General features: G+C 65.5%; 92 protein-coding genes and 4 pseudogenes (1 of these 96 running past the window's edge). 49 read left to right on the top strand and 47 right to left on the bottom strand.

Annotation, left to right across the window (positions count from 1 at the left end; all coding sequences use genetic code 11):
• Together ACT89H_RS26075 and ACT89H_RS26070 are read left to right on the top strand one after the other, a co-directional pair.
• Window positions 1-966: the 3' end of a malate synthase G gene (locus tag ACT89H_RS26075; protein ID WP_445111300.1), read on the top strand. The gene continues 1,212 nt to the left of window position 1, outside the view; the window shows 966 of its 2,178 coding nt (coding positions 1,213-2,178); its start codon lies off the left edge, out of view; its stop codon occupies window positions 964-966.
• Between the two features lie 606 nt (window positions 967-1,572).
• On the top strand, window positions 1,573-1,872 hold the full coding sequence (locus ACT89H_RS26070; RefSeq protein ID WP_445111349.1) for an IS3 family transposase: 300 nt from the start codon (window positions 1,573-1,575) through the stop codon (window positions 1,870-1,872).
• Between the two features lie 222 nt (window positions 1,873-2,094).
• Here the strand turns inward: ACT89H_RS26070 and ACT89H_RS26065 are convergent, their stop codons facing one another.
• Window positions 2,095-5,922 (bottom strand): alpha/beta fold hydrolase, encoded by a 3,828-nt coding sequence (locus ACT89H_RS26065; protein ID WP_445111299.1) that lies wholly within the window; start codon window positions 5,920-5,922, stop codon window positions 2,095-2,097.
• 186 nt (window positions 5,923-6,108) lie between these two features.
• On the opposite strand from ACT89H_RS26065, the pseudogene ACT89H_RS26060 reads away from it, so the two are divergent.
• Window positions 6,109-6,783: pseudogene (locus ACT89H_RS26060) on the top strand (IS256 family transposase); the annotation flags it as partial.
• A gap of 9 nt (window positions 6,784-6,792) precedes the next feature.
• A pseudogene (locus tag ACT89H_RS26055) lies at window positions 6,793-7,764 on the top strand (IS3 family transposase); the annotation flags it as partial.
• 11 nt (window positions 7,765-7,775) lie between these two features.
• Here the strand turns inward: ACT89H_RS26055 and ACT89H_RS26050 are convergent.
• Window positions 7,776-8,366, bottom strand: a complete 591-nt coding sequence (locus ACT89H_RS26050) for a hypothetical protein (RefSeq protein WP_445111298.1) — start codon at window positions 8,364-8,366, stop codon at window positions 7,776-7,778.
• Entirely contained in the window at window positions 8,363-8,650 is a 288-nt protein-coding gene (locus tag ACT89H_RS26045; protein ID WP_445111297.1) for a hypothetical protein, read from the bottom strand. The genes ACT89H_RS26050 and ACT89H_RS26045 overlap by 4 nt, the downstream gene beginning before the upstream one ends.
• 289 nt (window positions 8,651-8,939) lie before the next feature.
• On the opposite strand from ACT89H_RS26045, the pseudogene ACT89H_RS26040 reads away from it, so the two are divergent.
• Window positions 8,940-9,843: pseudogene (locus ACT89H_RS26040) on the top strand (IS3 family transposase); the annotation flags it as partial.
• A gap of 265 nt (window positions 9,844-10,108) precedes the next feature.
• On the opposite strand, the gene ACT89H_RS26035 reads toward ACT89H_RS26040, so the two are convergent.
• Both ACT89H_RS26035 and ACT89H_RS26030 read right to left on the bottom strand, forming a co-directional pair.
• On the bottom strand, window positions 10,109-10,783 hold the full coding sequence (locus ACT89H_RS26035) for an MspA family porin (RefSeq protein WP_445111296.1): 675 nt from the start codon (window positions 10,781-10,783) through the stop codon (window positions 10,109-10,111).
• A 55-nt stretch (window positions 10,784-10,838) separates the two neighbouring features.
• Complete coding sequence (locus ACT89H_RS26030) at window positions 10,839-11,510, bottom strand: MspA family porin (RefSeq protein ID WP_445111295.1); 672 nt, start codon at window positions 11,508-11,510, stop codon at window positions 10,839-10,841.
• Window positions 11,511-13,620: 2,110 nt separating this feature from the next.
• Between ACT89H_RS26030 and ACT89H_RS26025 the strand changes: the two genes are divergently transcribed.
• The 10 genes from ACT89H_RS26025 (at window position 13,621) to ACT89H_RS25980 (ending at window position 22,431) form a co-directional block, all read left to right on the top strand.
• Window positions 13,621-14,220, top strand: coding sequence for a GntR family transcriptional regulator (locus tag ACT89H_RS26025; RefSeq protein WP_445111294.1), 600 nt, complete (start codon window positions 13,621-13,623; stop codon window positions 14,218-14,220).
• 431 nt (window positions 14,221-14,651) lie between these two features.
• Window positions 14,652-15,257 carry a TetR/AcrR family transcriptional regulator gene (locus ACT89H_RS26020; protein WP_445111348.1) on the top strand — a complete coding sequence of 202 codons (606 nt, stop codon included), beginning with the start codon at window positions 14,652-14,654 and terminating at the stop codon, window positions 15,255-15,257.
• A gap of 391 nt (window positions 15,258-15,648) precedes the next feature.
• Window positions 15,649-16,851: an acyl-CoA dehydrogenase family protein gene (locus ACT89H_RS26015; protein ID WP_445111347.1), complete on the top strand. Its 1,203-nt coding sequence runs from the start codon at window positions 15,649-15,651 to the stop codon at window positions 16,849-16,851.
• Entirely contained in the window at window positions 16,851-17,846 is a 996-nt protein-coding gene (locus tag ACT89H_RS26010) for an NADPH:quinone oxidoreductase family protein (protein WP_445111293.1), read from the top strand. Before ACT89H_RS26015 ends, ACT89H_RS26010 begins: the two co-directional genes overlap by 1 nt.
• A gap of 34 nt (window positions 17,847-17,880) precedes the next feature.
• Window positions 17,881-18,357 carry a MaoC family dehydratase gene (locus ACT89H_RS26005; RefSeq protein ID WP_445111292.1) on the top strand — a complete coding sequence of 159 codons (477 nt, stop codon included), beginning with the start codon at window positions 17,881-17,883 and terminating at the stop codon, window positions 18,355-18,357.
• A gap of 88 nt (window positions 18,358-18,445) precedes the next feature.
• Window positions 18,446-19,813: a hypothetical protein gene (locus ACT89H_RS26000; protein ID WP_445111291.1), complete on the top strand. Its 1,368-nt coding sequence runs from the start codon at window positions 18,446-18,448 to the stop codon at window positions 19,811-19,813.
• A gap of 2 nt (window positions 19,814-19,815) precedes the next feature.
• The gene (gene purU, locus ACT89H_RS25995) at window positions 19,816-20,727 is read left to right on the top strand and encodes a formyltetrahydrofolate deformylase (RefSeq protein WP_445111290.1); all 912 of its coding nucleotides are present in this window, start codon (window positions 19,816-19,818) and stop codon (window positions 20,725-20,727) included.
• 17 nt (window positions 20,728-20,744) lie between these two features.
• Window positions 20,745-21,605: a methylenetetrahydrofolate reductase gene (locus tag ACT89H_RS25990; protein ID WP_445111289.1), complete on the top strand. Its 861-nt coding sequence runs from the start codon at window positions 20,745-20,747 to the stop codon at window positions 21,603-21,605.
• A complete protein-coding gene (locus ACT89H_RS25985; protein ID WP_445111288.1) occupies window positions 21,602-21,904 on the top strand; it encodes a hypothetical protein in 303 nt (100 codons plus the stop codon). Before ACT89H_RS25990 ends, ACT89H_RS25985 begins: the two co-directional genes overlap by 4 nt.
• Window positions 21,904-22,431, top strand: a complete 528-nt coding sequence (locus tag ACT89H_RS25980) for a TetR family transcriptional regulator (protein ID WP_445111287.1) — start codon at window positions 21,904-21,906, stop codon at window positions 22,429-22,431. Before ACT89H_RS25985 ends, ACT89H_RS25980 begins: the two co-directional genes overlap by 1 nt.
• Before the next feature lie 158 nt (window positions 22,432-22,589).
• Here ACT89H_RS25980 and ACT89H_RS25975 read toward each other — a convergent pair whose 3' ends face one another.
• From ACT89H_RS25975 to ACT89H_RS25930, 10 genes are all read right to left on the bottom strand, one after another.
• A complete protein-coding gene (locus tag ACT89H_RS25975) occupies window positions 22,590-23,465 on the bottom strand; it encodes a PaaX family transcriptional regulator (protein WP_445111286.1) in 876 nt (291 codons plus the stop codon).
• A 61-nt stretch (window positions 23,466-23,526) separates the two neighbouring features.
• Window positions 23,527-23,802, bottom strand: a complete 276-nt coding sequence (locus ACT89H_RS25970; RefSeq protein ID WP_445111285.1) for a hypothetical protein — start codon at window positions 23,800-23,802, stop codon at window positions 23,527-23,529.
• Between the two features lie 8 nt (window positions 23,803-23,810).
• Window positions 23,811-24,599: an alpha/beta hydrolase family protein gene (locus ACT89H_RS25965; protein WP_445111284.1), complete on the bottom strand. Its 789-nt coding sequence runs from the start codon at window positions 24,597-24,599 to the stop codon at window positions 23,811-23,813.
• Window positions 24,596-25,510 carry a zinc-dependent alcohol dehydrogenase gene (locus tag ACT89H_RS25960; RefSeq protein WP_445111283.1) on the bottom strand — a complete coding sequence of 305 codons (915 nt, stop codon included), beginning with the start codon at window positions 25,508-25,510 and terminating at the stop codon, window positions 24,596-24,598. Before ACT89H_RS25960 ends, ACT89H_RS25965 begins: the two co-directional genes overlap by 4 nt.
• Before the next feature lie 144 nt (window positions 25,511-25,654).
• Window positions 25,655-26,092, bottom strand: a complete 438-nt coding sequence (locus tag ACT89H_RS25955; protein ID WP_445111282.1) for an ester cyclase — start codon at window positions 26,090-26,092, stop codon at window positions 25,655-25,657.
• Window positions 26,092-26,604 carry a flavin reductase family protein gene (locus tag ACT89H_RS25950; RefSeq protein ID WP_445111281.1) on the bottom strand — a complete coding sequence of 171 codons (513 nt, stop codon included), beginning with the start codon at window positions 26,602-26,604 and terminating at the stop codon, window positions 26,092-26,094. Before ACT89H_RS25950 ends, ACT89H_RS25955 begins: the two co-directional genes overlap by 1 nt.
• A 136-nt stretch (window positions 26,605-26,740) precedes the next feature.
• Window positions 26,741-27,961, bottom strand: coding sequence for an LLM class flavin-dependent oxidoreductase (locus tag ACT89H_RS25945; protein ID WP_445111280.1), 1,221 nt, complete (start codon window positions 27,959-27,961; stop codon window positions 26,741-26,743).
• Window positions 27,962-28,052: 91 nt separating this feature from the next.
• Window positions 28,053-28,937, bottom strand: coding sequence for an alpha/beta hydrolase (locus ACT89H_RS25940; protein WP_445111279.1), 885 nt, complete (start codon window positions 28,935-28,937; stop codon window positions 28,053-28,055).
• Window positions 28,937-30,439, bottom strand: a complete 1,503-nt coding sequence (locus tag ACT89H_RS25935; RefSeq protein WP_445111278.1) for an FAD-binding oxidoreductase — start codon at window positions 30,437-30,439, stop codon at window positions 28,937-28,939. Before ACT89H_RS25935 ends, ACT89H_RS25940 begins: the two co-directional genes overlap by 1 nt.
• Window positions 30,440-30,502: 63 nt before the next feature.
• The gene (locus tag ACT89H_RS25930) at window positions 30,503-31,672 is read right to left on the bottom strand and encodes an FAD-dependent monooxygenase (RefSeq protein ID WP_445111277.1); all 1,170 of its coding nucleotides are present in this window, start codon (window positions 31,670-31,672) and stop codon (window positions 30,503-30,505) included.
• Between the two features lie 461 nt (window positions 31,673-32,133).
• On the opposite strand from ACT89H_RS25930, the gene ACT89H_RS25925 reads away from it, so the two are divergent.
• The 11 genes and pseudogenes from ACT89H_RS25925 to ACT89H_RS25875 all read left to right on the top strand — a co-directional run.
• Window positions 32,134-32,856, top strand: a complete 723-nt coding sequence (locus ACT89H_RS25925) for a FadR/GntR family transcriptional regulator (RefSeq protein WP_445111276.1) — start codon at window positions 32,134-32,136, stop codon at window positions 32,854-32,856.
• Window positions 32,857-32,957: 101 nt separating this feature from the next.
• Window positions 32,958-34,112: a sugar ABC transporter substrate-binding protein gene (locus ACT89H_RS25920; RefSeq protein WP_445111275.1), complete on the top strand. Its 1,155-nt coding sequence runs from the start codon at window positions 32,958-32,960 to the stop codon at window positions 34,110-34,112.
• Between the two features lie 25 nt (window positions 34,113-34,137).
• Window positions 34,138-35,658 (top strand): sugar ABC transporter ATP-binding protein, encoded by a 1,521-nt coding sequence (locus ACT89H_RS25915; protein WP_445111274.1) that lies wholly within the window; start codon window positions 34,138-34,140, stop codon window positions 35,656-35,658.
• Window positions 35,655-36,683, top strand: a complete 1,029-nt coding sequence (locus ACT89H_RS25910) for an ABC transporter permease (RefSeq protein WP_445111273.1) — start codon at window positions 35,655-35,657, stop codon at window positions 36,681-36,683. Before ACT89H_RS25915 ends, ACT89H_RS25910 begins: the two co-directional genes overlap by 4 nt.
• Before the next feature lie 64 nt (window positions 36,684-36,747).
• On the top strand, window positions 36,748-40,233 hold the full coding sequence (locus ACT89H_RS25905) for an indolepyruvate ferredoxin oxidoreductase family protein (protein ID WP_445111272.1): 3,486 nt from the start codon (window positions 36,748-36,750) through the stop codon (window positions 40,231-40,233).
• 241 nt (window positions 40,234-40,474) lie between these two features.
• Window positions 40,475-40,732, top strand: coding sequence for a hypothetical protein (locus tag ACT89H_RS25900; protein ID WP_445111271.1), 258 nt, complete (start codon window positions 40,475-40,477; stop codon window positions 40,730-40,732).
• Between the two features lie 542 nt (window positions 40,733-41,274).
• Window positions 41,275-42,489 carry a flavin reductase family protein gene (locus ACT89H_RS25895; protein WP_445111270.1) on the top strand — a complete coding sequence of 405 codons (1,215 nt, stop codon included), beginning with the start codon at window positions 41,275-41,277 and terminating at the stop codon, window positions 42,487-42,489.
• Window positions 42,489-42,992 (top strand): Lrp/AsnC family transcriptional regulator, encoded by a 504-nt coding sequence (locus tag ACT89H_RS25890; protein WP_445111269.1) that lies wholly within the window; start codon window positions 42,489-42,491, stop codon window positions 42,990-42,992. The genes ACT89H_RS25895 and ACT89H_RS25890 overlap by 1 nt, the downstream gene beginning before the upstream one ends.
• On the top strand, window positions 42,989-43,252 hold the full coding sequence (locus ACT89H_RS25885; RefSeq protein WP_445111268.1) for a hypothetical protein: 264 nt from the start codon (window positions 42,989-42,991) through the stop codon (window positions 43,250-43,252). The genes ACT89H_RS25890 and ACT89H_RS25885 overlap by 4 nt, the downstream gene beginning before the upstream one ends.
• 464 nt (window positions 43,253-43,716) lie before the next feature.
• Entirely contained in the window at window positions 43,717-44,472 is a 756-nt protein-coding gene (locus ACT89H_RS25880) for an IclR family transcriptional regulator (RefSeq protein WP_445111267.1), read from the top strand.
• Window positions 44,473-44,574: 102 nt separating this feature from the next.
• Window positions 44,575-45,031: pseudogene (locus ACT89H_RS25875) on the top strand (transposase); the annotation flags it as partial.
• A gap of 225 nt (window positions 45,032-45,256) precedes the next feature.
• On the opposite strand, the gene ACT89H_RS25870 reads toward ACT89H_RS25875, so the two are convergent.
• Both ACT89H_RS25870 and ACT89H_RS25865 read right to left on the bottom strand, forming a co-directional pair.
• Entirely contained in the window at window positions 45,257-46,501 is a 1,245-nt protein-coding gene (locus ACT89H_RS25870) for a bifunctional 3,4-dihydroxy-2-butanone-4-phosphate synthase/GTP cyclohydrolase II (RefSeq protein WP_445111346.1), read from the bottom strand.
• A gap of 1,582 nt (window positions 46,502-48,083) precedes the next feature.
• On the bottom strand, window positions 48,084-48,833 hold the full coding sequence (locus ACT89H_RS25865; RefSeq protein ID WP_445111266.1) for a dihydropteroate synthase: 750 nt from the start codon (window positions 48,831-48,833) through the stop codon (window positions 48,084-48,086).
• Between the two features lie 877 nt (window positions 48,834-49,710).
• On the opposite strand from ACT89H_RS25865, the gene ACT89H_RS25860 reads away from it, so the two are divergent.
• Window positions 49,711-50,385, top strand: a complete 675-nt coding sequence (locus ACT89H_RS25860; RefSeq protein WP_445111265.1) for a GntR family transcriptional regulator — start codon at window positions 49,711-49,713, stop codon at window positions 50,383-50,385.
• A 315-nt stretch (window positions 50,386-50,700) separates the two neighbouring features.
• Here the strand turns inward: ACT89H_RS25860 and ACT89H_RS25855 are convergent, their stop codons facing one another.
• The gene (locus ACT89H_RS25855) at window positions 50,701-51,384 is read right to left on the bottom strand and encodes a PadR family transcriptional regulator (protein ID WP_445111264.1); all 684 of its coding nucleotides are present in this window, start codon (window positions 51,382-51,384) and stop codon (window positions 50,701-50,703) included.
• A gap of 195 nt (window positions 51,385-51,579) precedes the next feature.
• Here ACT89H_RS25855 and ACT89H_RS25850 point away from each other — a divergent pair, with 195 nt between their 5' ends.
• The 12 genes from ACT89H_RS25850 to ACT89H_RS25795 all read left to right on the top strand — a co-directional run bounded on the left by ACT89H_RS25850 (window position 51,580) and on the right by ACT89H_RS25795 (window position 62,616).
• Window positions 51,580-52,962 (top strand): amidohydrolase family protein, encoded by a 1,383-nt coding sequence (locus ACT89H_RS25850; RefSeq protein ID WP_445111263.1) that lies wholly within the window; start codon window positions 51,580-51,582, stop codon window positions 52,960-52,962.
• A gap of 180 nt (window positions 52,963-53,142) precedes the next feature.
• Entirely contained in the window at window positions 53,143-54,399 is a 1,257-nt protein-coding gene (locus ACT89H_RS25845; protein WP_445111262.1) for an aromatic ring-hydroxylating oxygenase subunit alpha, read from the top strand.
• Window positions 54,399-54,944: an aromatic-ring-hydroxylating dioxygenase subunit beta gene (locus ACT89H_RS25840; RefSeq protein WP_445111261.1), complete on the top strand. Its 546-nt coding sequence runs from the start codon at window positions 54,399-54,401 to the stop codon at window positions 54,942-54,944. Before ACT89H_RS25845 ends, ACT89H_RS25840 begins: the two co-directional genes overlap by 1 nt.
• A 107-nt stretch (window positions 54,945-55,051) precedes the next feature.
• Complete coding sequence (locus ACT89H_RS25835; protein ID WP_445111260.1) at window positions 55,052-56,284, top strand: NAD(P)/FAD-dependent oxidoreductase; 1,233 nt, start codon at window positions 55,052-55,054, stop codon at window positions 56,282-56,284.
• Between the two features lie 80 nt (window positions 56,285-56,364).
• Window positions 56,365-57,306, top strand: coding sequence for an alpha/beta fold hydrolase (locus ACT89H_RS25830; RefSeq protein ID WP_445111259.1), 942 nt, complete (start codon window positions 56,365-56,367; stop codon window positions 57,304-57,306).
• Between the two features lie 40 nt (window positions 57,307-57,346).
• Window positions 57,347-57,715: a non-heme iron oxygenase ferredoxin subunit gene (locus ACT89H_RS25825; protein ID WP_445111258.1), complete on the top strand. Its 369-nt coding sequence runs from the start codon at window positions 57,347-57,349 to the stop codon at window positions 57,713-57,715.
• Window positions 57,712-58,581 carry an alpha/beta fold hydrolase gene (locus ACT89H_RS25820; protein ID WP_445111257.1) on the top strand — a complete coding sequence of 290 codons (870 nt, stop codon included), beginning with the start codon at window positions 57,712-57,714 and terminating at the stop codon, window positions 58,579-58,581. Before ACT89H_RS25825 ends, ACT89H_RS25820 begins: the two co-directional genes overlap by 4 nt.
• 44 nt (window positions 58,582-58,625) lie before the next feature.
• Entirely contained in the window at window positions 58,626-59,273 is a 648-nt protein-coding gene (locus tag ACT89H_RS25815; protein WP_445111256.1) for an NAD(P)-dependent oxidoreductase, read from the top strand.
• 132 nt (window positions 59,274-59,405) lie between these two features.
• A complete protein-coding gene (locus ACT89H_RS25810; RefSeq protein ID WP_445111255.1) occupies window positions 59,406-60,146 on the top strand; it encodes an SDR family NAD(P)-dependent oxidoreductase in 741 nt (246 codons plus the stop codon).
• 88 nt (window positions 60,147-60,234) lie between these two features.
• Window positions 60,235-60,699, top strand: a complete 465-nt coding sequence (locus ACT89H_RS25805; protein WP_445111254.1) for a cupin domain-containing protein — start codon at window positions 60,235-60,237, stop codon at window positions 60,697-60,699.
• A gap of 70 nt (window positions 60,700-60,769) precedes the next feature.
• Window positions 60,770-61,699, top strand: coding sequence for a DODA-type extradiol aromatic ring-opening family dioxygenase (locus ACT89H_RS25800; protein ID WP_445111253.1), 930 nt, complete (start codon window positions 60,770-60,772; stop codon window positions 61,697-61,699).
• 56 nt (window positions 61,700-61,755) lie between these two features.
• Window positions 61,756-62,616, top strand: coding sequence for an alpha/beta fold hydrolase (locus ACT89H_RS25795; protein ID WP_445111252.1), 861 nt, complete (start codon window positions 61,756-61,758; stop codon window positions 62,614-62,616).
• A 17-nt stretch (window positions 62,617-62,633) separates the two neighbouring features.
• On the opposite strand, the gene ACT89H_RS25790 is transcribed toward ACT89H_RS25795, so the two are convergent.
• From ACT89H_RS25790 to ACT89H_RS25760, 7 genes are all read right to left on the bottom strand, one after another.
• Complete coding sequence (locus ACT89H_RS25790) at window positions 62,634-63,299, bottom strand: helix-turn-helix domain-containing protein (RefSeq protein ID WP_445111251.1); 666 nt, start codon at window positions 63,297-63,299, stop codon at window positions 62,634-62,636.
• Between the two features lie 81 nt (window positions 63,300-63,380).
• Window positions 63,381-64,610: an allantoate amidohydrolase gene (locus ACT89H_RS25785; protein ID WP_445111250.1), complete on the bottom strand. Its 1,230-nt coding sequence runs from the start codon at window positions 64,608-64,610 to the stop codon at window positions 63,381-63,383.
• Between the two features lie 89 nt (window positions 64,611-64,699).
• A complete protein-coding gene (locus tag ACT89H_RS25780) occupies window positions 64,700-66,016 on the bottom strand; it encodes an FMN-binding glutamate synthase family protein (protein ID WP_445111249.1) in 1,317 nt (438 codons plus the stop codon).
• Window positions 66,017-66,026: 10 nt separating this feature from the next.
• The gene (locus tag ACT89H_RS25775; RefSeq protein ID WP_445111248.1) at window positions 66,027-66,740 is read right to left on the bottom strand and encodes a GltB/FmdC/FwdC-like GXGXG domain-containing protein; all 714 of its coding nucleotides are present in this window, start codon (window positions 66,738-66,740) and stop codon (window positions 66,027-66,029) included.
• On the bottom strand, window positions 66,725-67,624 hold the full coding sequence (locus tag ACT89H_RS25770) for a class II glutamine amidotransferase (protein WP_445111247.1): 900 nt from the start codon (window positions 67,622-67,624) through the stop codon (window positions 66,725-66,727). The genes ACT89H_RS25775 and ACT89H_RS25770 overlap by 16 nt, the downstream gene beginning before the upstream one ends.
• A gap of 25 nt (window positions 67,625-67,649) precedes the next feature.
• A complete protein-coding gene (gene glnT / locus ACT89H_RS25765) occupies window positions 67,650-69,014 on the bottom strand; it encodes a type III glutamate--ammonia ligase (protein ID WP_445111246.1) in 1,365 nt (454 codons plus the stop codon).
• Between the two features lie 46 nt (window positions 69,015-69,060).
• Window positions 69,061-70,251 carry an NAD(P)/FAD-dependent oxidoreductase gene (locus ACT89H_RS25760; RefSeq protein ID WP_445111245.1) on the bottom strand — a complete coding sequence of 397 codons (1,191 nt, stop codon included), beginning with the start codon at window positions 70,249-70,251 and terminating at the stop codon, window positions 69,061-69,063.
• 87 nt (window positions 70,252-70,338) lie between these two features.
• On the opposite strand from ACT89H_RS25760, the gene ACT89H_RS25755 reads away from it, so the two are divergent.
• Window positions 70,339-70,488 (top strand): hypothetical protein, encoded by a 150-nt coding sequence (locus ACT89H_RS25755; protein ID WP_445111244.1) that lies wholly within the window; start codon window positions 70,339-70,341, stop codon window positions 70,486-70,488.
• A 693-nt stretch (window positions 70,489-71,181) separates the two neighbouring features.
• Here ACT89H_RS25755 and ACT89H_RS25750 read toward each other — a convergent pair.
• The 12 genes from ACT89H_RS25750 to ACT89H_RS25695 form a co-directional block, all read right to left on the bottom strand.
• Entirely contained in the window at window positions 71,182-74,493 is a 3,312-nt protein-coding gene (locus ACT89H_RS25750; RefSeq protein WP_445111243.1) for a protein kinase domain-containing protein, read from the bottom strand.
• Between the two features lie 943 nt (window positions 74,494-75,436).
• Window positions 75,437-76,330: a 3-methyladenine DNA glycosylase gene (locus ACT89H_RS25745; protein WP_445111345.1), complete on the bottom strand. Its 894-nt coding sequence runs from the start codon at window positions 76,328-76,330 to the stop codon at window positions 75,437-75,439.
• A 44-nt stretch (window positions 76,331-76,374) separates the two neighbouring features.
• A complete protein-coding gene (locus ACT89H_RS25740; RefSeq protein WP_445111242.1) occupies window positions 76,375-77,439 on the bottom strand; it encodes a hemolysin family protein in 1,065 nt (354 codons plus the stop codon).
• A complete protein-coding gene (locus ACT89H_RS25735) occupies window positions 77,432-78,814 on the bottom strand; it encodes a hemolysin family protein (protein WP_445111344.1) in 1,383 nt (460 codons plus the stop codon). The genes ACT89H_RS25740 and ACT89H_RS25735 overlap by 8 nt, the downstream gene beginning before the upstream one ends.
• A 245-nt stretch (window positions 78,815-79,059) precedes the next feature.
• Window positions 79,060-80,496, bottom strand: a complete 1,437-nt coding sequence (locus ACT89H_RS25730) for a GuaB1 family IMP dehydrogenase-related protein (RefSeq protein ID WP_445111241.1) — start codon at window positions 80,494-80,496, stop codon at window positions 79,060-79,062.
• Window positions 80,497-80,680: 184 nt separating this feature from the next.
• Complete coding sequence (locus ACT89H_RS25725) at window positions 80,681-81,526, bottom strand: DMT family transporter (protein ID WP_445111240.1); 846 nt, start codon at window positions 81,524-81,526, stop codon at window positions 80,681-80,683.
• A gap of 3 nt (window positions 81,527-81,529) precedes the next feature.
• A complete protein-coding gene (locus ACT89H_RS25720) occupies window positions 81,530-83,137 on the bottom strand; it encodes a DEAD/DEAH box helicase (protein ID WP_445111239.1) in 1,608 nt (535 codons plus the stop codon).
• 182 nt (window positions 83,138-83,319) lie between these two features.
• Window positions 83,320-84,258: a M56 family metallopeptidase gene (locus ACT89H_RS25715; protein WP_445111238.1), complete on the bottom strand. Its 939-nt coding sequence runs from the start codon at window positions 84,256-84,258 to the stop codon at window positions 83,320-83,322.
• Window positions 84,259-84,301: 43 nt separating this feature from the next.
• Window positions 84,302-84,694 carry a BlaI/MecI/CopY family transcriptional regulator gene (locus tag ACT89H_RS25710; RefSeq protein ID WP_039797864.1) on the bottom strand — a complete coding sequence of 131 codons (393 nt, stop codon included), beginning with the start codon at window positions 84,692-84,694 and terminating at the stop codon, window positions 84,302-84,304.
• A 71-nt stretch (window positions 84,695-84,765) separates the two neighbouring features.
• Window positions 84,766-85,665 carry an ABC transporter ATP-binding protein gene (locus ACT89H_RS25705; RefSeq protein WP_445111237.1) on the bottom strand — a complete coding sequence of 300 codons (900 nt, stop codon included), beginning with the start codon at window positions 85,663-85,665 and terminating at the stop codon, window positions 84,766-84,768.
• Window positions 85,662-86,750, bottom strand: a complete 1,089-nt coding sequence (locus ACT89H_RS25700; RefSeq protein ID WP_445111236.1) for a FecCD family ABC transporter permease — start codon at window positions 86,748-86,750, stop codon at window positions 85,662-85,664. Before ACT89H_RS25700 ends, ACT89H_RS25705 begins: the two co-directional genes overlap by 4 nt.
• Complete coding sequence (locus ACT89H_RS25695; protein WP_445111235.1) at window positions 86,750-87,796, bottom strand: FecCD family ABC transporter permease; 1,047 nt, start codon at window positions 87,794-87,796, stop codon at window positions 86,750-86,752. The genes ACT89H_RS25700 and ACT89H_RS25695 overlap by 1 nt, the downstream gene beginning before the upstream one ends.
• 128 nt (window positions 87,797-87,924) lie before the next feature.
• Here ACT89H_RS25695 and ACT89H_RS25690 point away from each other — a divergent pair, with 128 nt between their 5' ends.
• The 6 genes from ACT89H_RS25690 to ACT89H_RS25665 all read left to right on the top strand — a co-directional run bounded on the left by ACT89H_RS25690 (window position 87,925) and on the right by ACT89H_RS25665 (window position 92,439).
• Complete coding sequence (locus ACT89H_RS25690; protein WP_445111234.1) at window positions 87,925-88,629, top strand: hypothetical protein; 705 nt, start codon at window positions 87,925-87,927, stop codon at window positions 88,627-88,629.
• Between the two features lie 263 nt (window positions 88,630-88,892).
• Window positions 88,893-89,339, top strand: a complete 447-nt coding sequence (locus ACT89H_RS25685) for a PaaI family thioesterase (RefSeq protein WP_445111233.1) — start codon at window positions 88,893-88,895, stop codon at window positions 89,337-89,339.
• Window positions 89,340-89,415: 76 nt separating this feature from the next.
• Window positions 89,416-89,718, top strand: a complete 303-nt coding sequence (locus ACT89H_RS25680; protein WP_445111232.1) for an urease subunit gamma — start codon at window positions 89,416-89,418, stop codon at window positions 89,716-89,718.
• Window positions 89,719-89,771: 53 nt separating this feature from the next.
• Entirely contained in the window at window positions 89,772-90,131 is a 360-nt protein-coding gene (locus ACT89H_RS25675) for an urease subunit beta (protein ID WP_445111231.1), read from the top strand.
• A gap of 4 nt (window positions 90,132-90,135) precedes the next feature.
• Window positions 90,136-91,857: an urease subunit alpha gene (locus ACT89H_RS25670; protein ID WP_445111230.1), complete on the top strand. Its 1,722-nt coding sequence runs from the start codon at window positions 90,136-90,138 to the stop codon at window positions 91,855-91,857.
• A 120-nt stretch (window positions 91,858-91,977) separates the two neighbouring features.
• Complete coding sequence (locus ACT89H_RS25665) at window positions 91,978-92,439, top strand: hypothetical protein (RefSeq protein WP_445111229.1); 462 nt, start codon at window positions 91,978-91,980, stop codon at window positions 92,437-92,439.
• 289 nt (window positions 92,440-92,728) lie between these two features.
• Here ACT89H_RS25665 and ACT89H_RS25660 read toward each other — a convergent pair whose 3' ends face one another.
• Together ACT89H_RS25660 and ACT89H_RS25655 are read right to left on the bottom strand one after the other, a co-directional pair.
• Window positions 92,729-93,271, bottom strand: coding sequence for a YaeQ family protein (locus ACT89H_RS25660; protein WP_445111228.1), 543 nt, complete (start codon window positions 93,269-93,271; stop codon window positions 92,729-92,731).
• 29 nt (window positions 93,272-93,300) lie between these two features.
• Entirely contained in the window at window positions 93,301-93,483 is a 183-nt protein-coding gene (locus ACT89H_RS25655) for a hypothetical protein (protein WP_445111227.1), read from the bottom strand.
• On the opposite strand from ACT89H_RS25655, the gene ACT89H_RS25650 reads away from it, so the two are divergent.
• Window positions 93,477-94,043: a hypothetical protein gene (locus tag ACT89H_RS25650; protein ID WP_445111226.1), complete on the top strand. Its 567-nt coding sequence runs from the start codon at window positions 93,477-93,479 to the stop codon at window positions 94,041-94,043. The genes ACT89H_RS25655 and ACT89H_RS25650 overlap by 7 nt on opposite strands.
• Before the next feature lie 7 nt (window positions 94,044-94,050).
• On the opposite strand, the gene ACT89H_RS25645 is transcribed toward ACT89H_RS25650, so the two are convergent.
• The 6 genes from ACT89H_RS25645 to ACT89H_RS25620 all read right to left on the bottom strand — a co-directional run bounded on the left by ACT89H_RS25645 (window position 94,051) and on the right by ACT89H_RS25620 (window position 101,602).
• Window positions 94,051-95,643 (bottom strand): bifunctional phosphatase PAP2/diacylglycerol kinase family protein, encoded by a 1,593-nt coding sequence (locus tag ACT89H_RS25645; RefSeq protein ID WP_445111225.1) that lies wholly within the window; start codon window positions 95,641-95,643, stop codon window positions 94,051-94,053.
• Window positions 95,644-95,835: 192 nt separating this feature from the next.
• Window positions 95,836-98,229 carry an ATP-binding cassette domain-containing protein gene (locus ACT89H_RS25640; RefSeq protein ID WP_445111224.1) on the bottom strand — a complete coding sequence of 798 codons (2,394 nt, stop codon included), beginning with the start codon at window positions 98,227-98,229 and terminating at the stop codon, window positions 95,836-95,838.
• Between the two features lie 79 nt (window positions 98,230-98,308).
• The gene (locus ACT89H_RS25635) at window positions 98,309-98,719 is read right to left on the bottom strand and encodes a VOC family protein (protein ID WP_445111223.1); all 411 of its coding nucleotides are present in this window, start codon (window positions 98,717-98,719) and stop codon (window positions 98,309-98,311) included.
• A gap of 5 nt (window positions 98,720-98,724) precedes the next feature.
• Window positions 98,725-99,174, bottom strand: coding sequence for a helix-turn-helix transcriptional regulator (locus tag ACT89H_RS25630; protein ID WP_445111222.1), 450 nt, complete (start codon window positions 99,172-99,174; stop codon window positions 98,725-98,727).
• 178 nt (window positions 99,175-99,352) lie between these two features.
• Window positions 99,353-100,654, bottom strand: coding sequence for a condensation domain-containing protein (locus ACT89H_RS25625; protein WP_445111221.1), 1,302 nt, complete (start codon window positions 100,652-100,654; stop codon window positions 99,353-99,355).
• Between the two features lie 627 nt (window positions 100,655-101,281).
• Window positions 101,282-101,602, bottom strand: coding sequence for an ArsR/SmtB family transcription factor (locus tag ACT89H_RS25620; RefSeq protein ID WP_445111220.1), 321 nt, complete (start codon window positions 101,600-101,602; stop codon window positions 101,282-101,284).
• 671 nt (window positions 101,603-102,273) lie between these two features.
• On the opposite strand from ACT89H_RS25620, the gene ACT89H_RS25615 reads away from it, so the two are divergent.
• On the top strand, window positions 102,274-103,203 hold the full coding sequence (locus ACT89H_RS25615) for a CorA family divalent cation transporter (protein ID WP_445111219.1): 930 nt from the start codon (window positions 102,274-102,276) through the stop codon (window positions 103,201-103,203).
• A gap of 216 nt (window positions 103,204-103,419) precedes the next feature.
• Window positions 103,420-104,337 carry a S1C family serine protease gene (locus ACT89H_RS25610; RefSeq protein ID WP_445111218.1) on the top strand — a complete coding sequence of 306 codons (918 nt, stop codon included), beginning with the start codon at window positions 103,420-103,422 and terminating at the stop codon, window positions 104,335-104,337.
• Window positions 104,338-104,460: 123 nt separating this feature from the next.
• Here ACT89H_RS25610 and ACT89H_RS25605 read toward each other — a convergent pair whose 3' ends face one another.
• Window positions 104,461-105,135, bottom strand: a complete 675-nt coding sequence (locus ACT89H_RS25605) for a DUF6875 domain-containing protein (protein WP_445111217.1) — start codon at window positions 105,133-105,135, stop codon at window positions 104,461-104,463.
• Window positions 105,132-115,301, bottom strand: coding sequence for a non-ribosomal peptide synthetase (locus tag ACT89H_RS25600; RefSeq protein ID WP_445111216.1), 10,170 nt, complete (start codon window positions 115,299-115,301; stop codon window positions 105,132-105,134). The genes ACT89H_RS25605 and ACT89H_RS25600 overlap by 4 nt, the downstream gene beginning before the upstream one ends.
• Window positions 115,302-115,343: the final 42 nt, after the last annotated feature.

Here is a 115,343-nt window from a genome sequence, read left to right as displayed (position 1 = left end):
GCGTTCACCAACGAGCTGTTCGGCCGGATCGAGGACGTGCTCGGGCTGGAGCGCAATACGCTCAAGGTCGGCATCATGGACGAGGAGCGCCGCACCACGGTGAACCTGAAGGCCTGCATCCAGGCCGCCGCCGAGCGGGTGGTGTTCATCAACACCGGCTTCCTGGACCGTACCGGCGACGAGATCCACACCTCCATGGAGGCCGGGCCGATGGTCCGCAAGGCCGATATGAAAACCCAGCAGTGGATCCTGTCCTACGAGGACTGGAACGTCGACACCGGTCTCGCGGCGGGCCTGCCCGGCAAGGCGCAGATCGGCAAGGGCATGTGGGCCATGCCGGATCTGATGGCCGACATGCTCACCCAGAAGATCGGTCATCCGCGCGCGGGCGCCAACACCGCGTGGGTGCCCTCGCCCACCGCCGCCACCTTGCACGCGACGCACTACCACCGGGTCGACGTGTTCCAGCGGCAGCAGGAGATCGCAAAGGGCGGTCGCCGTGCCACGGTCGACGAGATCCTGGAGATCCCGCTGGCCGCCACGCCGAACTGGACCGACGAGGAGAAGCGTCAGGAGCTGGACAACAACTCCCAGTCCATCCTCGGCTATGTCGTGCGCTGGATCGACCAGGGCGTCGGCTGCTCCAAGGTGCCCGACATCAAGGACGTCGCGCTCATGGAAGACCGTGCGACCCTGCGCATCTCCAGCCAGCTCATGGCCAACTGGCTGCGGCACGGCATCGTCACCGCCGAGGAAGTGGTCGAGAGCCTGGAACGGATGGCCCCGGTCGTCGACCGGCAGAACGCGGGTGACCCGAACTACCAGGCGATGGCGCCCGACTTCGCGGGCAGCGTCGCGTTTCAGGCGGCCAAGGAACTCATCCTGGAAGGCACCAAGCAGCCCAACGGATACACCGAGCCGATCCTGCACCGCCGTCGGCGTGAGGCCAAGGCCGCGTGCAAGTGAGTGATGTTCAGTGATTGAAAAGTAGCTTCTGACAGCTCTTTTCGCATTGAGGCCCCTCACCTGGAACACCAGGTGAGGGGCCTCTGTAATCACGGCAGATCAGCTCGGATACCGGCCCGTCACGCTCAAAACGGTCACAAAAACGGTCACGCGCGGGACGTGCGGTCGGTGTCAGAAAGCGATGCCCTACCAGCGCCGATGGCTGCCGCCATCCATGATGAGTACGGTCGTGGCGTGCGGACACAAAGTGTCGTAATAGTTCAGGAGGCCGCCGACCGAAACTTCGCGTTGGCTATGGGGCCGGTGCCATATCGACCTACGCCCAGCGGTCTGCGTAGGTCGAGACGGCGCGATCCTGGTCGCAAGCGATTCCGAGATTCCGACCTTCGGTCCACGCGACCGTATGCGGTCCCTTGGCCGCCGGTCATAGCAGCACCAGCTCGGCGCCGCACGCAGGCGGCTGTTACGCGCAGGGTATGTTCTAGTCTGGTGCGCTCTGTTATCCCCAGCCCGGCGGGTTCGGCCGAGGTTGGCGCGGCTGAAGAAGGCAACCACTGGCTGACGACAAATCCGCGCGCTTGGCCGAGGTGAAGAACCCGGCCGGGAATCGCAGCACATGCCCACCGAGCGAGACAGGTTCGCCTCGATTCTTTTCTGGGCAGAATGCAAACCGAACTACTCAACAGGCAACGATGGCGAACCAGGATCGAACTCGCCAAAGCGATCTTCGAATATCTCGACCTCTTCGACAACCGCCAACGCCACCACTCTGCCCCGGGCATGCGGACACCGATCGAGTACGAGATGATTCAACCACCCATCCAACCGTGGCCTGAAGTCCAGCACCCCGACTCCACGAAACCGGGGAATATCCCGTCCCCGCACGCACGGGGCCATAGTATTTAAACCTGCGATTACGTGACACAGGTTCCAGTTTTCTGAAGATGCCTCGAAAGTACCTAAAACGACCGAGCAAATGATTGTTTCGCCTATGCTCCTCTTTGGTCGAGTCTCTCGGTGAGCGGTCTCTGCAGAAACAGCAGCCGTTTGGTGTGCGCCCCGTGCCCGCATCCTGATCGAATTGCTGGAGTCCGGCCACGCTGAGATGGTTGGGCCAGCGGTCGGCAGTCACTGTTGTCTGAACTGGGTCAGCCAGCTGTCCAGCTGGCTGGCGAGGAGTTGGGGTGATCCAATCAGTGCTTGAAGAGCATTGGGAGTGTCGACCAGTTTTGCGAGGACCTTGGCTTCCCCTTGGCGATTGCCGAGCGCGCGGTAGAGGTTCAACGCCTGCTGATACAACTTGACCGCCGCCGTATGGTCGCCACTCGCACGACGCACTTGCCCAAGTTCGTAAAGGATTCCGGCTTCTGCAGTCCGTCTGCCGATGTCGCGGTAGATGCCCAGAGCCTGTAGATACAGTCCCTTCGCGATGGCGTACTCGCCAAGCGCAAAGTGGATTGCGGCGCGGTCACGTATCGTGAGGGCTTCACCGTTCCGGTTGTCGAGTTCGCGGTAGATGGCCAAGGCCCGCTGCAACAACTCTATCGCCGCGCGATAGCTGCCGCTTATGTGCCGCACACTACTGAGTGCGCGTAGGGCTTCGGCTTCACCGTGCCGTCTGCCGATTTTGCGGTAGATGTCCAGCGCGTTCTCGAGCAGCTTCTTCGCAGCCGGATACTCACCGTTCACCTGCCGCCCGACGCCGAGCAGCTGTAGGGCCTCGGCTTCACCGCTACGGTTGCCGATGTCGCGGTAGATGTCCAGCGCCTGCTGGAACAGCTCCTGTGCGAGCAGATACTCCTTGAGCACGTAGCGGATCACGCCGAGCGAGTTCAAGGAAGCGGCTTCACCGCTACGGTTGCCAATGTCGCGGTAGATGTCCAGCGCCTGCTGATATAGCTCTTCCGCGAGCGGATACTCATCTAGCGCGTAGCGGATCACGCCTAGCATGTGCAGGGAGTCGGCTTCACCGCGGCGGTTGCCGATGTCGCGGTGGATGTCCAGCGCCTGCTGGACCAACTCCAACGCGAGCGGATACTCACCGAGAGCGGAGCGGATCAGACCAAGTGCGCGTAGGGAGTCGGCCTGACCGCGGCGGTCACCGATGTCGCGGTAGATGTCCAGCGCCTGCTGGATCAACTCCAACGCGAGCGGATACTCATCGAGAGCGGAGCGGATCCCGCCGAGCTGGTGGAGGGAGTCGGCTTCACCGCGGCGGTCACCGATGTCGCGGTAGATGTCCAGCGCCTGCTGGACCAACTCCAACGCGAGCGGATACTCATCGAGAGCGGAGCGGATCATGCCGAGCGAGTGCAGGGAGTCGGCTTCACCGCGGCGGTTGCCGATGTCGCGGTAGATGTTCAGCGCCTGCCGATACTGCTGATCGGCGACGGGATGCTCATTGAGCCTGGAGTGGATCACGCCGAGCGAGTGCAGGGAGTCGGCTTCACCGCGGCGGTTGCCGATGTCGCGGTAGATGTCCAGCGCTTGCTGGAACAGGTCCTGGGCGAGGGGATTTTTATCGAGCCTGGAGTGGATCATGCCGAGCGAGTGCAGGGCTGCGGCTTCTCCGCGGCGGTTGCGGATGTCGCGGTGGATGTCCAGCGCTTGTTGGAACAGTTCCTGGGCGAGGGGATACTCATCGAGCGAGTATCGGATCCCGCCGAGCTGGTGGAGGGAGTCGGCTTCTCCGCGGCGGTTGCGGATGTCGCGGTGGATGTCCAGCGCTTGTTGGAACAGTTCCTGGGCGAGGGGATACTCATCGAGCGAGTATCGGATCCGGCCGAGCTGGTGGAGGGAGTCGGCTTCTCCGCGGCGGTTGCCGATGTCGCGGTGGATGTCCAGCGCTTGTTGGAACAGTTCCTGGGCGAGGGGATACTCATCGAGCGAGTATCGGATCCGGCCGAGCTGGTGGAGGGAGTCGGCTTCTCCGCGGCGGTCACCGATTTGGTGCGCGGCGGTGGCAGCGCTGTGGTGAAGAGCGATGGCCAGTGTCCAGGGGCCGTCATCGTGAAGCAGTTCCGCGAGAATACGGGTAAGCGCGACGACTCGTGTTGGCTGGCTGTGGGATACGGTGTAGTTGAGGCAGGCCAGCAGATTCTCGCGTTCTATCCGCACCCACCTCAACGTCGCCTGGTCGGGATCATTCCCGATGGTTTGGTAGTGGTCGAGGAGCCGGTCGGTAGCGCCGATCTGGTCTTCGATCGGGTCGTCCTCGGCCAGCGTGTTGGCGTATTCGCGCAATAGGTCATGGAGTCGGTAACGGCCGGGGCCGATCTCATCGAGCATGTGGTCGGTGTAAAGCGCGTCGAGTTCGTAGCGTGCGGTCTCAGCAGCGATGCCAGCAAGAGCTGCGACTGCGTTAGTTTCGAGGCCCGGACCCAGATGCAGCCCCAATCGCCGGAACAATTGCTGCCGCCTGACAGGCAGATCCTCATACGACAGAGTGAACGAGGCCCGCAGCGCCCGGTGACGCGCATCGAGGTCGATGTGGGTGAGACGGTTCTTGGCAGCGGCGAAATCGGTGGCCAGAGCGGGAATCGTCCAGGTTGGGTGTTGCGCAAGTCGTCCGGCAAGCAGTGCGATCGCCAACGGCAGGTATCCGCACAAGCGCACGATTTGGCCGACCGCGTTCAGATCGTCATCGGTGGGAGCGCGGCCCGCCGCCGTACAGAACAGATTTACCGCAGCGTCGGGGGCAAGGGTGTCCACAGAGACCATCACCGCCGCCTCAAGCGCACTCAAGCGCCGCCTGCTGGTGATCACCGTCAAACATCCCGGCCCCGATGGCAGCAACGGTTCGACCTGAGCCGGGTCGAGCGCGTCATCGAGCACCAGCAACACGCGCCGGTCTCGGACTCGGTCCAGCCACAGATCTTGGCGGGCACCGATAGATTCGGGAATCGCGCTCGGCTCGACACCCAGATTGGTCAACAGGCGTGCCAGCATGTCGGTCGGTTCGGCAGATGCCTGTCCAGGAGTGTGGGCGTTGAGGTCGACGAAGTAGCGGCCATCGGGAAACTGGTCAGCCAGCAGATGTGCGACTCGAGTCACCAGCGCGGTCTTACCCGCACCAGCCATACCATCCACCGCGATCACCCGGGTGATATCGGCGGCGGCAAGGATTTGCTGTATTTCGTCATCACGCCCGACAAGCCTATCCAGATCAGGGCGCAACGTGTCGGTCACTCCCGCATGTGGCGGAGGACGTTGCTGATTCCCGTCCTGCCGCCGCCGCTGGTGATCGGTGACCGCATGGTTGATACGGTTTTTCAACGTGAGATAGCTGCGGTGACGTGCCGAGTCGGGACGAATGATCGAGAAATGGTCCCCAGGCAAGGCGCCTACGAACCGGTCAGGAAACACCGACCTGGCCGACTGCGGCAACACGACTCCGTCGCTCTCGCCTGCATACAGCCACATCGGAATTCGCATCGCTGGATCCTCGGCGTGCACGATTCGGTTCAGGACCTCCTTGCGGTTGGCGGTGATGTCCCGGTTGATCGGACGCAGCGCGCGTTCCTGTCGGTTACGTAGCCTCGGCACCAGCGACACCCACCGGCGCGTGGAGAACAGCAGCAGTGATCCCTCGTTCGGGCAGGAGAACATCACGATCCCCGCGATCGACTCCAACTCCTCGGTAGTCCCTCCCCGAACTCGATCCGCCAGATACTGCTGCACCACCAACCCACCCATGCTGTGAGTCACTAGCACCACCGGGCGTCCTGCGGGAATCTCGTTCACGAGCTTCACTCGCAAACTTTCGGCTACATCGGACAACCCCGGAATCCGCCGCAACGGGTGCAACTGGAACGCCCGAGTGTCGTAGGCGAACTTCTCCACCTCGACATCACCAGCGAATTCCACATCGCCAGCGATCACCTCGTCGAACGCCTTCCAAGTATCCTCCCCAGACAAAAACCCGTGGATGAACACCACACTCGCCTGCGAACCCACAACGCCTCCTGGCCCGCCGATTTCGGCCTCCCCGACCGTATTCGAGGGCACTACCGGCTCACCAATCATCGTGACCGAAAGACCAGCGTTACGCACCCCATTCACCTGGGTTTCCGGTCAACGGTGTTTCCGGCCTGATTCGCTGACCGGATGGTCAGCGGGAAGGTGCTGTGATGACGGCACTTGATGCCGCGGCGAAGAAGAAGGCCGAGGCCTCGGTCGAGCAGCTGGCAGCGGCGGATAGGTGCGGATGGCCAAACGGAGGGTTTGTCCCCGACAGGGCCGGAGGGGCTGCTCCAGCAGTTCACCAAGACCGTCCTCGAGACCGCGCTGAACGAGGAGATGGCCGAGCACCTGGGATACGAACGCAACCAGGCGCCCGAGGGCCGGGAATCGGCGAATGTGCGTAATGGGACCCGGTCCAAGACGGTGTTGACCGAGACGACCGGGCCGGCGCCGACCGAGGTGCCCCGCGACCAGGACGGCAGCTTTCAACCGCAGATCGTGAAGAAGCGGCAGCGCCGATTGGCCGGGGGGGTCGATGAGGTCGTGCTGTCGCTGTATGCGAAAGGCCTCACAACCTGGGAGATTTCGGCGCGTTTCGCCGAGATCTACGGCGCGTCGGTGTCCAAGGAGACGGTCGCCCGGATCACCGACAAAGTCGTCGCGGAGATGCAGGAATGGTCAAGCCGACCCCTGGACGAGGTCTATGTCGCGATCTTCATCGACGCACTGGTCGTGAAGGTGCGGGACGGTCAAGTCGCCAACCGGCCGATATACGCCGCGATCGGGGTCACCGTGACCGGGGAGAAGGACATCCTCGGCCTGTGGGCCGGCAACGGTGGTGAAGGCGCGAAGTTCTAGCTCAGCGTGGAGTTCCACCGCGCCGTGGTCGCGGTCACCCGCACGGCGAGCTCCCGTTGATGCAGATCACGAAGGACTTCGGGATCTCGCAGAGTTGCGTGAAGAACTGGGTGAAACAAGCCGATATCGCCGACGGGCATCGGCCGGGCGCGTCTGGGGACGAGTCGGTCGAGCTGCGGGAAGCGCGCAAGCGGATCCGGCGGCTGGAGCAGGAAGCCGAGGTCCTGCGGCGAGCGGTCGGCTATCTGTCACGGATATCAACCCAAAATGATGTACCCGCTGGTCCTCGACCTGGCCGCCGACAAGATCCCCTGTCGCGGGACCTGCCGGGTACTCGGCTTCACCCCGCAAGCATTCTGCAAATGGCGCAAGAACCCTGTCTCACAGCGTGACTGGGATGACGCGCATCTGATCGACGCCGCGATCGACATCCACGCCGACGATCCGGCATTAGGGTAATCGGTTCATCGCCGACGAGCTGCCCGGCCGCGGTATCACCGCTGGGGTGAACCGGGTGGGCCGCTTGTGTTCGCAGCAGCGGATCTGGAGGGTGTTCAACAAGAAACGCGGGCTGAACCGCAGGGCCGGCCCACCGGTGCACGACGATCTCCTCGGGCGGCGATTCGCCGCAGCAGCACCCGACGAGGTGTGGCTGACCGACATCACCGAGCACCACACCAGCGAGGGCAAGCTGTACCTGTGTGCGGTCAAAGACGTGTTCTCCAACCGCATCGTCGGTTACTCGATCTATTCGCGGATGAAGGCGTCGCCGGCGGTGTCGGCGCTACGGAACGCTGTTGCGGTGCGGTCACCGCAGGAAACGATCGTACACTCGCACGGGTTGAACCCGAGCAATACACGTCGAAGGAATTCGCCGATTTCTGCGCCGCCAAGGCTGTGCATCGGTCCCTCGGCCGGACAGGATCGTGCTTCGATAATGCCGTATCGGATTCTTCTTCGCCACTTACGAGAAAGAACTCGTGCACTGGCTAATGCGCTACGAACCACCAAATAAGCACAGGTGATCGCAGGGCCCCGGGCTTCTCATGCCTCTGACGGTCCAGATCGACTGCCATCCGGTTGGTGTACTGGATGAACAGCTGCGATGGCAGCAGATGGTGCTCCTTTTGCCAGCTCGCGAGCTCAACGGGGGTGGACCAGCTCTTGGATACCATTTCGTAGGTGTCGTAGAAGGTTTGGATCCATTGCGCGGGGAAGAATGACTCGTCAGACATGGGGCAATCAACGGACACGGTGTTCTTCCGGTCAGCAAATAGGGCCCACGCGGGAGGTCGGACGTTGCTGGGAGAGGATCTGCCAGTTGCGATCTGTAACTCAAGCGATAACGTCTCCGATGCCGAGCCGAGGACATCAGACAGCGCGTGGAGGCATCTGTCGGCCGTCGTTCGATAGTTGAGTCTCGCTGCTTGCCAGACCACCATGTAGACAACGACAAGCCCAACCGCGACGACAATGGCAATACCCCGTTTGGTAAGCACGGTGCCGTAAATGAAATCTCGGCCGACTTGGAAGATAGTTGAGTGATGGCCAGCTTCGGCACGCTGGTTATGGAAACTCATGGTGAACGATCGCCAATATTGCCGTTGAGCTTCAAGTCATTGCCTGCCATAAGCACATTCGCGTTATCGCCAGCCTTGACCGACTGATTCGTCTCTCTGTACTCGGACGACGAGGAGTTCCTGAGGTTCTGCCAAGGGAAGGTCAGCAGCACGCCAAGTAGCAGCAGGGCGCCGAGGCACATCAGCACCCAACGCGGCCAGGATGTCAGGACGGGCGGCAGGCTAATCGCAATCGCGATCAGCGCCAAAATGGTTGTGCCAAGCCATGGCCAATACCTTTGCATGTCACGGGCTCCTTGCCGCGCTGCGGTCTCCCCAGTTGCCGCCATCGTCTCACAGGTTGGCAATGGACTCCACCGGAATGTGCAGTTGAAGGGCGCGTTGCCCATGAGCTGACCACTGGTTCGCCCTGATGCGTTCCTGGTTGGCACTTCCGTGTGGGCCTTGGCTGTGCTCACTGCAGCCTCTTCGGCGGCGGCTCGCTGTCGAATCGCAGCGGCGCTCAAGTGACAGTGGTCTGAACCGTCCTGGACTGGTTGGAGGCTCCCGTTTTGGCGAGAGAGACTGTCAGTTATGGGTGCACCACGGAAGTTCGACGAGGAGACTTGTGCTCGAGCAGCACGGATGCACCAGGACCGGATCCGCGAGTACGACGAGTCAAATGGCCGCGGCGCGCGGGCATGTGGGCGCGTTGCTGGATATCAAGCCGGCGACGCTGCGGAACTGGGTCGAGAAGACCGAACAATCGGCCGACGATCCTGAGCCGGCGTCGGTGTCGGAGTCCGAGGAGCTGACGGCCCCGCGCCGCGAGGTGGCCGAATTGCGGAACTACGCCGCGAAGAAGCGCGGCATCAGCGCTGCGGTCTGGGCTGACGCACACGCGGTTGACGCGTTGTTCGACCTGTGGACGGCCGGCCGGCGCGTCTACGGGATACGCAAACTCTGGCACGCCGCCTGCCGCGCCGGCCACAACCTCGGCCGCGACCAGGTCGCGCGGCTGATGCGGCCGGCCGGGATCGGCGGGGCCGTGCGCGGGCGGCGCACCACGATCACCACCTAACGCGACCGCGACCAGCCCGCGCGGCACCTGGACCTGATCGGGCGGGCCTGGTCGCAACCCGTTCGGCTGGATCAGTGGTGGGTCGCCGATTTCACCTACTGCTGGACACTGGCCGGGTTCTGCTACACCGCGTTCTGCGTCGACGTGTACTCACGCCGCGTCCTCGGCTGGCGGGTGCTGACCAGGAAGACGACCCCGGTGGTGACCTCGGTGCTCGAGCAAGCCTTCTTCACCCGCCGCAGAACCGATTTCCGTCTCACCGCAAGAGGTTTGGATCATCACTCCGACGCCGGAAGTCACTATACGTCGCTGGCCTTCACCGAAACGCTGCGAGGCTCGGGTATCGCCGGGGCCATCCGCAGCGTCGGCGGTGCCCTCGATAATGCCCTCATGGAATCGGTGATCGGGCCTTACAAACCGAGCTCAGACCAACTCAGCCGAGGTGGCCTGAACCCGAGTCTCTACCGGATCCAGGACGGTTCAGAAAGATCACCATGTCGAGATTCGTCACCCTCGACTCCATCGACCGCCACCTCCGCCGGGATTCGCTAGGAAACCACGTTCAGATTCACCAGGTAAACCACACGGGCGGGCCACCCAGAGTAGGGCAACCCGCCCGTACAGCGGTTGGCAGACGGAGAGGGGGCTCGCCCGCCGACCGGGGTCAACGATGCCGGAACGCTCAGCCGATGCTGAAGGGCTGGCCCCAGAGCGTCACCCAACTGGTCACCGTGTCAGTGAATATCTCCACACTCACAAACGCGCGGGCTTGTGCGTAGCCTGCGCAGCCGCTCAACCCGATGCTCTCATCGGCCCAGGTCACCGACGCACTGGTGCCCTGGAACGAATTGTAGGCGTAGTGGTATTCGTTACCGTAACCGTCCGGTTTCTCGAGGTCGAGCACGTAGAACGATTTCGCCTGGCCCGGGCCGAGCGACAGATTCGCTCCGCCATTGCCACCGACATCTCCGGTTGCACCGCCATTGCCGTCGCTGGTCACAGTTCCGGCCGCGCCGCCATTGACGCCGCCGCCGGCAATATTGACCTGGCATCCGACGGTGTAACCGGGCCAAATACTGCCCGCGGCACCCGTACCTGAGACTTCCACCTGAGCTGAGGCCGAGACCCATGCGTTCCGGTGTATCGGCGTTGCGCCCATCGACGGACTGATCGTGGCCGACTCATCCGCCAGGCGAACTGTTATCACGGTGCCGTCGGACAACGTCTTGACGATTTCGGCGCCGGGCAGCGGCACGAAAGTGTCGGCGTTCGCGGCACCGGTGGAGAACAAACCCATCGCTACCGTGGCGGCGGCACCCATGCCCGCCAGCCGTGCCAGTCCCTTGTGGTTGATCATGTACTTGCTACCTTCGAGGGTCGTGATTTCTCGCTTCAATGGCTGGTGATGGACGTCAGCCGATGCTGAACGGCATGCCATAGAGCGTCGTCTTCGAGTAGTGGTCACCGATGATCTCGACCACTGTGTAGGCACGGGCTTGCGCGTAGCCGGCGCATCCTTGAATCTGGATCTCGGCGTCTTGGTACTCCACCGAATACGTGCCAGGCTTGACGATGTCCTTGTAATCGATCTGTACGAATTTGACCTCGCCAGGTCCCAAGTTCACACCGACCGAGCCCCCAACCGTCCCGCTGGTGAGGCTCACGCCCATGGACAGGCCCGCCGAAATTGCATCTTCGCCGATCGCGACCTGACAGCCGACGATATAGCCGGTGTTCAGCTGTGACGCACCGTGGGTCGAGGAGTTGTTACTTCCCGGCGAATTGGTGGCACCGTTGGCTGGACCAACAACGCCGTCGGGAGTTTCCGCAACGTCCGCGGTCACGTTGCCAGACACCCATACAACACGACCCGCGCCGTTCGCAGCCATCGACGGGGAGATAACCGCCCGCTCGTCGGACCGCGTCAAATTCACATTCGGGCCGGACTTCTGGCCGTCCGGCAGTGGCACGAAGGTATCAGCATTAGCCGCACCCGAGGAGAGCAATCCGATAGCAACTGTTGCCGCGATACAAATCGCTGAGCCGGGTGCTGAGACGGCGGGAGACGTAGTGAAGACTTTCATGATTCCTTGTCGATTCCTCGCAGCCACACAGATCAGTGACTGCCACAAAAGGGTGAGTGCGCAGAAATAGAGTCACCGACCAGTAGAATTTCTGGCTGCCGCTTTCTGGCTGCTGCTGCGCCGCAAAGGTTGTAGCTTCTTTGCAGGTAGTTCCAAGTCACGGATGAAATGTTCAACGCCTCAGCGGGACCCGGATTCGTCAGGTAGTACTGAGGTTTGATCCTGTACGGCCGTGATGTCAGATTTCCTGACCCGTTGCCCATTTGCTTGTTGTAGCCGGTGGCCTGGGGCGCTGAAGAAGACCTTAAATTTCCTCGATCAAGGCGGCGACCTATATCGCCTGGGGATTATGTGATTGATCATGCGGAATGTGTACCCGGTAATTCGGCGGCGTGCCAGGCCAGGTCTCACGCCGCGAGACCACTAGAATGCAGGCTGGTACACGATTCGCGGATATACCCAATGTGTACACTTTCTAAATCTGTTCGGCGACCCAAATGGGCCAGGGTGGTGGCCCCGTGAGAACCGACACCCGGCTTGGAATCTAACCGGAGCCGTTGAGGGCCTTCGTCACGGCCATGCCCGATCATCACAATGCCGATCCGGCGAAGAGGTATCGTGAACAGGTTCTCCCGCGTCCTCCATACACCATTCCCAAGCGGTCACTCCCTCCCACCGCCCGTAGTTCTCGCCAGAGAATCCGATAATTTGCAGCCAGCGCAAAGTCCAGTACCCGGCACGCTGTCGCCATGAAACGAACGAGTGACTTCTGCGCTGCCACAGGAAAGACATGCTGACAACAGCCACACCGAGGGTGATTGTCAACGACAAGAGCGAAATCGGCTTAGAAACCGTATTTCTTGGAACGTGAGCATGGGTCACTGCGGCAACAATAGGGCGGTGTACGGGGAGGTCGAAGTCCGGCCGCGGCCGACAACGACGCGGTCGAGATCTGCCCGCGAGTAGTGCGCCGGCGGAGCGTCGGTCGGCGGATGGAACGGCGGTGGGCGCGCACTCGGCGCGCCGGACCTGGTGTCCTGTATCCAGGTGTCGGAGTGTGCGGACTCGAGCAAGGATGCCTCCTCGGTATATGGCCGTCGACCGTCGCGAGAAACTCACGCTTCGAATGTTCGCGGCAATTGATGGGGCTTGAATAACCCCAACCAGCAGCGGCATTCGTCTCGGCTGACCCGCGCGTGCTGTAGACAATCAAAGGGCATTGGCGTGCTAGCATGTTAGCAACCCGGGGACATCTTCGGTAGACCCAAATATGGCGACGGTCGCCATCGACGGCTTGTGTCCATCTATCGTGGTCCATCCGATTCGTGGGGGGCATCGGCGGGCAGGCCGCCAAGCCTGCGCGGAGCTGTCTGGCATGTCAGTGATCGACGGGAAGCGCCAGTGAGCACGCGATCCAGAGAACTGAGCTTGATTTTTAGTGCGCCACGAGCGCGGAAGGGAAGGTCTGATAGGTAGGTGACTGCTGTGCAGGAGATGAAGTTTTTGTGGCCCTTCGGCGTCGCCCTTCGGGGGGTGGCGTCAAACCGCCTCGAGCTGCGTTGGCTGAAGACCGTCGTGGTGACCGTCGAGGGAGAAGGCGTCCAGTCAGGGCGTCAGGTGGGGACCGGGAAGGCGAGCGTGAGCGAACCGCTGATGACGTGTCGAAACAAGTAGCTGACATCAAAACCGGGGCGGTTGAATGGCGCCGGGATGAGCCTGGAGAGAGGCCGGTTATCGGCCGGGTGGTGTCCGGCATGGAGGCGGCGCGAGTCCGGTCTGCGGCTTCCGCCTGGTGAGGTGAAAACCCCAGTAGGCGTTGAAGTCCCTGTTGGCTGTCAACGTCGGTTGAATTCAACCGGACGCGACATTGGCATCGGCGGCTTGGCCGGCGATGTCCGGCGAGGATCTGCGTCGGCATGGTCGGTGCCCCAGTACACTCCAGCGGCCGGATCATCGGCGGCGTGGAAGTACCCGAATAGGGAACGTTCGCAGCGCGCACTTGCTGCCTTCGCGTAAGCCGCGAGCCATTAGCATGAGGTTCATGCCAGCTTCCACGAACCGATCGAGGTCTCACAGTCGGGTCACCCCGGTCAAACGACGGTCGATCGCCGTGTACGACGAGGTGAAGGAAGGCATTCTCACCGGTACATATGCGCCAGGTAGTTGGCTGTCGATCGACGAACTCGGCAGACGGTTCGAGGTCAGCCGTCAACCGGTCATGGAGGCCATGCGCCGACTATCAACCGAATGGTTGGTCGAGATAGTTCCACAGGTAGGGTGCCGGGTAGCCAGCTACGACCGTCAGCCACTGGAGGACTACTTCGCGACCTTCAGCGAGCTCGAGGCTCATGTGGCCGAGCTGGCAGCGAAACGACGAACCCAGTCGCAGATGGACAAGCTCGAAGAGGTCCTCGGACGGTTTGAGCAGGAAACTCGGAGCAACGAGCGTCGCGCGTTGATCCGCGAAGCTCACGACACCATCCTGGAAATGGCCCACTCCCTGATCCTTGCTCAACTCTGCGAGCAGATGTGGGACTTCGGAGAGTACGTATGGACGACTCTGTCTCACTCGGATCAGGAGTACGAGGAAGCCCTCAGCGAATGGTTGGCGACACTGCGTCGTCTGACACAGGCGATTTCGAATCAGAATGCAAGTCTGGCCAGGTTGCACATGGTTGTCTGGATCACGGGCACGTCGCCTTCGGCATAATAGTAGAAAGGTTGTCCGACGCGTATCGACACTCCCCGCTAGTGTGTGGGTCCCGAAATTCGACTTCTAACTATCTATGGTGGTTGGGATGGCGGGTTCCGGGCGTGACGATGTCGAGTTCGTGCTGACCGATGACGAGCGGGCGCAGCTTGGGTCGCGTGGTCGCGGGCGGGGTCGTCGCGGGTGGCGGTGCGGGCGCGGATTGTGCTCGGTTGCGCTGAACCCGGCGTGGTGGATGAGCGGTTGGCCGCCGATCTCGGTGACCGCGATGACGGTGGGCAAGTGGCGCAAGCGGTTTCGCGAGTCACGGCTGGATGGATCGAGCGACGGCGAGCGGGCGGGGCGGCCGAAAGCGGAGTTGGTGTTGACCGATGACGAGTGCGAGCAGTTGACGCGCTGGTCTCGGTCCGTTGGGCGGAACGAACAGTGAGGTGCGGGTGAGCCGTAGTAGACCGGCTAAGACCCAGGTGCGTGCGGGGCGAGCGCCGATCGTGCGGTCAGCTTTGGACAACTTCCAGAAGCTCGGGTACCACGGGACGTCGATGCGTGATATCGCCCGTGATGCCAAGGTGACGGTAGCCGCGATCTATCACCACTTCCCGTCCAAGCAGCAGATTCTCCGAGAGATTATGACAACCGTCCTCGTTGACGCGCTGTCGGAGACTCGGGCGGCGGTGGAGGGCGCCGGCGAGCGGCCGGTCGACCAGCTCGCCGCGCTCATGCACGCCTGGGTGGTGTTCCACTGCCTGAGGCAGCCCGAGGCGCTCATCGCCGCCTCGGAGATTCGCAGCCTCGAACCTGAGTCCCGCGAATCGATCGTGGCGCTTCGTGATGAACAGGAGGAGCTATTCCGCCGCGTCGTTGATGACGGGCTGCGCGATGGCAGCTTCACAACCCCTGTTCCGCTGGAGGCCGTGCGCGCGCTGATCGCGATGGGGTCCTCGGTCGCCAGCTGGTATCGGCTCGGGGACGGACTCACGCCGGACGAGCTGGCCTCGCGGTACGTCGTGGTGGCTCTCGCAACCGTTGGTGCGTGAGCCGGCGTCATAGGTGGCGTGGTTGACGGCGATCAGTCGCCTTTGCCAGTATCTAAACGAACGTTTAGTTAGATAGCGAAGGGAGAACTATGCCTTACGCCACTGCCGACGCGGCGATGGACCCCGTGGCACTCAGTTGTTGGTTGGACGATCGTGTGTCCGGTGGCATCAATCACGTCATGTCGGTCGAGCTTCTCTCCGGAGGTCGATCCAACCCGACGTTGACTGTCTCGGACGGTCCGCGGAGACCGCTCCTGGACCGGGCGCTCCTCATCGCACGCATGTCTTCGGACTCGTGTCTGAGTGGCGGTCGCTTGTGACCGCCGCCGAGGCTGCGGCATCGCCCGTTTTCGGTGCTCTCTCTGCCGCTCTCGACCACGAGTCGCTCGATCTGCGTCCCTCTGCGGAGGCGCTGCGATTGAGAAGAGTCCTTGTCGAGTTCATGCACACCGATGTATTCCCCGCGGAGCACGAGTACGAGGTGCACCGTCTATCGGCAGGCCCCAGCGACCACTCCGTACCCCCGGTTGTGGAGCGGCTCAAGGCGCGAGCCAAGGAAAGGGGCCTCTGGAACCTATTCCTGCCGGCCGAGTCCGGGATCACCCAGGTCGACTATGCAGGACTCGCCGAGATCACCGGGTGGAGTCTGCACCTCGCACCTGAAGCCATCAACGGGCAGGCCCCGGATACGGGCAACATGGAACTGCTCCACCTCTTCGGCACGAGCGAGCAGAAGGCTCGCTGGCTCGGGCCGCTGCTCGGCGGCGAGATCCGCTCCGCGTTCTCCATGACCGAGCCGGAAGTGGCCAGCTCGGACGCAACCAACATCGAGACAACGATCCGGCGCGAAGGCGACCACTATGTCGTCAACGGTCGCAAGTGGTGGACCAGCGGTGCGGCCGACCCACGCTGTGAGCTACTCATCGTCATGGGCAAGACGGACCTTGGTGCCCAGCGCCACCGGCAGCAGTCGATGGTCCTCGTACCCCGCGACACGCCCGGAGTCCGGGTTGTTCGCGATGTGCCGGTCTTCGGTCGATATGACCAGCACGGGCACGTAGAAGTGGTCTACGACGATGTCCGAATCCCCGTTACCAACCGCCTTGGCGAGGAGGGCGCTGGATTCGCGATGGCCCAAGCACGCCTCGGGCCGGGACGCATCCACCATTGCATGAGAGCGATCGGTGCGGCCGAGCGAGCTCTGGCGATGATGGTCAGCAGGGCGCAGAAACGAGTCGCGTTCGGTCGGCCGCTCGCGGACCAGGGCATCATCCAGGGCCAGATTGCGCAGTCGCGCATCGAAATCGAGCAGGCGCGGCTCATGTGTCAGGCTGCCGCCAGGACCATCGACGTACATGGCAATGCGGCTGCCGCTGCACAGGTCTCCATGGCGAAGGTCGCGGTGCCCCGAATCGTCCTCGGAGTGATCGACCGCGCCATCCAGGTCCACGGAGGGCTCGGAATAAGTGACGACGTGCCACTGGCGGCAATGTACGGGTGGCACCGCGCGATGAGGATCTTCGACGGCCCTGACGAGGTTCACCTTCGCACTATCGCCCGACTCGAACTCGAGAAGAACGGACAGCACGGCTGATGGCCAACGGGAAGATGCGTGCGCTGGTTCTGGCCGAGTATGCCGGACCAGCCGCACTATGCGTAGCTGACGTCGAGGTACCGCGTCGGGAGCGCGATGAGCTCCTCCTCCAGGTGTGGGCGATCGGCATCAACTACCCGGATTTGCTCCTGGTGAAAGGGAAGTATCAGCATCGGCCCGACCCGCCGATTGTCCCTGGGTGTGAGGTCGCCGGAGTCGTTGTCGAAGCGTCGGCGGAGAGCCGGTTCCGGGTGGGCGACCGAGTAGCCGCGTTCATCTGGGACGGCGGATTCGCCGAGTACGCACGTGTGCCTGCTCGGCAGGCCGTGCACATCCCCGAGTCCGTCTCCTTCTCCGACGCGGCGGCGGGCCTGGTCAACAACCACACTGCCTACTTCGCTCTGGCACGCCGGGCGCGGACCGAACCTGGGGAGAGCGTGCTGGTGCTGGGCGCAGCCGGGGGCGTCGGAACTGCAGCCGTGCAGGTCGCTGCCGGGATCGGAGCCAGAGTGATCGCCGGCGTCTCCCGCCCCGAGCGTGCGCCGGTGGCCCGCGCTGCGGGTGCACAGGAAGTGGTCGTCCTCGAGCATGGCTTCGCCGCCGAGATACGTCAGTTGACCGACGGGCGCGGAGTCGATGTGGTCGTCGATCCGGTCGGCGGGTGGGTGGCAGGCGAAGCCCTGCGATCTCTGGCGCCGGAGGGAAGGCTCATGGTCGTGGGTTTTGCGGCAGGGGAGATCCCAGAGGTCGCGTTCAACCGGCTGCTCCTCCGCAACATCAGCGTCATGGGGGTGGCGTTCGGCGCATTCATCGACCTCGAGCCCACGTTGATGCAGACCCAGGCTGTCGACCTCGATGAAATGACCCGCCGGGGAGTCGTCAGACCGCACATCGGTGGGCAGTTCACCTTCGAGGAGATCCCGACGGCGCTCGCTCGGCTCGACGCAGGTGCGGTCTCCGGAAAAGCCATTGCGTTCGTGCGCGGCGATGAGTGATTACGCGAATCCATACAACCGAAAAGAAGTAACCATGACGAAGAACCAGCACATAGCCCCCATCCGGTTCGACGGCCTCGAATCGTTGCAGTCCGCGGTCGGCACCCACCTTGGCGAGTCTGCATGGCGCGAGGTCGACCAGGCTCAGGTCAACACCTTCGCTGACCTGACTGCGGACCACCAGTGGATCCACGTTGACGTCGAGCGCGCGGCGCAGAGCCCGCTCGGGGCCACGCTCGCGCATGGATTTCTCACGCTTGGGATGGTGCCCGCCATGGCAGAGGAGGTGTACCTGTACGAGGGCTTCACGATGAGCCTGAACTATGGCGCGAACAAGCTCCGCTTCCCAAGCCCCTTGCATGTCGGATCGCGGGTGCGCGGCTCGTTCGAGCTTGCAGCCGTTACCAAGACCGATGCCGGCTATCTGGTGCAGGTCGATGTGACCGTGGAGGTCGAGGGATTCGCCAAGCCCGCTTGCTACGTGGAGTGGCTGGTACTCCTGGTCCCCTGACTCTTCCGGACGATTCTGCGACCCTTCCTTACTTACCATACGTATGGTAAGTTTGAGATCACGCACAGATGGTCCAGGGAGGGTCCACATGACGCCGGTACGGGAGAGTCTGAACCTCCAGCAGCGAATCGACGCCGCTGGAGGCCCGGTCGCGATGCTTCGCGGCAATGAATACGGATTGTCCGACTTCGGTTACGCGCACACGCCGTTCGAGTTCACGAATTGGAGGGACGAGCAGCGTTCATGGATGCAGACCGTCGGCCTCATGGAGCTGTCGTACTTCATGACCGAACTGCACCTGCGCGGACCCGAAGTAATCTCGTTCCTCGAGCAGTTCGTGGTGAACAAGCTCGATCCATTCCGCACGCTGCGGGCGAAGCAGCTCGTGCTCGCCGCACCCGACGGTTACCACCTCTCCGACGGGATCTGCTTCCACGAGGAAGACGACTTCTTTCGCATCGTCGGAATGTCCCCGGTGGTCGACGACTGGCTCCTCTACAACGCCGCTAGCAGCGAGTTCGATTTCACCATCGAGCAAAAGACGCTGGATCTTCCGCGCGACGTCTTCCGTCTGCAGGTCCAAGGCCCCAATGCCTTGGCTCTCATGACCGAGGCTGTGGGCGGTTCGATCCCCGATATCTCCTTCTTCGGCATTGGCGAGCTCGAGATCGCGGGCACACGCGTCCGCGCTCTCCGTCACGGGATGGCGGGAGCCGCGGGATTCGAGATCTACGGCCCGTGGGCAGACCACGAGCGGGTGCGCGACGAGCTGCGAACGGTCGGCGAGAAGCATGGCCTCCGCATGATCGGCGATGCGGCCTATCGTTCCACATCGCAGGAGTCCGGGTGGCTGCCCGAGCCGCTCCCCGCCATTTACGAGGCAGCGGAACTGCGGTCGTTCCGTGAGTCGCTCGACGGCACCAACTATGCGGGCATCGCCTCGCTGGGCGGATCGTTCCTGTCCGACGATGTGAGGGACTACTACGTCGATCCGATCGAGGCCGGCTACGGGTCGTTTATCGACTGGGACCGGGACTTCGTCGGTCGGGATGCACTGGCCGGCAAGTCCGAACGACGAGTGAAGGTCACCTTGGAGTGGAACGACGACGACGTCGTCAGCGCTATCGCGTCCACTCTCTTCGGGAAGGGGCCCGGCGCGCGATTCATCGGCCTGCCGACGCCCATCAACTCCTTCTACACAGCGGACTCACTCAGCCGAGACGGACAGCACGCCGGCCTGTCGTACTGGGGTTCCTACACGGCCAACGCACGCAAGGTAATTTCCACCGCGCTGGTCGACCCGGAGCTCGCCGCCGTCGGCACCGAGCTCACCTTGCTGTGGGGTGAGCCGGGCTCCACCCGAGTCGCGGTCGACGCGCACGAGTTGCGGGAGATCAGGGTCACTGTCGCCCCGTCGCCGTACTTCGAGAAGCTCATCAAGACGGGAGGGCAGTAGGCATGCCTGCGACGACCGTGACAGTGCCGGCGCAGACCGCCGATGAGACATTGTCGGTTCGGGACGAGGGCAGGCTTCTCGTGCACGGGACCGACCGCCCGGGCATCGTCGCCGCCGTCTCGGCGGCGCTGACGGCCGCAGGTGCAAACATTGTCTCCCTGGACCAGCACTCGACGGATCCCAGCGGTGGGCGCTTCTTCCAGCGGACGGTGTTCAGGATGCCGAACCTGATGGCTGCGCGTCCCGCACTCGAGGGCGTACTCGCAGACGAGATCGGTGGAAAGCTCGGTCTCGAATGGCGTCTCGCCGCCGCAGCCCGCCCCAAGCGTGTCGCGATCCTGGCCTCCAAGGCCGACCACTGTCTTCTCGACCTGCTGTGGCGTCAGCGCCGCAACGAGATTCAAATGAAGGTGGAGATGGTGATCTCCAACCATCCAGATCTGGCAGGAGATGTCCGCCAGTTCGACGTTCCGTACTTCCACATCCCCGTTGACAAAGGCGACAAGAGGAGCGCTGAGGAGGAGCAGATACGCCTGCTCGAGGGCAACGTCGACCTGATTGTCCTAGCCCGTTACATGCAGATCCTTTCCAGCAACTTCATCAATGGGGTCGAAGCACCGATCATCAACATCCATCACTCCTTCCTGCCCGCGTTCATCGGAGCTGGTCCCTACCGCAAGGCGAAGGAACGCGGCGTCAAGCTGGTCGGTGCGACCGCCCACTATGTCACCGAGGATCTGGACGAGGGCCCGATCATCGAGCAGGACGTGGCGCGCGTGACCCATGTCGAGTCGGCAGAGCGTCTTGCCCAACGAGGTGCCGACGTGGAGCGGATGGTGCTTGCCAGAGCCGTCACGTGGCACTGCGAGGACCGAGTTCTGCGCGACGGCAACAGCACGGTGGTGTTCGCATGACAGTCGATCCGGCACAGGTGGCGGCGCGAGTGCAGGCGGCGCTGAGTGACTTCTCGCTCGAGATGACGGGAAGGGATGTCGGCCACGTGGCGAACGCGGTAGCCGTGATCCCCGCAGGCGCCCGCGTCAACGTGGCCTTCCTGGAGAACGAGAGTCTCGAGGACCGGCTGGCGGCGGCCCGCGCGGTCCTCGATGGGGGAATGGTCCCGGTTCCGCACATCGCCGCGCGCCGCGTTCCATCCGAGGCGGCGCTCTATGAGTTCCTTGCGGCGCTCCAATCCGAAAGCGCATCGGACGAGGTTTTCGCGGTGGCGGGTGACCCTTCCACCCCGCACGGTCCATACGGCGATTCGTTCGAGCTCATCCAGTCCGGGCGCCTGCAGTCCTTCGGCGTGCGTCGGGTCAGCATCGCCGGCTATCCCGAGGGGCACCCACTCATCAGCCGGGAGAACCTCTGGCGCTCCTTGGAGCGGAAGGCGGAACTGCTCGCTGAGACAGGTATGGCCGGCTCGATCATTACGCAGTTCGGCTTCGACGTCGATCCCATCGTCGAGTGGGTCGAGGAGGTTCGTTCGCGCGGCATCGACATGCCGATCCGAATCGGCATACCGGGTCCTGCTGGGATCAGACGTCTGGTTCGATACGCGGCGCGCTTCGGTGTCGGTACGAGCGCAGGGATCGCGAAGAAGTACGGATTCTCGATCACCCACCTTGTCGGCACCGCTGGTCCCGACAAGTTCCTCCATGATCTCGCGGCGCGCTACCGCCTCGACACCCATGGGGACCTGCGGCTGCACTTCTACACCTTCGGCGGACTGGAGGCGACTTCCCGTTGGATCTCGGAGTTTCGCGATGCGACAAGCCAGAGGTCGGCATGACGGTCCTCATCGACGGAAAGGCGGTCGCAGGTCATTCGGCCGGCGTGCAGCTCCCCGGAGCACACGCCGTGGTCGTCGGCCGGTCAGAACTCGTGGGCAAGCCCATGAGCCAGCTCGACGTGGGTATCCACCGAACGCCTTCCGGTCTGACAGGCGATGTGGTGACACGGGATCTCCTGGGCCATGCCGGCTGGGTCACCCCCGTGCCGGGCGGAGTGGGACCGATGACGATCGCGATGCTGAAGAACACATTCCAAGCAGCTCGGCTGGCCGCACGTGGTCCTATAAGGTCGCTCTGATGGCTCAAACCAGAACTGTTCTTCTCGACGCGGCAATCGAGGTTCTCCGCAACGGAGGCAGGCTCACTCTCGACGCGGTTGCGGCCCAGACCGGGCTCACCAAGCCGGGAGTGGTCTACCACTTCAAGACCAAGGAGATCTTGATGACCGCGGTTGTCGATCACGTCGTGGACTCCTGGGAGGCGGATCTACAGGATCGCGTAGCGGTGGAATCCACAGCGGTGGAAAGGCTCGCCGCATACCTGCAATACGCGCTTCTTTCCGAATTCGATGCCAGCGACTTGGCGTTCTTGGAAGAGACCGGCCTTAGACGGGAACTGGTCGATCAGTGGAAGTCCAGGCTCGATCCTTGGTTCGGGAGCGATATCGGTTCGACGCCGAACCAACGGGCGGCCGCACAGACAGCTCGACTCGTCGCAGATGGGGCGTGGTTCGATCGTTCTATAGGGATCGTCGACCTCAGTTTGGCTGAGCGGAAGGCGATCCTCGAGCTCGCGTTGAGCCTCATCTCTTTCGATGAGGCCTGATACGGTCACTCGCAAATTGCAGGGTAGGACCGGGCTCGGGGCTATGGAGCGGGTGCCTTCGGCGCTTCCGCGTTTGCCGAAGCCGAGACGTTTCGGAGTTCGGCCACGCATGGCCGAACTCCGGATGTGCTAGACCTGGACAGCTCAGAGTTCTTGATCTACACGGCAGAACGGTCCTCTTGTTCGAGGTCGGGAACTGGCCAATGGCCCGCCGCGTAGGCCAGGGCTCTCCCCTCGAGCCTTTGGACGATGTTCTCGAATAGGCGTGCCGCCGCCGGAGCTCCCCAGTCGTCTCCCAGCAGTTGGAGCGGTAGACCTGGATCGCGGAACGGCAGATTCCGCCATCGATCGACCACGGTCAAGTACGTTGTGTACGCCTCTTGGCCACCGAGCACCTCCGCGCGGTCCACCCGATCCAGGCTCGGGCCGTGCGTCGCGATGAAGTCCCGGTAGTTGCGGTCCAGCCTGTCCAAGTCCCAGAGCTGGTGGATCAGCTCACCAAGGTCCTGTCCTCCCGCGTACTCACCGACGAAGACCGCACTTTGTTGAGTCAGACCAAGATCCGCGATCGCGTCCTTCGCCGCGTTCAGCATGCGCGCGGGGGCGATCCAGACGCCGTAACCGACGTTGCCGAACCCCAAGTTAGCAAGGCGTGTTCGAAGCTGGTGGCGTGTGGACCGCGCCGACTCTGGCACTGAGAAGTTCACGATGCACCATCCGTCACGCAGGTCGGCAGGTTGCCGGGCGTGCCAGATGAGCTCATCCCCGGCGGCCAACTCCCTGAGCGCCAGGTCGGTGAGTCGGTATCCCCGCGCACCGGCCCTGGCCTCCGAGATCAGCCATCCACGTTTCTTGAGCCGGAACACGGCGGACCTCACGCTCGGACCGTCGACGTCAAGGTGATCCATCATCTCGACGGTGCCGGCGATCGGCATCCAATTGCCCATGCGGCGGACGATGGAACCGAGGAAGCTCACTACAAGGTGGCGTGATTGACGCGATCCGGTTGGGTTGACGGTGTCGTTGTCGGTCACTCGGCCTCTCATCCCTCGATCGCTGAACATGCCGGGAATCGGATCTCGTGTCTGTTTCGACTCACTGAGTGCCGGTTGCTGGGGAGGGTTCGCCCTCGATGTGCTTCGTGACAACCATGATCTCCGGGTTTCCGAAGCCCTCGGTGCGGAAGAAGTGGGCGAACTCGACAGCTGCGTCGATGGAGGGGACGTCCATCAGGGTGACGAAGTCGTAGCGTCCCGCGACCCCGGTTCGACTCAGTACGGTGATCCCCAGTTCGCGCGTCTTCGCGAACGATCGCTCTTCTCGCCGAGAAGGATCGTTGAGACCGCCGTCGAACAGCGTTCCCATCGCCATCACTAGCATTATGTGGTCCCTTCGTGTGTGGTTGTGTGGCTGTGTCCCGTCGGGACCGATCTGGGGAGGCGGTCCACTATCCAGTCGACGGTGTGCCGCCAGTAGTCGTGTGTCGGGTCGAGCACGAACATGTGGTCACCGCCTGGTACCTCGAGTAGCTCGACCTCGTCACCGACCGATCGGGCGCGGTCGGCGTAGCGCCGACTATGGGCGATCGGCACACGTACGTCGTCGGTACCGTGCGCGACCAGTTGGGGGCACCCGATCGGCAGACGGGCAATGGGCGAAGCCGCGTCGTACGCCGAAGACTGTGCCTGCGGCAGACCGCCCATGAAGAGTGGGGTGGCCGACTCGCCGAGACCTGCCGCGGCACACGCCGGGAGGTCGGTGATCGGCGCCTGCGCGACGACTCCGCCGAGCCCGAGATCTGCCGCAGCCAGGAGAGCGAGGTGGCCTCCCGCAGAGTGGCCAACGGCCACGACCGATCCTGCGTCGACGGCCTCGAGGTCGAGGATCGCAGCGATTGCCGCGTGGACGTCCTCCAAGGTCGTCGGCCAGCCACCTTCTGCTCCGGGTGCGTCGATACGGCGATACTCGACGTTCCAGACGATGTGCCCTCGGTCTGCCAGGTCGCGGGCGAGCGGGGTCATCAGTGTGAGCGAGTGCTGTTGTCTCCACCAGCCGCCGTGGAGGAGCAGGACAACGCCGGGACGGGGATCGCCGGCGGGAGTCCAACGCTCGGCGAATTGGCTGGGATGGTCGCCGTAACTTGTAGTAAGGGGGTCCGATGTGGTCACCAGGAACCCACCAGCGCGCTGCGGAGCACCGTTTCAGGCTCGTCTACCGACGTGGCGAACGCCTGTGGTGCGTCCTCCCATGCGAACGAATGGGTGACAACCGCTGCCGTGTCCACAATATTCGACGCGACGAGGTCGACGGCCTCCGGATAGGCGCCCGGACCGCCCTTGATTCCCAGGACGGTCAGCTCCTTGAGCAACAACGACGGAGGAGAGATGCTGTGCGGGCCTCGGCCGACTACCGCGATGACGGATCCAGGGGGCGCCAAGCGTTCGGCAAGGTCTACGCCCGCACCGGCGGCCGAGGTCTCGACGATCAACCGCGGTCCGTTCCCACTGGCTAGTGCTTCCGCGTCGCTCGGGTCGACCGTTGCGACTCCGAGCTCCTCGCCGATCTCACGCCGGTGCGCTCGAGGCTCCACGACGACGCAGCTCCATCCGCGACTGCCCATTACCTGAGCCTGCAGGAGGCCCAATGGGCCACCGCCGACGATGATCGCCGACTCGAGTGCCCCCGCGAAGGGCGCGATCCGCTTCATGGTGTGAAGTGCCACTGCGACGGGCTCTAGTGCGGTAGCGGCCAGATCGCTGACACCGTCAGTGATCGGGATGACCAGACGCGCTGGTACGGCGACATACTCTGCGGCCATTCCGGGCCCGAGCATCCCGAGGTATCCGCCCGTAGGACACAGCTGGGTTGCGCCAGACTGGCACGCAGCGCAATCGCCACAGTGCAGGACTGGGTCCACGACGACGCGCTGTCCGAGTTCGAGGTTGTCAACGCCGGACCCGAGCGCATGAACGACCCCTGTAGCATCGTGGCCCACGATCCAGGGATACGTATCGCCGCGGCCGCCGAAGATGTGCAAATCGGTGCCGCACAGCCCGAGCGCTCGTACGCCGACGATCACCTCGCCGGGACCTGGCTCGGGCACTTCGTACGTCGCGATTCGGATCTCTCGTGGGCCGACGAGCTCGACGACCTTGCCGCCTGGTCGGACTTGTGGAGACATGTGGTGATACTCCCGTTGCTCAGAGTGTCAGGCCGACCATCTTCAGCCCAGTTCGGAAATGGGGATGATGCCCAAGGTGTGCAGCACGTCGGCCTTGTTCCAGGACGAGTGCTCTTCGACGATCAGACCGTCGGTGAACCGCGTCATCGTGATCCCGATGGCGTTGACGAGCTTTCCCGTCGGTGGCACACCGAAATAGGCTCCCGTGTGGTGTCCGGTGGCGGTCCACTTGCTGACCAGCCAATCCCGCTCGGTCACGGTCACCTCGGTATTCATGACCATGTCGGGGAAGGCTGCGAGCAGCGTGCCGTAGGTTCGGATCCACTCATCGCGGTCGAGCTGTCCGCTGGAGCTGTGTCGGACGAAGTCCGGATGCAGATGACGCCTCAAGACGGCAGCCACATCATCGGTGCTCGCAAGCTCCTCTCCCAGCCGAGCCATGAACTTCTTGTTCGCGTCTTCGGTTTCGGCGCCGCTCATCACTGGCCTCCGATTTCATCGCCGAGCAGCGGTGTGCTGTCGAAGAATTGCCGATTGAAGTACACGAGCGGCAATCGTCCTGAACGTTCGGCGTTGAGCACCCGACCGATGAAGATCGTGTGGGTGTAGGCCGGGATTCGAGTCTCGACCTGCAGTTCGAAGGACGCCGCGACGCCCGCCAGCAGCGGCGCGCCGTGCTTACCGAGGTGCCAGTCGACGGTGTCGAACTTCCGCGGATCGGACTTGCCCAACTTCGAAGCGATCTCCAGTTGATCGTGCGCGAGGATGTTGATCGCCATGTGGTCCTGAAGGAAGAACTTCGGGTACGACGTCGCGGTTGCGCCGAGGCAGACCAGGACCAGCGGCGGCTCGAGGGACAGACTCGAGAACGCGTTGACCGCCAGTCCGAACGGCTTTCCGTCGATCTCCGAGGTCACGATCGTCACGCCGGTCGGGTAGTAGCGATGGACGTCCTTGACCTTGTCCACCAGGACATCGTCGGGCGACGTCACCGGTGCGACGGAGGCAGTGGTACCCGTCGCAGGACTGGTCGATGTTGTTGACATTGCTGTAGTCCTTTCTGACTTGCGCAATCTCGCTCAGTTCATCCTCACGGGCCCTGCCCGCTGTTCGGAACCGACGACTCGCTCACGCGCTGGCGGAGGCCTTGGACTCCTCGTGCTGTGCTCGCGCCTTGGCGAGCCCGGCCTGGTAGGACGCCGAGTACGTGTTCATGTTGTTGCGCATGGTGTTCCACCGCTCCACCCGCCGGTCGACCGAGCCCTGGAAGTGCGGCATAACGTGCTGTGCGAAGAGCTCGTAGGAGCGGTTGGTCGCTGCATAGTTCGCCATATCGCTGGCCAGGACGAGGAATGATCCGAATCCACCGGACTTCTCCTGGAGCATCTCGATCTGGGCGATCGCATCGTCGGGCGTACCGATGATGGCGGCGCCGGACTCGCGCACGACATCGACCAGCGGCGTGCTGCCGCTCGCGTTGACGCTCTTGCGCAGCCCCTCCATCTGGCCGACCTCCCGGAAGAAGTATTCGCCCCATGCGTCGATGCCGTACTCGACGTCGCGGATAGCCTGCTGCCGGGTTTCCGCCAGATGCATCGGTGCAGTCATGCGCCAGGCGGAGCGAGGCGCACGTTGTACGCCGAACTCCTCAGCGCGCTGGCCGAGAATTTCCCAGTGTTCGTCCAGCACGGCAATGCCTGCCGGGTTGCTCGCACCGATGGAGAGAAGGCCGAGTCCATGCTTGCCGGCGAGGCGGGGACCTGAAGGGGAAATCATCGCTGCGCAGAGGATCTCCGGTCGAGGCTTTTGGAACGGCCGGAGGTTGAGCTTGGCGTTGACCATCTTGAACCACTCCGTCTCCATTGTGAGCGGCTCGTCGGAGGTCAGCAGATGGACGATCGCCTCCGTGGCTTCCTCGAGGCGGTTGCGAATGGAGCTGTAGTCGATTCCGAAGAGCTCGGTGTCCGAAGCCAGCGAGCCGGGACCGAGACCGAGGATGACGCGGCCCTCGGTCAGATGATCCAGCATGACGATTCGCTCAGCTGTGTTGAACGGGTGGTGGTAGACGGCGGAGACGACGCCAGTGCCCAGCTTGATCCGCTTCGTGCGCGGTGCGGCGCTGGCGATCATCAACTCCGGCGAACCGATCGTCTCGTATCCTCCGGAGTGGTGCTCGCCGAAGAACACCTCGTCGAACCCGAGCTGGTCGAGATGTACCACCAGGTCGAGGTCGCGCTTGAATGCCAGCGTCGGATTATGTCGGACGGGGTGGAACGGCGCGAGGAACATGCCGAACTTCATGTTCGACGAGAGATACTCGAGGGTCTCGACGGGGTCGGTGCTGTTCATGATTTCTCCCGGCTTTGTGCTCGTGGGGTTCGGAGAGTTGTGGTGTCAACGTGGCGGAAGGCTGGGGCACTGGATTTCAGTGTCGCGACCGTCAAGCGTCACCCGATTCGCCCAGCACCATTCGTTCGACGGCTGCGGCGACCGGAGATTCGCGGTCGGCCAGGCTGATCCCGGTCTGGAGGTGATCGGCACCGGGCAGTTCGATGACGTGGGGTGCTATATCACGGTCGCCGAGTGCCTCGAGGAGTGACTCGACATGGTTCTTGAAGAAGTCAGCACTTTGACCGATACGTTGTGCCTCGGGGTAGCCGTAGGCCACGATCATGCTGCCCGGCACCATGTCGATGCGGCTGACCACGTTGGATTCCACTGGGCGGACATCGTGATCGGGGTAGGCGGGGTCGGTGACCTTCGCGTCGTAACCCCCGCTGAACAATGCGACGCCTTTGATGACGTCGTGCGGTAGTGAGTACTTATCGATCCAGTCGTGGCGCATCGAGAGCGCGGCGATGATGTTGGCGCCGGCTGAGTGGCCCGAGGCGAATATCTTGGCCGGGTCGCCGCCGAACCCGGAGATGTTGTCCACCACCCACTTCAGCGCCTGCGCGACGTCGTCGACATTGTGCGGATAGGGGAACTCCGGCTCGAATCGATAGCCGACGCTGACGAACACCGCGCCACGTTGTACCAGAGGCTCACCGAGGTATCCGTAGTGCGACGGGTGTCCCTCTTTGAACCCTCCCCCGTGCACATAAATGAGCACGGGGGCATGGTCGGCGTCGATGGGCGCGAACACGTCGAGGATCTGGAAAGCGTCGTCGCCATAGAGGACGCCCATCTCGGACTTGACGGTTCGTGCGAACTCGAGTGTTCGCTGGTAGCCCTCGAGGTAGAAGGACCGCCAGTCGGGTTCGAACAGTTCAGGCGACAGGTACGTCTTGTACCCCGAAGGGTCACATGGGCGTGGGGTGACCATCAGGCGCCCGTGATCCCGTACTTGCCAGGAGCGATGACTCCCTGGGGATCGATCGCCGACTTGATCGCACCCGTCAGTCGGGCGAGCCCGGCCAGTCGTTCGCCGCCGCGTTCGTGCCAGTCGGTGGGTGCCCGGCCGATCGGGTAGCCCATCTGGTCATATGCCTCTACCAGGGCGGCATAACAGTCGTCCATGCGTTTACGTTCGGCCTCGTCCTCGCGGTCGAACATGATGATGTGAAGCCCGCGGGCGGCTCTCGGTCCGCAGACCAACTCCACCATGTAGTCGAAGCCGTGCTCGTTCAGGATCCGCCGCGAGACATCCTGGTGCTCTGCGGCCACCTCGCCGACCATCGGCGTGGCAGGAAGGAACCAGGTTGCGCCACCGTTTCGCCAGTCCAAGAGGCCCAGCTCCGATTCAGTCGGTTCGCCGCTGAACGTGTCGAGATGGATCTTCAGGACCGGCGATGCCTCGATCTCCTCGTGCGAGATGTACCGGGCCTTGCCCGAGGCCTCGAAGTGAGAGCGGACGCGTTCGATCATCGGATCAAGGGCCTCGAAGCTCGGGCCGTAGAACGCACCCGTCACGGTCCATGCGCCGACGCCGTGTTTGGCCCGGAGCTCGCTGCGCAGCGAGTCCGGAAGCGGCACGCGACCTTCGGTTCTGTCGTAGGGGTACCTTTCCTCGGTGCCGATGCCGTAGAGGTCGCTCGTGACCTTGATCAGAGTGGGGACCACGTTCGACAGCTTGAGGGGACGCACGAGGTCGATGATCTCCGCGAGGTCACCGTCGTCAGGAAAGGTGAAGCCGAACGAACGGATGACCGCAGGCCGTGGCAGGAGCCAGATTGCGGCCCGAGTGACGATGCCGAAGTTCGACTGTGAGAAGAGTCCGTCGAGCAGCGGGCCGAAGCCGGACTTGTTGAGGTACTTGCTCTTCGAGGCGAGCAAGGACCCGTCGCCGGGGGAGAATACCTCTCCGTTGGGCAGGACGACGTCCATGCCGGCAAGCATTCCGAAATGGTCGGCGTACGGGGTGTATCCGGCACCGCGGTCGAGCGCGTTGCCGAGCACCCCACCGTCCGGGGGGCCTGATGTCGCGCTGATCATCAGCTTGTCGCCTAGTTTCGCCATCTCGGCCCGCAGTTGCCGGAAGGTCACCCCGGGCTCGATGACCGCATAGCCGAGAGTCTCGTTGACCTCGAGAACCCGGTTCATCCGCTTGCCGAGGTGCACCACGACCTGACCGGACCGCACGGGCGAGTACTCGCCGAGTCCGAGATTGTGACCGGTGCTCGTCGGCCATAGAGTCACCCCGTGCTCGTTGGCCAGGCGTACCAGTGTCTGAACGTCTTCGGTTGAGCTCGGGAACGCCACGGCGGCCGGCGAGACATCACCGCTCGGCAGGCGGTTGTAGCCATACGCGCTCAGGTCTTGCGGGGAGGTCGATACGGCGTCGTCTCCCAGCGCCGAACGAGCGGCTGTGACAAATGCTTCTGACATTTCTATTGTGGGCCTTTCGTTTTGGTGCACCGGTCGACCCCAACGTCGCCGGGTCGACTGCGATTACGCTTTGATAACCGCGGGAGGGAACCACTGCGCGACATCGGCCGATGTGCGGTAGATGTCCTCGGGTGCGAGACGCGGCCAGGTACGGTTCCGTTCCTCCGTGTCGGCCTCGCTCGACTCATGGCTCATGCGACGGATGTCTTCCGCAATGCGCGCCAGCTCGCTCACGCGGGGCTGCCTCTGCTCGTCGTATCGGGCGAGTGCGGCCGCGATGTCGCCGGGGCTGTCGATCAGGGCGACGGCGAGCACGACCGCGTCCTCGAGTGCCGTACAACCGCCCTGGCCCAGGTGGGGCGTCATGCCGTGGCCGGCATCTCCGACCAGCACCAGTTGATCGTGCACCAGGGTCGACGGCACGACGGGAAGCGCGTTGATGTCATGGTGGAGGACTGCCTCGGCAGTGTCGATGAGTGCGGGAATCGGCTCGTGCCAGTCGGCGTACAGCTCGCGTACGGCAGCTCGCTCGTCTTCGTTGCGTTGGCCCGGAGGGGTGAGGCAGGACGCGTACCAGTAGGTTCGCCCGTCGGTAAGGGGGAGGTATCCGAACTCCATTCCGGTCCCGAAGGTTTGGACGATGCTGTTGCTGAACTCCTCGGGAGTCGGCGAGACGCCGCGCCAGGCCGTGGAGCCGGTGTAAGACTCGTTCGGAAGGTCGGGCCAGTACTGCTTGCGGAGCCGACTTGCGATGCCGTCCGCGACAACCACGACGTCTGCGTCGTCGAGCACGACGTCGTCGCCGCTGCGGAGAAGCCACTTGCCGTTCGCGCCCGGCTCGGCTGCGGTCACGGCAACGCCCAGGCGGATGGCATCGTCGGGCAACCCCGATCGAAGCAGCTCGTGCAAGTCGGCGCGGTAGAAGCCGTAGATCTGGCCTCCCCAGATCTTCCGTACGGCGGCGCCGCTGATCTTGGTGAGACAGGCGCCGGAAGTCGCGTGGAGAGAATGACCGACGTCGAAAGGCGGCAGGTCCCGCAATTGGTCGGCAAAGCCGAGCGCCTCCAGCGCGCGCATTGCGTTCGGGTACATGCTGATGCCCGAGCCGACCGGTCCGAACTTGGGCGCGCACTCTAGAACGGTCACTTGCCAGCCACCTCGGAGCAGACCCACGGCGGTGCCGAGGCCCGCGAGGCCGGCGCCGACAATCGCCGCGTGCTTCTTAACGCTCACAACTCTGTCCTCCTCCTGGTTGCCGACACATGAAGTCGACTTCGTGTTCCGCGCTTGCGCACCGGGTAACAGCTCACGTCGTTGTCCGACTGCTGGGTGCTGATCGTGCGGGGCATGTCCCCCCATGGCGGCCGACCGAACTGCCCGAGTGGCTTCCTGCCGATGGGCTGTGGACATCATGCTTTCGTTCAAACCGCCGCGCAAGTCTTTCTATAATTTTTCGATCGTAAATTTTTTGTAATCCAATGAATGGCTGGTCCAGGACATGGACGCGCTGAGAGTGACGAATGTGTTTCGATCGTAAAAAGTTCGAAGCAAACGGTTGACGTGATGTACGTCTCTACTTATGGTCCTACCATAACGCGGCAGGGACGTTCGGCCAAGCAACTTGAGAGGTGCAGATGACCAGGGGACCGTCAAGTGACGTTTCTGGGCCGCTCGAGCCCGTGAATCGTCCGCGGGTGTTCGAGAGCGTAGTAGCCGAGATCGAGCGCTGGATCCTCGTCGGCAGGCTTCGGCCGGGGGACCGCTTGCCGAACGAGCGCGACTTCGCCGAGATGATGCAGGTCAGTCGAAATTCGATCCGCGAGGCGCTGCGGGTGCTCGAGATGTTCGGTGCCATCGAAACGGACAACAGCCGCGGCCGTGCGTCAGGTTCGAACGTCGGGAGCGGCGCTAGCGTGGGGGTTCGCAGCACACTGCGCTTACACACTCTTCTGGGAGGCGTTCCGCTGCGCGACATCGTCGAGATCCGGGTCCTTATCGAGGCACAGGGCGCCTACAAGGCGGCGTCCTCGGCGACGCCCGAAGACTGCCGTCGCCTCATGGAAATATCGGCCAAGGTCGAGCATGCCAAGACGGCCGCGGAGGCGAACGCCATCGACACGGCTTTTCACGCCGAGCTGGCGCGAATTGCCGGCAACAGGCTCGCGCCGGCCATGGTCGAAGGGCTACGCGAGGCCATGGTGCGCGATCTGCTGAAAGGGTTCGCGCGATTGTCCGACTGGCGCGCCGAATTCTCCAAGGGCGCTGACGAGCACTCGGAGATCGTGCGCCTCATCGGCGAAGGAGAGGCGGCGAAGGCATCCGAAGCCATGCGCGCGCACTGCACCCAGTTGTTCGATCGGCTCGAGCTCGGCCAACCCCCCCTTATCTTGGACCAGCGGGCCATCACTGTCACGTGACGAAAGTCGCCTGCTGGTATCACCAAACCTCGGCGCAACCGAGGAGTTCAACCCATTTGGAGGCATTCGTGTCTGGAGCACCCTCTGTCAAATGCGGTCCGATGCGCAAACTCGCCGTCGCAGCCGTCCTCTCCATGCTGGTTCTTTCTGGCTGCAGCCAGGCCGGCAGCTCGAACCTGAAGGCATCTGAAAGCGAGGTCAATGCCGGGCTTGACCAGGCGAAGGCAAACCTCGAGAACCTGATATCCGGCGCGAACTCGACCCCCCCAGGCGCTGGCGGACCAGCGCCGGTAGTCGGGAAGAACGTCTGGATGATCAACATCGGCGTGCAGTCCGCAGGAAGTTCACGTTGGGCTCGTGGATTCTCGGAGGCAGCGGAGCTGATGGGCTGGCACACGACCGTCTACGACGGCGAGTACACCGCGTCGAAATGGGTAGAGGGGCTCCAGCAGGCCGCCGCCGCAGGTGCTGACGGCATCGTGCTCGCTGCGATCGACTGTGCTTCGGTCAAAGCACCCCTCGAGCAGGCCAAGAAGGCCGGCATCAAGGTCGTCGGGTTGTCATCCGCCGATTGCAACGAGGTCGACCAAGGCGCGGCGAGTCTGTTCGACGGAACCGTTCAGTACGCAGTCGGCGGGTTGAAGGACTTCTCCGAGAGTCTTGGCGCGGCGCAGGCCGACTGGATCACTGTCGCGACCGGGGGCGAAGGAAAGATCATCAACATGACCTACAGCGAGTCGGTCCAGAACAACTGGCAGGACCAGGGCTTTACTGCCGAGCTCACAAAGGTCTGTCCCAACTGCGAGATCGTCAAGGGAATTGACATCGTCACGACGGACCTCTACGGAACGGCGGTTAGAGAGAAGCTGGAGCAGGCGTTCCTGACTCGCCCGAATGCCAACGGGTTGGTGGTTCCTTTCGACGACGTCATGACGACCAGCGGCGGCAGCGGCGCCATCCCTGCCTCCGCTAAGAACACAGTCAAGGTCGTTGCCACGGGAGGCGCCTCTGCCGCAGCATTCGAACAGGTGCGGTCCGGTAAGGGGCTTGACGCCATCGCCGGTAGCTCCTTCGAGTGGGAGAGCTGGGCCGCGGTGGACAGCATGAACCGGCTCTTTGCCGGCCAGCCGGTGGTCAGCTCGGGGCAGGGAACGCTCCTGATCGAGAAGGGCCACAACGACGAGTCCACGACCGGGTCCTACAACTCGCCGATCGACTTCCGGGCGGTCTACCGCAAGGCGTGGGGTCGTGGCTGACGCCGCCAGCACCGCGTCCGGTACGGTGCCGCTGCTGAGTATTACCGGGGTCCATAAGGCGTACGGCGCGACGAAGGCACTGAACGATGCCAAGCTGCATGCGCACCGAGGAAGCATTCACGCGCTCGTCGGCGGGAACGGCTCGGGAAAATCAACGCTTATCAAGATCCTCGCCGGCGTCGTATCGGCCGATACTGGTCGCCTCGCGCTCGGTGGCGAAGTTCGAGACCTCCGGTCGCACTCCGCGCACGATGCCAAGATGCTGGGCCTACATTTCGTGCACCAGGAGAATTCGACGTTCCCCGACCTCTCCGTGGCGGAAAACCTGTCGGTCGGGCGGGGCTACGAGGTCGGGATCGCGGGACGGATCAGATGGTCGGCTGTCCGACGACGTGCCGTCGACGTGCTGGAGCGTTTCGAGATCTCGGCCAGTCCAGATACGCGACTCGGCTCGCTCAGTGGCGCGACCCAGATGATGGTCGCCATCGCCCGTGCGCTGCAGGACACCGACGAGACCCACAATGGCGTCCTTGTCTTGGACGAGCCGACAGCCAGCCTGCCGACGCACGAAGTCGATGTACTGCTGACGGCACTGAGGAGGTATGCCCTCCAAGGGCACACGATTCTCTACGTCACGCACCGGCTGCAGGAAATCTTGGACTACGCCAACGAGGGCACCGTACTGAAAGACGGGAATTTTGCCGGGACCTTCGATCCCCGTGAGGTGGAGCACGACGAACTCGTCACGATGATCATGGGGGAGCCCATCGCGCCGATTGTCGCACGGCCGTCCAGGGAGTCGACCATCATCGACAGTCCCCGCAACGATGTCGTCCTCCGAGTGGCCGGCGTGGGCAGTCCTACTACGGATTTGATAGTCCACGCCGGCGAGGTCGTCGGCGTCGCGGGGATCCTCGGGTCTGGTCGAACTCGACTGCTCCGCCAGATCTTCGGTGTGCTGCCGCTCGAGGGCAGCTCGCTCGAGGTGGGAGGTCGACGGGTGAAGCCGCGCGGTCCGACGTCCGCGATGCAGCACGGCATCGCCTACGTGCCGGAGAACCGACCGGAGGAAGCAGCGTTCAAGGATCTTTCGATCAGCAAGAACATCTCCATCGCGATGCTGCCCCGGCACACGAAGCTGTGGCGGGTGAGCGCGCGCAGTGAGCGACAGACTGCGTCGTCACTGGTTCGCGACCTCGGGGTGAAGGCCGCCTCGGAGGAGGCTCCGCTGTCGTCACTGTCGGGCGGCAACCAACAGAAGGTGATTCTCGCACGGTGGCTGCAGCGCAAGCCCCGCGTGCTCCTGCTCGACGAGCCGACTCAAGGGGTCGACGTGGGCGCTCGCGCCGAGATCCACGCACTGATCCGATCCGCGGCTCGGGAAGGAATGGGCGTGGTGCTGGTGTCATCGGACTTCGAGGAGTTGGCGGCGGCCTCAGACCGCGTCGTTGTGCTCCAGGACGGTCGCATCACCGCCGAAGTGCGTGATGCCCCTATATCCGAGGCGGAACTCAACGAACTCGTCTACTCGGTGGAGGAAAAATGACAATGCAGCGTGAATCGACCCGTGCATCGACGACGCGTTCCGAGGCACCGTCAAGGAGCAATGGTGTCTTGAAACATCGAATCCTGGCCTTCGTCGAAGCCTACGCACTCCTCATAATGGTGTTCGTCATCGGCCTCATCTTCGCGCTGCTGCCGTCCACCAGCGAGGTCTTCCTCAGCTCGGCGAACCTGCGAATCCTCGTGGCGAACCAGGTGGTGCCAGCGATCGTCGCCCTTGCGGCGCTGCTGCCCCTTATCTGCAACGAGTTCGACCTGTCGGTCGGTGCGACGATGGGAGTTGTCGCCATCTTCGCCGCCGCCCTCCTCTCGGGAGGTGCGTCGATTCCCGTGGCCCTGGTCGTCAGCGTCGCGATCGGCGCTCTGGTCGGCCTCGTCAACGCTTTGCTTGTGACGCGTGCGGGTGTCACCGGTGTGGTCGTCACCTTGGGCACCTCGACATTGATCGCAGGTGTGGTCGCTCAGAAGACGGGTGGCCAAGCAGTTGTCGGGAACATCCCCGAATCGCTGCTCACCTTCGGTGCCGACAGCTTGTCCGGTGTCCCGCTCGTTGCCTGGGCCTTCATCGGGCTGGCGCTCGCCGTTTACTTCGTCCTCGAGCACACGCCCTACGGTCGGCAGTTGGACGCCCTCGGCTCCAACGCAACTGCTGCCAAACTGGTCGGCCTGCGGATCAAGTTACTGATTGGTTCGACGTACCTGTTGGCCGGGGTGCTGGCGGCGATTGCGGGCCTGATCTACGTCGCACGGGCGGGCGGCGCGGATCCGTCCGTCGGTCCGCCCTTCACGCTCACGGGACTTGCCGCTGCATTTCTGAGTGCGGCCGCGGTGCGGCCGGGCAAGTTCAACGTCTGGGGTGCGGTCGTGGCGGTCCTATTCCTCGCCGTCCTCAACAATGGCTTGTCCCTGGCGGGAGCTCCACCCCACGTCACTGACTACGTCAACGGTGGTGCCCTCATTGTGGGCGTCGCCCTGGCCACATACCTCTGGCGCCGACGGTCGACTTAACCCTTCGCCCAGCATTCTCATTGTCACCCACACTCTGCGTTCACTCGCGCAAAGGAAACCTTCGATGACCATCGACACGGCGGTCACGCCGCGTAACGACTTCACGCTCGACGACCGCTACCTCCAAAACGAAGGTCCGATCTTCCTCACGGGCATCCAAGCCCTGGTGCGGACGGTGCGTGACCGTGCACTGCTCGATCGCGAGCGCGGCCACATTTCGTCGTCGTTCGTGTCTGGCTACGAGGGCTCCCCGCTCGGCAGGTACGACCTCGAGTTCACGCGGCGACTCCGCTTCATGACGGACCTCGACGTTGTCTTCAAACCCGCCGTCAACGAGGAGCTGGCGGCCACCTCGGTACTCGGCACCCAGCTTGCAGGTCAGGTCGGCACACTGCGGACCCACGGGGTGACGGGATACTGGTACGGAAAGGCCCCTGGTCTCGACCGAGCCGCAGACGCTGTGCGGCACGGCAACTTGATCGGGACCGATCCCTCTGGCGGTGTCGTCGCCATTGTCGGCGACGACCCAGGCGCCAAGTCGTCGAGTGTTCCGTGTGCTTCGGAGTCACAGCTGGCGAGTCTTCTGGTTCCGACGCTCTACCCGGCCGACGTTCAGGACCTGCTGGACATGGCGCTCCATGCGCCGTTCATGTCGCGATACTCGGGTCTGTGGTCCGCTCTCAAGGTCGTCACCAACGTCGCCGACTCGGCAGGAAGTGCCGTCGTCGGAGGTGGTCGCGTAGCTCCACTGCTTCCCGAGGTCCCGACTTCCGGTCCAGGTCTATGGAAGCCGACGGCCAACCTGTTCGCGCCGAATCTCATCGACATGGAGCAAAACCTCTTCGAGATCCGTCTTCCGAGAGCGATCGAGTACGCGCGGCTCAACGGGTTCGACAAGGTGGTCATCTCGGGAAGTCAGGACCGAGTCGGCCTGGTCGCCGCCGGCAAGACGTATCTCGATCTCCGCGAGGCGCTCAGCCGGTTGGGCTTGGCGGAGCGGGACCTGAACAAGGCTGGCATTCGGGTCCTCAAGCTCGACATGGTCTATCCCGTCGACGAACAGGTCGTTCGTGAATTCTCGCGAGGTCTTCGCGAGGTGATCGTGATCGAGGAGAAGCGTCCGTTCCTCGAAGACGCGATCCGCGCGATCCTCCAGCGCCAGACCGATGGACCCGTCGTGCTCGGCAAACAAGACCCTGACGGTGCTCCGTTCATTCCCGTGTTCGGCGAGCTCGACCCGATGATCATCGCGGACAAGCTGGGCCGGCGGTTCGTCAACCGCTACGAGATCGAGGTCGCGGACCGACCGACTAGCACACGGCCGGTCATTTCACTTCCCCTGCTGAGCCGAACTCCCTACTTCTGCTCTGGGTGTCCGCACAACAGCTCGACCAAGGTGGCTCCAGGAACCATCGTCGGCGGCGGGATCGGGTGTCACGCGATGGTCCTGCTGATGGATGAGAGCACTCCGACCGGCAATGTGCTGGGGCTGACGCAGATGGGCGGCGAAGGCGCCCAATGGATTGGAATGGAACCGTTCCTCGACAAGAACCACTACGTCCAGAACCTGGGCGACGGCACCTTCACACACTCGGGGAGCCTGGCCCTCCGGGCCGCAGTGGCGTCGGGGGTCGACATGACCTACAAGCTGCTGTTCAACGGTACTGTCGCCATGACGGGCGGACAGGACGCTGTCGGCGCCTTCTCGCTGAAACGGCTCGTGGAGCTGCTTCACGCCGAGGGCGTCGAGAAGATCGTCGTGACGACCGAGGACCTCGAGCGCGTCCGCCGTCAGCGGCTTCCCCGGAACGTCGCAGTGCGTCATCGCGACGACCTGATCGCCGTGCAGGAGGAGCTGGCGGCGGTGAAGGGTGTCACGGTCCTGATTCACGATCAGGAGTGTGCGGCCGAGAAGCGGCGGAAGCGAAAGCGAGGCACCCTGCCCACGCCCAGCCGGAAGGTCGTCATCAATGAACGGGTGTGCGAGGGTTGCGGCGACTGCGGCGCCAAGTCGAACTGCCTTTCTGTCAGGCCCGTCGAGACGGAGTTCGGTCGGAAGACCCAAATCCACCAGTCCTCGTGCAACGTCGACTATGCGTGTTTGAAGGGCGACTGCCCCTCGTTCGTCACCGTTGAGCCGGGCGCGGCCGCGTCGGTGGCGCCGCCCGAGCCGCTGAACGCTGACAGTTGCGTCGAGCCGGACCAGATCTTCGATGCGTCGGACTTCTCGATGCGCATCATGGGTATCGGCGGCACGGGCATCGTCACTCTGTCCCAGGTGCTGGCGACTGCGGGCTTCCTCGACGGCGCCGCTGTCCGCAGTCTCGACCAGACCGGTCTCGCGCAGAAGGGCGGTGCCGTCGTTTCGGATGTCCGTTTGAGTGCGGCTTCGGGGGAGCGTGCGGCCAAGGTGACCGAGGGGCAGTGCTCGCTCTACCTGGCCTGCGATTCCCTGGTCGCGACGGACGCGGTCAATCTCGGGGTGACTTCTCCGAATCGGACCGTTTCGGTCGTGTCGACCGCGGAGGTCCCTACGGGTGCAATGGTCGTTGATACAGGTGTGTCCTACCCGGAGATCGAGCGATTGAGGTCGGTCTTCGACCGCAGTTCGTCTCGTACGATCTTCGTGAACCCCGCAGAGATCGCGGCCAGGCTCTTCGGAGATGAGCAGTATGCGAACTTCGTCCTCGTCGGAGCCGCCTACCAGGCCGGGGCGTTGCCCATCAGCGCCGGCTCGATCGAGCGCGCGATCGAGCTCAACGGTGTAGAGGTCGATTCCAATATTCAAGCCTTCCGCCGCGGACGGCAGGCTATCGCTGATCCAGAGGCGCTCGAGACGGAATTGTACGGAGATACGGCTGGTACCCCCTCCAAGCCGTCACCGTCCTCGGTCGATGAGTTGATCCGCTCGAGGCACGCGGAGCTGGTCCGCTTCCAGAACACGAAGTACGCGGCGAGCTACGAGGAGTTTGTGCGGCGTGTTCAGGAAGCCGAACACCGTGTGGATCCCACCTCGGACGACTTCACCTCTGCCGTGGCCCGGAACCTCTTCAAGCTGATGGCCTACAAGGACGAGTACGAGGTCGCGCGGCTCTCCTTCGATCCCGAGTTCGAGGCCAAGCTGGAAGCCGAGTTCGGCAAAGGCGCCAAGCGCTACCTCCAGCTCCATCCGCCCGTCCTCAGGGCACTCGGTATGAAGCGGAAGATTTCCCTGGGCCGGTGGTCGGACCCGTTCATGAAGGCTCTCGCTCGAATGAAGTGGCTGCGCTTCACCCCGTTCGACCCGTTCGGCTACGCCAAGTTGCGACGGATCGAGCGCGAACTCGTAGGGGAATACCGAACGTCCATCGAGCGGACGCTGCAGCACCTGTCACCGGCGACGTTGTCTACGGCGGTTCAGATCGCGGAGCTTCCCGACGTCATTCGTGGATACGAGGAGATCAAGCTCGGCAACGTGAGTACCTATCGCTCCCAAGTCGAGCTGTTGATCCACCAGCTCGAAGGCGAGCACGCTGCGCAAGCGGCACAGGCAGCGGGTGGGCATCGCTGACTCGGCGATGTCCACCCGAGGCACCGGCTGCCGGTGACGATAAGGACTTCTACTGACTCCGAACGCACATGTTTTTCCTTGCCGCGGACAGTCGGAAACAGGCGCGCAGGGGGCCGGTTGAACGCACATATCTTGCCAACAGCGCCGCTCCAGTAGCGAGGCCCGAGTTATATCTGTCGAATGGGTTCCGCATCGTGCGCCACAGTCCTCGACTTCGGGGCCCAGAATCTAGGAGAACCTGTTGCTGATCGACGTAGATCTCAGCGTAGTGCCACCTCGCGTCACGATGCGGGAGGCGCACGACGTCGCCAATCTCAAGATGGTGGTCAATCGGCCAGAGCACGCACAGATCCAGCGCGACGAGCTGATCCGCCTCGCCGGCTCCGCGGCTTCCGATCCGGGATGGGTCGAAGGCCTTGATGAATCCCTCGCGAAGGCTGCCAAGTATGGATGGGTCACAGAGGAGGGAATCCGCACACACGTCGAGTGGACGTCATGACGACGGTCGTATCCTCGAGTCCGCTCTCGACTTCACGGCTCACTGCTTCGCGACCTTCAGCGCTTCCCAGGAGATGACTAGTGGGAAGCCGAGATGCCGACCAATACTTACGTCACATTGCGGGACGCCTTTCCCGACATGAAACTCACGAAAGTGCTGACGGTCGCGCAAGGCGACTGGGTGACCTACGGGTGGGGAGCTATCGGCCACCACTCCGCGACATACTTCAACGTTCCCCAACCGGCAAGTACGAACTACGGGAATCACCATGACGCGAGGTCTCGGCGGCGTCATCGTTGAGGAGCACTCGTCGTGGAACGATGTCGACGTGATGTACACAATTGGCATCCTCCCTATTTCCGACCTACGGTGACGGAAGTGCTCGCAGGCGGCACCCGTCTTCCCGTCCATCCCACGTCAACCGCGCAGAGATCAGCGTGGCGTCTACGGCGTCGTTCGGCTGACAAGCACCCGATCCCATCAGGCAATCGAAGCAGGACGTCGGGCGCCATGCTCGACGTCGACGGAAGGAACTGACGGCGATGGCGGTGCCCCCGACCCCTCAGGCTGGTCCGGACGGGGAAAGATCGCCGGGCAGCCTGGCGTCAGCCGCCGCTCGGTTTCCGGTTGGCGCGTGCGTCCTCTCATACATGAAGTCAGGCGAACCGGTCGCAGTCTCTGTCTCCTCGCTGACCGCTATCAGCGAGAACCCCGCTCGAGTCATCATCGTCCTGACCGGAGCAGAAGCGATCGGCACCTCTGCACAGGCTGAGTTCAGTATCAATGTGCTCTCGTCCCATCACGCACAGCTGTACCGATCCCTCCCGGCGGACCAGGAGCAACGACTCGATGAGTCGGTCGGGTGGCGACTGACGACCCGCGGCGTGCCCGTCCTGAACCACGTGACCGCCTGGATGGAAGCAGTGCGTGAGCGCGTGGTCGAACTGACGCCTGAATGCGTTGTCTTGGTCGCAACCGTCCGTGCCCATGGAGATAGCAGCCTCGCTCCGCTCGTTGTGGTCGATGGCGGGCATGGAGTGTTGGAGACCTCCAGCCTGCAAGCGCAAGGTCACGACGTCACAGAAGCCCTAGCCCTGGTCGACCTGGTACGCGACGAGATGGAGGCCGTCGCGAGCGACCTCGAGTGTCGGGTCGTAGCACAGGCTCTCGTCGACGACCAGCACGTCTTCCTCGCGAGTGCGGGACACCTGTACAACTACTCGGGACCCGCCATGCGGGTGGGCGACCGCACCGCCGCTATCCCGCCGTCGGGTGCCATCTTCGTTGCCTGGAGCGGCGAAGAAGACGTTGAGCACTGGCTCTCAATTCTCGACCGGTCGCCGGATCCGGAAGGCGCGCGGGCTGACGGACGGGCACGGTTGCGCGGTGTTCGCACGCGCGGCTTCACCGTCGCCCTCCATCAGGACACCCACGACCGCTTGTGGGAGCTCACCACTCAGGGAGCTATTCCGGCTCGACGCGAGGACGTCGATGATGAGCAGTTCCAGCTGTTGACGACGCTGGCGGCAGACCCGGTCGACTTCGGACCTTCTGACGTTCAACGCGTGGAATGGCTCGCGCTTCCCGTGTTCGGACCGGATGGGAACGTGGTGCTCGCGCTCGGTATCGAAGGGCTCGAGGCCCCTACAGACTGGGCGGAGTTCGAAGGTCGGCTGGCACGGCTGGAGGAGGCCTCGAGCCGTGCGACACAAGCGCTGGGTGGTCGGCTTCCGCTGATTGCCACGAGTGAGGCCTGATGACGCAGGAACAAGCGGTGCCGGATTCGGCTCGCAGGGCCCTCGATAAGGTCGACCTACAGATCCTGGAACTCCTGCGGCTGGACGCCCGTCGCACGGTGACCGACATCGCGACCAGAGTCAACCTGTCCCTCGCACCGGTGAAGCGACGAATCGACCGACTGGAACAGATCGGCATTATTCGTGGGTACACCGTTGTCATCGACCGTGGTGTGCTACAGCCGTTCGTCGAGGCGTATTGCCATATCCGAGTCACTTCTGATGGCACCGACGAGTTGGCCGTGTGGATGCGTGACACATTCCCGGGTGTCCAGGAGATAGCCGCGGTCGCCGGCGATGATGACCTCATTGCTCGTCTTCGAGTGGATGGGGTACCGCAGTTGCAGCGTGTGATTTCCACGATTCGCGCGCAGCCGTGTGTTGTCTCAACGCGAACCATGGTTGTGCTGAGCACGTGGGATCAGAACGGAACGGGCGGCGCTCCGGATAACAACCAGGTTTGAGTCCGGCCACTACCTGGTTTGGCGAGCCTTCGGCAGAGAGCTATACCGGATGCGATCTCGAGCTTGGCGAGTCCCTGGCCTGCGCACGCGTGGGTCTTGAAACCGAACGTGAGATGGTCGGTGGCGGCGCGCGTGATGTCGAACTGGTCGGCGGTCAGGAAGACTTCATCGTCGACATCGCTCTGGACCTCGCGGCCGGTTCGGCGCTACCGCCGCTGCGCGAACTACAGCGGTTGCGGTCGATATCAATTCGGTTCTAGCCTGAGCAATTCGACGGCAACCGATGAGACTTGCCACTTGGAGCCTTCACCGTGTCGATGACAGTGCCCCGATCCTCCGGCAACTCCCGGAAGTCCACCGGTATTCATGAAAGGCGGAGCCGGCCCCCTTCGGCGGAGGATGCGGCACCCGCCCGGACCACGCCAAACATGTTAGTGAACTGATTCTGTACGTGCGATGTGTCGGCGATCGGCACCCACACGGGTCAGTTTTCTCGCCTGCCGCTGACAACGAAATCGTCCGATTGCTGGCTACACCTACGTCTGTATGCGTTGTGGTTGGCCTGCATGAGGTCATTTTTCTGGTTTGCCGAGGGGCGCCCGAGAGTAACAATCTCGGGGCGAAGCTGTAAAAACGCCTGGCCCCAGGCAGCTCCGCTCAGTGTCTTGCAGGTTTCATGCCAGTTCCATAGACGAGAGCCTCTTTGGCAGACACAATGTGTCCCATGACAACGCAAGACCCCTGCCGCTCCACGATGCTCGAGCGGGGTGTTCAGATACTTCAGGCTTTTCGCCCGCACGGAGGTACCCTGACCCTTCCGACTCTGGTGGAGCGGACCGGGCTGCCGAAGCCAACGGTTCACCGTCTGGTGGAGGCATTGGTTCACCTTGGAATGCTGGAGAGGCAACCGATCGGTTATCGGCCGGGGATGGCATTGTTCGAACTGGGAGAGCTCGTTCCAGCGAAGGCTTACCTGCGCGAAGCCGCTCTCCCCTTCATGCAGGACCTTTACGAGTCAACCCATCAGACCGTGCACCTTGGTGTTCGTAACGGCCTCGACGTCGTCTATGCGGAAAAGATCCGCGGTCACCATGGGGTGGACGTGCCGACCAGGGTAGGGGGTCGGTTGCCGTTGACCAGCACCAGTACCGGAAAAGCGCAGCTGGCTTTCGCTCCTCCAGAGATTCTGCGGGCTGTGCTGTGCAGGCCGTTACGTCGGCTGACCGACAAGTCGCCGACCGATTCGGCCAAGTTGGCGGCCGAGCTGGCTGAGGTACGCGTGACTGGGGTCGCCTACGACTTCGAAGAAGCTGCTGTCGGAGTCAGCTGTGTTGCCGCTCCGATCCTGGTTGAGGGGCAGGTCGTGGGTGCGCTGTCACTGGCGTTTCCCTCCGAGGGATTCAAGGTATCCAGATTTGCACCTGTCGTCCGCACGGTCAGCGCCGCACTCTCTCGAGCGCTCGTGGCTCGCAACTGCTAGATCTTTGATGCGGTGACGGGGCTACGGGACTGCTGCATGGATGGCTTCGGCTGTCGTGGCCGTGTCCGGCGTTGAACCGACAGCCGATGTGCCGTGTAAGCCGACGAGAGCAAGCTCTACGTCTGCGCGGTCAAGGACGTTTACTCCAACCGGATCGTCGGCTACTCCATCGACTCGCGAACGGAGTCGGCGCTGGCCGTGCATGCCCTCAACAATGCGGTGGCCCGCCGCGGCGACGTGGCCGGCTGCATTCTGCACACCGACCGCGGATCGCAATTTCGAAGCCGAAAGTTCGTGCGCGCCTCGGCTCGTCACGACGCTCGTCACGACATGGCCGGGTCGATGGGCCGCGTCGGCGCGTGCCGGTGACAATGCCGCCATGGAAAGGTTCTTCGCGCCGCTACAGAAGAACGTGCTCGATCATCGGCCCTGGTGCAGCCGTGAGGAATTGCGCAGAGCCATCGTCGCCTGGATCGAGCGGACCTACCACCGCCGCCGACGGCAAACCGCTCTCAGCCGTTTGACGCCGGTCGAATACGAGACCAGTCAGGCCGCGTGATCGAATCTGTCACCTCGTGCAGCAGGCGAGGATCCGCCTCACGATCGGCGTCCGGAAGACCCTGGGAATCTCATGGCTTCTGCGACGTCAGCTCTGGCGTCAACGGACTGTCGGCTTCGGCGACCGCTCGAACCTGTCGTCTGCATTCACCCTGGCGCGAAGACCCAATCCTGCGAGCCTTCGCCCGGGCCAACCTGGTTGGCGCGGCACTGCGCGGTAGACGTCCTACCGGCCGGCGCCATCGAGCGAGAGCAGGTGGCCGAGACGCTGCTGCTTGGTGCGGAGGTAGCGCAGGTTGTGCGTAGACGTGGATGCGGGAAGCTCAACGCGACCCACGATTTCGATACCGTAACCAGCCAGACTCGCGTACTTGGCCGGATTGTTTGTGACAAGGCGCAGCCGTGTGATGCCGAGATCGGTGAGGATCTGGGCGCCGACGCTATAGGACCGGGCATCGACTGGCAGCCCTTGCACGGTGTTGGCGTCGACTGTATCGAATCCGGCTTCCTGCAGCGCATATGCTTGGATCTTGTGTGCGAGACCGATTCCGCGGCCTTCGTGACCACGTAGATAGATCACTGCGCCCGCCCCCTCGGCAGCGATCTCGGTCATGGCCTGTTCCAGCTGCGCTCCGCAGTCACAACGCAGCGAGCCGATGAGATCGCCGGTGAGGCATTCGCTGTGGACTCGGATCAGGGCGCCCTGTTGAGTACTGCTGGCCTTTCCAGGGTCGCCGTACACGAGGGCGAGGTGTTCGGTCCCATCGACGGTGGATCGGTAGGCGATTGCACGAAATTCGCCAAAGATCGTAGGCATCTCGGCGGAGGCGACACGTTCGACCAGTTGCTCCGTAGCTTGCCGATAATTGACGAGGTCGGCGATGGCTAGCATCGGGAGGTCGTGCTCGGCTGCGAATTCGGCCAGTTGTCGGCCGCGCGCCATAGAGCCGTCGGGGGCAACGATCTCTGCTATCACACCGATCGGAGGTTGATTCGCCAGGCGCAGCAGATCGACTGCAGCTTCGCTATGTCCAGCTCGCTTCAGGACACCGCCGTCGCGCGCACGCAATGGGAAGACGTGACCGGGGCGGCGTAATTCCTCGGGGCGTGTACCGGGGTGCGCGAGGCTTCTCAACGTCATCGCCCGGTGCGCGGCCGAGACTCCGGTACCGCTGTCCTGATGGTCGACGGTGATGGTGAAGGCGGTGCCGTGGGCATCCGTATTCTCTGCGAGCATCGGCGGCAGGCCCAACGCGTCGGCTCGATCGGCTGGCATTGGCGCGCAGACGATTCCAGTGGTGTGGCGTACGACGAACGCCAATTGTTCCGCAGTGACGGTCGCGGCGGGCAATATGAGGTCGCCCTCGTTTTCCCGATCGGCATCGTCGGTGACGACGATCATCTGCCCAGCGGACAGCGCTGCGACTGCTCGTTGAACAGCGGCCGCCCCCCACACAGCTTGGGGGATCATATTGCCCACTTGATCTGTGCTGTCCAGGTTATCTGCTGTGCCGTGCATATCTTCTACTTCCTCGGGAAGCCGCAAGCCCTCGCATCGCGGCTCGAGCGCGACAGCGTCGTATCATGCGGAGAATGAGATCCTCTGGCGCTGTTGTGGTACCAGCGGGATCATGGCGAATATTTCAGGTAATCGTAGGCTGCGGTTGCAGGGCAATCGTGTACCTGAGGCCGAGGCGCTGCATTGCACCTTGCTAGGTATGCGAGGTCGAGAACTACCACCACTCGGCGGAGGAGTACTGAGAGTTTCGAGATGGGCTTCCAGTCCGGCGCACGAGTCTTTTCGGTCGAGGCCGCTCTGTTTGAAACCCCCTAAAGGTGCTGATGGGTCGGATGGGCAATTCGCGACGCCCGTCCCCGCCTCCTCCAGCATCAGCAGAGGTGCTGTGTCGAATACCGTTACTCCGAGGCCGTGGAACTACAGATCGAAGCCACCTGGGATCCAATGAAACCGACCGCGAATACCCCGACGCGGGGGCACTTTTCGCCAGTTGGCGCAGCACCAGGCAATCATCTGCGTCGCGAAAGATGAATGCACCTGGCACGTCGGTGCCTGCGCCCGGCTTGTTGTCCTGGCGATCCCCCGGTTGCGAGGACTGGGCCGTCGAATTCAACCTCATTGCCGTCCTCCAGCGAGATCGCCCGGCGTGCAAGGTCCAGGCTGGCGGCGCGCCATCTCAGATGCAGGCGGAAAGTGGGCCATAGCACCGATCAAGGTCAACTGCCTGTCGTGCCCAGCGTGCTGTAGCTCCTCGGCAGCGTGCATACCTGCAAGTGAAGCGCCGACGACAGTGATCGCATCCAGCCGATTCTCCATATGTTACATGCTAGCTGGAAAGCTCAGCTTGCGGTAGCGGGAGCGCTAAGTCGCCTTCGCTGGCGCCGAGGCTCTCCATGCGCGTGGAATGTGCAGGTAGATGGTGACCCGAATCGTGTTCGTAGATGCCGTCGGCTTGACTGGAGGAGACTTCCATTCCGGGATGTTCCATGTTACCGACTTGAGTATCTGCGCAGTGCAGGCCACGTCTCTCATGATCGAGGAGTGCAATGCCCGGACGTCTGCCCGTTGCGAGGAGCGCATGCGTCGACCGGAGCGGACTCGCGCAACCTACTTTGCGGTCATAACTCAACCCCACTTGTTGGGGCTTTCGTAACGCGGCCAATGTCCGGATCGCGGAGGACGATCGGACGGGCCAGGGGATCAGGTTCATCGTCCGAATTCCGATTTCGGAATGGCAGGTCCGGTCTTGCGACCCCAGACCACCAGAGTTGGCCGCGTGAATCGGGTCAACTCCCCAGGTGTCGGGCGGGTGGCCGTAGCATTGCGCGACGCCGGCGGCCCGCGCCCGGCGGCCGCCAAGACCGTCAACGCACGAACCAAGGGTGCTACCGGATTGCCGACTCCTGTTGTCGCCCGCCCGATTTCGCGCACGTGGAGCTTCGACACCGATGACTCCCGCGGGCTTCCGACCTCGACGCTGCCGGTGAACCACCTGCGTTGGGCAAACTGCGACGTCGGCGCCGAAGCCCCCTCGTCAGGGCGTCCTCCAGGTGCGACCGGACCCGCCGATCACGTGCGGACGAGTGCGGGCGATTGGATGGCTTCGGCCATCCGGACTGCCTGACGTGTGGGTGCCACAGCGTGGGTTCGGATGACGGCCCGCGCCTTTGGCAACCGCGGTCACCGCGACCGCGAGCGAGCCGGCGAGCCGTTCGCCCGGATCGCTGATGCGGAGGACATCGCCGATGAAAGACTTGCGGCTGGCGCCAACCACGGGGAAGCCGGTATCGATCAGGGTCTCCAACAGATCGAGGAGTGCGAGGTTGTGGGTGGTGGTCTTGCCGAAGCCCAGCCCCGGATCGACAAATACCTCGCGGACTCCCCGGCGCACGGCATCCTCGGCGTGAGTGCGTAGCTGCTCGGTGACCTCCGTGACGACGTCCTCGTAGGCCTCTATTCGCTCGTTGAAGATCTTGTCGCCGAATCGATTCCCGTGGCGGTGACGTGCTGGGTGCGGCAACTCACTCGCCGGCCCTGCTACCGGTGGCTGGCCGATCCAGTGACCACCGCTGAGGTCGCCGAGGCGTATCGAGTCAACGCGTTGTTCGATGCGCGCCGCGATGACCCCCCGAGTTCGGATATGGGTTTCTCGCCGACGAGGTCCGCGAGGCCGGTCAGTCGGTGAGCGAGCGGACCGCCTGGCGGATCTACTCGAGGAATCGGTGCTGGAGTGCGTTCGGTAAGCGTAAGCCCCGGAATGGCAAGAACAGCAGGCCGGGCCCACGCGTGCATGAGGACCTGGTGCAGCGGAGTTTCAATCGCGCATGAAGTCCCGACTAGCGGAGACCGCGCTGAACAACGCTGATGCCGGCGCGTGACGTTGCCGCTCTAGCTGGTTCACCACTGTCACCCGATCCTGCAGTAGCCTCGCTTTGGGGGGTGAGCTGCAGCTAATGGACTTCTTGACCCCCCGTTTCGCAGTCTTCTACACTCCTATCCAAGCAGTTTCCATGTGAGGCATGTATCGGTGTTGGCGGGGTGACGGACGATGGTCAGTGGGGGATGGCGTCGCACGGCTGCTGCGCGGGGACGGTTGCAGCTGTCTGAATGCCCGCGGGAGCGCTTCCATCTGCCAGGTATCGTGGGTTGGTGTCCCTGGCGATAACGCAGGCATGCAGGGATTGGTGTTACGTCGAACAGAAAATTTCAAAATCACTACGGACGGTGATCGAGAACGATAGGCGTCAGGAAACCGAAAGCGCAGAGGAACGGGAGGTGCTGCGATAGTCTTGAACGAGTCCGACGCGGCGAGCGACGTAGGTGCCCGGCTCAACGAGTGGCGTCGACGGCGTCGGCTGACTCTGCGCGAGGTCGCCGAAGCGGCCGGCATCAGTGAAGGTTTCTCAGTCAAGTGGAGCGTACGGCACGGATCACCGAAGGTCCTCAGTGCGACAGAACGTCAGCGCCTCGAGTTTTCCTACGGTACGAAGTACTCGCTGACGCCGAGGCCGTACCCACGACTCTGAATAATTCCACCTAGCCGAAGTGCGCCGATTCCTGAATTTCTGATCGACATATATTCTATGACGGGGCGGGACGAACGGTCGCGGGCAATGAAAGGTGGACTTCACTAACATGTTTCCGATTCAAGTTGGATTGGCATGGTGAGCATGTCGCTACCAATGGCTGTCTCGAATTCTACCCGCACTACGCCTGCCAGACGGCTGGCCGCGACTGTATACGAAGAGATCAAGTCAGGAATTCTGAGTGGACAGTATAGGCCTGGTGAGTGGCTGTCTGTCGAGACGATCTGCCAAACATTCCGGGTAAGTCGTCATCCGGTTATGGAGGCGATGCGGCAACTGTCGGGTGAGTGGCTAGTAGAAATCGTACCGCAGGTTGGATGTCGAGTCGCGCAGTACGATCAGAACGCTGTAAAAGACTACCTCGCGGTCATCGGCGATCTCGAAGGGCATGTAGCCGGTCTTGCTGCAGAGCGAAGGACATCCGAGCAGCTGGACCAACTCGCAAAGCTGATCGAGCAAGTTCGCCCGCAGGTGGGAGCCGAAAGCGCGGACCGGGCATTGTGGCGGGAGATCCACAGAGTCCTGCTGGATATGGCCCATACTCCAGTAGTCGCCCGGCTGTGCGACCAGCTATGGGACTTTGGCGACTTCATCTGGCGGATGCTCAGCGACTTGGAGCCGGATCAGCCGAATTCGGTCCAGCGTCAGTACGAAACTCTGCTTCAGTTGAGCGAGGCGATCCAGCGCAAAAACGCCAATCTGGCCCGACTGCACATGACTATCTGGCTGACAGGCACTTTGCCCGTTTAGCCACCCACAACTCCGGCGACGTCGCACCCGTCTCCCCACGACAAGGACTCTGCCCGACCGAATTGTCGCGGTCATGGGCATCCATATGATCGGGCACCTCCCGCCGGATTCGCGGCGTGCGTTGTTCACCGATCTGGTGCCGAGGCTGGTGCCGGGTGCCCCGATGGTGTTCAACACTCCGGCAGCAACGGCTCCACCAACTCCCACAACTCATCCGGCACCAACCGCCGCGACTACACATCCACGACCGAACACCATGCAACACATGGCATCTCAACGCATCAACAAATGAACTACAAGCATGTAAGGCACGGTCTAGGGATGGGGGGCGGCCTGCTTGCGCGCCTTGTCGCTTCGGGCTGACGGGTCAGGCTCCGGAATTGAATCCGGCAATCGGCCATCAACCACATCCCACTTGGCCTCGAATGCGTCGAGCCAGTCGAGTGCTTCCTGGGCCCAGGAAACCTCGTTTTCTGCCCGCTTGATGTCGCCGCGGTAGGCAAGGTTGCGCACAGCGAGCGTGAGCTCGCCGTGCGCGGGGGTGGGTCTGCTCTCGATACGTCGCTCGATCCGGGTGTGGCTACGGCTGCTCATTTCGTGGAGGAACGCCCTCAACGTTTCCAGCCGTTGCTGGTAATGCTCCAGGTGCGCCCGAAAATGCGCGCGTAGCGCTTTGAGGTCGCCAGTGTCGCCGAAGATGAGCTTGATTCTCTCGACGTCACGGTTCGGGGGGTAGGTCGGCGGCTCGGCGGTCCAACTGTCCACCTCCGCGCGGCCGGCTTCAGTGATGGAGTACACACGCTTCTCTAGCCGATCCCCGACGACGGTCGACTCGGACTCGACCCACCCGCGGTCTTCCAAGGCTTTGAGCTTCGGATAGATCTGGCTGTGAGGCGCGGACCAGAACCAGTTCACGCCGAAGTCCATAGCGCGCACAAGGTCGTAGCCAGAGCCGGGACCAGTGCTGAGCCAGCCCAGGATGACGTATTCAAGAGACATGTATGGATTCTAAGCGAGCCAGACAGGTCCGACGGCCTTCCGTCCCGAAAAGCCTGCTCTTGCGCCAAGATCTCGCTAGGTCAGCGTCCGCTGCGAGTCGATCATGTACATAGAGACATGAATTGCTTGACATAGTCTGAGACCGTAGTCACACTAGGGCTGTCGGTGCTTAGAGCGGAACGAAGGACTACATTCATGAGCGAGCGCGGCCGTCTTCTCATCAAGGGCGGGACTGTCATCTCCGTCGTCGACGGCGAGAGTCCTCGCCGGGCGGACGTCCTGGTCGAAGATGGGGTGATCACGTCCATCGCGCCGGACCTCGAGGTTGACGCCGAACGGATCGACGCATCCAGCAGCCTGGTCCTGCCGGGACTGGTCGACACGCACCGCCACACCTGGCAGACTGCTCTGCGCGGCGTAACACATGAGTGGACTCTGAAGGACTACATCCGCGGCATCCGGCTGCAGAGCGCCAAGTACTACCGCCCCGAGGACATCTACATCGGCAACCGGCTCGGCATGCTCGAGGCGATCAACGCCGGCGTGACGTCGGTGCTCGATTTTTCCCATTGCATCAATAGCCCTGATCACGCCGCCGAGGCACTGCGCGGTACTCGCGATGCGGGTATCCGCTCAGTCTTCGCGCTCGGCTTCAATTCCGTGCCAGTAGATGAGCCGTACTTCACGAGCCTCGACCAGCGACTGGATCATGCGAGCCGGTTCTTCGCGGAGGAGTTCGCTGACGGTAACGACGGGCGGGTGCGCTTCGGGATCGCGTTGTCGGACATGGAAGTCGGTGGGCTGGAAACGATCATCCGACAGGCGCAGTTCGCGAAGGATCTCGGTGTGCCAGTCACGCTTCACGCCGACGCGGTGCTCTCGGAGAGTTTCGTGTCCATCGTCGAGCAACTCAGCAAGCATGATCTGATCTGGCCCGGCGTTGTTTGGGTGCACATGAACTTCGCCAGCCTGGAGCAGACGCGTGAAGTTATCCAGAAGGGCGGCGCGGTCTCGGTCACCCCTGAAACCGAGATGCAAATGGGCATGGGGCACCCGTCGTTCGGAAAGGTGCTGGCCGCGGGCGGCCGGCCGAGCCTCGGCGTCGACGTGGTCTGCAACAACTCCGGCGATATCCTCACCCAGCTGCGACTCGCGTTGCAGACGCAGAGAATGCTCGACCACCAGGACGATATCTCGCGCAGCCATGGGCCGGACACCGTCGAGTTGAAGACCCCGACCGCGCTGCGCGCTGGAACGCTCTCGGGCGCGGAGGCACTCGGCCTCGGCGACAAGACTGGATCCCTCCAGGTGGGCAAGGCCGCCGACATCATCACAGTGCGGACGGACGCGATCAACACTATGCCGTCGTATGACCCGGTCGGTACCTTCGTATTGCAGTCGCACCCCGGCAACATCGACACCGTCCTGGTCGACGGCGAAATCCTCAAGCGAGACGGAAAGCTCGTGCAAGACATCGCCCCGCTTCGGGCGCAACTCGAGAAGTCCGCCGCGTATCTGTTCGAGCACATCGAACGAAATGGCGGTCTCATTCCGCAGCCCCCGATCCCGCTGTGGTGAGTATCGAGCGGCGGCTGACATCACAGCTGCCCCGGTCGCTGCGGGAGAGAGCGGTCGGCCCGCATGTCGTTCGGCCTCGCATCAGCGCGGAGACGCGAGGAGTGCTGGGCCGCAATTCCACCACGACGACCCCATCACAGCCATGTGCACTTATCAGTAGCCCAGCCCGAGGAGGAAATCATGTCCACTGCCACCCCTGACGCGGAGTCCTATGCCGCGTTGGTCGACCATGAACAGGGGTTGATCGACCGGCGCATCATGTCCGACCCCGACATCTACAAGCAGGAGCTCGTCCGCATCTTCGCTCGGGCATGGGTCTTCATGTGTCACGACACTCAGATCCCGGACGTGGGCGACTACTTCAAGACCTACATCGGCGAGGACCAGGTCATTGTCGTGCGGGCCAAGGACCGGTCCGTCCAGGTCATGCTGAACACGTGTCCACATCGTGGAAATTCGGTGTGTCGTCCTGACTCTGGCAACACCAAGGCATTCATGTGCGCCTACCACGGATGGTCCTTCGGGCTCGACGGCAAACTGGTCGGCATTCCGGCCAGTAAAGACCTCTACGACGCGAACTTCGAGCGTGAGAAGTGGGGGTTACGGAAGGCGGCCCAGGTCGCGAACCACGGCGGGTTCATCTTCGCGACACTGGACCCTGAGGCGCCGGCATTTTCCGACTATCTCGGCGCCGCCGGCAGGCACATGCTCGACAGTCTCGTCGGAGACGGAAACCTGGAGATTATTCCTGGTGTCATCAAGCATCGTGTTCCCTGCAACTGGAAGATGGCGACCGAGAACACCAACGACTTCTACCACGTTGGCATTGCTCATGTGGCGGCAATCAAGGTGATGGAACTGCCCTGGGAGTCGATTCACCAGATCAGCGCCAGCGTGATCTTCGGAGACTACGGGCACATCGCCAACTCGGCTGCCGACTACGGCCACGGCAAAGCATCTGGTGCAGCCGGCCCGGTCGGACACTTCAACCTCTTCCCGAACACAGTATCTTTCGCGAGTCTTTATCCCACCGTGGTCGTCCGGCACCCGAAGGGCCCGCTGGAGACGGAGATGTGGTACTTCCATTTCGTCGACAAAACACTTCCCGACGAAGAGCGGGAATCGGTGAGACTTATGTCCATCCGCAACCTCGGGCCTGCAGGGCTGATCGAGACCGAGGACGCCGAGAACTGGGAACTGAGCACCAAGGCGTCCGTAACTCCCGCGATGCAGAGCCGACCATTGAATTACCAGATGTCGCTGGGCTGGGGGGAGATTGCTCGCGATGAGCTGCCCTATGCCCACCTCGACGGCGGATCGCAGGTCAACGAGCACTACATGCGCTGGTACCACCGGTCATGGGCGGAGTGGATGGACGCCGACGACTGGGAAGCGCTCAAACGCGATCACACTCGACCGGGACCGGAGACCATCTGATGGACATCGCCTCCAACGACATCTTCTGGCAGCAGCCGGTTTCGATGGAGCACTTGCACGAGATCGAACTATTTTACCGGCGCGAGGCGGCGCTACTGGACGAACGAAAATTCGACCAGTGGCTCGAGCTACTTGCCGAGGACCTTCACTACTGGATTCCGATCCGGCAGAACAGGCAAGGCGACCAGATGGGGGACGAGTTCACCAAACCCGGTGAGAACGCCCTTATCGATGACGACAAGACCACCATGCGGATTCGAGTCGGCAAGCTCGACACCGGTTACGCCTGGGCGGAAGAACCTCCTTCCCGCACTCGGCATGTCATCACCAACGTCATGGCAACCGAGATCGAGGGCGGAGATCTACACGTCGTGTCGGACTTCATCATCTACCGCAACAAGAACGAGTCCGAAGTCGACTGGTGGGTTGGGCTGCGCGAAGACGTCCTCCGCCGTGACGAAAACACAAAGTTCCAGGTCGCCAAGCGATCGGTGTACCTGGACCAGACCGTCATCATCTCGAAGAATCTCAGCACGTTCTTCTGAGCGCGGATGATCAGGCCCAGCGCGGATTCATCGATACGTCATGTGGGAGGGCGGTGGACCCGCGCTGAACTTGGGCGACCCCGGTCCCTGAAAGCGAAGGAATCAGCATGTCAAAGGCCATCGCCATCGTGGGCGCAAACGTCGCAGGCGGCCGTGCCGCTCAAGCGTTGCGACGGGCCGGATATGACGGCGAAGTGCACCTGTTCGGTGCCGAAGCGTATCCGCCGTACGACCGGCCGCCGCTGTCGAAGGAGGTGTTGCTAGAACACCACGAGCCCGAAAAGACCTACCTGCAGACCATTGAGGAATGGTCCGCGCAGGACATTCAGCTGCATCTGGGGACGCCGATCACTCGCATCGACACAGCAGGGGGTGCGCTCGAGACCTCCTCCGGCAAACGGCTGAAGGCCGACAAGGTACTCCTCGCCACCGGCGGCGCCGTGCGACGGCTTGCCATCCCTGGAGTCGATCTACCCGGCGTCGAGTACCTACGCACCATCGACGACGCTGTGGCGGTCCGTGACCGTCTCCGCTCCGGCGGCCCAATCGTCGTCGTGGGCGGCGGGTTCATCGGAGCCGAGGTAGCTGCGTGCGCACGCAAGGCCGGATGCGACGTCACGCTGATCGAGGTTGAAGACGTGCCGCTGTGGCGCGTCCTCGGTCGACAGCTCGGCGGAATAGTCACGCAGTACCACCGCGACGCCGGCGTGCGCGTGCTGCCGAACACTGCACTGACGAGCATCGAAGGCACTGCCGAGGTATCCCATGTGGTCACCACCTCGGGTGAACGTATCGAGGCAACGCTGGTGCTGATCGGCATCGGCCTGATTCCTGCCACGGAGCTGGCCGCTGATGCCGGCATCCAGGTCACGAACGGAGTCGCCGTCGACGAGTTCGGTCAGACCTCCAATCCCGCTGTCTTTGCTGCTGGCGACGTCGCCTACCACCCGAACGCGATTCTCGGCCATCGGCTGAGACTGGAGCACTGGCAGAACGCGCAGAACCAAGGAATTGCTGTCGCCAGGACGATGGCGGGGGCGCCCGAGGCGTTCCGGGAGGTCCCCTGGTTCTGGTCGGACCAATACGACCTGAGCATCCAGATGTCAGGTCACCCGCACCCGGACGACCACCTCGTTGTCCGTGGTGACCCAGCCAGCCGATCCTTCAGCGCGTTCTTCTTGCGCGAAGGCCGTCTGCGCTCCACGTTCGGTATCAACCGACCCCGTGACGTCAAGCGAACGCTGAAGTACATCGAGTCCGGGCAATTGCTCGATCCAGCTCAACTGCGCGACGAATCCACCGACCTGCGCAACCTGAGCGAGCTGAGCGCAGCCGGCTGACACCCGGACCCGCTCGCCTGATGCCGCATCGACAGTGCCACTCCTCGCGCGAGCCACTCATGAAAGGAAAACGAGCCATCATGTCACTGAGCACCTCACCGACCCACAGCACAGGGCTCACCGCTGGGCCCTACGCCGAGGAGTCGACTGCTCGCACCATCGAGGTCGACGGCGTCCGAATCCACTACCACGAGGCCGGCTCCGGTGACCCACTCATCTGCTTGAACGCGTGGGGCGAGGGAATGACCTCTTGGTTCACCTATCACCGCAACCTCGAAGCCTTTGCGGAGCATTACCGAGTCTTGCTGGTCGACCCCATCCACTCCGGGCGGTCCCTCACCCCCGCGACTTTGGACGGCAGCGCTGAAGTAGACCGCGCCACGATCAACAGGTACCTGGCCGGGTTCATGGATGCGCTCAACATCACACGCGCGCCACTGATCGGCACCTCGACCGGGGGGACAACCGCGCTCCTTTTCGCGTTGACCTACCCCGACCGGGTCACCCGCCTCGTGCTTTCCGGATGCGGAATCTCCAACGGCGACAATGCGCTGCTGTTCAATCCGGTCTTCTACGACGACGACGGACAGATCGTCGTCCGCCAGGAGGGAATCAAGCTCGGGTTGGCGGCCATCACCGACCCGACTCGGGAGAACATCGCGCGGATGCTGCGCGAAGGGTTCGTTTTTCGACCCGAGTCGATCCAGAGCGAGCACATCGACCACCTCGTCGCAGTGTCCAGTGATCCTGAACTTCGCGCTGACCGTGAGGACACCCGAGAGGCGTTCTTCTCCGCCTCATATCAACACCGCAGCACGCTCCCCGACCTACCGAGGTTCACGACGCCGACTCTGTTCTTCCACGGCAGATACGACATCGTCGTGTCCCCCGAAGTCGCACTTGCCGCAGTGAGCCTGATCCCCAACTGCCGCACCGTGTTCCTTCGGTGCGGAAATCTCGTGCCTTTCGAGCAGCCGGAGGACTTCAACCAGATCACCCTCGGGTTCCTGCAGCAGGCCTGAACGAACTCGAACCAAACAACACCAGAACAGGAAGAACGGCATGGCGATCACACAATGGACCAAGGCACTCCCCGAAGAAGAGGTGCCTGACGGCGACGTGGTCGGAGTCGACGTCGCAGGCGAGAAAGTGTGCGTCGCCAAGGTAGACGGCAAGTATTACGCCATCAACGACATCTGCTCCCACTTCTACACCAGGCTCAGCGACGGCGAGCTCGACGCACAGACTCTCAGCGTCGAGTGCCCGCTGCACGACAGCCGGTTCAGCCTCATCGACGGAGCTCCGAACCAGGAACCCGCCGATGAGCCCGTCGATGTCTACGACGTCAAGGTCGAGAACGGCGAGGTTTATGTCGGCCCGAAGACAGACGGCACAGCGACCGACAACAACCGGGCAGGAGGCAACGCATGAGGTACGCACCCGCCCCCGCGGAGGCCGCACGACTCGTCAGCGTTGGCGACGCGAAACTCCATGTCATCGACCTCGGCGATCAGAACGCGACGCCGGTCGTCTTCCTGCACGGAGGGGGACCAGGATGCAACGCCTGGACCGACTGGCAGCAGATCGGCGAGCGCCTCGGTGACGGGTACCGACGCCTCTATATCGACTTCCCGTATTACGGCGACTCCTCGCCGACGCCCATTCAGGGACCGATCTGGACCGGACTCGCGAATCTCTTGACCGGCGTGCTGGAAAGCGTGGATGTCTCCCGCGCGCATTTCGTCTGCCAATCCTTCGGAGGCGCCGCCGCCATCGTCCTCGCCGTTGAGCGCCCTGAGCTGTTCCTCAGTCTCGCGCTGACAGGTACGGTCCTGAGCCGCGGCGTCCTCACACCGCCGATCGCCGATCGCGTCGTCCGCGACGCTGTCGGTCCCTATCTCGATGGCGGTCCCACGCGGGACAAGATGCGCACACTGCTCGCCGCCGTCGAGTGGTTCGACGCTAGCGCGATACCGGACGAGCTCGTCGAAGCCCGATACCAGGCGAGCTCACGCGCCGAGCATATCGAGCGCTTCACCCGGCAGCCCGATGTCATGGGGGAGGCCCAAGACCTCGACCCCGTGCTGCACCTCAACCACGTTCCCACGCTGCTCGCCTATGGCGATCGCGACCCGTTCGCGCCCGCGGAGGTGCCGCTCTATCTCTTCACACGGTTTCCGCGCGCACGACTGGTCCTGGTCAAAGACGGCGCTCATCACTTCCCCGAAGAGATTCCTGACACCTACCTCGCCGTGCTCACGCCCTGGTTACGCGAGCACCACGCAGTCGACGGATGACCCTCTCGCCAGGCAGACCTCACACCTTCGATCGAGGGAACAAAATGGCACGCATCACCATCCTCGGCGGGACCGGGTTCACCGGGAGCCGCCTTGTCCGTGAAGCCGCGAGTCGAGGCCACGAAGTGACCTCCTACAGCCGCCATGATCCCACCGACCCGGTCCTCCGAGTCAACTACAAGATCGCGTCCCTCATAGAGACGGCTGTGCGGGACGAGGCAGTCTCGCGGGTCGACGTGGTGATCTCTGCTCTCGCACCGCGAGCCGAGATGGAAAGCCATTACGAGGCCGTGCACTCCAGTCTGATCGACCTTGCAGCCGAGCGGCACATCCGCTTCGGCGTGATCGGCGGCTTCGGGTCCCTCCGCCTAGCTCCCGGACATCCCCGCTTCGTTCATGCGGGGACGCCGCCGCACGACCTCGGCAACGAACCGCGGATCGTCCATCGCGTACTCGAAGCCCTGACCGAGTCTGCGCCCGAGCAGCTCGACTGGTTCTTCGTCAGCCCCGCCGCCGAGTACGGCCGCGAATGGGACCGCGAGGCACTTGGCGGATTCCGTACCAGCGGCGAGGTCGCCCTCTTCGACGGCAACGGCCGGTCGGCACTCTCTGCCGCAGACTTCGCGGTCGCCGTGATCGACGAGGTCGAAGATCCGAGTCAACACCGCGCACAGTGGTCCGTGGCCTATTAGACAAACCCCGCTTCCGCAGGGGCTAGCGACACTCCGCACGAAGCTAAAGACATTCATGTCCTTTCATGTATTGACATACATGATCGAAGTTACATAAATTGCAGACACGTATATCGCAAAGGGAGTTCAACAATGTCCCAGACGACGCCGAAGCGAGCACTGATCATCGGTGGCACGGGAGGAATCGGCGGAAGCGCGGCGGAGCAGCTCGGGGCGCGCGGCTGGCAGTCGGTGATCACGGGCTCCCGCGAGCAGGCTGCGGGCGATGCGGTCGCGGAGAGTATTCCTGGAACGACGTACTTCCGCGCCGACATGGCCGATCCGGGCTCGGCGTCACGGGTCGTCGAGGCAGCGGTGGATCGCCTCGGCGGGCTCGATGCGCTCGTCTACACGGCCGGCGCAACGGCGAAGATTCCGCATGCTCAGCTTGCGGACGTGGATGACGCGGTGTGGGAGCGCATCCTGACCCAGAACATCGTCGCGATATGGCGCACGATCCTGGTGGCCGAGCCGCATCTTCGTGAGGCTGGAGACGCGGCGATCGTAGTGACCGGAGCGTTGGCAGGAGCCGACGTCGGGGGAAGCAGTATCCCCTACGCGGTGAGCAAGGCAGGACTGCACCACATGGTCAAGCTCCTCGGCCCGGTGCTTGCCCCCGAGGTCCGCATCAATGCCGTAGCGCCAGGGCTCGTGGAGACCGCCTGGACCTCCGACCCTAGCTGGGAGGACATCTACACCTTTTGGCGGGAGAAGGCCCCGCTACAACGCGTCGGCGTTCCCGCCGACGTGGCCGAGGTCATCGTGTCACTCCTGGAGTGGAAGTACGTCACCGGTCGCACCCTCATCATCGACGGCGGGTTCTCCCTCGTCTAGCAGCAAGGAAACAGTCACCATGGCTCAACACAATGTCACCCTCTCGACCACAGCACCCGCTCCAACGACCCGTACATTCCGGCGCCTGGTGACGGGCGTCGACTCCGAAGGCAGATCCGTCTTCATCTCCGACAGCGACAGTCCATCGGTCCAGGTTGTCGCAGATACGCCCACCTTCGTTGTCACCAACCTGTGGCGACACGACCTGGTCCCGGTCGACAACCACACCGTGGTTGACGACGGCCTCGACGGCGCCGTCGCGCTGGATCCACCCGCTGGTGGTTCGGTCTTCCGGATCGTCGAGTTTCCTCCGGATTCGGACTGGCGCGACCGACCCGGTGGCCCTTCGGACCAGGTCCACGCCACACCGTCGCTCGACTACGCACTGGTCCTCGAAGGCGACATCTGGGCAGTGCTCGACGGCGACGAGCGGCTCCTTCACTCAGGAGACGTCCTCATCCAGCGCGGCACCCGCCACGCCTGGTCCAACCGTACCGACCGACCCGCGATCGTCGCCTTCACCCTCATCGGTGGCACCGCACTCCAGGACTGAGCGCATCGCCGACGCTGCAACAGCCGACGGCTAGCGCACTGAACCAGACCTCTGTCGAAAGAGCACCAACATGGCCACCATCATCGGTAACATCAGCAGCTCACACTCCCCGCTGTGGAACCTGGGGCCGGATCCCGAATCCGGTCACGAGGGCGCAGAGTTCGTCGCCCACATCACCCGTGCCAGGAAAGCGGTCGAGCGTCTCGAGCCCGACGTCATCGTCGTGTTCGGCCCCGACCACGCCCGAGGCGTGTTCTATGACATGCTCCCCGCGTTCACGATCGGGATCGAAAAGGTCGTCGGCGCCGGCGATTACTTCACCCCCAAGGGCGACCTGCCAGTCGCACGGGCGGTGGGAACGGATATCTTCGCCGGCGTCACCCGACGCGGATTCGACCCCGCGCTGTCTCTCGACCTACGGATCGACCACGGACTCACCCAGGTCTATCAGCGGCTCAACCCAGGCGTGGACATCCCCATCGTGCCCATCATCGTGAACTCGGGCACCTCCCCGCTGCCAACCTTCGCCCGTAGCTACGCCTTCGGACAGGCGGTCGGAGAAGCAATCGCTGAGAGCAAGGTCGAGGCACGTGTGCTGGTCGTCGGCTCAGGCGGGCTGTCGCACTGGCCGAACTCGATCGACGCATTCGACCCTTCTATCACCCCGGAATGGCGCGACTTCCTCATCCACGGGCGCAGTCAAGTTGAAGAACGCGAGGCCGGACGTCAGGCCGCCGCACTCGAGCTCGCCCAGAGCGAGGCCACCGGCGAGGTCAACGCCGACTGGGACCGCGACACCCTGGCTCGCATCAAGACAGATCCCTCCGTCCTGAGACGGATGGACGATGAGGACATCGAACTTGTCGCCGGCCCCGGAGCAGGAGAACTCCGCACCTGGGCCGCAGCTGCCGGCGCCTGGGGCGGGCCGATCGCCTGGACCGGATACGAACCGGTGCCGCGGTGGATCACCGGCATGGGTGTCATCTCCAGCATCGAGTAAAGACCCCATGCCCACAGTTCCTGTGTTCGCACCACCCTAGAAGAAAGCAAGCTCACATGTCCGCTCTTGGCACCCCCGACTACCACACACCAGCGTTCTTCGGGCTCGAGGACCAGTGGCTCGAGACCGCACCCGGCGAGGTGACGCACTACCACGATGCCGGCCACGGCACCCCGGTCCTGCTGCTCCACGGCTCCGGCACCGGCGTATCCGCCGCCGCCAACTGGTGGCAGACCGTGCCCGCCCTATCGGGAGCGCTGCGCGTCATCGCACCCGACCTGATCGGCTGGGGAGCCACCATCGAGCCTGCGGACGCATCCTTCGGCATCCGTGAATGGGGCCGGCACGTCCTACGGCTGCTCGATGGACTCGACCTCGACCAGGCCTGGCTGGTCGGCAACTCCCTCGGCGGCTGGGTCGCCCTCCAACTCGCGATCGACCATCCGGATCGGGTCCTCGGGGTCGTCTCGATGGGAACCGGCGGTGCGCCCGTCACGACCGCGGCGATCGCGCACCACCTCGACCCCGACATCACCACAGAAGGGTTGCGCGCGGCGTTCCGGAACTTCGTCGTCGACGCACGCCTCATCAGTGACGACATGGTCGCTGCCCGGCAGGTCGTCGCCGAATACGAGGTCGGCATCGGTCGACTCGGCAAGGTCATGGCCGCTCGCGAACGAGATCGGCACAATCTGCCGCTGCAAGCCGACAACCTGGGTGACCTCGCCGTCCCGGTATTGCTACTGCACGGGCTGCAGGACAAGGTGATTCCTCCAGCCCGCACCTGGGAGCTAGTGGCGCAGATCCCCACCGCCGACGCCGTTCTGCTCAACAAGTGCGGCCACTGGTCCATGATCGAGCGCCCCGCCGCGTTCAGCGACACGATCAAAAGTTTCGTGGCGGGGTCCTGGCACTGAGGATTTGCTTTCGCTGCTCAATTCTCCTCGTGGTTGTCTGGATACGCTGTCACCGCGAGGAATCTGATCGGCATGCGAACGAGATCGTTGGGGCCGTGGATGCCTTCACCGTCGAGGAGGAGCGAATCTCCGGGTCGGAGCGTGTATTCGGCGTGTTCGTGGCCGTACACCATTACTCCCTCGAGCATGTAGATGAGCTCGGTGCCTGCGTGTTGGAACCTGGGAAATACCTCGCTGGATTCGGTGAGGGTGACCAGTACTGGTTCCAGTCGCTTGTGTTGGCCGCGGAGCGCGCCGAGTAGCTCGTAGTGGTGGCCGATCCGGGTGCCGCGCCCCACTATCACCGCGCCGTTGCCCGCGGCGACGTAGACAGATTCACGTTCCACGTCGGCCCCACGGAACAGCGATGTCACCGGGACGTCCAATCCGGCTGCCAGGCGAGCGAGGGTGTGCAAACTGCAGGAGGTTTGCACATTCTCGATCTTGGACAGCATTGCCTTGGATATGCCGACCCGATCCGCCAACTCGGCCACGGAAAGATTCGCGGCGCGTCGCAGCGCGCGAACCTGCCTGGCGATCGCAACCTCGAGGTTGCCGCCGGTCGGCTTGTCCGTCGGCACCTCGCGCTGTACGGGGGCCGGATCTCCCGTGTCGCGGACTACCCGGACGTTATCGGTGGTCATCTGATCAGCTTATCCCAGTGTTTCCTGCCAGTGGACTGCTGTTCCTCCGGGATTCCCCTAGCAGCATCTGCGCGAGCTGGGTCACGTGGTTGCCCAGTCGGCCATGACGTCCGCCAGCGCTTCGGTGCCGAGGCGGCAGTCCTCTGCTCGGGCGAACTCGTGTGGGGAGTGTGAGACACCACTGGGGTTGCGGACAAAGATCATCGCCGTTGGGACTTTCGCAGACAGGATCCCGGCGTCGTGCCCGGCCGCTGTGGGCAGAATGGGGACCTCGCCGAATGCGGACAAGGAATTGCGTAGCGTGTCTCGCACGGTGGCTGGGAAGGTGACGATCGGGGTGATCGACTCAACCGCGATATCGAGATCTATGCCGTCGTTGTCGGCATGGCGGCGAGCTTCTGCGGAGATCTGTTCGACGAGGGCGGTGAGGGTCGCTTCGTCGGCTGCGCGGGCGTCGAGCCATGCCTTGACTTCGGAGGGGATGGCGTTGGCGCCGTTGGGAAGAACGCACAATTTGCCGAACGTGGCGACGGCATCATGTGCGGTGGCGGCGATGCGGGCGCTGTGCACGGAAGACGCGTAGGCGAGCATCGGGTCGGCTCGATCGACGATGCGTGTGGTGCCGGCATGGTTTGCCTCGCCGCTGTAAGTGAACAGCCATCGTCCGTGTGGCCAGATCGTCGCGGCGACGGCGATTGGACGATCCAGGAGGTCGAGGGCGCGTCCTTGTTCGACGTGGAGTTCGACGAAGACGCCGACGCGGTCGGTCAGGCCGGGGTCGACGCCCACATGATGGGGCTTGCGGCCGTTGCGTTCCAGCGCTTCGGCGAGAGTGACACCGTCCGCGTCGCGGAGTGCGAGGGCACGCTCGGGTTTCAATGCACCCGTGGACAGTTGTGAGCCGACGCAGGCGACTCCGAACCGGGCACCTTCCTCGTCCGAGAACGCGGTCACCGCGATCGGCCGGGTCGGCACGATGCCGCGGGCGCGGATGAGATCGATTGCGGCGAAGGCTGATACGACCCCGAGTGGCCCGTCGAATGCGCCGCCGTCGGGCACCGAATCCAGATGTGATCCGGTAACGAAGGCATCTTTGGGGTCGCCGGTCCACGCCGGTGGCATCCACCATGCCCATAGATTGCCGTTACGGTCCTCCTCGACGCTCATTCCCCGCTTGTCCGCGCTGTCGATGAACCATTCTCTGAGAGTCATGTCGGCGTCGTTCCACGCGAAGCGTCGATAGCCGCCGGTGGTGGAGTCCCTGCCGACGGGGAGGAGAGATCCCCACATGGAGTCGAATGTGGTCGTCATCGCAGAATCGTCCTTCGATATCGTGAAGAGAGCGCAGATGCTCGAGTGGGAGTGGGCCGATGTGCCCGCTGTGCGGGCACATCGATTCCTCAGTGTTGTCCGGGAATCCAGTTCGTTCCCGCGAGTGGCACACGGGCCATGGCGGATGCCTCGACCGTCAGCGAAACCAGGTCTTCGGGCTCGAGGTTGCGCAGATGCGACTTGCCGCATGCTCGTGCCAGTGTCTGGGCCTCCATCGTCAGCACACGCAGATAGTTGGCCAACCGCCGGCCCGCGGCGACGGGGTCGAGGTTTTTGGAGAGTTCCGGATCCTGGGTGGTGATTCCGGCCGGGTCCCGACCGGCTTGAAAGTCGTCGTAGAAGCCTGCGGCCGAACCCAGCGCCGCGTACTGTGCGGCGAGGCGAGGACTGTTGTCGCCCAACGCGATCAGGGCAGCGGTTCCGATAGCGACGGCGTCGGCTCCCAGCGCCATCGCCTTCGCGACGTCTGCACCGTTGCGTATTCCACCGGAAACGATCAATTGAACCTTGCGGTGCATGTCCAACTCCTGCAGTGCCTGCACGGCCTGTGGAATGGCAGCGAGGATGGGTATTCCGACGTGTTCGATGAATACGTCCTGGGTGGCAGCGGTGCCGCCCTGCATCCCGTCGACGACAACCACATCGGCGCCGGCTTTGACCGCCAGTTTGACGTCGTAGTAGGTGCGCGTTGCTCCCACCTTGATATAGATGGGCTTTTCCCAGTTGGTGATCTCGCGGAGCTCGAGTATTTTGATCGCCAGGTCGTCGGGACCGGTCCAGTCGGGATGGCGGCAAGCCGAACGTTGGTCGACTCCTTCTGGCAGGGTTCGCATTCCGGCGACACGTTCGGTGATCTTCTGTCCCAGAAGCATCCCTCCGCCACCGGGCTTGGCCCCCTGTCCGAGAACGACTTCGATGGCGTCCGCTTTCCGAAGGTCCTCGGGATTCATGCCGTAGCGTGACGGAAGATACTGGTATACAAGATGTTTCGACTGCGTACGCTCTTCCGGAGTCATACCGCCGTCGCCGGTGGTGGTCGACGTTCCGACTTCGCTGGCACCCCGGCCGAGGGCCTCCTTGGCCTGCCCCGACAGAGCGCCGAAGCTCATTCCTGCGATGGTTACCGGAATGGACAGGTGCAGAGGGCGTTTCGCATACCGGTCGCCGAGCACGACATCGGTGTCGCAGCGTTCCCGATATCCTTCCAGCGGATATCGCGACATCGACGCGCCGAGGAAGAGTAGATCGTCGAAGTGGGGGAGCGCGCGTTTTGCCCCCCATCCGCGGATCCGGTAGATACCGGTTTCGGAGGCTCGCTGGATCTCCGCGATGACCCTGCGGTCGAATGTTGCTGATTCCCGCAGTTCAGGGTGAGGGCTGGTCATAAGCGGTCTCCTAGTATGCGTCGGCATTGTCGACGTGGAAGTTGTAGAGCTGACGGGCCGATCCGTACCGGGTGAAATCGCCCGGGTCTACGTCGATGTCCGCAGCTTCGAGCAGTTCACGCAGCTCGGTGAGGTGCTCGGGGCGCATCACCTTCTTGACGCAGTCGGCGCCGAGCGATGCGACCGTGCCGCGCACATAGATGCGTGCTTCGTAGAGCGAGTCGCCGAGGGCTTCGCCGGCGTTTCCGCACACCACGAGACGTCCCGCCTGGCCCATGAACGCGCTCATGTGCCCGATGTCGCCGCCGACGACGATGTCGATCCCCTTCATCGAGATACCGCATCGTGCACCGGCGTTGCCGCGGATGGCCAGTAGGCCGCCGTGTGCGGTGGCGCCCGCGGATTGGGAGGCGTCGCCGTGGACTCGCACTGTGCCCGACATCATGTTCTCGGCGACGCCGACACCTGCGCTGCCCGTGATGGTCACGGTGGCTCGCTGGTTCATCCCGGCGCAGTAGTAGCCGACGTGGCCGTCGATCGTCAGATCGATGGCGGCGTCGAGCCCGCAGGCCAGTGCGTGCCGGCCCTGTGGGTGCTCGACGACTGCGGTCGCCGCTGACGGGAGCGCTTTAAGTTGTTCGTTGACCTCACGAAGGTCGGATGTGCGCAGGTCGAAGGTCGCGATGCCGGTGGTGTCGACTGCGGTGGTCACGGACGGTGCCATACGTACACCTCTTCTGGTTCGGGTTCGAAGATTCGGGCGTGGTCCACCCCGGGAAGCGTCGCCAGGGCGCGGTATTCGGATGCCATGGCGACCCATTGATCGGTTTCGGCGATCACGGCAGGCTTGCAGGCGATCGCGTCACGTACGACGGCGAACGAGTCGCGGGTGGACACGAGCAGGGTGTAGAAGCCGTCGAACTGCTCGTTGAGCATGAGCAGCGCCTTCTCCAGGTCGACGCCCTCGGCGAGTTGCTCGGCGACGAAGCGGGCGCCGACCTCGGTGTCGTTGTCGCTGTCGAATTGCACGCCGCCACGTTCGAGACGGTGCTTGATCGTCATGTGGTTGGCGAAGGATCCGTTGTGTACCAGGCACTGGTCCGGTCCGACCGAGAACGGGTGTGATCCCGCCACGGTGACAGCGGATTCGGTGGCCATGCGGGTGTGGGCGACACCCTGCCAGCCCGAGGCGTTCGGCAGCCCGAAACGATGCGCGAGCTCGGTCGGATTGCCGGTACCTTTGAGAACTGTCAGGTCATTGCCGAAGCCGATGACCCGGGCCGCGGGGGAGAGCCGCCGGATGGCGTCGACGAGGGCCTGGGCCTCCGCTGTGGCGTGGACGATGGTCGTGGGTGCCAGGGTTATGACGGTCACCGTGACACCGAGTACTTCGGTGAGCTGGGTTTCCAGGTAAGCGGGTGATTCGGCCACATCGAGCAGCGATACTGTCGAATGCCCCTCTGGGGACCACACGGGATCGCCGTATGTCGACATGCCGGCCGAGTCCGGGCCGCGGTCGCACATCTGGTCGAGCATGTCGGTCAACAGTGACCCCAGGCGGGGATAGAGCGCGGCGTCACGAAGGTGAAGCCCGACGATTCCACACATGGCGGACTCCTCTGGTGATGGATGATCAGAATGCGGTCAGGTAGTGCTCGATCTCCCAAGCGGAAACCGTGTTGTGCCAGGCGAAGAACTCTTCTCGCTTGATCCGCGCGAAGTATTCGCTCACGCCTGGGCCGACGGCGTTCAACGCCGCGGTGACGATCGGGTCGGCCTCGAGTGCGTCCATCGCGTGGAGCAGCGTCATCGGCAGCATGGCGCTGCCCGTGGCTTTGCCGCCGGGTCGGCCGGGGTCCAGAGAGCGCGCCACGCCGTCCAGACCTGCGGCGATGACGGCGGCTGCGGCCAGATAGGGGTTGGCGGAGCCGTCCCCGCCGCGCAACTCGACGCGATTGTGGTCAGGCACCCGCAGGTAGTGGGTCCGATCGTTGCCCCCGTAGGTCGCATAGCGCGGCGACCAAGTCGCGCCGCTGGTGGTGGCGGTGGCACCTGTGCGTTTGTACGAATTGACCGTTGGGGCGATCACAGCTTGTAGGGCACACGCATGCTCGAGAATGCCTGCGATGAAGGAGTAGGCCGTCTGCGATAGTTCGAGACCTCTGTCGTCATTGGTGTCAGGGAAGGCAGCCCCCTCGGCGGTCCACAGCGACAGATGCATGTGCATACCCGAGCCGGTCCGGTCACTGAACGGTTTCGGCATAAATGTCGCACGCATACCACGCTTTTCGGCGATAACCGACAGTATGTAGCGAGCGGTGATGACACGGTCGGCGGTGGTGAGCGCGTCTGCGTAATCGAAATTCTGCTCGAACTGACCGTTGGCGTCCTCGTGGTCGTTGGCGTAGTTGCCCCATCCCAGCGCGTTCATGGCCGTGGAGATCTCGGTCAGGTGGTCGTACATGCGTGTGACATCCCGGGCGTCATAACACGGCTGCCTCGTGACGTCGGCGGAGTCGGCGACGACCAAAGCACCGTTGGCCGCGCGATTCACGAGAAAGTACTCGATCTCGGCGCCGACATTGACTCGAAACCCGCGTTTCGCGGCTTGCCGGAGAGCCTTTTTCAAGATGACACGTGGCGCGAACGGCCACGGCTTGCCGTCGACATGCGGATCGCAATGCACCAGAGCGAGACCTGGCCGGACGAACGGCAGCGGCATGAAGGACGCCGGATCCGGAATTGCGATCAGATCGGGATCCTTGGGCTCTTGGCCCATGGCTCCGGCCGCGTACCCGGCGAATCCGACTCCGGCACTTTCGAGTTCCTCTACCGCCTCGATCGGAACCAGTTTGGCGCACGGCTTTCCGGCGAGCGTGGTGAACAATGCGAGGATGAAAGCCGTCCCACTCGCGCGAGCGCTAGCGGCCAGGGTAGGAACTGATGAGTTGACGCCGATGGGATTTCCGGTTTGCTGAGCGAGAGTATCGATGGTCATGACTGCTCCTTGCAAAAGTAGGGGGAGGAGTGAGAGATCCTGTTTCTCATCGCATTTCTCCTGCGCCCTCGTAAGGATTGAGGCTGAGGAGTAGATCGTTCTCCTCGAACCGCGAATAGCGGAAGTCCAGCGGGTTCACATTCGGCAGCGTTGTGGATCCGTCGATCAGCAGGTCTGCGACGAGCTTGCCCACTGCGGGCGAGATCTTGTATCCGTGACCCGAAAATCCCGTAGCGAGGAACAGGCCGTCGACTGGAGCGGGGCCGATGATCGGGTTGTAGTCCTCGGTCACGTCGTAGGCACCGACGTAGGAGGTGGTGATTCGCGGATCCGCCATATGGGGAAGGCGGTGGCTCATCTTCGCGACCACCTTGTCGATCGTGGTTTCGTCGGCGCGATTGACGTAGTGATCAGGGTCGATGAACTCCGGTGCCTGGTGGTCCGAGTTGCCCACCAGCAGTTCCCCATTGGGTTCGCGACAGATGTAGGACAGTCCCGCGAGGTCGGACAGCACCGGCACCGACGGTGTCGGCTCGCCCTGATCGATCAGGACAAGTTGCGCCCGTTGAGCTTTCACATCGATGTCGACACCCACCCCGACGGCGAGGGCGGGCGCCCACGGGCCTGTCGCGAGAATGACGGTTTCGGAGTGCACCTCGTCGCCATTGGCGAGTGTCGCGCCGTAGACGGTTCCCGCATCGCTGCGGAGCAAGGAACGCACCGGTGTGGACTGTCGGATCCGCACGCCGTGTTTGCGTGCCGCGGCTGCGAAGGCCATGCCGGCGATATACGCGTCGCCACGTCCGCCGCGAGGCTCGTAGGCGAATGCGGCGAAGTCGTCCAGGTGCAAGGACGGCCACAACTCGGCCATCTTGTCGTGCGCGACCAATTCGACGTCGATGCCGAGGCCCTGCATCATCGCGACGTTGGCCCGCAGGGGCTCGATGTTGTTCTCGCCCACTCCGACGACGTAGCCGCACCGCTGAAAGGCGAGGTCGTCACCAAAGAATTCCGTCGCCCGGTTGAATACGTCGACGCCGTACCAGGACATTGCGGCCAGGGAGGGTGTGCCGTAGTGGCAGCGCACGACGCCACTGGACTTTCCGGTCATGCCTGAGCAGAGGGTGGCCCGTTCGAGGACCAGGACATCTGTTTCCCCGCGCTCGGCGAGGGACCACGCGATCGACAGTCCTTCGAGGCCGCCGCCCACGATCAGGTACTTGCTTGTTTCCGTCACCAGTTTTCCTCAGGGCCATGTTTCATGTCATGAATCAGTGTTATCTCTAGTGAAACATGGCGAGTGTTTCGTGCGTGTTAAAGTTGCGTGTCGAGCACTCCGCTCGCGCACAGTTTCGCCGCCAATCATCCGGAGGCCGCCCGCCGGGTCGCGCTGCTGGACGTGATCCATCCGGACGAGGGCTGGTACCAGTTCACCGCGCCGCCGCGGCCCGAGCAGCCGGCAACGATGTGGTAGTTCGCGTTCAACCAGCTTCGTGGCCTGCCCGAGAAGTTGCTCGCCGGGCGTTCGCGCTACCTGATCGACGAGATGATCGACTCGTCGGTAATCGATCCCGTTGCCATACCGACTTCGACCGCGAAATCTATGCATACGCCTACGACACACCCGAGGCGATCCGGGCATCGAACGGCTGGTATCGAGCATTTGGCCGGGACATCGAGCAACTGGCGACGTTCTTCGGCGAGGAAAAAAAGAATACGCCGCCGCCACCTGACTGCCCTTCGAGCGCACAATGACCGAGCGGTGGCCGAATCGACAAACGGCGTGGCAACCATCGACCGATTGCTCGACACCATCCACGGCGCAGCGTCGGAACGACTGTATTGAATCGTTACGAGCCGCCTGACGCACCGTGCTGGCAGCCGAAGCGCGGCAGAAGCCGCCCTTTTACACAGTGCGTGAGGCATCCGGTCCGAGACGCTGCCGATGTGGCAGTTGCTGTCCTGGATGAGGTTGAAAACTACTCAGAACGAGGATAGCCGGGACGACGTCGCAGCTCGCTGCGTCCGCCTCGACTCGGCTGTCGGTAGACTCAACAGAGCTTGGAGGTGAGCTCACCAGCTGTGGTATCTCAGCCGGCCTGCCGAGGCCGTAGGCCCGACGGCGGTGCACGTCATCAGAACTCGACTGCCGACCCGGTTCCACCAGTCAATCGATTTCGTGGGCGGGCAGTTCGGTCTGTCCAGTTCGGCTTCGCCCGACCGTCCACGCAGCAATTTGGGCGCGCGAGGTGAATCCGAGTTTGGTGAGGATGTGTTCAACGTGTCCTTGGGCCGTGCGCGGGGAGATGCTCAGACGGGCGGCGATGGCTCTGTTGGTCAAGCCCTCGGCGACGAGATCCGCTACTTTCCGTTCCTGCGTGGTCAGTTCCGCCGAGGGGCCCAGGCCGCGAGCAGCGGTCCGGTACTGCGGTTCTACGGCGTAGTCGATGGCGGCGTAGAAGTCGAGTCGGGCGCCTTCGCGGTAGGCGGTCTCGAATGCTTTCTCGCCGAGTGTGCGACGTGCTGCTGCTAAGCAATCGTCGTGGTGCACAGTCAGGTTCGTGAACAGCACAGTGGAGGTACCGGTCGACCGAGAGAGTGCCTGCGCGGCGCCCAGTAATACCGCGGCGTGCCGCGCGCTGCCTCGAGCGCCCACTATCCATGCCAGTGTCTCCAAGGCCATAGCGCCCATGAGCGAGTCCTTCAGTTGCCTGATCAGCTGCAACCCCTGCCGCAGCCGCCGCAGCGCGCGGTCAGGGTCGCCCTGGCGCCAAGCGGCAACCGCTGTTACCCACAAGGCATATGACCGATGTACCGCATCGCCACAGTATTCGGTGATCGCGAGGACCCTCTCTTCGTATGCGATCGCTGTCACACTGTCCTGCTGTAATTCGTGGGCCCACACGAGCGCGAAAAGTGCCCAGATCTGCCCGTAGACCTCACCGTGAGTAGTGAACGATTCGAGCGCGGCCTCCAGGGGAACGGATGCACGGGCAGGCTCGCCGTCGAAGACCTTGTGCATGCCTTCGGCGAGGTCCGCGAAGGCATGCACGATCGGGTCCTCGGTCGCCGCAGCGAGTTGGCGCGCCTGCGCGACCAGATCGGATGCTGCCCGGGAGTCGTTCTGGGTTTCGGCCACGACACTGGTACGCCACAGTGCCTTGACGCGTACCACGGTGGGGGTGGCGGGGCTGCTGTTGAGAGCGCGGTCGAGCCAGTGGCGCGCCTCGCCGGCTTGGCCGTGGGAAAGCCAGAACGGTTGGAGGGCAGCCGCAAATGATATTCCGGCTCCGGTGTCGGCAAGGCAGAAGTTCAATGCCTCGCGAAGGTTGGGTTGTTCGCGGTCCAGGCGGACGATCCAGTCGAGTTGGCGGGGGCTGATCCAGTCGACGTCGGCCTGCTCTGCGAGCTGCCGGTACCAGTCCGCGTGTCTGCGCCGCAGTTGCGGATACTCGCCGAGCTGTTGGAGTTTGTCGCGCCCGTAGTCTCGGACCGTTTCGAGCAGCCGGAATCGCGCCACCGTGTCCCGTTCCTCGCGGTTCAGGATCGACTTGTCCACCAGCGCAGTGAGAGTGTCGAGCAAGTCTCCACCCTGCAGGCCGCATCGGCACACGTGTTCGGCGGCGTCGAATTCGAAGCTTCCGGCGAACACCGATAGTCGTGCCCAAAGTTTTTGTTCCGCCGGGGTGCACAGCGAAAAGCTCCAGTCCATGCACCACCGTAGGGTCTGCTGACGACTCGGCGCGCCGCGGCTGCCGTGCGTCAGCAGCGCGAACCGTTCGGTGAGGCGTGCGAGAAGCTGCACCGGCGACAATACCCGCAACCGGGCGGCGGCCAGTTCGATCGCCAGGGGTAGCCCGTCGAGACGGTGGCATATCTCGGTCACGGTGGCGATGTTGTCCTCGGTGAGCGCAAAGTTCGGCTCCACGGCGGTGGCCCGTTCGGTGAATAGAGTGATCGCGTCGTAGCGGCGCGCATTTCGCAGCGACGGCTCTCGATCCGGATTCGGAACAGTCAGCGGCCGCACTTGTAGCACCGCTTCTCCGCCGACGTTCAGGGCCTCACGGCTCGTGGTGAGGATTCGCAGCTTCGGGCATGCCTTCAGCAGTGTCTCGGCAACCTTCGCCGCCGCGTCCACGATTTGTTCACAGTTGTCGAGGACCAGCAGTAGTTGTCGGGATGTCAGGTAGTCGATCAGCACCTCGAGCACCGGCTTTCCTTGCGGGCGTAGCCCCACAGTGGTGGCAATCATGCCGGTCAACAAGGCGCCGTTGTGTAGCTGGCCGAGCTCGACCAGCCACACCCCGTCATGGAAGTTTCGCTGCACACTGGCCGCCGCGCACAAAGCCAGGCGCGTCTTGCCTACCCCGCCGATCCCGGTCAACGTTACCAACCGGGCGCTCGCAAGCAGGTTCTTGGTATCGGTCAATTCGGAGCGGCGGCCGACGAAACTGGTCAGCTCAGCTGGAATGGTCCCCCTGCTGCCGACCGAAGCCCCGAGCGGATCGCACCCCCGAACCGGCGAACGTCCGGCCGCCAGGGAAATTTTCGGAGCGGCAGCGGCGTGTTCGGCATTTGCTTCTGCTCGCAGCGCCATCTCGTCAACGGGCAACCCGCGCTTGGCCTGCAATTGCTGCAGCTGCTCGCCCAGCGCCACGGCCGTTGGTCGCTGCTCGGCGCTGCGGTCCATGGCGTGTTCGATCACAAGTGAAAGGTCCTCGTCGACGCCGTGCTCGGTCAGGTTCGGTGTCGGTTGTGTGGTAATCCGCAGAAACTGGGCCACCACCTGCTCGCCACTACGCCGCTCGAACGCCGCGTGCCCGGTCAACGCGGCGAACAATGTCGCACCGAGCCCGTAGACGTCTGCCCCCGGTGTGGGTTCCTGACCGGCCAGTACCTCCGGCGCGGTGAACGCCGGCGTCCCGGCAATGTTGCCTTGTGCAGTGCGGAATCCGCCAGCGATGCGCGCGATCCCGAAGTCGGTCAGGGCCGGCTCACCGTAGTCGCTAATCAGAATGTTGCTCGGTTTGACATCGCGGTGCAGGACAGCGAGTCGATGTGCGGCGTCGAGGGCCCCGGACAATTTGATTCCCAGCCGGATCGCCTCCTCGGGTGACAGAGGGCCGTGCCGGAGTATCCGGGCGTGGAGAGAACCCTCCGGGTAGTACGGCATAACCAGGTAGGGCAGCCCCGATGAAGTTGTGCCGACCTGCAGCACCCCCACAATGTTCGGATGTCCAGTCATTCGGCCCATCGCCCGCTGTTCCCGGACGAACCGCTCGAGATTCGCCTCGTCGGAATCCGCGGTGAGTACTTTGACGGCCACCGTTCTGTCCAAGGCGACCTCATTGCACCGATACACAGCACCGAACCCGCCATGCCCGATCTGTTCGGCATCAGCGAATCCGGCGGCTGCGAGCTCGACTGTGACCGCGGGGATCACGTCGCGATGAGTTGTTGACGGCTCAATCTCGCCCATGCGTGGATCCTGCTCTGTGACGTATCTCAGAATATACTGCGGACCGAGGTAGTGGCCGCGCCTCTTCCCCACTGGTCGCAGCCCGCCGCGAACAGTGCGGTGGACGCCGCGCAAATTTCGTGTATAACGCTCCGAACGAGGATCAAAGATCTCTTCGACTAGAGGCGTACTCCGATTTCGAGCCGCAGCCGCTCAAGTGCTGATCAGTGGCACGAAATTTCTGCGGAATTCCCGGACTGCTGAAGTGCAACCGTCCACAAGACCGTCGCGGGGAAACGTGCTGTCACTGAGGATTCTGTTTTGCTGCTCAATTTTCCTCGTGGTTTTCCTGATGTGCTGTCACTGCGAGGAAACCTCGATGTGGTTTCCTGGCCTGACCGTGTTGATGGTGCAATCATTCGAAAAGGTCGGGCTCGGAACGGGTGATTTCTTCCCGCAGTGGACGGAAACTCGTGCTTTTGCGGGCGATGCGGAGTTTCGACTCGTGTATAACGCTCCGTTACCATGGGTGCCGCACGAGATCGTTCGATTTGTGAGGAAGATTCATGGGAAGCGTTGTGCTCGACATCGTGGCATTGCTCGCCAATCGCGCGGCGATGTTCTGGAATTGGATGGCCACCGGATCGGCGGGCTTCCCGCCGCTATGAGCGTGTGGTGCACGATGTGCTTCGCGTCGCGAAATCCCCTGGTCAGGCGTGCTGGCCGGGGGATTGTTCGATTGGGTCCCGGAATCGCGAACGTCGGAATTGTTCGTTTCACACCGGTGGATCCGCGTGAACTCCGCAGGATCCGGGCGAAGAGGTGTTGCCGTCCGGCGATAAGCCGCCTTGATCCGTGGTGATCGGCAGTGGCATAGCCGAATTCGTCTCTCGGCCGGGATCGAGCAGCCGCGGATTCGCCGGATCGGACATGCCGAGCACCTGGACGCCGCGCTCCTCGTCGATCAGATCGCCGAGTCCGCGTCGGGGTGCGAGGCCAGGAGTTCGTCGCAGACGCGCAGCAAGGTGCGCCGCAATCCGGCTGCGCGTTCGGCCAGCGCGGACTGGGCGCGAACGTACTCGGCCCGCCCTGCGGGCGACTCGATGCGAACCGGCTCGTAGCCGAACTCGGACAGGTCGTAGGGGCTGGCGCGCATGTCGAGTTCCCGTGCGGCGCAGGCCAGTTCGAAACAATCCAGGAGCAGGTCCGAGGAGATCAGCGGGACGAGCTTGAAGCCCCACTTGTACAGATCCATATTCGCGTGCAGACAGCCAGGCTGTTCGCGGCGAAGCTGGTCGGCGCGGGTGAGCGGCTCGGCATTGCGGCCGACGGCGTCCGGGGTGAAGAAGCGGTAGGCGTCGAAGTGCGTACACCGCAGCGACATCGAGTCGAGTACGGCGTCGGTGCCCGATCGTCCCAGACGCAGCGGCACCTTCTGGTGGCGGATGTCGTCGGTGCGGTACACCATCGCCCATTCGTGCAGGCCGAAGCAGGACAGCTGCGCGGGCCGGGACGCGGTGGCACGCAACAACTCGGCGACGAACGCGACGGTGTCGCGGCGTTTGCCCAGGTATGCGGGATCGGCGGTGTAGACGCCCTCGGCGCCGGAATCGATGACGACGTGGTGATACCCGCGTGCACCGTGGTATTCGGCGGCCTCGGCCAGCCCGATGCCGTATCCCGGATGCCAGCGCCGCAACTGGGCGGGTTTGTGACCGTAGTAGGTGAACAAGAAGTCGATCACCGGGTGCGACGAACCTCGCGCTCGTCGCTCGAGATAGGGCCCGACCAGGTTCTCCAGCCGGGCCCGGTGCGCAGTGGCGGATGCCCGCCACTGCGCACCGGACAACATCCGCATGGTCACCGCACCGTGCTGGCTGGTGCCCCACGCTGCCCGGATCGTCACTCGCCCACCCGGTGCGTTCCGTCTCGGACGGTGCCGACGAATTCCTCCACCAGGTCCTCCAAAGCGACGATGCCGGTGGTATTGCCCCGGTCGTCGACCACGCGGCCAAGGTGGCTGTTGGTGCGCCGCAGTCGCGCCAGCGCCTCGTAGAGCGTGGTGCCCATGCTCACCGTCGGCAGCGGGCGGATATCGGTGCGCGGAATCGGTGTACCCGGGCCGGCGCTCTCGTCGGCCACCTTGTCGAGCACATCCTTGACGTGCAGGTAGCCGACCAGTGAGCCGTCGTTCGCCCGCACCGGGAAGCGGGAGAAGCCGGTCTCGGCGACGGCGGATTCGATGTCGCCGAGTGTGGTCCCGTTGCCGCGCAGCGGAATCGATCGGGTCGCGCCCCGCGGCACCATCACGTCGGCGACCACCCGGTCGCTGGTGCCGAGAGCCTGCGTGAGGCGGCGGTGCTCCTCCTCGTCGAGCAACCCCTCCGAGCGGGACTCGCCGATCATCTCGGCCAGTTCGACCGTCGACACGGTGGCCTCCAGCTCATCCTTCGGCTCGATGCGCAGCAGGCGCAGCGACAGGTTGGCGGCCAGGTTGTACAGCGCGATGAGCGGGCGGGCCAGCCGTAGCCACATCAGGTGCACCGGCACCAGCAGCAGCGCGCTGCGTTCCGGCCCGGCCAGCGCGATGTTCTTCGGGATCATCTCGCCGAACAGGATGTGCAGGATAACCACGATGGTCAACGCCAAGGCGAACGCCACCGGATGCAGCAGCTGCTGCGGCAGGCCGAGCAGATCGAACGGGCCCTCCAGCAGGTGCGCGACCGCGGGTTCGCCGACGCGACCGAGCAAGATCGAGCAAATGGTGATGCCGAGTTGCGCGGCCGCGAGCATCATCGAGAGGTTCTCACCCGCCCGGATGACGGTGTTCGCGTTGCGCTTGCCCTGCGCGGCCAGTGCTTCCAACCGATCGCGGCGGGCGGAGATGAGCGCGAACTCGGCGGCGACGAAGAAGGCGTTGCCGCCCAGCAGCACGACGGTGAGCAGGACGCCGAACAGGTCACCCATGGCTGTGCTCCTTGGTCGCGAGGGCTTCGGCGTCGACCGGGATCAGCCGGACCCGGTCGATGCGCCGTCCGTCCATGCGCTCGACCCGGGCGATCCAGCCGCCGCAGGCGTGGTTCTCCGGCGCCGTCCACAGCTGCGAGCGGGGATTCGGCAGCACGACTTCGTCGCCGGCCACCGGAATGCGGCCGAGCCTGGTCAGCACGAGGCCGCCCAACGTCTCGTACTCGCCCTCGGGCGCGTCGTATCCGGTCGCCCGGGAAACCTCGTCGATGCGCAGCAGACCCGAGCAGTCCCAGCCGTCGACGACGCGCCGTACTTCGCGCTCCTCCTCGTCGTGCTCGTCACGGACGTCGCCGAGGATCTCCTCGATGATGTCCTCCATGGTGACCAGCCCAGCGGTGCCGCCGTACTCGTCCACGACGAGGGCGACCTGCATGCCGTCGGCGCGGACCCGTTCGAGCACCTCGTCGCCGTCCAGGCTGGCCGGCACGATCGGCACCGGCTGGGCGAGCCGGTACAGGGGGGTGGTCCCGCGCGCGTGGACGGGGCGGGTGAACGCCTGCTTGACGTGCACGAAGCCGAGGGTGTTGTCGAGATCGCCGTCGATCACCGGGAACCGGGAGTAGCCGGTGCGGCCCGCCGCGTCGATCAGATCGGCGATGGTGTCGTCTTTGTCGAGCGACTCGATCTTCACCCGTGGAGTCATCAACTCTTCGGCGCTGCGCTCGCCGAACTGCAACGAGCGGTCCATCACCTGCGCGGTGGGCTGGTCGAGCGCGCCGCGCAGGGCGGACGTGCGCACCAGGGAGCCGAGTTCTTGCGGCGAACGGGCCGAGCGCAACTCCTCGGCGGGCTCGACGCCGAGCCTGCGGACGACCCAGTTGGCGCTGCCGTTGAGGAAATGGATCATCCACTTGAACACCACCGAGAAACCGATCATCGGTCCGGCCGTGACTCGGGCGGTGGCCAGCGGCTTGGCGATGGCGATGTTCTTGGGCACCAGCTCGCCGTAGATCATCGACAGCGAGGTGGCCAGGATCAGGGCCAGCGTGAGCGCGACGCCGCCGGCGGCGGCTTCGCTCAGGCCGATGCCCGCGAACAGCGGATGCAGCAACCTGGCCAGCACCGGCTCGGCGATGTAACCGGTGATCAGCGTCGTGATGGTGATACCGAGCTGGGCGCCCGACAGCTGGAACGACAGCGTGCGATGCGCTTTACGGACCATGCGGGCGCGGACGTCGCCGGTGCGGGCGTGCGCCTCGACGGTGCTGCGCTCCAGGGCGGTGAGGGAGAATTCCGCGGCGACGAACAGGGCCGTGCCGACGGTGAGTGCGATGAATCCGATCAGGCTGAGCGCGGTGAGCGCGACGGACATGGTCAGCACCACCCGAACGGTGCTGCGTGACGGCCGGTGCGGAATGGGACTACTGCGGGGAGGAGGACGCCGGGTCGGTCACCCGGCTCGATAGAGGAGCCCTCCTGTGCGGCGCCCTCGGACGCGGGTGACAACTGGATCCTTTCGCAAACGAGTCGTGGTGCCGGTATCCGGCAACCACCATGCTACCGGCCCACGTGCCGGGCGGCGTGGGCCGGTAGCCGGTGCGGTTCGCGTGTCGGTGCTCACCAACCGCTGGGCAGCGGGCGGCCTTCGGCGAATCCCGCGGCGGACTGTACGCCGAGCACGGCTTTGTCGTGGAATTCGGCGAGTGTCCGCGCGCCCGCATAGGTGCACGCGCTGCGTACACCGGAGCAGATGTGGTCGATGAGGTCCTCGACGCCGGGACGCTCCGGGTCCAGCCGCATCCGCGAGCTCGAGATGCCCTCTTCGAACAGCCCCTTGCGGGCGCGGTCGAATTCGCTGTCGGAGGCGGTGCGGGCGGCGACGGCCCGCTTGGACGCCATGCCGAAACTCTCCTTGTACGCGTTGCCGTCGCGATCGACACGGAGATCGCCGGGGGACTCGTAGGTACCGGCGAACCAGGAGCCGATCATCACGTTGGACGCGCCCGCGGCCAGCGCGAGCGCGACGTCGCGGGGATGGCGCACGCCGCCGTCGGCCCAGACGTGTACGCCGAGTTGCGCGGCGGCGGCAGCGCATTCGGCCACCGCGGAGAACTGCGGGCGGCCCACGCCGGTCATCATCCGGGTGGTGCACATGGCGCCGGGCCCGACGCCGACCTTGACGATGTCCGCGCCCGCCGCCGCGAGATCCCGCGTGCCTTCGGCGGAGACGACGTTGCCCGCGACCAGCGGGACACCCAGTCCGAGATCGCGCACCGCGGTGAGGGTTTCCAGCATCTTGCTCTGGTGCCCGTGCGCGGTGTCGATGACCAGCAGGTCGGCGCCGGAATCCACGAGTGACTTGGCCTTGGCGGCCACGTCGCCGTTGATGCCGACCGCGGCCGCGACGCGCAGCTTGCCCGTGGCGTCGACGGCGGGCTGGTAGATGCCCGCGCGCACGGCGCCGGTGCGGGTCAGTACCCCGGCCAGGGTGCCGTCCGCGGCGGTGAGCACGGCGAACTCGGCGTGCTCGGCGTGCAGCAGGTCGAACAGGTCACGCGGAGTGGTGCTCACGGGCGCCCGCACGAAATCGGTGACCGCGACCTCGCGCAGCCGGGCGAAGCGATCGACGTCGGCGCAGGCGGCCTCGGTCACCACACCGACCGGACGTCCGCCGTCGACCACCACGACCGCGCCGTGCGCGCGCTTGTGCATCAGGGCCACCGCCTCGGAGACCGACCGGTCGGGCGCGAGGGTGACCGGGGTGTCGGCGGTGAGCGAGCGGCTCTTGACGAAGGCGATGGTGTCGGCGGCCGCGGTGATCGGCAGGTCCTGGGGGAGGACGACGACGCCGCCGCGGCGGGCCACGGTCTCGGCCATTCTGCGCCCGGCCACGGCGGTCATGTTCGCCACGACGATGGGGATGGTGGTGCCCGACCCGTCCGTCGTCGAGAGATCGACGTCGAAGCGCGACGCGACATCCGTCCGGTTCGGGACGAGGAAGATGTCGTCGTAGGTCAGGTCGTACGGCGGCTGATGACCGGGGAGAAAGCGCACTCGACCGATGATATCCGCGCGCCGACCGGTGCGCGTAGTTCTCCAGGACTCCCCGAGGGCTCGACCGTGCGGGTAGCAGCGCCTACCGGCTACGTACGACGCGATCGACGCCGTGCGCCGAGGACGGCTCACTCCATCGCGGTGCGGCGTCGCACCAGGTGGACCCGCGCCTTCGCGCGTGGCTTCAGGCGGCCGCTTGCGAGCGGGACAGCATGATCGTCGCGGCCGCCATCACGATCACCGCACCGATGGTGACGACCAGCCCCGCGGTGTCCGTCCGCAACCGCTCGTCCAGCACGGCGATGCCGATGAACGCCGCGGCCAGTGGCTCGACGACCGTGACGGCGGGCAGCGACGCGGAAAGGGGCCCCGCTTGATAGGCGCGCTGCTGGAGATAGACGCCGGTGACGCCCGCCCCGACCAGGGCCCAGGTCTGCCAACCGCTCAGCACGTCACCGAGACCGTGCTCGAACAGGTCGGTGACGTAGTCGGTGAGCGCGGCAGCCAGCCCGTAGAGCGCGCCGCTCGCGGCACCGATCAGCAGGGCGCGCCACGCCGGATCGCGCGCGGCGATCCCACCGACCGTGGCGGCGACGATCGATCCGAGCAGAATGCCCAGCGGCACGAGCCAATCCCGCAGGGGCGCATCGGTAGTACCCTCGGTCGGATTGCCGACGAGCAGGAAGCAGGCCAGCGCTGCGGTCAGCGCGAGCGCGGTCGCCCAGGTGCGCGGCGGCACGCGACGGTCGTCTAGCCGGGCCGACAGCGGCAGGGCGAACACCAGCGCGCTCACCAGGATCGGTTGCACCAGTAACACCGCGCCCAACGCGAGCGCGAGGACCTGCATGGCGTATCCGCCCACGTCGCCGACGGCACCTGCCCACCAGCGCGGCGTGCGCAGCAGCGAGCGGATCAGCGAGGCGTCCTGCGGCACCGCGGCCGCCGCGTGCTGTTGCGCGACCGCGGCGACCGCGAACAGCAGCGCCGCGAGCAGTGCGCAGAGGACGGCCGCTGCCGCGTGGGTCGACACCTTCTAGTTTGCTCCGCGATTGCCCCGCTGTGGCGACTGTTGTGCTCGCACGGCGCGTCGCCGGGCCCGGCCCGGCGTGTCGCCGGAGGCGGGGCCTGCGGCGCGGCGGGAGAATCCGCCCGCCGCGCCGGACCGGCGGGTGGGCGCGCCCTCGGCCGAACCCGCACCGTATCCGGCGGTGTTGCCGGCGGCGGGCTTCCCGGCGACCTTCGCGTGGCCGTGCCGACGCCCCGACGCGGTAGCCGATTCGCCGGCACGGCTCGACACCGAGCCCGACCTGGACTGCTTCGCGGCACCGGCACTGTGGCCACCGGCCGGAGCTGTCTCCGACCGCCGGTTCGCTCGGCGGCGTGCCGGCTTCGGCGTCTGCGTGGCCGCGGGCGCGGGCGCGGCGGCAGCCGGGAGCATCGGAATACCGGACGGGCGGCGGGCTCCGGTGATCTCGACCAGCGTGCGGTCGCCGGGACGGACGGCGACCCCGTCGATCTCCACACCCGCCTTACGGGCCATCGCCTCCACCTCGCGGCGCTCTTCGTCCATGACCAGTGTGACCACCACGCCGTCCTCGCCGGCGCGGGCGGTGCGTCCGGCCCGGTGCAGATACGCCTTCGGCTCCGGCGGCGGATCGACGTGCACGACGAGGGAGATCCCGTCGACGTGAATACCGCGCGCGGCGACGTCGGTGGTGACCAGCACCGGCACCGAGCCGTCGGCGAACGCGGCCAAGGTGCGGGTGCGATTGTTCTGCGCCTTGCCGCCGTGCAGTGCGCCGGCGGCGATGCCCGCGCCGCGCAGCTGTTTGGCGAGCCGGTCGGCGCCGTGCTTGGTGCGGACGAACATGATGGTCAACCCGTCGCGGGCGGCGATTTCGGTGGCGACCGCCCGCTTGGTCACCTTGTCGCCGACGTAGAGCAGATGATGCGACATCGTGGTGACCGAGGCCGACGGCGGCGCGGTGGAATGCGTGACGGGGGAGCGCAGGTAACGCTTGACCAGCTTGTCCACCTCGCCGTCCAGCGTGGCCGAGAACAGCAGGCGCTGACCGTCGCGCGGCGTACGGTCGAGCAGCTTGGTCACCTGCGGCAGGAATCCCATGTCGGCCATGTGGTCGGCTTCGTCGAGCGCGGTGATCCGCACGTCGGACAGGTCGGCGGAGCCCTGTACGAGCAGGTCGGCGAGCCGCCCGGGCGTGGCGATGAGCAGGTCGACGCCGCGGGCGAGCCGGTCGGCCTGGCGTTTGATCGGGGCGCCGCCGACCACCGAGGCCACTCGCAGGCCGAGCGCGAGCGCTGGTTCGTCCAGTGCCCGCTCGATCTGGGCGGCCAGCTCGCGCGTCGGCACCAGGACGAGTCCGCGCGGGCGGCCCGGCTGGGCCGCGGCGCCGGCCAGCCGGGTGAGCATCGGGAGGCCGAAGGCGAGAGTCTTTCCGGAACCGGTCGGCCCACGGCCGAGCAGGTCCTTGCCGGCCAGGATGTCCGGCGCCGTGGCGGCCTGGATCGGGAACGGCGTCTCGATGCCGTCGCGTCGCAGTGCTTGGACGAGCACGGCGGGCAGGCCCAGATCCGCGAAGGACACGGGGGGCGCCGCGGCGACGGTGGTCGAGGGGGTCACGAGGAAGGTGTGCCTTTCGTCGCACGGCGCGTTCCACGCGGAGCGCGCTGTTCGGTGGGATGGAGAGCGGCGCGCGATGCGGTTTCACCGCGCGGTGGCGCGGGCGATGACGCGCGCCGGGTGGAGCGAAAGGATGCGGCCGACCGGAGGCGGGCCGAAGGTCCAGGATACGTGCCGGGAAGTCAGCCGTGGAACAGCCGACTCAGTTCCACGAGCCAGGGTACGGCTACGGCCTGCGTCGGCACCACCAGGATGGCTGCCGAGCCGAGGTAGGCGGCCGTCGCGATGCGGATGTCCCCGATCCGTCCGCTGAGCCGCTGGATGCGGATCAGCGTGGTGGGTCCGCCCGCGGCGAGCGCGCCCTGCGGCGCGGTGGACTTCGCACAGGCAACGAGGGCGCGAGCCAGCGGCTTCGGTCCGGCGACCTTGACCGCGGAGTCGTCGGCGAGCAACTCGATGAGCAGTTTCACCGCGCCCAGCGCGGCCTTGCTGCGCACCACTCTGGGAAACGCTTCGTGCACGGCCGTGAACGCCTCCAGCACGAGATCGTGCCTGGCCCGCAGATGCGAACGTTCGTGGCTGACGATGGCGGTGACCTCGACGTCGGCGAGATTGGTCAGGGTGCCTTCACTGAGCACGACGCGCTGGCGCAGGCCGGGCAGGCAGTAGGCGATGGGCTCGGTGGCGGCCAGCACCCGGATGTCGGCCGCGCGCCGGTGCGGACCGCTCTGGTCCAGCAGGTCGACGAGCATGCGGTGCCGTGCCCGCCGCCTGCGGGTGTGCACGCCGACCCGGATGATCGCGTAGATCAACCGGGCGCCGATCAGCAGCGTGAGCGCGAAGACGAACACGTACGCCAGCCACAGCGGCAGCCCGAGCGCGTCGATTTCCCTGGTCGGAGAGGTGGTCGGGCGCCCGTCGGGGCCGGGCACGAGCAGTTCGGCGGCGATGGCCAGCCCGGAGCCGAACGCGCTGAGCACGGCGGCGAGCGCGATGGCCTGCCAGAGCACCAGCGCTGCGCGGGGCGTCCGGTAGGTCCAGGTCGCCCGGCTGAGCAAGGCCGGGGCAGGCCCCGCGAGAAGCAATGCCAGTCCGGCGAAAACCGGCGCGGTTGCGTTCATCGACTCAGCTCACTGCGTTGTGGGGCCAGGGCGCCCGAGGAGGCTACTGCGGCGGTGGCGCCGAATCCTCGGTTGCTTCGAGCTTAGCGAGTGCTTCGCGCAGAGCGGCAGCCTCGTCTTTGCCGACCTGCTCGACGAAGTGCACCAGCGCGGCAGCGCGGCTGCCCGCCGCGTCGGCCTGTTGCAGTGCGTCGACCATCAAGCTGGCCACGAGTTCGTCGCGAGTGTGCACGGGTGCGTAACGGTGCGCGCGGTCGTCGCGGCGCTGCACCACGAGGTTTTTCTTCGCGAGGCGTTGCAGCACGGTCATCACCGTGGTGTACGCGAGCTCACGGCGAGCGGCGAGCGCCTCGTGCACCTGCCGGACCGTTTGTGGTTCGTCGGCCGACCACAACTGGTCCATAACCGCTTTCTCGAGTTCACCAAGACCTGCCATTCCACAATTTTAGGTACTCAACGACGAGGATGCGTACTACGGGGTGTCGTAACTATGGAGTAGCTGGTGTGTCATTTCTCATACGGCCCGGTCTCGGGCGCCGTGGCAGCCGGTCCGCCCACCTTTCCGCGCACGTGCCTGGTTCCGATCGGCACGATCATCGGCCGTCCCGACACCGGGTCGTCGAGCACCGCGGCGTCCAGATCGAACACTTCGCGCAGCAGTTCGACCGACACCACCTCGCCCGGGGCGCCCGCGGCGACGACGCGTCCGTCGTGCATGACGACCAGTTGGTCGCTGTAGCGGATCGCGAGATTGAGATCGTGCAGCACCATGACGACGGTGCGCCCGAGATCGGCGTGCAATCGGTCCACCAGGTCGAGCACCTCGATGGCGTGCGCGAGATCCAGATAGGTGGTCGGCTCGTCGAGTAGCAGGATATCGGTGCCCTGGGCCAGCGCCATCGAGATCCAGGCGCGCTGGCGCTGCCCACCGGACAGCTCGTCGAGCGGGCGGTCGGCGAGATCGGCGATCCCGGTCCGCGCCAGCGCGGTCGTCACCTCGGATTCGTCCGCCGCCGACCACTGCCGCAACCAGGACTGGTGCGGGTGGCGTCCGCGGCCGACCAGATCGGCGACGGTGAGCCCTTCCGGGGCGACCGGCGACTGCGGCAGCATGCCGACGATACGGGCGACGTCCTTGGTCTTCATCGTCGAAATGGCCTTGCCGTCCAACAGCACTCGGCCTTTCCGCGGGCGCAGCAGGCGGCCGAGCGACCGCAACAGAGTGGACTTTCCGCAACCGTTGGGCCCGATGACGGTCGTGATCACCCCGGGAGTGATGGTCAGGCTCAGCCCGTCGACGATCACCCGGCCGCCGTAACCGAGGGTGACCTCCTCGGCGCCGAGCCGGTGCTCAGGAGGTGTGGCCCGCTCCGTGGCGTCGGCGGTGGTGATGTCCGCGATCGTCATGACAGCGTCGCCTTCCGGTTCATACGCATGATCAGGTACAGCAGGAACGGCCCGCCGAATGCCGCGGTCACGACGCCGATCGGTAGGTCGACCGGGAACATCGTGCGGGACGCGATGTCCGCGCCGACCACCAGGATGGCGCCGGCCACCGCCGAGCCGATCAGCGGCTCGCCCGGCGTGCGCAGCAGCCGTCGTGCGATCTGCGGCGCGGCGAGGGCGACGAAACCGACCGGCCCGACGGCGGCGGTGGACACCGACGTGGCCACCACGGCCGCTCCGATCAGGATGGCCTGCTGGGTCTGGATGCGCACCCCGAGCGCGCGTGTGGTGTCGGAGCCGAGGCGCAGCGCGGCGAGTGTGCGCGCGGAGGCGGGTGTGCTGAGGACGGCGATCCCGACGACTATCGCCGCGGGCGCCAGGTGCGCGGTGTCGGCCGCGTGGAGCGATCCGTTCAGCCACAGCTGCGCGCGCTGGGCATCCGCCAGGCCTGCGCGCGTGAGCAGCCAGCTGATGCCCGCCGTCAGCAGGGCGTTCACGCCCACACCGATCAGCACCAACCGCAGCCCCGTAGCATCGCTCCCGCCGGTGGCGGTGCGTCCCCAGGCGAGCAGGTAGATGGCGACGGCGGTGAGCAGGCCGCCCGCCAGCGCCGCGACCGGCGCGCCGATCGAGGCGGCCGGCCCGGTGCTCGCGCCTCCGGTGCCGACCAGCACGGCGACCGCGCCCAGGCTCGCGCCCGAGGTGATGCCGAGCATGTCCGGCGCGGCCAGCGGGTTGTGCAGGATGGACTGGGTGATGGCGCCCGCGAGCCCGAGCGCGAGGCCGACCACGAGTGCGGTCAGTGTGCGCGGCAGCCGGGATTCCAGCACGATGAACCGCTGAGCCTTGGTGCCGCCGCCGGTCAGGACGTCCAGCACCCGCCCGAGCGGCAGCTGGGCCTCGCCCACCGCGATGTCCAGGCAGAACAGTGCGAGCGCCAGCACGACCATGAGTGCGACGATCAGGATCATCCGAGGTCGCAGCACCGTCGACACCGGCCCGACCCGCAGCGCGGGTCGCGCACCCGTGGTTCGCAGCGAGATCATCACAGATTCACCAGCTTTCGCCGACGCACGAATGCGAGGAAGAACGGCACGCCGAGCGCGGCCACCACCACGCCGACCTCCAACTCGCCGGGGCGCGCCACCACCCGGCCCGCCACATCGGCGATCAGCAGTACCAACGCACCGAAGAGCCCGGAAGCGGGAATCAGCCGGCGATGGTCCGGCCCGGTGACCGTCCGCGCGAGATGCGGGACGACCAGGCCGAGGAAGGCGATCGGCCCGACCGCCGCCGTCGCTGCGCCTGCCAGCAGCACGACGGCCGCCAGTCCGAGTGCGCGGCTGCGGCCGACATGCACGCCGAGCCCACGCGCGACGTCGTCGCCCAGACCGATCAGATTCAGTCCGCGCGCCGCCGGCGCCGCCAGCAGCATGCCCGCGGCAAGGAACGGCAGTGCCTGCCAGAACACCGCGGCATCGCGGCCGGCGACGGTGCCGATCACCCAGAACCGGTAGGTGTCCAGCGCGGCGGCGTCGAAGAGCACGACGGCGTTCGTCATGGCCTGCAGGAACGCGGTGACCGCCGCGCCCGCGAGTACGAGGGTCAGCGGGCTCGCCTTTCCGCCGCCCACAGACGAGGTCGCGAACACCGCCACCCCGGCGATCAGCGCTCCGATGAGCGCGAACCAGATGTACTGCTCCGGCGTGCGGAAGGAGAACAAGTACACGCTCAGCGCGGCGAGGAACGCCGCGCCCGCGTTCAGTCCGAGCAACCCGGCGTCGGCGAGTGGATTGCGGGTGTAGCCCTGGACGAGCGCGCCCGCGACCCCCAGGGCCGCCCCACAGACCAGTGCCAACGCGGTGCGGGGCAGGCGCAGCCCACGCACGATCTCTTCCTCGGTGGATGCGGCTGCGCAGGTGAAAGGTCCGCCGGGGCAGGTGAGCGCATGATGAACGGCGTCGTACACGGTCCCCGGCGCGAGCGAGCGGGCGCCCACCGCGACCCCGGCGAGCACGGCGAGCAGGAGCAGGGCGGTCGAGACGAGGAGTCCGCAAAGACGCCGCCGCCTCAGGGTAGCGAGAAAAGTCACGGCGACGAGCTGCTCCTGACATCAGCGATACGGTTGCTAAGTCTGGTAAGCCTAACCTATCTTTCGGAGGGACGGGCACGGCCCTGATGTCCGCCGCGCCGCGCGACGGCCGATCTCGAGGAGGTTCGATGACCGAGCTCATCACCACGCCACATCGCTCGACGACGGCGTTCGGGCGCGCCTGTGCCCGGCTGCGCGCGCTGCAACCGGAGCATCCGCGGGTCTATGCCGTCGCCGCGATCGCCGAGCAGGGTAAACGGCGCTGGTGGCAATTGGCGGACGGAGTGCGCGAGGGGCGCGTAGAACTCATGGTCCGCCGGCACGCCGCGGAGATGATCAGTGCCGACATCGCGGCGGAAGTGGTTGCCACGGCGCTGATCCACGCGATCGCCGGCCGCGTGGTCGCGCTGCTCGTCGCGGAAGGGCGGGCCTGGGATCCGGGATTGGAGAATCTCTGGATCCACACCGACAACGACGGCGGAATCGACTGGGCGGGCTTGTCGGACACGGCGATTCGCGTAGTCGACGGCGATCCGCTCGCGGGCGGTCGGGATGTCGTCACGCTGCCGTGTGAGCAGGCGATGTACGTCTGGCTCGCGCACCGCTGCCAGTCCGCGCTGGCGGTCGTCCAGCGGAACCTGGCTCACTGCTCCGGTCTGAGCGCCCGCCGGTTCTGGTCCCTCGTCGCCGAATCCATCGCGGGCGCTTCGGCTTACGTGCCGGATCTGGCGCGGACCGATTCCGTAGTCGGCGCGCGTCGTGGTCAGGCCCTTCTGGCGGCGATGGCCGAGCGGGGGCTCCCGATGCGGCCGTTGGGTCTGTTGCTTAGTTAGGTAAGGCTGACCTACTATTGGTTCCGGCGTCCGGATCGCGCGAGGGTCCCGAGGGCTGCGGTGACCCCCCGATCCCGTGCCGCGGCGGGCTCCACCTCCGGTGGGGCCCGCCGCTCTGTTCCGGCGAACTATGTCGACCTTCCGGCGGGCTGCGGAAGTCGCCCAGCGACCGGCCGACCCAGCTGCCGAACGGCCGGACGGTCACTCCGGCCTGCGGGTGAGGCCGCGACGAAGCGTGCCGGGCGCTGTGCGACAGTGAATACATGACACAGCAGGAGACTCAACAGGTCGGCTCGCTGGCGGACGTCACGCCCGAGCAGATGAACGCCTACAGCGAAGGCACCTTCACCGACCTGATCGGTTTGCGTTTCACCGAGATGAGCCCCGACCGTGTACGCGGCGAGTGGGTGGTCAAACCGCATCTCTACCAGCCCGCGGGCATCCAGAACGGGGGCGTGTACTGCACCGTCGTGGAGACCCTCGCCAGCACCGGGGCCGGCATCTGGTTCGGCGACCAGGGCACGGTCGTCGGCGTGAACAACAACACCGATTTCCTGCGGGCGGTGCGCGAGGGCACCCTGACCGGCGAGGCGACGCCGCTGCACCGGGGCAGGCTGCAGCAGCTGTGGCAGGTCGTCATCACCGATGAGCAGGGCCGCACCGTCGCCCGCGGTCAGGTGCGACTGCAGAATCTGCCGCATCGGTCCTGACCGCTTGTCCGGCGACGGCGGAACGCGCGTGCCAGAATGTGCCTCACCCGTCACTGCGAACCGGTGAGGAGCCCGGATGCGACTGTCACCGCATGAGCAGGAGCGCCTGCTGATCAGCTACGCCGCCGAACTGGCCCGGCGCAGGCAGGCGCGCGGACTCGAGCTGAACCATCCCGAGGCGGTCGCGCTGATCACCGACCATGTGCTGGAGGGCGCGCGCGACGGCCGCACCGTCGCGGAACTGATGTCCTCGGGACGGACGGTCCTCACCCGTGCCGACGTGATGGAGGGTGTGCCGGAGATGATCCCCGATGTCCAGGTCGAGGCGACCTTCCCGGACGGCACCAAGCTCGTCACCGTGCACCACCCGATCGGTTAGGCACCCGGTATGCGTTATCCGAGCGTTCCCGCCGAGCCGGATCGAGGCTCGGCGTGATTCCGGGCGAATACTTCTGCGCCGAAGGCGCGATCGAACTGAACGCAGGCGCGCAGCGCCGTGCGCTCGACGTGGTCAACACCGGCGACCGGCCGATACAGGTCGGCAGCCACGTGCACTTCCCGCAGGCGAACGCGGCGCTGGAATTCGACCGCGCGGCAGCGCACGGACATCGCCTCGACATCCCGGCCGGGACCGCGGTGCGCTTCGAACCCGGTCTCGGGCAACGGGTGTGGCTGGTGCCGCTGGGCGGCGCTCGCGAGGTCCACGGGATCAGTCGAACCCCACCGGGCCGTCTCGATGACCAGTGCGGGCCCGGTACGGCACTTCGCGAAGGACACGGGCTCGGGAGGTAGGACGATGAGTGAGCTGAGCCGGGCGCGGTACGCCGAACTGTTCGGTCCGACGACAGGCGACCGGATCCGATTGGCGGACACCGATCTGCTGATCGAGATCACCGAGGACCGCAGCGGGGGACCGGGTCTCGCGGGTGACGAAGCCGTGTTCGGCGGCGGCAAGGTCCTGCGCGAATCCATGGGGCAGTCCCGCGCGACACGCGCCGACGGCGCGCCCGACACCGTGATCACGGGCGTGGTGATCATCGATCATTGGGGAATCGTCAAGGCGGACGTCGGCATTCGCGACGGACGCATTTGCGCGATCGGCAAGGCGGGCAATCCCGACACCATGACCGGGGTGCACCCGCATCTGGTCGTCGGGCCGTCCACCGAGGTCATCTCCGGCAACGGCCGCATCCTCACCGCGGGCGCGATCGACTGTCACGTGCATTTCATCTGCCCGCAGCTGATGGCGGAGGCGCTCGGCGGCGGTATCACCACCCTCATCGGCGGCGGCACCGGTCCGGCCGAGGGCAGCAAGGCGACCACCGTGACACCCGGCGCGTGGCATCTGGCCCGCATGCTGGAGGCCACCGACAGCTGGCCGGTGAATATCGTGCTGCTCGGCAAGGGCAACACCGTCAGCGCCGAGGCCATGTGGGAACAATTGCGCGCCGGCGCATCGGGTTTCAAGCTGCACGAAGACTGGGGCTCCACGCCCGCAGCGATCGATGCCTGCCTCTCCGTGGCCGAGGCGGCGGGGGTGCAGGTAGCGCTGCACTCCGACACGTTGAACGAGGCGGGTTTCGTTCAGGACACCCTCGCGGCGATCGCGGGCCGGGGCATCCACGCCTACCACACCGAGGGCGCGGGCGGCGGGCACGCGCCCGACATCATCACCGTCGCCGCCCATCCCAACGTGCTGCCCAGTTCCACCAATCCGACTCGTCCGCACACGATCAACACGCTCGACGAGCATCTGGACATGCTCATGGTGTGCCACCACCTGAGCGCCTCGATCCCGGAGGATCTGGCCTTCGCCGAGAGCCGCATCCGCCCCTCCACCATCGCGGCCGAGGACGTACTGCACGATCTGGGCGCCATCTCGATGATCGGCAGCGACTCGCAGGCCATGGGCCGCATCGGTGAGGTCGTGCTGCGCACCTGGCAGACCGCGCACGTGATGAAACGCCGCCGCGGCGCGCTGCCCGGTGACGGCGCCGCCGACAACGCCCGTGTCCAGCGCTACATCGCGAAGTACACCATCTGCCCGGCCGTGGCGCACGGACTCGACCATGAGATCGGGTCGGTCGAGGTGGGCAAGCTCGCCGATCTGGTGTTGTGGGAGCCCGCGTTCTTCGGCGTCCGCCCGCATGCGGTACTCAAGGGCGGCGCGATCGCCTGGGCCGCGATGGGCGACGCCAACGCCTCCATTCCCACGCCGCAGCCCGTGCTGCCGCGCCCCATGTTCGGCGCCGCCCCGGCGACCGCCGCCGCGACGTCCCTGCATTTCGTCTCCGAGCAGGCGATCGAGGACGGCCTCGCCGACCGGCTGCGGGTTCAGCGCAATCTTGTTCCGGTCCGCGATGTCCGTGGCGTGCGGAAGACGGACCTGCCGCACAACGACGCCATGCCGCGCATCGAGGTCGAGCCGGACACCTTCACCGTCCGCATCGACGGCGAAGTCTGGCGCGCGCAACCCGCCACCGAACTACCCATGGCCCAGCGCTACTTCCTCTTCTGACCGACCCGCGAGTGGCACCTGGCTGCGGCGAAATGCCCGCGAAGAGGTCTCGGTGGTGTGCCACTCGTGGGGAAGGCGGCGGGGGCGTATAGTCCGCTGGACCTGGAGTGAGGGGGGAAGATGCGTGGATCGGGCGAGCGTAGGGTGGTGCACCGGGTGCTGATGGGTGGGGTCGGCGCGGGGACGTTCCTGGCTGCGATGTTCGCGACCTCCGCGGCCGCGCCGGTGCCCTCCGGCAGCGGGTCGGCGGAATCCGTGGTGAGTTTGAACGACTACTGCCAGGAGCACGGTGCGGTGGGCCGCCTCGCCGACGGCCGGACCGTCTACTGCACGCGGGTACAGGACACCGACGCGTTCGTGTGGTCCTACAGCCGCCACCCGATCCCTCGCGATCCCAACACACGCGACTACACCTGCGACAGCGATGCCTGCCACCGCCCCGACGGCGCCGCCGTCCCGACCTACCAGCGATGTGGGATGCTCTGCGGTGAACCTCCCACCAGTGGTGACATTCAGAGCGGCCGCTACGACTGTGTCAAGGCGGGAGCGGCATTCGAAGAGTGCGAACGCCGACTCCGATGATTCGTGCTACGCATCGGGTGTCGCGTCGGCGTGTCGACGACAGAATCCCCCTGTGCTACTTGCCGTTACCGCACTGACATGCACCGGATCGTACCGACATCGCCGCGGCAGATCGGTGGGAGTTGGTGCCGGTGCACCTGCGCGGTGGCGTCCTGGCGAGCGGCGAAGGTGACCCATCCGGGTCGTTACGTGGATCTCTGTGACGAATCGAGTGTCCGCCGCCGCCGCGCCCGCGGTCGCCGATAGCCGTGGTTGCTCGATCGGGGCCCGATGCGCCGGCCGGAAGCGATCAGCCCAGCCGATGTTCCTGCACAGGTGTGGTCAACCCCGTGCCGTTGAGGTCCATGTACAGCAGGCGCTCGGTGACGGAAAGGGTGACCGTGTTGCGGCGTTCGGTCGCGGTGACGGCGGAATCGATGAAGTCGCGATCGAAACTGTAGAGCGGTATCGCTTCGGCGCGATGCACGCGCTTGCCGGTGAGTCGCGCCAGCACCTTGGCCGGGTCGCGGTGAGTGTAGATGGCGACGCGGTCGGCCGATTTGCTGCCTCGGTGCACCCGCTCCGCGTCGGGTGCGCCGACTTCGATCCAGGCGGTGCGGCGTCCGGTGTGGTCGCGCACCAGCACGGCGGGTTCGTCGGTGGCGGAGACCCCACCGCCGCTGAAGGCGATACCCTCCTCGTATTCGAGGCAGTAGGCGAGCACTCGGGTCAGCATGAACTCCGCGGATTCGGACGGGTGCCGCGCCACCCGCACCTCCAGCTCCTGATAGACGCCCCGATCGACGTCGGCCAACTGGACGGCGAAGGTGTGCAGTGTCGCGCTGAGTGCCATAGTTGCAGGAGCCTAACGCCGGCCGGTGATCAGCCCTCGAGACGGAGCGCGGCAGCGGTGCCGGTCACGCCGAGCCCGGACACCACTTCGGCGAAGAGCTCCCGCTCGCGCGGGTGGGCCACGCCGATGCGGGCGTGGCCGAGTTCGCCGTAGGTATGGCGGGCGAGCGCGTCGGTGAGCCCTTGCCAGCCTTTAGGATTCGACGGTGACACTTACTCGTGACGACTTGGCGGGATACGTCGAGCGTGACCTCGACGCCGACCTGGCGAGATGGTTCGCCGGTCGCCCGCCGGTCATCCTTCCGGCGGAGACCCGGCCGGTGGCGCCCTTTCTCGAACGGCTGGCACCCGCGTCCGCGGCGGCGCTGGCGGCTTTCGATCGCCGGGTGCGGTCCGGGCGGATGCCGCAGTTCCTGGACGTCCACGACTGGTCCTACGGTTTCGACTTCGCCGGAAATGACTGCGGCATATGGGATTCCGACTACGAGACCGAGCTCACCGACGACGACGTGTACTCGATCGGCGCGGACGGCGGTGGCAACCTGTACATGGCGCTCACCAACGGACAGATCGCCATCTGGTTCCACGAGGAAGAAGTGGTCGAGGCAGGCACCCGCTTCGACGACCTCGATGTCTTCCTCTGGTCGGTGGTGCGGTACCGCGCGGTGCGGGCCGGGGTGCTCGAGCGCGAGGCGGTCGAGGCGGACTTCCTGGCGCTGGGCCAGGACGGCGCGCTCGAGCCGAACCTCGGGTTGCTGCATTTCATGAAGTAGCGTTCGCTCACTCTTCGCCCGCTCGCCGCTGAAACGGGCGCCCGGCCCGGAAGACGTCCCGCAGCCAAGGAGCTCGGCGGTGATGCGGGCGGCTGCGGTCGGCCCAGAGCGGATTGGCTTCGTCGCGGCGGTAGACCGGCAGTTGTCCGGCGATGGTGAAGTGCAGTCGGGTGGCTTTGCCGACCACCTCGCCATCGGTCGCCAGCGCCTCCGGCGCGGGTAGCTGCACGACGAGTTCGGGCAACTGGCGTTCGCCGTACACCTTGCTGTGGCCGATCGCCGCCAGCAGCAGCGCCAGCACGGCGCGGGTGCGCGAGAAACGCAGATCGGCACGCAGCCAGCGGATGTCGAGCAGTCCGGCGTCGAGCCGGTCGCGGAACGCGGGCACCGCGCCGTGCGGGTGGTAGGGACCGTTGCCGACGAACAGGAACCACACCCGCTGCCAGCATCCGTCCAGGCAGATCTCGAGCGGCTCGGCCCGGCGCAGGGTCACCACGAGCGCGGCGGCGAACGCGGGCCATTTGCCCCAGCGCGACCGCCACTTCTCGCGCAGCTGCACCAGATCCGGATAGGCGCCGAGGCTGGCGGTGTTGATCAGATGCCGGGTGCGTGAACCGGTACCGTCCTCGCATTCGACGCCGGCGATGTCCACCGCCACCGCCTCACCGGCGCCGGTGGCATCGATCACCTCGCGCAGATCGTAGACGCCGAGATCACGGGCGAAGTGATTGAGCGTGCCGGTGGGGATGACGACCAGCGGCAGCTCGTAGCGCAACGCGACCGCGGCCACCGCGGCCACCGTGCCGTCGCCACCGGCGACGCCGACCGCCAGCACCGGTTCACCGTGCTCGGCGATGGCCTGCTCGAGTTGGTCGGCACAGTCCAGATCGGGCCGCGTGCGCAGGACGGTGGCGGCGGGCAGGGCGGCGGCGACATCGTCGGTGGGATCGTAATTCGGGTCGCCGGAGACCGGATTCACCATGACCACCAGGCCTTTGCCCTCCACCAGCGCGGGCACTTCGCGGACCGGGCGCGCCTGCGCCTCGTCGGATTCGCGCACCGGCCACCAGCGCCGCGTGGCCAGGGCGACACCGGAACCGACGGCCGCCCCGACGAGCACATCGGAGCTCCAGTGCACACCGGTGTGCACCCGCGAGTAGGCGACGGTGGCGGCCAGCGGCGCGACAACCAGTGCGGTACGCGGACTTTCGAGCGCGACAGCGGTGGCGAACGCCGCGGCGCAGGCGCTGTGTCCAGACGGGAACGAGGAGGATCTCGGGGCCGGAACGAGTCGCCGGTGCACCGGCAGCAGTTCGGCGGCCGGCCTGCGCCGTGCGATCAGTGACTTGAGACCGACGTTGACGACGACACTGGCTCCGGCGACGGAGACGACGCCGCGCAGCGCGGCCCGCCGCGGCGCGCCGTGACGGGTGGCCAGCAGTGTCGCGAGAACCAGCCACAGCCCGCTGAAATCGGCGCTGCTGGTAAGCCGCAGCAAACCGTGGTCGACCACCGAGGCAGGCAGTTCGGCGACCGTCGCGCCGATCGCTCTGTCAATTCGTCCGATGCCGTGGAACTTCCGGCGCACCCAGCTACTCACCCGGCCGACATTACCGATCACGGCGCGACCGTCTCGAAAATCGGAGGTGCACCGTGTTGCGGCGGCGTCGGCAAGGCTGTGGTGGGACAGGACGGTCACACGGTGGAGACCTGCCCCGAAAACCAGGGTCGCAACAGCGTTCTCGTGGAGCCGCCGGCCTCGCCTTCCGCCACCCCGGGCACGAGTACCCGGTCAGGCGCCGACGTAGGCCGCGAGATGTTCGCCGGTGAGGGTGGAGCGGGCGGCGACGAGGTCGGCGGGAGTGCCCTCGAAGACGATCCGGCCGCCGTCGTGTCCCGCTCCCGGACCGAGGTCGATGATCCAGTCCGCATGGGCCATGACCGCCTGATGGTGCTCGATGACGATGACCGACTTGCCCGCGTCGACGAGGCGGTCCAGCAGGCCGAGCAACTGTTCGACATCGGCGAGATGCAGGCCGGTGGTGGGCTCGTCGAGGACGTAGACGCCGCCCTTGTCGGCCATGTGCGTGGCCAGCTTCAGCCGCTGCCGCTCGCCACCGGACAGCGTGGTCAGCGGCTGACCCAGGCTGAGGTAGCCCAGCCCGACGTCGGCGAGCCGGTTCAGGATGGCGTGCGCGGCCGGAGTGCGCGCCGCCTCGGTGTCGAAGAACTCCTCGGCTTCGAGGACCGACATCGCGAGCACTTCGCTGATGTCACGGCCGCCGAGGTGGTACTCCAGCACCGACGCCTGGTACCGCTTGCCCTCGCATTCCTCGCAGGTGGTCGCGACGCCCGCCATCATGCCCAGGTCGGTATAGACGACCCCCGCGCCGTTGCAGGTGGGGCACGCTCCCTCGGAATTGGCGCTGAACAGTGCCGGCTTCACGCCGTTCGCTTTCGCGAAGGCCTTGCGGATCGGCTCGAGCAGTCCGGTGTAGGTCGCCGGATTGCTGCGTCGCGAGCCGCGGATGGGCGCCTGATCCACCGCCACCACGCCGTCGCTCGCAGGAATCGACCCGTGCACGAGCGAGCTCTTGCCCGAGCCCGCCACACCGGTGATGGCGACGAGCACGCCCAGCGGAATGTCGACATCGACGTCACGCAGGTTGTTCGCTTTCGCGCCGCGGATCTCCAGCTTGCCCGTGGGCCGGCGGACCGCGGCCTTGAGCGCGGCCCGGTCGTCGAAATGCCGGCCGGTGACGGTACCGGCGGCCCGCAGCCCCTCGACGCTTCCCTCGAAGCAGACGGTGCCGCCCGCCGTTCCCGCCCCCGGACCGAGGTCGACGACATGGTCGGCGATCACGATCGTCTCCGGCTTGTGCTCCACGACGAGCACCGTGTTGCCCTTGTCCCGCAGCCGCAGCAGCAGGTTGTTCATCCGCTGGATGTCATGCGGGTGCAGGCCGATGGTCGGCTCGTCGAAGACGTAGGTGACGTCGGTGAGCGAGGAGCCGAGGTGCCGGATCATCTTGGTGCGCTGGGCCTCACCGCCCGACAGGGTGCCGGAGGGCCGGTCCAGCGAGAGGTAGCCCAGCCCGATCTCCACGAACGAGTCGAGGGTGTGCCGCAGTGCGGCCAGCAGCGGCGCCACCGACGGCTCGTCCAGGCCGCCGACCCAGTCGGCGAGGTCGCTGATCTGCATCGCGCAGGCGTCGGCGATGCTGATGCCGGCGATCTTCGCGGAGCGAGCCGCTTCGGTGAGCCGGGTGCCGTCGCACTCGGGACAGGTGGTGAAGGTGACCGCACGGTCGACGAAGGCTCGGATGTGCGGCTGCATCGCCTCGCGGTCCTTGGACAGGAACGTCTTCTGGATCTTGGGAATCAGCCCTTCGTAGGTGAGGTTGACCCCCTCGATCTTCACCTTGGTGGGCTCTTTGTAGAGGAAGTCCTGCATCTCCTTCTTGGTGTACTTGCGGATCGGCTTGTTCGGATCGACGAAACCCGACTCCGCGTAGACCCGCACCGTCCAGAAGCTGTCCGACTTCCAGCCGGGAATGGTGAACGCGCCCTCGGCGAGCGACTTGGACTCGTCGTAGAGCTGGGTGAGGTCGATGTCGGACACCGAGCCCCGGCCCTCGCAGCGCGGGCACATCCCGCCGGTGATGCTGAAGCTGCGGCGCTCCTTCACCGTTCTTCCGGCGCGCTCGGTCGTGACCGCGCCCGCCCCGCTGATCGAGGCGACGTTGAAGGAGAAAGCCTGGGGCGAGCCGATGTGCGGCTTACCGAGCCTGCTGAAGAGAATGCGCAGCATGGCGTTGGCGTCGGTGGCGGTGCCGACGGTGGAGCGCGGGTCGGAACCCATGCGTTGCTGGTCGACGATGATCGCGGTGGTCAGCCCCTCGAGCACGTCGACCTCGGGCCGTGCCTGCGTCGGCATGAAGCCTTGGACGAACGCGCTGTAGGTTTCGTTGATCAGCCGCTGCGATTCCGCGGCGATCGTGTTGAACACCAGTGAGCTCTTGCCCGAGCCGGAGACGCCGGTGAACACCGTCAGCCGTCGCTTCGGGATCTCGATGCTGACATCCTGGAGGTTGTTCTCACGCGCGCCGTGCACGCGGATCAGGTCGTGACTGTCCGCGGCGTGCGGCGCGGGCGACCGGGTGTCCGTCGTCGTGGCCGTGCTCATCGTGTCTCCCTCTGTCGGGCGGGGCCCGGCGCGGTCTCGGCGTCGCCGGGCTCGATTCAACCAATTCGCGCTGGGCGGGTCAGCGCAGCTGCTGGATGCGGATCAGGTTGCCCGCGGGATCGCGGACGGCGCAGTCGCGTACCCCGTACGGCTGCTCGGTCGGCTCTTGGACGATCTCCGCGTCGCCGGCCGACAGTCGTTCGAAGGCGCCGTCCAGATCCTTGGTTGCCAGGAGGATGCCGGCGTAGGTGCCCTTCGCCATCATCTCGGCGATGGTGCGCCGCTCGTCGTCGGTGATGCCGGGATCGGCACCCGCCGGATGCAGGACGATGGACGTCTCGGGCTGGCCGACGGGGCCGACCGTGAGCCAGCGCATCCCTTCGTACCCGACGTCGTTGCGGACCTCGAAGCCCAGAATGTCGCGGTAGAAGCCGAGGGCCGCGTCCGGGTCGTCGTGTGGCAGGAAACTCGCGTGAATGGTGATATCCATGGCAGTCAGGCTAATTGCGGCTCGGTAACCGGCGCTTCTCGATTCCTGATCGGTCTGGTCACCTGTTTCGCCACGCACGACGGCATTCCCGCCGTGGCGCGGGCCGCCTCGCGCCGGTAGACGCTCGGCGGCACACCGACCAACTCGGTGAAGCGGGTGCTGAAGGTGCCCAGCGACGAGCAGCCGACCGCGAAGCAGATCTCGGTGACGCTGAGGTCGCCACGGCGCAGCAGCGACATCGCGCGTTCGATGCGCCGGGTCATCAGATAGGAGTAGGGCGACTCGCCGTAGGCGAGCCGGAACTGGCGGCTGAGGTGCCCGGCAGACATGTGCGCGTCACGCGCGAGCGCCTCCACGTCCAGCGGCTGCGCGTATTCGCGGTCGATGCGGTCGCGAACGCGGCGCAGCCGCGCGAGGTCGTGCAGGTGCTGCGTGGCGGCGGGTCTGCTGGTCATCTACGCGATCGTGCCATATCGCGGTGACAAGCGGACGGGTACCGGCGCCCGTCCGCACGTCCGCGGTGCCGCGCCGGGGGCCGTACCGCACCGGTCGGAAGCGAGCAGCCGCCGCGTCCGCGGGTGCCGCTGGAAGCCGGGCTCGCGGCACACATCGAGCCCGACCGGCATCAGGGTGCTACCAGAAGGTCGCCGAGAGCTCGTACTCGGCGAGCGCGGCTCGCACCAGTTCGGTCAGCTGCTCGGTGTCGAGCAGGGCCGGTGGGTGGAAACCCGTGATGCGTAGGGTGATTCGCTCCAAGGCCTCGAACACCGCGACGTACAGGTTGCCGCCGCGCTCGGTCACGACGCTGCGCGAGTTCAGGCTCTGATTGACCAAACCGAGCACTATCGCCGAGGCCGGGCGGCCGTCGATGCGGAGCATCTCGGGGTCGAGCTTGCCGAGGCTGGAGCACACCGTGGAGATGGGGTCGGTGGCGGCCTGCCGCGCCAGGCGGGCATAGGACCCGCGCGGCAGCGCCACCGCGACCGGGACCAGCGGTGGGACGTCCTGTCCGCTGGCAGCGGCCGCGGTGAGCTTTTCCTTCATCACCGCGCGCAGCGGGGCGAGGTCGGCCGGCTCGCCGTCGCGCACGTCCACGTCGAAGGCGATGGAGGTCAGGGCGTTCGCCCGAGGATCATCGGCGGTGCGGGTGCTGACCGGCATCATCATCCGAACCCGGCCCGCTTCGTCGGTGCGGCCGATCTCCTTGGCGATGGCGGTCATCATCGCTACCGCCAGGGTGGTGCCCGTTCCGCCTCTGGCCTGTGCCGCCGCATGCCAGAGTTGAGCGGGGACCGTCGCGGTGACGGTCGGAAGCCGGAAGTCCGGATCGTCGGCGGGGCGGGTACCGCCGCCGCGACCGGTGACGGCCAACCGCAGCGCCAAACCGGCAGCCGCGGGAAACGACCGGGCTCGCCGCGCGGCATCGCGGAGGTCGGCGGCCAGCAAGCGCGTCCGGCCGAATTCGTCGGTGCGGTACGCCAAGTCGAGCCGTTTGTCCGCGACGGCGTCCGTGATCGCCGCGCAGAATGCTTGACCGTCCACGAGCGTGTGGGAGACCAGCAGCGACACTGCGCTTTCCCCGTTGTCGAGGTGGGTCGCCGCCAACCGCCACGCGGGCCCGCCGAACGTGCGCAACTCGGCGTGCTCCCGGTCGGCGATCCAGGACTCCAGCTCGCCCCGGGGAATAGGCTCGTCCGCGATCTCGAGCGGGCTGAAGTCGACTCGGGTGGTCCACCGGTCCCCGGCCGCGGGGATCATCGACCGCGCGACCGCTCGGCCCAGCGTGCCGTGCCGCAATGCCTCGTGGAAATGCTCCAGCGCCGTGCGGTCCACCGGACGGTCGTAACGCCAGACCGCGTGTACCGCCAGAGTTCCCCCTAGCGCAGAGTGCCCCCGCGCACTCACGCAGTCGATATCGGTCAGGCGGTGGGTCACGCAAATCTCCCGTCGAGTACCGGACACCGGCGCGGGTCCGCGTCGGCGTCATCGCCGCCACAACTCGGCGCTGCGACGATGACGATCGTTCCAATGTCCGGTTTCGAGCTGTTCGGCCAACCACGAGCATCCGGCCTGGCAACGCCGTGGTCCACTCTACTGGCGGATTCGGTTCCTCGCGGTGCGGCAGTACGCCGCGAATTGTACCGATCGGTTCGTTGTCCTGTGGGAACGACAATTCGTCCACCATCGGTGCGGGAGCAGCGACAACGCGGGCGGTGGGACGAACCGGCCCGGATTCGAACGCCCGAGCTGGACGGGCGACGGCGAGGTCCTTTTGCCGAGTCCGGCGATGGGCCGGGACGAGCCGTTCGATCGCCGGCGACGAAAACTATCCGGCCCGGCGTGCGGAGCCGGTGGCCGATCACGGTGCGAGCACCGTCGTGAACATCAACTCCCCCGGAGGGGGCGGCACGGTGCCTCCGGCCAGGGTGGCGATCATCGAGCGGGCTCGGCCGTTCACACGGCCGGGCGGACACCCGAACCAAGAGCGGCAACAGCTCGCCGACTGCTACCGAAGTCATCGAGGGCGAGCGAGGTGCGTCACGTGGTGGCGTGACGTCCGAGTCAGTCGTGGTGGCCACGGTGGTGACGGAAGGCGAGGCGGACGAGATCGGCGATGTCCGGGTCGGCGATCGCGTAGACGTGGCGCCTGCCGTCTTTGTGGGCGTGGACCAGTCCGGCGAGTTTCAGTTTGGCCAGGTGCTGGCTCACGGCGGGCACGGACTGGCCGACGACGGCGGCGAGCGAGCCGACGTCGCGTTCGCCCTGCGCCAGCAGCCAGAGAATCTGCAGGCGCGCGGTGGCCGCGAGCAGGCCGAAAACGGCCGCGGCGTCCTGTAATCGGTCCGCCGGGATGGGCTCCGGTGCTTCGCTGTGCTCGGTCACGTCCGCCTCCATAGCTGTCGGTAGGGTGACACGACCGTGTCATGCTGTGCAACCGTGTGGCCGTCGGCACGAAAACCGATGTGCTGCGCGGTCATCCGGCCCGAGCGGGGCGGCAAGATTTCCACCGGGTGGCGTGCCGTCGAACACTTGCGCAACTGATTGACGTACCGCGATCGGCGGGTTTCTAATGATGGATGGCGCAATTCGTGCGCCGGTCGACCGACGAAGCGAGGTGAGCGGCAGATGCCGGATGACAGTATCGACGTCTACAGCCGGGCCGCCCTCGAGAAACGCGTTTCGACGACGCGTCGTTGATCCTCGTGCGTGATCGGCGAACGGGCAACGGCGCCCGGGTCGGCCGATTCGGCACGAACTTTCCACCCTTTGATTACTACGACGCGTAAGGGCGGCGCGTGCGGGTTCGGCCGGCGCGTGGTCCTTTGTCACCCGCGACGCTGTCTCGTCGCAGTTCTACGCTGCCCGCCCGGCGCGCGTCCTCTGTCCAGGAGGAGTGCGCCAGCCCCGCACGACCGTAAGTATTGGAGTTCCCCGCTATGGCCACATTGCCCGAGAAAGCCGAAACGTCGCCGCGCCCCCCGGATCCGGGACGCCCGCCGACCGGCTCCACCTCGACCTCGCCCGCGCGATTCTTCTCCGGGCAGCGGTAATCGATGACGACCTTTCTCAGTGCCGTGACCGCCGATCACTTCGACACCGAAGTGCTCCAGCAGCATTGGATTCCGCTCGCCGCCGACGACGTCGACACCGCGGCTGTGCTCCGGGAACGGCTCGGCATCGACTTCACCGCTGCCCGCAGCCAGGTCTGGGAGACCGACAACTTCCTGTATCTCCCGGTGGTCGCCAACTACCAGCGCGGCGAGACCATCGAATGGGAGACGATCGTCTTCGCCCTCGGTGGGGAGTTCCTCGTGACGCTGCAGCCGTCGGAGCATTTCATCCCCTTCGACAGGGCGGTCGCGAAGATGCGCCGCACTCCGGAACTCGCCGGTTCCGCGCACGGCGTCATGTACGCGCTGCTGTGGGCGCTGAACGAGGCGTCGGAGCGGGTGCTCCACCATGCCGGTGACGCGCTGGAGGTGACGCGCGACGAGATCGAGCGGGTGATCTCCGGCCTCGACCGGCGCGATCTCGCGGTCACCGACGTACGCGGCGCGCTGTCGCGGATGAACGCGACCGAGCGAATCATCGCGCGCACTCGGCAGACGCAGCTGCAACTGGCCCGCGCCGCGCGTCACCTGATGGCCGACGGCCCGTCCGGCCGCGGCGAGCTGGACGGTGCCATCGGCGTTCTGCTCGCGGACATCGACGGGGTGGGGCAGCACGCGAGCGTCGAGTACGACAAGGCTCGCTACCAGCAGCAAGCGGCGCTGGCCTGGTTGGATGTCCACCAGAACGAGGTCGTCAAGGTATTCGCCGCCGCCGGGGTCTTCTTGCCGCCCGCACTGATCACCACCTGCTACGGTGTGGATCTGATCTCCGAATTATCCTGGGAGACAGGGCTTCTGATCATCTCGCTGCTGACGCTGGTGGCCGCCCTGATTCCGCTGGGCTACCTGAAGCGAAAGGGCCTGCTGCGCTGAGTCCGGGGTCGCGCGGTGATCGCTCGGGTCGGGCGATCATTACCTCGTGCGTATTCGACGCGGTGCGGCCGGCACGGCAAGGTTGGAGGCCGGCCCGGCGACACGCCCGGTGCATCGCAGTCCGGTTGCGCCTGTGGCGAACACGATGCGTCGCCGGCGCGGCGGGAGCATCCTGGACACAGTAGTGCGATTCCGGCGAACAGGGTGGTGGTCGGCATGGACAACGCCGCTATGGATGCCTACTCCCGCACGGTGATCGCGGTGGCGGCGTCGGTGACCCCGCACGTGGCCAGTGTGCGGACCGGGCGGGGGCACGGATCGGCGGTGGTCTTCACCGACGACGGGTTTCTGCTGACGAACGCGCACGTCCTCGGCGCGGCCCGCGACGGTGAGGTAGTTTTCGCGGACGGGGTGGAATCCCGGTTCCACGTCGTCGGGGTGGATCCGCTGTCGGATCTGGCGGTGCTGCGCGCACGCGCCGGCGCGCCGGACGCGGTGCCGCTCGGAGATGCCGACCAGTTGGTGGTCGGCCAGCTGGTGGTGGCGGTCGGTAGTCCGCTCGGCCTGGCGGGTTCGGTCACCGCGGGTGTGGTGAGCGCGCTCGGGCGCGCCGTTCCGGTGGCCTCCCGCCGTGCCGGGCGGGTGATCGAGGACGTGATCCAGACCGACGCCGCGCTCAACCCGGGCAATTCCGGTGGCGCGCTGTCGGATTCGGCCGGCCGGGTGGTCGGCGTCAACACCGCCGTCGCGGGGATCGGGCTCGGCCTGGCCATCCCGATCAACGCGACGACACGCCGGATCATCGGCACGCTGCGCACCGAGGGGCGCGTCCGGCGCGCATACCTCGGCGTGGTCGGCGTGCCCGCACCGCTGCCGGAACCGGTCGCCGCGCGCACCGGGCAGGCCGCCGGAGTGCGCATCGTCGAGGTGGTCCGCGGTGGCCCCGCCGAGCTGGCCGGGCTGCGGCGTGGTGATCTGGTGCTGAGCGTGGCGCGGTGGGAAGTACGGGATGCCCAGGGCATTCAGCGGCAGTTGTTCGCCGAGGCGATCGGCGTGCAACTGCCGGTCACCGTGTTGCGCAATGGGGCCATGGTCGACGTGATCGCGGTTCCGGTGGAATTGTCGGCGGATTGAGCGCTGTCCGGTCGTGGCGACAGTCCGCAACCGCGCGGCGCACGAGACCGGCTCGCCGAAAAGTCCGCACGCACTGACCTCGCCCACTCGACCGGGCCGCGCATCGGCCTGCTTCGCACCGATTCACCGGGTATTCGTCGAGGTACCGATCGGCTGCTCGAGTTTGACCGACATCGCCGCGGCGACGAATCCGGGAATGGCAGGGGCGAAGAGTCTGAGGTAGGTGTCGATCCACTCGTGGCGAGCGACGAGGAACGGGTAGTCGGTGGGCGCCATGTGGCGCACCGCGAGGATGGGCAGGGGTGCGTCGAGCGCCGGGAACGCCGGATTGTGCAGTCCGGGGTAGGTACAACCCGGATAGAACTGCCCGAGCATCAGCCCCTTGTCGACGAACCTGGTTTTCCGCTGTCGTTGAACCGTATCGATGGAGGGGTAGTCGGTGAGGTCGGGAAAGACCGCGAGGACGGCTTTGAACAGCGACTCCGGCGCCTCCTGCGGTGGCAGGGCCGGGAACAGGTCGTACAGATCGTCGACGATCGCGGTGATGCGCCCGATATCGATGTCGTGGCCGTCGAAGAACGCCGTCCACAGGTATTGGTGCGCGATGGCGTGGCTGGTGTAGGGGCAGACCGGGCCGGGCCGACCGAGGTCCGGGTGGGGATGACACAGGTAATCGCGAGTCCACCTTCGTAGTTCGGCATACCGGGGGTGCTCGGCGAGCCCGGTTTCCGCGGCGGGAGCGAAGAGGTTGACCGGCTGTACGCCGGAGCGTGTCCCGACGATGGGGTCGGCGTTCATGAGCGGCTTGTCCTTGCTGAGATGGGTGGCTCCGGGGAGGGTGTTCGGGTGTTCCGGAAGTGCTTGTCCAGGGCTGGTCCGATGGCGCGGAAGGCCTCGGGGTCGGTCATCCTTTCGTGCCGGGTGGGAACGCGGTGTTCGACGATGCTGCCGGTGATGTACGCGCTCCACGCGAGAGACGGAGAAGGGCCGTCGCTCGGGTGGCCGGTGGCGGCGGTGAAGTAGAGCAGGTCGCCGTCGAAGAGCGCCGGTCGGTGCGCTCGGGTGAGGTCGATGAGCCGGGTGTAGTCGCGATGCAGGATCTCGAGGTGCTCGGGGGTGAGGGCGGTGAAGAGTCCGCCTTGCCGGTGCAGCAGGTCGGCCGCGGCCGCCATGGTGAGGTCGGCCGGAATCAGGGAACCGGCGACGCCGCCGAACTCGGTGAGCAGGTCCACGAGGGTGGGGGTGGGAGCGTGGGCGCTGCCTGCGTCGACGACGCGGGTGTCCATCATGGCGAGGGTGGCGACGGGCTCGCCCTCGCGCCGTAGTCGCACGGCGATCGCGTGGGCTATGGTGCCGCCCAGTGAGTAGCCGAGCAGGTGGTACGGGCCGTGCGGCTGAACGGCTCGGATCTCTTGGACGTAGCGGGCGGCGAGGTGCTCGAGCGTGTCGAACCGCGCGGTGGGGTCGGTCAGCGCCGGGGATTGCAGACCATGGACCGGCCGCTCCGAGCCGAGGTACTGGACGAGTCCGCTGAAGCCCCAAGCCAATCCGATGGCCGGATGGACGCAGAACAGCGGCGGCTCCGCGCCGGTGGCGCGCAGGGGGAGCAGGACGGCGAGTGCGTCGTCGGGGCCGTTTTCCTCGAGGCCGCGCAGCCGGGCCTCGATGCGGCGGGCCAGCAGCTGCGGCGTCGGGTCGCTGAAGATCCACTGGATCGGCACAGCTATCCCGGTCGACTCCTCCAGCCGCGCCACCAGTTCGGTGGCGGCCAGCGAGTTGCCGCCGACGGCGAAGAAGCCGTCGTCGCAACCGGCTCGTTCGAGATGGAGGGTGCGCGCGAAGGCGTCGCAGACGGTGGCCTCGAGCGGCGTGGACGGTGCCCGGAACGGTGGCCGGTCCGGTGCGGGCAGGGCGTTGTAGTCGAATTTGCCGGTGCTGGTCAGCGGGATCCGGTCGAGGACGACGATGGCGGTGGGGATCATGTGGGTGGGCAGCCGGGTTGCGAGGTAAGCGGTCATGGCGACGGTGTCGGGGGTGGTGTGCGGTGTCGGTACGACGTAGCCGGTGAGTTGGCCGGTGCCGTCGGCGCGTGTGCGCACGGTGGCCGCGGCGTAGGAGATGTCGGGGTAGCTCTCCAGCGCGGATTCGATCTCGCCCGGTTCGACGCGGTTGCCCTGGATCTTGAACTGCCGGTCGCTGCGGCCTTTGTAGTGCAGTTTCCGGTCGGCGGTCCAGGCCACCAAGTCGCCGGTGCGATACATCCGTGTCCCGGGCGGACCGTACGGGGCGGGGACGAATCGGCTCGCGGTGGTCGCGGGTTGCTTGTGGTAGCCGCGGGCGAGGCCCGGTCCGGACAGATAGAGTTCGCCGACCACTCCGAACGGAACGGGTCGGAGATCGCGATCGAGTACGACGGCGGTGAACCCCCGGATCGGGCCGCCGATGGCGATCGGGCCGTCGACGCCTGCGGACAGCGGAGTGCCCGCGCAGCTGACGACTGTGGTCTCGGTGGCCCCGTAGCTGATGAGTACCGTGCGGCCCGGCGTCCATCGCGCCGCCAGGTCCGGTGGGCACGGCTCACCGCCGAGGACGAGAGTTTCGACTCCGTCGGGATTCGTCGCGGCGAGCATGGTCGGGGTGAGAGCGGCATGGGTGACGTGTTCCGCCCGGACCAACTCCGACAGTCCGGCGCCGACTGGTGTGGGTGCGAGGATCAGTGTGGCTCCGGCGCAGACGGCGCTGATCCATTCGAGGATCGAGACATCGAAGCTCGGCGAGGCGACAGCCAGTATTCGAGAGGCCGGGGTGATGCCGAACCGTTCCCGGGTGTCCGCGGCCAGATTCGCTATCCCGGTGTGGGTGACCACAACTCCCTTGGGAGTTCCGGTGGAGCCGGAGGTGTAGACCAGGTAGGCGGGGTGCTGTGGTCGTATTGGGGCTGTTCGGTCGGCATCGCCGATCGTCGCGGGGGATGCCGCTGCCGATGTCGCGGCGAACGAAGGGCTGTCGACAGTCAGCCACCTGATGGTGTCCGGCAACCGATGTCGGTAGGACTCGCGCGTAAGTCCCACCGTGGCACCGGAATCCGTCAGGATGGTCGTGCTGCGCTCGCGCGGATGGCTGGGTTCGATCTGCACGAACGCGCCGCCGGCCTTGGCGACCGCCCACACGGCGATCATGGCGTCGATGCAGCGCGGTAAAGCTATGGCTACGAACGACTCCGGTCCTATCCCGAGATCGATCAACACCCGCGCCCACCGGTTCGAGGTTTCGTCGAGTTCGCGGTAGGACAGCCGCGCGTCGCCGCAGACCACCGCTTCGGTCTCCGGCTTCATCGCGGCGGTCAGCACCCGCGGCAACACCGACATCACCCCACCGCGCCGCCCGTGAACGGGCACCAGCGCGGCCTGCTCGGCCTGCGACAGCAGCGGTAGCCGGGGGAGGGGCAGGTCGATGTGTTCCGCGACGGTCTCGAGCACGCGCAGCACCCGGTCGGCGAGGGCGTCGACCTGGTCTCGGGTCAGCAGGTCGGGCAGGTATTTGAAGGTCAGATGCACTCGGGTGTCGTGGTGCACGATCAGGCCGAGCGGATAATGCGCGGCGTCGCGTCCGTGCACGCCCAGGACACGCATTCCCGCGATGTCGGTGTCTTCGGACAACCCAGCCCAATCGATCGGGTAGGACTCGAAGGCCGTCACGGTGTCGAACATCGCGCCCGGACCGGCGATGCGCTGGATCTGGGCGAGTCCGAGGTGGTGATGGTCGAGTAGCGCGGCCTGTTCGGTCCGGATTCGCCGCACCAATTCGGCGAGGGTTTCGCGGTGGTCCAGCCGGACCCGCACCGGCACCGTGTTGATGAACAACCCGATCATCGATTCGACGCCGGTGAGCTGTGGCGGGCGCCCGGAAACGGTGGTGCCGAACACCACGTCCTCGCGGCCGGTCGCGTTGGCGAGCACGATCCCCCAGGCGGCCTGAACAAGGGTGTTGAGGGTGACCTCCTGCTGGTGGGCCGCGGTGATCAATGCCGAGGTGCGGTGTTCGCTCAGCTGCACCTGCACTTCGCCGGCGGCGTCGGTGTGTGGGCGGCCCCGGTCCGAGACCGTCAGCAGCGTCGGTTCGGATACGCCCTCGAGAGCTCGCGCCCACGCGGTTTCCGCCGCGTTCCGGTCCTGGGCGTGCAGCCACCTCAGGTAGTCCCGGTAGGGACGGCCCGGAGCGGGCGCCGTGGCGTCGTCGCCGCAGGCGTAGAGGGTCAGCAGTTCCCGGATCAGCAGTGGCGTCGACCAACCGTCGATCAGGATGTGATGCATGCTCCACACCAGCCGATAGCGCTCCGGGGCGGTGCGTACCAATGTCATGCGCAGCAGCGGCGCCACGGTCACGTCGAAGCCTGCGCGCCGGTCGGCGTCCATGAACTGCTCCAGCGCGGGAGTGGTGCCGTTGTGCTCGGCCAGGTCGACCCGGGTGAACGGCACTTCGACGTGCTCGAGCACCACTTGGACCGCTTCCCGCGCGCCGTCGCGTAGAAAGGCGGTCCGCAGATTCGGATACCGTGCGACGAGCGCCTGCGCGGCACGGCGCAGCCGCTGGGCGTCGACGTGCCCGCCGAGTTCCAGACACAGTTGCACGATGTAGGCGTCGACGGCGCCGGCCGCGAGTTGGGCGTGGAACAGCAACCCGGTCTGCAACGGCGTGAGCGGCCAGATGTCGTCCAGGGCCGGTTGCAGGCGCTCGAGCCGGTCGATCGTGTCCTGACCGACATCGAGCAGATCGAGGTCGGAGGGGGTGAGCCCGCCCGCACCGGGCCGGGAGGCGTGGGCGGCCAGCGCGGTGACCGCGTCGCGCCACAGTTCCGCGAGGTCGGTGACCTCGGCGGCGGTGAGCGGGCCGGTCGGATAGTCCCAAGTGGCGGTCAGCGCCGGTCCGTCCGGGGTGTCGGTGATCACCGCGTTGACTCCCAGCAGGGACGCTACGGCCGCGTCGGGGTTCTGGGTTCCGCCGCCGCCGGTGGGCATCCAGCCTACTTCCCGCAACACTGCGGGAGCGGTGTCGAACCTGCCCAGATAGTTGAAGCTCACCTGAGGGTCGGGCAGCGCACGCAAGACGGGGGCGGTATCGGAGTTGAGGTATCGCAGCAGTCCGTAGCCGATCCCGTGATCGGGGACCTGCCGGAGTTGTTCCTTCACCGATTTGACGATCGCCCCGGCGGCGGCTCCGGCGGCGAACGCGTCATCGATGTCGATGCCGGACAGGTCGAGACGCACCGGATAGGTGGTGGTGAACCACCCGACGGTGCGGGTGAGGTCGGCGTGCGGCAGCACCGCGTCGTGGCGGCCGTGGCTTTCGAGGGTGAGCAGTGTTTCCGATACGGCGTCGCCGTGCTCGCGCCGCCATCGGGTCAGCGCCAGAGCGAGCCCGGCGATCAGGGCGTCGTCCACGTTGCCATGGAACACCTCCGGCAGGGTGGTGAGTACGGCGCGAGTCACCGCGGTGGGTAGCCTCACTTCGACGCTCGCGACGGTGGCCTGTAGGTCGACGGCCGGGTCGAGGGGGCGGGCTCCGATCGGCGGGTCGGCAGCGGCGAGTGTGGACCGCCACCGGTCGAGTTCGTCCCGGCGCGCGGCGGCCGCGTCGAGGGCATGCGCCCAGCGCCGCATCGAGGTACCGGCAGGCGCGAGCCGTGGCGATTGCCCGGCACTGATCTGCCCCCACGCTATCGCGAGATCGGGAACCAGGATGCGCCAGGAGACGCCGTCCACGGTCAGGTGATGGGCGACGATCAGCAGCCGTCCCGGCTCGCGCGCCCACTCGAACCAAACCAGCTGCAGCACGACACCCGCCTCCGGATCGAGGCGCTCGGCCGCGGCGTTCGCCTCGGCGTCGGCGATCGCGGCGAAGTCGCTGCTGTCCGGTGCCACGGTTACCGGCACGCGCCGGATCAGCCCGGCGGCGGGTGCGGCGGTCGGCTGTACGTGCAGCGTCCAGCCGGACGCGTGCGCGGGGTCCGGGCGCAGCCGGGCGCGCAGCATGTCGTGGCGTTCGAGCACCGCTTGGACGGTGGCGCTGATTCCGGCGCTGTCGATTCCGGCCGGCAGCGTGAGTATCACCCACTGGCAGAAGCGGTCGAAGCCGCCCCGCTCGAACATCCAGCACATGATCGGCGTCATCGGTATCTGTCCCACGCCGCCGCCGGGCAGTTCGGCGGGAAGGGCGGTGGCCCCGTCGCCGTCGCGCACGGCGACCCGAGCCAGTTCGGCGACTGTTCCGTGCTCGAACACCTCGCGCGCCGAGAACGACAGATGCGCGGCCTTGGCCCTCGTGACCAGCTGAATCGCCATGATGCTGTCGCCGCCCATGGCGAAGAACGAGTCGTCCGCCCCGACCTCGTCGAGGCCGAGCACCTCGGTGAACAGTCCGGCCAGCGTCCTCTCGACCTCGGTGGCCGGTGGCCGGGATCCGGCGCGGGGGGTGAAGTCGGGCTCGGGCAGCGCGGTGCGGTCGAGTTTGCCGTTCGCCGTCATCGGTAGCGCGTCGATCACCATCACGCTCGCGGGCACCATGTGCGAGGCCAACCGCTCCGCGGCGGACTCGAGGACCGCGGCCGGGTCGAGTTCGGCCCCGGACTCGGGCACCACGTACCCGATCAAACGGTCACCGGTGGCCGCGCGTCGGTGCACGGTCGCCACCGCGTGCGCCACACCCGCGTACGCCGACAGCGCCGATTCGACCTCGCCGAGTTCGATGCGGAAACCATGGATCTTCACCTGGAGATCCGCCCGGCCCACGTAGTCGAGGGTCACATGTCCCGCAGGCGACCGCACCCAGCGCACCAGGTCCCCGGTCCGGTACATGCGCTGCCCCGGTCCCGCGAACGGATCGGCGACGAACCGCGACGCCGTCGTACCCATCCGGTTGCGATAGCCGCGAGCCAAACCGGGACCGGCCAGATACAACTCGCCCACGACGCCGACCGGCACCGGCCGCAGCCACGTGTCGAGCACGACCTGGTGCACCCCGCGGATCGGGCCGCCGGTCGTCACCGCCTCACCCGCCACCATCGGGTCGCCGGCATCGGTCTGGATCGTGGCTTCGGCGGGACCGTAGGTGTTGAACAGTCGCCGCCCCGGCGCCCATCGCGACACCAGCTCGGGCGGGGGCGGTTCACCGCCGATCACGACGGTCCCGAGGTCCCCGAGCCCGGCCGGATCGACCGTCGCCAAGGCCGTCGGCGTCAGCGCCGCATGCGAAACCCGCTCCCGGGTGAGGATCTGCGCCAATTCGTCCCCGCCGTAGACGGTCTGCGGCGCGATCACCAGCTGCCCGCCCGTCGCGAACGCCCAGAGGTATTCGAGCATCGCCGCATCGAAACTCGGAGACGCGGCATGCAGCACCCGCGTGCCAGGCCCGACGCCGAGTCGCGCGCATTGGTCGTCCACCAGATTCGCCAACCCCTGGTGCGACACCACCACGCCTTTCGGTTGTCCCGTCGACCCGGAGGTGTAGATCACGTACGCCGCGTTTTCGACCCGCACCGGTCGCGTTCGCTCCGCATCGCGCACCGGCGCTGCCGGGAACCCCGCCACCTGTGCTCGGACCGCAGGCTCGTCGAGTACCAGCCACGGCGGCGACCCGGGGAAGCGATTCCGCCACCGCGACAGCGTGAGTCCCGCCGTCACGCCCGAATCGGTGAGCATGTACGAGATCCGGCCGGTCGGATAATTCGGGTCCACCGGCACGAACGCCGCCCCCGCCTTCGCCACGGCCCAGACCGCCAGCACCGACTCGACCGACCGCGGCAACCCCACCGCGATGCTCGTCTCCGGCCCTGCCCCCAGACCGATCAGCATGCGCGCCAGCCGATTCGACTCCGCATCCAGTTCGCGGTAGGTCCACCGGCGATCACCGCACACCGCCGCGACCGCGCTCGGGTCCTTCGCCACCGCCGCGGCCAGCAGATCCGGCAGTACCCGCGCCGGCACCCCGGGAGGACCCGACACCGGCGTCAGTTCGCGGAATTCCGCCGGGGACAGCAGATTCAGCCGGGTCAACGGTCGATCCGGGTCGGTGGCGACCGTGCCGAGCACGGACAGGACCCGATGCAGGGTCGCCTCCATCATGTTGTGGTCGAACAGCTCCGGCAGGTACTTGAGGTCCAGACGCAGTCGCGTGTCGATCCGGGCGACCAGGCCCAGCGGGTAGTGCGCCGCGTCGGTGCCGCTCACGTCGACCAGCCGCAGGCCCGCGATGTCGGTGTCCGCGGTGAGCCCGCCCCGATCGACCGGATAGGACTCGAACACCGTCACCGTGTCGAACACCGCCCCCGGTCCCGCCACCCGTTCGATGTCGGTCAAGCCGACGTAGTGGTGATCGAGCAGCTCGGCCTGTCCGGCCTGGATCCGGTCGAGCAACTGCCCCAGGTTCTCGGTGGGGTCGAGACGGACCCGCACCGGCAGCGTATTGACGAACAACCCGATCATCGATTCGACGCCCGCCAGTTGCGGGGGCCGTCCGGAGACGGTGGCGCCGAAAGTGACGTCCGTCCGAGATGTCAACGTGCCCAATACGATCGCCCATGCCGTCTGGATCACGGTGTTGAGTGTGATTCCGCGGGCCCGCGCCAGGTTCTTCAGGTCCGCGGTCTGTTCCTCGGTCAGTTCACCGAGAACGTCACGTGATTCGGTGTATCGACGGCCGGGGTCGGACGGAACCATCAGGGTGGGCTCGTCGGCGCCCTCGAACGCACGGGCCCAGGCGTCGAGCGAAGCACCCGAGTCCTGGCGCACCAGCCACGCCAAGAAGTCCCGATAGGGTCGCACCGGGGGCAGTATCGTGTCGTCGCCGGTGGCGTAGAGCACCAGCAACTCCTTCACGAGCAGCGGCGTCGACCAGCCGTCCAGCAGCAGATGATGATTGGTCAGCACCAGGCGGAAGCGTTCCGGCCCGGTGGTGACCAGCATCCAACGCAGCAGCGGGGCCCGGGCGGGGTCGAACCGGGTCGCGCGGTCCGCGGCCAGCAGTCGTTCCCACTCTCGACTCCGCGCACCGTCGTCGAGCCCGGACAGGTCGAGCTCCGTCCACGGCGCTTCGACGTTCTCGTCGACCACCTGCACCGGTCCGGCGTCGGTGACGAACGCGGCGCGCAGATTCGCATGCCGGTCGAGCAGCGCCTGCCCGGCTCGGCGCAGCCGCTGCGAATCGACTCGCCCGCGCAACTCGAGGACCAGCTGGACCACGTAGGCGTCCACCGAATCCTCGGAAATGAGCGCATGGAACAGCAGCCCTTCCTGCAACGGAGTCAACGGCCAGACATCGCTCAGCGCCGGATACCTGTTCTCCAGCCGCTCGACGTCGGACTGCGTGAGCTCGACGAGGTCCAGATCCGACGGCGTCCGTCCGCCGGTCCCGGCACGGCGGGTAGCCGCCGCCAACGCGGTCAGCACCTGCCGCCACGACTCCGCCACCTCGCGTACCTGGTCGGCGGTGAGCACCCCCGCCGGATACGACCACCGCGCCCGCAGCCGCCGCCGGTCCCCGTCGTCCAGAACGAGGGCATTGATGTCGAGCACCGCCGATACCGGCATGTCGGGGTCGAGCACACCGGTGAATTCCGAACCCGACAGATCCCCGGCGTCGTCCACCGGTAGCCATCCGGTCGCCTGTGTCGCACCGGGCACCTTCGTGGTGACGCGGCCGAGATAGTTGAACCCGATCTGCGGCGTCGGCAGATTCGCGAGCCGCGGTCCGGTGTCGGTGTTGAGATAGCGCAGTAAGCCGTAGCCGATCCCGTGGTCCGGGATCGTGCGGAGCTGTTCCTTGACCGACTTGACCGCTGACTCCAGCGCACGCCCACCCGCGGCCGCGTCGTCGACGTCGATGCCGGACAGGTCGAGGCGCATCGGAAAACTCGTGGTGAACCAGCCGACTGTCCGGGCCAGATCCGAGCCGGGGAGCACGCATTCCTCGCGGCCGTGCCCTTCCAGACCGACCATCGCGTCCGCGAGAGCGCCGGACGCGACCGTATCGCGCTCGCGCCGCCATTTCGTCACCGCCACCGCCAGCGCGGCCAGCAGCCCGTCGCTCACTTCGCCGTGGAATGCCGCGGGCACGGTGGTCAACAGCGCCTCGGTCACCTCTGGCGGCACATCGATCTCTACCGTGCGTACGGTGGCGGCCACATCGATCGCGGGGTCGAGGGCGCGTTTGCCGATCACCGGATCGTCTCCGGCGGACATCGCTTGCCAGAACTCGAATTCGGCGCCCCGCTCGGCGCTTCGCGCCGCTTCGGCCAGTCCGTGCGCCCACCTGCGCATCGAGGTCCCGACCGGGGCCAGAGCCGGTGGCTCGCCGGACTCGATCCGCGCCCACGCGATCGCGAGATCCGGTACCAGCACCCGCCAAGACACCCCGTCGACGACCGTATGGTGTACGACCATCAGCGCCCTGCCCGGCTCGGTCGCGGTGACCGGGTCGAACCAGACCATTTGCAGCACGACACCCGCGCCCGGATCCAGCCGGTCCGCGGCGGCGTTCAGTTCCGCCGCCACCGACGCACGGAACTCGGCACTTCCCGGCCGCTGTGGCATCGTCACCCGATGGATGACATCGTCGGCTCGAATAGCTCCGGGCGGCAGGACCTCCCACGTCCAACTCCCGTCGTCGACCCGGCGCAGCCGCGCGCGCAGCATGTCGTGCCGATCGAGTACCGCCTGCACCGTGCCGGCCAGCTTTCGCCGGTCGATCCCCGTCGGCAGTCCCAGCAGCACCGCCTGCGAGAAGCGGCCGAACCCCGACCCCGCCCGCTCCAGCAGCCACCGGACGATCGGGGTGATCGGCACCGGACCCACGCCGCCGCCGGGCAGTTCGGCCGGGCGGGCCGTGGCCGCGGTGCTGTCGCTGGCGGCGACCTGCGCCAGCCCGGCGACCGTCTTGCGTTCGAACACGTCCCGCGGGGTGAACACCACACCCGCCGCCCTGGCTCGATTGACCAGCTGGATCGACATGAT

This window comes from Nocardia aegles, assembly GCF_052545135.1.
The sequence above is the reverse complement of the archived record's forward strand: the minus strand, read 5'-3'. Positions and strand labels throughout refer to the sequence as shown.

Excerpts from the sequence above, each read along its gene's own strand:
- ACT89H_RS26050 (WP_445111298.1), bottom strand. The coding sequence starts at position 8,366 with ATGAGTTTCCATAACCAGCGTGCCGAAGCTGGCCATCACTCAACTATC.
- ACT89H_RS26045 (WP_445111297.1), bottom strand. The coding sequence starts at position 8,650 with ATGCAAAGGTATTGGCCATGGCTTGGCACAACCATTTTGGCGCTGATC.
- ACT89H_RS26035 (WP_445111296.1), bottom strand. The coding sequence starts at position 10,783 with ATGATCAACCACAAGGGACTGGCACGGCTGGCGGGCATGGGTGCCGCC.
- ACT89H_RS26030 (WP_445111295.1), bottom strand. The coding sequence starts at position 11,510 with ATGAAAGTCTTCACTACGTCTCCCGCCGTCTCAGCACCCGGCTCAGCG.
- ACT89H_RS26010 (WP_445111293.1), top strand. The coding sequence starts at position 16,851 with ATGGCCAACGGGAAGATGCGTGCGCTGGTTCTGGCCGAGTATGCCGGA.
- ACT89H_RS26005 (WP_445111292.1), top strand. The coding sequence starts at position 17,881 with ATGACGAAGAACCAGCACATAGCCCCCATCCGGTTCGACGGCCTCGAA.
- ACT89H_RS26000 (WP_445111291.1), top strand. The coding sequence starts at position 18,446 with ATGACGCCGGTACGGGAGAGTCTGAACCTCCAGCAGCGAATCGACGCC.
- purU (WP_445111290.1), top strand. The coding sequence starts at position 19,816 with ATGCCTGCGACGACCGTGACAGTGCCGGCGCAGACCGCCGATGAGACA.
- ACT89H_RS25985 (WP_445111288.1), top strand. The coding sequence starts at position 21,602 with ATGACGGTCCTCATCGACGGAAAGGCGGTCGCAGGTCATTCGGCCGGC.
- ACT89H_RS25980 (WP_445111287.1), top strand. The coding sequence starts at position 21,904 with ATGGCTCAAACCAGAACTGTTCTTCTCGACGCGGCAATCGAGGTTCTC.
- ACT89H_RS25970 (WP_445111285.1), bottom strand. The coding sequence starts at position 23,802 with ATGGCGATGGGAACGCTGTTCGACGGCGGTCTCAACGATCCTTCTCGG.
- ACT89H_RS25955 (WP_445111282.1), bottom strand. The coding sequence starts at position 26,092 with ATGAGCGGCGCCGAAACCGAAGACGCGAACAAGAAGTTCATGGCTCGG.
- ACT89H_RS25945 (WP_445111280.1), bottom strand. The coding sequence starts at position 27,961 with ATGAACAGCACCGACCCCGTCGAGACCCTCGAGTATCTCTCGTCGAAC.
- ACT89H_RS25940 (WP_445111279.1), bottom strand. The coding sequence starts at position 28,937 with ATGGTCACCCCACGCCCATGTGACCCTTCGGGGTACAAGACGTACCTG.
- ACT89H_RS25935 (WP_445111278.1), bottom strand. The coding sequence starts at position 30,439 with ATGTCAGAAGCATTTGTCACAGCCGCTCGTTCGGCGCTGGGAGACGAC.
- ACT89H_RS25920 (WP_445111275.1), top strand. The coding sequence starts at position 32,958 with ATGCGCAAACTCGCCGTCGCAGCCGTCCTCTCCATGCTGGTTCTTTCT.
- ACT89H_RS25910 (WP_445111273.1), top strand. The coding sequence starts at position 35,655 with ATGACAATGCAGCGTGAATCGACCCGTGCATCGACGACGCGTTCCGAG.
- ACT89H_RS25905 (WP_445111272.1), top strand. The coding sequence starts at position 36,748 with ATGACCATCGACACGGCGGTCACGCCGCGTAACGACTTCACGCTCGAC.
- ACT89H_RS25895 (WP_445111270.1), top strand. The coding sequence starts at position 41,275 with ATGGCGGTGCCCCCGACCCCTCAGGCTGGTCCGGACGGGGAAAGATCG.
- ACT89H_RS25890 (WP_445111269.1), top strand. The coding sequence starts at position 42,489 with ATGACGCAGGAACAAGCGGTGCCGGATTCGGCTCGCAGGGCCCTCGAT.
- ACT89H_RS25880 (WP_445111267.1), top strand. The coding sequence starts at position 43,717 with ATGACAACGCAAGACCCCTGCCGCTCCACGATGCTCGAGCGGGGTGTT.
- ACT89H_RS25870 (WP_445111346.1), bottom strand. The coding sequence starts at position 46,501 with ATGATCCCCCAAGCTGTGTGGGGGGCGGCCGCTGTTCAACGAGCAGTC.
- ACT89H_RS25860 (WP_445111265.1), top strand. The coding sequence starts at position 49,711 with ATGGTGAGCATGTCGCTACCAATGGCTGTCTCGAATTCTACCCGCACT.
- ACT89H_RS25855 (WP_445111264.1), bottom strand. The coding sequence starts at position 51,384 with ATGTCTCTTGAATACGTCATCCTGGGCTGGCTCAGCACTGGTCCCGGC.
- ACT89H_RS25850 (WP_445111263.1), top strand. The coding sequence starts at position 51,580 with ATGAGCGAGCGCGGCCGTCTTCTCATCAAGGGCGGGACTGTCATCTCC.
- ACT89H_RS25845 (WP_445111262.1), top strand. The coding sequence starts at position 53,143 with ATGTCCACTGCCACCCCTGACGCGGAGTCCTATGCCGCGTTGGTCGAC.
- ACT89H_RS25840 (WP_445111261.1), top strand. The coding sequence starts at position 54,399 with ATGGACATCGCCTCCAACGACATCTTCTGGCAGCAGCCGGTTTCGATG.
- ACT89H_RS25835 (WP_445111260.1), top strand. The coding sequence starts at position 55,052 with ATGTCAAAGGCCATCGCCATCGTGGGCGCAAACGTCGCAGGCGGCCGT.
- ACT89H_RS25830 (WP_445111259.1), top strand. The coding sequence starts at position 56,365 with ATGTCACTGAGCACCTCACCGACCCACAGCACAGGGCTCACCGCTGGG.
- ACT89H_RS25825 (WP_445111258.1), top strand. The coding sequence starts at position 57,347 with ATGGCGATCACACAATGGACCAAGGCACTCCCCGAAGAAGAGGTGCCT.
- ACT89H_RS25820 (WP_445111257.1), top strand. The coding sequence starts at position 57,712 with ATGAGGTACGCACCCGCCCCCGCGGAGGCCGCACGACTCGTCAGCGTT.
- ACT89H_RS25815 (WP_445111256.1), top strand. The coding sequence starts at position 58,626 with ATGGCACGCATCACCATCCTCGGCGGGACCGGGTTCACCGGGAGCCGC.
- ACT89H_RS25810 (WP_445111255.1), top strand. The coding sequence starts at position 59,406 with ATGTCCCAGACGACGCCGAAGCGAGCACTGATCATCGGTGGCACGGGA.
- ACT89H_RS25800 (WP_445111253.1), top strand. The coding sequence starts at position 60,770 with ATGGCCACCATCATCGGTAACATCAGCAGCTCACACTCCCCGCTGTGG.
- ACT89H_RS25795 (WP_445111252.1), top strand. The coding sequence starts at position 61,756 with ATGTCCGCTCTTGGCACCCCCGACTACCACACACCAGCGTTCTTCGGG.
- ACT89H_RS25790 (WP_445111251.1), bottom strand. The coding sequence starts at position 63,299 with ATGACCACCGATAACGTCCGGGTAGTCCGCGACACGGGAGATCCGGCC.
- ACT89H_RS25785 (WP_445111250.1), bottom strand. The coding sequence starts at position 64,610 with ATGACGACCACATTCGACTCCATGTGGGGATCTCTCCTCCCCGTCGGC.
- ACT89H_RS25780 (WP_445111249.1), bottom strand. The coding sequence starts at position 66,016 with ATGACCAGCCCTCACCCTGAACTGCGGGAATCAGCAACATTCGACCGC.
- ACT89H_RS25775 (WP_445111248.1), bottom strand. The coding sequence starts at position 66,740 with ATGGCACCGTCCGTGACCACCGCAGTCGACACCACCGGCATCGCGACC.
- ACT89H_RS25770 (WP_445111247.1), bottom strand. The coding sequence starts at position 67,624 with ATGTGTGGAATCGTCGGGCTTCACCTTCGTGACGCCGCGCTCTATCCC.
- glnT (WP_445111246.1), bottom strand. The coding sequence starts at position 69,014 with ATGACCATCGATACTCTCGCTCAGCAAACCGGAAATCCCATCGGCGTC.
- ACT89H_RS25750 (WP_445111243.1), bottom strand. The coding sequence starts at position 74,493 with ATGGGCGAGATTGAGCCGTCAACAACTCATCGCGACGTGATCCCCGCG.
- ACT89H_RS25745 (WP_445111345.1), bottom strand. The coding sequence starts at position 76,330 with ATGCGGATGTTGTCCGGTGCGCAGTGGCGGGCATCCGCCACTGCGCAC.
- ACT89H_RS25740 (WP_445111242.1), bottom strand. The coding sequence starts at position 77,439 with ATGGGTGACCTGTTCGGCGTCCTGCTCACCGTCGTGCTGCTGGGCGGC.
- ACT89H_RS25735 (WP_445111344.1), bottom strand. The coding sequence starts at position 78,814 with ATGTCCGTCGCGCTCACCGCGCTCAGCCTGATCGGATTCATCGCACTC.
- ACT89H_RS25715 (WP_445111238.1), bottom strand. The coding sequence starts at position 84,258 with ATGAACGCAACCGCGCCGGTTTTCGCCGGACTGGCATTGCTTCTCGCG.
- ACT89H_RS25710 (WP_039797864.1), bottom strand. The coding sequence starts at position 84,694 with ATGGCAGGTCTTGGTGAACTCGAGAAAGCGGTTATGGACCAGTTGTGG.
- ACT89H_RS25705 (WP_445111237.1), bottom strand. The coding sequence starts at position 85,665 with ATGACGATCGCGGACATCACCACCGCCGACGCCACGGAGCGGGCCACA.
- ACT89H_RS25700 (WP_445111236.1), bottom strand. The coding sequence starts at position 86,750 with ATGATCTCGCTGCGAACCACGGGTGCGCGACCCGCGCTGCGGGTCGGG.
- ACT89H_RS25690 (WP_445111234.1), top strand. The coding sequence starts at position 87,925 with ATGACCGAGCTCATCACCACGCCACATCGCTCGACGACGGCGTTCGGG.
- ACT89H_RS25685 (WP_445111233.1), top strand. The coding sequence starts at position 88,893 with ATGACACAGCAGGAGACTCAACAGGTCGGCTCGCTGGCGGACGTCACG.
- ACT89H_RS25680 (WP_445111232.1), top strand. The coding sequence starts at position 89,416 with ATGCGACTGTCACCGCATGAGCAGGAGCGCCTGCTGATCAGCTACGCC.
- ACT89H_RS25670 (WP_445111230.1), top strand. The coding sequence starts at position 90,136 with ATGAGTGAGCTGAGCCGGGCGCGGTACGCCGAACTGTTCGGTCCGACG.
- ACT89H_RS25665 (WP_445111229.1), top strand. The coding sequence starts at position 91,978 with ATGCGTGGATCGGGCGAGCGTAGGGTGGTGCACCGGGTGCTGATGGGT.
- ACT89H_RS25660 (WP_445111228.1), bottom strand. The coding sequence starts at position 93,271 with ATGGCACTCAGCGCGACACTGCACACCTTCGCCGTCCAGTTGGCCGAC.
- ACT89H_RS25640 (WP_445111224.1), bottom strand. The coding sequence starts at position 98,229 with ATGAGCACGGCCACGACGACGGACACCCGGTCGCCCGCGCCGCACGCC.
- ACT89H_RS25635 (WP_445111223.1), bottom strand. The coding sequence starts at position 98,719 with ATGGATATCACCATTCACGCGAGTTTCCTGCCACACGACGACCCGGAC.
- ACT89H_RS25630 (WP_445111222.1), bottom strand. The coding sequence starts at position 99,174 with ATGACCAGCAGACCCGCCGCCACGCAGCACCTGCACGACCTCGCGCGG.
- ACT89H_RS25615 (WP_445111219.1), top strand. The coding sequence starts at position 102,274 with ATGACGACCTTTCTCAGTGCCGTGACCGCCGATCACTTCGACACCGAA.
- ACT89H_RS25610 (WP_445111218.1), top strand. The coding sequence starts at position 103,420 with ATGGACAACGCCGCTATGGATGCCTACTCCCGCACGGTGATCGCGGTG.
- ACT89H_RS25605 (WP_445111217.1), bottom strand. The coding sequence starts at position 105,135 with ATGAACGCCGACCCCATCGTCGGGACACGCTCCGGCGTACAGCCGGTC.